Raw genomic sequence first — 115,343 nt, 5'->3', positions numbered from 1 at the left:
TGCTTAGACAGATAACCTCTGCGATGTGCCATGAAACCAGTGATCAACATAACCGCACCACCCCAAAGCATTCCAGGTAAATAACCGCCCATAAATAAAGCAGAAACCGACACCGACCCAGCAACCGTTGCGTAGACGATAAGTGTATTACTTGGAGGAATCAGCATACCAGTTGGTGCAGAGGCAATATTAACCGCCGTTCTAAATGAAGCGTCATACCCTTCTTTTTCTTGAATGGGATTCATTATGCCACCAATCGCCGCTGCAGAAGCAACACCAGATCCACTAATGGACCCAAACAGCATGTTTGATACCACGTTAGTCTGAGCCAACGCACCAGGAAAATAACCGGTTATAATACGTGAACAATTAATAAGCCGTATCGCAATCCCACCATTGTTCATAATATTACCCGCTAATATGAAAAAAGGGATGGCGAGCAGAGCGAAGCTATCTAGTCCAGTAAACATGCGTTGAGCAGCCGTTGTTGTTGCTCCAGCTAAAGGCAATATGCTAACCATCGCCACAAAGGATGGCAAACCGATACTAATACCGATTGGTGCACCCAAAACCAAAAGAAAAATGGCACCGCCGAACATAATCAACGCAGCAAGAGTCGCAGCATCCATATGATATTATCCTTTTATACTAAGTTTATGAAATTGATGAATGAGTTTTAATTGATTAATAATGAAATAGATGAGAATTAAGACACCGGCAATGGGTAGCGCAGCATAAATCACCCCCATAGGAATTTCCAAGGCAGAATCAAGCTGCCACATTTGACGAACCGACGCTTTGTAGCCACCTTGCCACATCACAATGAAGGCAAAAATCGCAATAGTCCATTCAGTAAATATATCAACGATCACCCCAACTTTAGGCGATAATTTATCTCGAATATAAGTGATAGCCATATGCTCTCGAAGACCAAATACATAAGCTCCACCTATTAGTATTAACCAAACAAACATATAGCGAGACAACACTTCACTCACTGCACTCGGACTATTAAAGACATAACGTGTCACCACTTGATAAGTCACAAGAATGGTAATAAACCCCATGATACCAATGCAGGCTCGCTCAACGATCCAATCGATAGTTGATTTAGCTTTATCTGTCCAGATTAACAATTTATCCACTAGACTTTTCCTTACACCTAGTGGAGCTAGGCGAAATGCCTAGCTCCAGCATAATTAGCTCATTTCATTGATGGCTTTTGAGAGTTCTTTTTGCGCATCAGTTTTAATTAGTGTTTTCTGAAGCGACTTACAGCTATCTTGAAACTGTTTCACGTCAACATCGACAAATGTCGCGCCATTTTCTTCCGCAAGTGCACGTGCTTCACCAATTTTTTTGTTCCATTTTTGAAACTCATCAATTGTTGATTCTTTGGCTAATTTGCGAATTATGGCTTGATCTTTATCCGCAACAGAACCCATGAAATCATCACTGATCACAACCAAATCTGGCACCATAAGGTGGGATGTTTTGCTAAAGTAAGGCGCCACTTCATAATGCTTCATATCGGCATAAGTGACTTCATTATTCTCACCTCCATCAAGTACACCTTGTTGCACAGCGGTATAAACTTCACCTTGGCTCATAGGAACGCCCGTTCCTCCCATACAACCCAACATCTCTACCATTGTGTTTGATTGCATAACGCGGATTTTTTGGCCTTTCATATCAGCCACTGATTTAACGTTACTCCCTTTGGTGTAAACGTTTCTTGAACCTGCGGTATAAGCAGTAAGCACTTCAAAACCAAATTTTTTAGTTGAAGCAAACAGCTCATCCAATATCCCTGAGGTGAACACTTTCTCCTGGTGCTCGATACCCGTGTAAGCAAAAGGCATACCGATTGCAGTAAAGGTATTGTCATAGTTTTCCACTAATGGATTTGCCACCACAGCCATTTGAACCGCGCCACTTTGAACCAATTCCAAAGAAGCACGTTGGTCGCCCAATAGTGCGTTTGGATATATGGTGACTTTATAGCGCCCATCTGTAGCTGACTCTAGCTGTTTACCAAACTCTTCGAGAGCCAAATATTGTGGATGTTGATCAGACTGATTAAACGCAGCCTTGATTTCGGTGGCAGCAAACGTCATTGATGACACAGTTATGGCCGCACCCGTTACTGTGGTAAAAAGTACATTTTTCAGCGTTTTGTTCATGTTATTTCCTATTATTATCATTTAAGACAATGAACTCATTGGAATAAAGTCCATATCATCGAATGTCTGATTTTCGCCCAACATTCCCCATACAAAGCTATAGTTTTGTGTACCGCACCCCGAATGAATAGACCAACTCGGCGACAGAACCAATTGCTTATCTCTAACAATCAGATGACGGGTTTCCGTTGCTTCTCCCATCATGTGAAATACGCATTGCTCCGGTTGTATATTAAAATAGAGATACGCTTCCATTCTTCGCTCGTGAGTATGAGCAGGCATCGTGTTCCAAACGCTACCAGGCGCTAAATGCGTAATGCCAAGACATAATTGACATGTTTCAATAACATCGGGATGAAGGTATTGATTGATAACTCGAAGATTAGCTGTCTGTTGTGAACCAAGTTCGACAACACGAGCTTGGCTCTGAGAGATTATTTTTGTCGGTAACGTTCTGTGGGCAGGGGCACTCAATCCATAGACAATCGCCTCACCTTCTACTGATTGAATCTCAATATTTTTTGCGCCCATTCCAACATAGAGCACATCTAACGAATCCAGCGTGAAAACGTGCGAATCAACCGTCACAGTAACCTTTCCACTTAAACACGCTAAACCAAGCTCACGACGTTCAAGGAAAAACTCCGTACCAAACGAATCATTATCTATCCAATCTTCAACAACCAACGGTGATCCATCAGGACAAATTCCTAAGGCCACGGCTCTATCAATATGGCTGTACACCACATTAATTTTTGATCTTTCGAATAAATTTTCACTCAAAAATTCGTCTCTCAATTGTGATGTTGAGTACGACTTCACATCTCGTGGATTAGCGGAATACTTGGTTAACATAATGTTCCTTGCTCATAAATTATGCATTTATAGTAAACAAACTACAAATATGATCAATGTCGTTCTTATATGAATAAAAATAAATGTGACTATCCACACTAAATTCCGCACTATCTCAACAATATTTATGACCTAGATCGTAATTATTATTGAACTAGCGTTTTAATTTTCAAAAATGATGAGGTTCTATTTTGTGACGCAGGAAACAAGTCATAACTTGATTATTACTACTAACCTAGGCATATTCGTGGCTATAACTCATGGCTATGCAAATAGCTTGGTAATGTGCTTAATTGTAATAAGCAATATTTTTAGTTATCTCGAATCCATTAAGTAACTGGGTTCGATAAATGATTTTTTAATTATGTGAGGACACGCGTGAACACTAAACCAGACATTATTCTTTCATCTTTAGATGTAGACCGAATTTACAAACTGATTGAATCATTACCTCGTAATAGCCTTTCTACCGAGGAACTAGAAGAGGAGCTTGAACGTGCAACAATTGTGGCGCCAGAAAAGCTACCGCCTAATGTGGTGACAATGAATTCAAAAGTGAAATTTGTAATTGAAGCGACCAAGAAAGAATTTGAACTGGTACTATCTTATCCAAAGGACATGGATGATTCTGGCAATAAGGTTTCTATCCTCGCACCGATTGGCAGTGCACTACTTGGGCTTTCCGTAGGCGACTCTATTAAATGGCCTAAGCCAGACGGCCTTTTGATTGACGTTACCATTACCGACGTGACTTATCAGCCAGAACGAGAAGGTGAATACCTACTCTAGAATACGCAATAAGCCGCAGGTATTATTTTTGAATTCTCAGCTATTTTTCGAGACCAAACAAAGGAAATACCTGCACTTTAAGTTCGTATCAATACCGAAGTGATAACTACAAAAAAAGGACGCTCTTTCAAGCGTCCTAGAAACTCTACGGAGATAGAGAAAAATTAACCTGTTGCTAGCTGAGCTTTGTCACTTTTTTTAAGAAATGCGTAACCAAACCCAGTCACAGCAGTACCCGCTGCAATCGCGATGAGATACATAAAGACAGAAGTAATCGCGTTTGGAATAAGTAGTACAAACAAGCCGCCATGCGGTGCAAGTAATTCACAACCGAATAACATTGATAACGCTCCAGTAAGTGCACCACCAGCCATTGTACAAGGTAGCACACGCATTGGATCTCGAGCTGCAAATGGAATTGCCCCTTCTGAGATAAAGCACAAACCTAGTACAAAGGAAGCAACACCACCCTCACGCTCATCGGAATTAAATTTCTTCTTAGCAAGGAAAGTAGCCAGCCCCATACCCAGAGCAGGAACCATACCTGCTGCCATAATAGCAGCCATCGGCAAGTATGTTTCAGACGCTAAAAGCCCCACACCAAATGTGTAAGCCGCTTTGTTTACCGGACCACCAAGATCGAAACACATCATTGCGCCAAGAATAATACCAAGTAAAACTGCATTAGCTGAGCCCATGTTAGCAAGAAAATCGGTCATCGCTGACATGATGGTAGACACTGGACCGCCGACAATATAGATCATGACCAAACCGGTAAACAGAGTCGACACCAATGGAATAATAAGAATGGGTTTAAGCGCTTCAAGTGTTTGCGGTAGTTGCACTTTATCTGCAATATACTTCGCTGCATAACCTGCTATAAAGCCTGCTGCTATGCCACCAAGAAAACCTGCGCCGATAGAGGCGGCTAAACTACCACCGACTAGACCAGGAGCGAGACCCGGCCGATCAGCAATAGAAAAAGCTATATAGCCGGCAAGAACCGGTATCATCAACGCAAACGCTGAACCACCACCAATGGTCATTAACGCGGCAGCCAAAGTGCCTTCTTCTTTAAATGCTTCGATACCAAATACAAATGAAAGTGCAATAATAAGACCGCCAGCAACCACAACGGGAAGCATATGAGATACACCAGTCATTAGGTGTTTATATACCCCTTTTTTTTCATCCTTCGCTGTAGATCTGCTACCGCCAGAATGAGTGTAAATAGTGGCTTCGACAAAAGCTTTGTCCATCTCTTCTGCTGTTTTTTTAAGCGCAGGTCCTGTCTTTGTCTTATACAGCTTTTTGCCATTAAACCGGTCCAGTGGAACGTCAATATCGGCTGCAATAATAACTAAATCTGCCTCAGAGATATCCTGATCAGTGAGTTGGTTTTTCGCTCCAACAGAACCACGAGTTTCTACTTTTATCTGATGGCCACGACTTTTACCTTCATTCTCTAACGCTTCTGCGGCCATAAAAGTATGTGCAACACCTGTGGGACAAGCCGTTATAGCAACAATTTTTTTATTGCTAATCTCTGCGCTTGCAGCAGCAGAGATAGTGCTTACTTTCGCCACGCTTAGCTCAGTTGCACTATCCACCGCTTTTTGTAGAAATGCTTTTGTATCTTCGGTCACTTCTGAAATACTCGCTTGGTACACCTTTTTCCCAACAAAACGGTTTGTATCAATAGGCGTGTTGGTAGCGATGATCACAACATCTGCTGCGCTAATATCATCGGCAGAAAGTTGCTCACCGGCTATAACCGATGACTGACATTCAACTTTTGCATTCCAATTAAGAGATTTTGCTGCTTGAGAAAGTAACCCAGCAGCGATAATGCTATTGGCTACTCCGCTAGGGCAAGCAGTAATAATTGCAATATTCATAATTATCGACCTTTTTGTCTAGTTATAGTATCGAGTTAACTTATTTTTAAACTCGATTCGTATTAATTAAGTTGCTGAAATTGAACTTGCTGTTGTAATCGTTCAAGCTCTTGATGGCTCTTAACACCAACCCCCACTTGCGAAACAGCTAATGCTGATAACGCAGTGGCAAACGTAAGTAGGCTAGGCTTATCCATCTGCTGCATATGACCCCAGCACAGACCTGCTACTAATGTATCGCCGGCTCCAACAGTGCTCACCACTTGCATACGCGGAGGTTGTGAACGAAACCACTTATTATTGTTTAGCCACATCACACCCTCTGAACCCATCGATACAACAATGTTTTCGATGCCTTTATCTGCCAATTCTTGCGCCGCTTCCTGACACTGTTCTGCCGTTTTAAGCTCACGACCAACCAATTCGGATAATTCTTCGTCATTAGGTTTTACTAACCAAGGATTAGCATCAAGACCCGCTTTTAATGCCGCGCGGCTGCTGTCAAAAAAGACTTTTTTACCCATGCCATGAAGTCTCTGGATCCATACGGCGCATTGACTCGCAGACACCCCATTTGGAAGACTTCCAGCAATGACAAAATAATCATGATCTAATGCAAGAGCAAAAAGCTCTGTTTCAAACTGCTGCACATCACTAGCTGTGACCTGTACTCCAGGGAAGTTTATATCGCTAGTTTCACCAGATTGCTCAACCAGTTTTACATTAATACGTGTCGCGCCATTGACCCGAACAAACCGATCATTCACCCCAAGTTTCTGGAACAATTGACAGAACATTTCTTGATTATCCGTACCTAAAAAGCCGGTTACGGTTACCTCTGCGCCTAAATCACATAATACTTGCGCCACATTGACGCCTTTGCCTGCTGCGTGAAAGTCACCTTGATTAACTAAACTGACCGTCCCTACATTTAAACTATTTAAATGTCCCGTTAAATCCAAAGCAGGATTAAGCGTAACGGTAACCACTTTTTTAGTAGACATACTTATTCCTTAACTTTCACCTAAGCCAGCTTCAATTGCTGCACCAATCGCCTCGAGTGCTTGCTGAGCATCTATCCCATCGGCAACAAATTCCAACTCGTGACCACAACTGACGCCCATACCAATTACCTTCATCAAACTTTTAGCATTAACGTGTTTTCCATTGCCGCTAAGGTTGGCTACTTTAATAGTGGATTCAAACTTCTTAGCTTCAGCCACCAACATGGCCCCCGGACGAGCATGCAAGCCATGTGCATTGATTATTTTAAATACCGCTACGTTGCGGTTTTCTTCTGACAACGTATCGCTTTCTGACAAAGAACGGTTTGCTGACAAAGCACTCATATCATCTTCACCAGTGAACACCGCGACGAGGGTTGCCGCAGGTGCTTGTATAAGTTCAGCTTGTCGCTGTTGGTATACACATTGGCTGATCCTATCCAATATTGTTTGATGCGAAGCGTTACATACTGAAAGCGCAATAAGTGCTTTTACAGTTTTACCTTCATACTCACATTGGCTACTGGTAGTGACAAAAGACATAGCAGTACGAGAAACGCCAATATTGCTGCTCACCAACCAAAGCCCTCCGCCAAGATGAGTCGGTTGTTTGGTGACTAGTTCAGCAACAAAATCGGAACTTGCTGCATCTGTATTTTTAATTAAACCGCCAGCAACTGCGCTCATCTGGATCATATCGCTAGCCGGAAAATCTTTTTGTACTAAGGGGAGATCGAAATCAGCTTGCAATTGAACGTCACCATTCAAAAGCGCCATAATCTCGTCTTTGGAGCTGGCTATTTTTAACTTCTGTTCAACGCCATCAGCGGAAAGGACCTTAGTCAGCTGTTTTAAAATGCCAAGATGTTCATCTGATTTCGCAGCAATACCGATGGCAACATATACTGTGTTGTTATCCCCCCAATCCACCCCTTGCGGAAAATGGTGAACAGCGACGCCTGTATTTTTTACTAAGCCTCGTGTCTCAGTTGTGCCATGAGGGATCGCAATCCCATTACCCAGATAAGTTGAATTTTGTGTTTCGCGATCAAGCATTCCATCAACATAACCGGTATCGACTAAACCTTTTGTGGTTAAGTCAGCTGCCAGTCCACGAATTGCCTGTTTTTTTGCACTCGCTGCTTGCTGAAGTTTAATGTCTGTAGTGGTTAGTTTAAGCATTGTCTTCCGCCTTTTTTACTCTCATGTAGAGCAGTGGTATGTACATCTGTCTATTTGCTAAACTCATTGCTGAATCGATTCAGCAATGATGTAAAAAAATTCAGCAAATGCCTTATCTCTATTTTTGACATAATCCAAAGATAAAAATCCGTGTAATTTGTCAAAATATAAACTTTGCTGAATCCTTTCAGCTTTAATACTGAATCGGTTCAGCGTATAATTCAACCCAGAAAAGAGATTAGGCTGTGAATTTATGATCCTGCGCACATTAAAAGGTTAACAAGATGACATTAGATGAAGTAGCTAAGTTAGCGGGAGTCTCAAAAACGACTGCAAGTTACGTAATTAATGGTAAAGCAAAACAATACCGCATCAGTGAAAAAACACAGCAAAAAGTAATGGCTGTAGTTGAAGAATACCGCTATCGCCCAGATCATACCGCTTCGTCATTACGCGCCGGCAACAGTCGTTCGTTCGGTTTAATCATTCCTGATTTAGAAAACAGCAGTTACGCCAAACTCGCCAAATTACTTGAACAGAATTCACGTAAAGCCGGTTATCAGATCTTAATTGGCTGTTCTGATGATGATCCTGAAACAGAAGAAAACTTAGTAGATGCATTAGTTAGTCGCAGGATTGAAGCATTATTTGTCGCCAGTTGCTTACCCAACGCCAGTCAACACTATTTAAAAATTCAACAGAACGGCACACCCATTATTGCGATTGACCGCCCTTTAGATGACGAATGTTTTGCTTGTGTAATTAGTGAAGATTTCAATGCAGCTTTAGAGCTAACGCGTTCAATACTGTCGGAACACGTTAAAACCATCGGATTGATTGGTGCACTACCAGAACTGAATATATCTAAAGAGCGGCAACTTGGCTTCGAATCCGTTACCAAAGCCGAAAATAAACGTTCAGTTATTGGTTACGGTGAACACTTTAATCGCCAACAAGGAAAGCTAATCTTTGAAAAATGGATAGAAGAAAAAACCGTTCCAGATGCGATAATAACGACCTCTTATACCTTGTTAGAAGGGGTACTTGACGTACTATTAGAACACCCAAATTTAATGCAACATCTTAAAATAGGCACGTTTGGTGATAACCGCTTACTCGATTTTCTGCCTTTGAAAATTAATTCGCTTCCACAACAATTTGAAATTATTGCGGACAGTGCCCTCACTTCAGCTCTTAATGCATCAGCTAAACGCTACCAAGCAGGTCTTGAGTTAGTACCGAGGACGTTATTAACCAGATAAAATATATCCGTTGGCTAATAAACGATGCTCTATTTACCCATCGAGGGAACAAACCTAAGGGAACAATGCTCAAGCTAAATCATAATAGTTAACTTGAGCACCTTATCACTTTGAATAACATCAACATACGCAGCAGTTAGCTTTGATCAAAACTAGCGGTTGTCAATAACCAAATGTTAATAACCAAAATTACTTTAATTCTGCGCCGGATATATCAAACGAGAAATATTTCTTTGCTATCGCTTCATGTTTTCCATTCGCGATCAAAGCATCTAAGCCTTTGTTAAGCAATTTAATAAGATCTTTGTTTTCTTTACGTACCGCGATACCAATACCTTTGCCAAACCACTTTTCTTCAGTATAAGAAGGGCCGGTAAAATGGAAATTTTTACCCTCTTCGGTATCTAATAAACCCGTTTTTAGTCCAAGCGCACCGCCAAAGACTGTATCTAATCGACCATTGATTAAATCGGCAAACGCTTCGTCAAAAGTATTGTATCTTCTAAGATCAATGTTTGGATATGCTTGAGTTAAATATTGGTCGCCAATTGTGGCACGTTGCGTACCAATAACTAGACCATCCATACTTTCTTCACTCAGGTCAATTTCACGCTCTTTAGCCATAATAAATCGCTGAGGAACAAACGCGTAAGGTCTAGAAAAGCTGACTTTTTTCTCACGAGCTGCTGTTATCGTCATTGCAGCAATAATCGCATCGTGTTTTCTAGCCAGTAATGCGGGAATGATCCCATCCCAATCTTGCTTGCCTATAACACACTTAACTTGTAATTCATCACAGATAGCGTTAGCTAAATCAACATCAAAACCCGTTAGTTCACCGGTTTCTGTTGTCCAATTGAAAGGTGGATAAGCCCCTTCTACGCTAAATCGTATTTCCTTCCATTCTTTCGCCATGACACTAGATGAAAACCAAAAACAAGCACATAGCAGCAAAAATATTTTTTTCATTGGAACCTCTTTGTAATTTGACGCTGTATCAAAATTCATAATAAATAAGATCGTTTTGGCAAAATGAGTTACCAACAACATGACTAGCCAAACTAACCCAGCAAAACATGTGCCAAGTAAACATTGTCTATTTTTATACACTTTCAGGCTAAACCAATTCTTTTATTGCACCAATATATTGTTTTTTTTGCAAAAATGGTGCGTACATATTTATATACTTTATCTCAAATAGTTTGTTGTTCCAGTCCACATAAACCGCCTACCAAGTATACATTTTCAATTTTGTATGCTAAAAACACAATGCGAATGATAAGTTATATCATTCGCATTTGAGTGGTATCTGAGTATAGAAACAAAAATCAGATTAATAAAATCAAATAATAACAATGGAACAATATAAATATGGACTCCAAAGTATCATTACTTGCAATAAGCATTGCGAGTTCTCTAGCCTCACCCGTCATTTTAGCGAACGAGACTGAATCGACTTTAGAAACCAACCATCAGACTTCTGACGTGGTAGTTGTAGTTGGTGAACTTACTAATTTTTCAGTGACAGATTCCGAGTTAAAAAGTTATCAGGCCCAAGATATCGAAGACATCTTTCGCACCGACCCATCCGTATCAGTTGGTGGTTCAGTCAGTGTTGCACAAAAAGTTTACGTGAGAGGACTAGAAGATACTTATCTTAATGTCACCGTAGATGGCGCCCCACAAACAAGTACTTTATTTCACCATATTGGACGCTTATCAATTGATCCTTATTTACTTAAAACAGTGGAAGTACAAGCAGGAGCAGGTGAAGCCACAAGTGGTTTTGGTGCACTAGGAGGAGCGATTAGATTTAAAACTAAGAGTGCTCATGATCTGTTAGAACCCGGTGACAGCTTTGGTGGGACAGTAAGCGCAAACTACTTTAGCAACAATGGCCACAAAACAAGCGCTAGCTTATATGGTGAAATCAATGAAAACTGGGGATTACTCGGATCATTTGTTACAACCAGTAACGATAATATGCAAGATGGAAACGATGATGAGATTTATGGTACGTCATCGGACAGAACGCTAGCGTTTATTAAAATTGATGGCAATATCACAAATAATCAAACACTATCTCTGAGCTACGAAAATCGTAATGAAGATGGTGAATTCGGTCAGCGTCCCAACTGGCCAACATTGGCAGATGATCCGCTTTATCCATTAGAAACCGAGCGTCACACGTTTACAGTTAATCATACTCTTGATTATAACGAGCTGATTAACCTAGAAAATTCCATTTATTACACTCAAGCGGAAGTAACGCAAGATGCAGTTTATGGAAAATATAATGGTGAAGTAAACACACTCGGTTTCGATATACGCAATACGAGTAATATCAAACAACATTCGATAACTTACGGCATTGAATATCGCTTAGACGAAGCATCCGCAAAATCTCTAGAATCTGGCGCTGCGCCTGCTGTAACTGAGGAAGGAACCGTATTCGGTTTATATACTCAAGACCACTGGCAAGCTACTCAAGATTTGCTGTTGAGTTTTGGTCTCAGATATGACAAATATCAAATGGATCAACTGTCTACAGATACAAAATTAGACAGTGATGGTATCAGCTCAAATATCGGTTTTAATTACCAAATCACCGATGCACTAAAACTCAATGCCGGGTACGCTCAAGCTTTACGTGGTAAACAAGTTGGCGATACCTTCACCCTGGATTCATATTCAATAAATCCTGATCTACAAGAAGAAACCGCTGAAAATACGGAAGTAGGCGTCGAATATTACCAAGGCGATTGGTTAGCATCTGCAACCATATTCCAAAGTACCATCGATGATGTTATTGACGTAGAAAACCGCCAATATGAAAACGTAGGTCAACTCAAAACTCAAGGTTATGAACTCAAAGCTATATACTGGTACCAAAGCCTGACTGCAACTGCCAGTTTCAGCTCGGTTGATTCAGAGTTAAACGGACAAGAACTAAATGGGTATGATCATATTGGTATTGGTAATTCGAGAGGCGATACTTTTGGTTTGAACCTTACATATAGTGTCAATCCTGCTGTAGAGATCGGCTGGAACTATACCTACGTTGCCGATCTAAATAATCTAGAAGTTGACAACGATTATGTGGACGATGGCTCGACGATTGATAAACCAGGATATCAAGTTCACGACATTTATTTGCAGTGGTATCCACTAAACAATCATGATCTTGATGTTAATTTCACGGTTACCAACCTGTTTAATGAATACTATCGTGACCACTCAAGTATAGGCGATTTCACACAATTCCCTGGGTTTGAAAGCGTTGCCGGCGTTTATGCTGCGGGACGAGATGTACGTTTAGGCGTTAACTATCGCTTCTAATTTATAGCATGTGGACGAAAAACCAGTGATCAGCTCTACTGTCGCTGAGTAGTTCACACCTATTAGAAAGGTAGGAACAGCTTTTAGCTGTTGAAAATTAATACTGAGGATAGTTTAACAAGCAAAAAGCCAACAGAATTAAATCTGTTGGCTTTTTTATAGTCAAGTCAGTTATATTCTACCCAACTTATTATCTGTACCACTGAAATTGGCAAAGATAAAAATATAGGTCAGACTCAACTCAATTAGTCATTGCTGCTGTCACGAGCATCAAAGTGATAATCAACATTTACGATAGCACGATAAGAAATTTCGCCACGCGTTTCTGAGAACTCTTTGATAGTAACAGCAGTATCATCAAGCGTAATGTTAGAAATAACATTCTGACCGATAGGTGCTAACTTAAAGCGTAGTTCAGAACCACTTGCAGTGTGCAATGCGTCAACATAATCGAAGCCAGCTTGATATGCTGCTGCTTTAGAGTTAAAGCTATCTGTATGTAGGTTTGCTTCGCTGTATACCGTTTGGTTGCCAGCAAATGCAGTTGTGCTAAGAAGAGCGGTAGCGGCTAGAATAGTTAATTTTTTCATTTTTTTACCCTTTAAAGTGTCTGTTAATAATGAGTGACAACTTGGTGGAGTAACCTCCGCTCTCACTCGATGGAAGGATTATTAACTATTCTGATGTGACTTACATCACATAAAAATGCAATTCATTATGGAATATTTAGCATCAATAAAATGAAAGTTTTTAAGACTTAGTGTTTATTACCCAAATAAAACCTTATTACTTCATTGGTAGACGACCTTGAATTGTTCCAAAACTAACAACATATCTTCGCTCGGTGCAATGCCTAATTCTTCGCATTCAAGGCTAAAAAAGCGCCAATGTGCTTCACGCCACCACTGCAACGATTTATCACCTTCACCTTCTTCAGCAGCAAACTGAGCCGTTACCTCGTCAAATTGACATAAACTAACAGAGGTTAACTCTATAATACAAATTGGTTTTCCATCCCAATTGGTCACAACTTGAAGGTGACCAATCTCTGGCATAATTTCACCTTCGTGACGATACCAATACGCCATACTACATGATGCCTTCTTTTCTCCGCGTAGGATTAAATCAGCACAAAGATTAGCATTGTGCTCATCAGCACAAAAATAATCGGCACTAAAAGAGGTGTATTGCTGTGCAAGGTTACTAGGCAATGAAGCCAAATATTCATCTAAATATAGCTGACTCGCTTGTTGCATAATTTTTAATCTCTATGAGTTAATCTGAAAAATACATACCCTAAACTTCGGCTTTCTGGTTGCTTAATACTCGTTGTTCAATGCCAAATACAAGCAATACACAGCGTCTTTAATTCTGATTTAAACTTAGGTCAAATTAGAAACCGACTTAGCAACATCTTTAGCACCTTGTTGTATATCTTCAATAAGAGAGGATACATTTTCTAATCTGTCATTAGTTTCTGTTGATGACTGACTAATCTTCTCCATCGACTGAGATATCTCATTAGTAAGAGATAAATTTTCCAATACCACTCGGCTAATTTCTTCTGTGGAATCTGAAGTACGAGAAGCTAGCACTCGTACTTCATCAGCAACAACTGCAAAACCTCGTCCATACTCACCGGCTCTCGCCGCCTCAATAGCTGCGTTTAATGCCAGGAGATTAGTTTGATCTGCAATGTTACCAATAACTTGAACGATATTTTCAATACTTCCAGATAACTCTTTTAATCGACTGATCAAGTGCTCAGAATTATCGATATCTTTAACCACATTTTTTGATAACTCTCTTGTTGAAGCAAGCGAAGATTGACCATCAGCGGCTACCTGAGCAGTTTCAATTGCGGTGCTGTAAGCGATAGAGGTTGCTTGTACCGTTGCTTCTTCTTTCATCACTTCGTTGGTAATATCGGAAGCAAATTTTACCACTTTATAAATTTCACCACGTTCATTCTCGATAGGCGTATAAGAGGCTTGAATCCAAACCTTATCACCATGGCGGCTTTTTCTTAGAAAACGACCAGTAAACGACTGACCAGATTGTAGTTTCTTCCAAAAATCTGGATTTTCTTTATAAAAATCATCAAAACAAAAAATTCGATGATGATGTGAGACAACTTGATCCTTTGAATAACCCAAAGCCTTTAAGAAAATATTATTTACATCTAGAACCGTACCATCTGGAGAAAATGAAATAGTCGCAAATGTTTGATCTAACGCTTCCAACAGTTCTCGATTAAGGATATTTTTTATATGAGCTTCGGTCACATCTGATGCAATTTTGACAATTTTTTCGATCTCGCCATTGACATACACTGGGCAATAGGTTGCTTCAATATAGACCTTTTTATTTCCTTTGGCGTAGCGAGAGAAAACTCCACCTTTCTTTATTCCGGAAGAAAGATCGCGCCAAAATCGCGTGTATTCAGCGGAGTTAACCAATTTTTTTGCACAAAATAGCGAATGATGTTTACCTTGAATTTCATCAATGGAATAACCCATTAGAGATAAAAATGGTTCACTCGCGTCCAAGACATTCCCTTTAGTATCAAACGAAATCATGGCTAAAGATTGGTTCAACGCATGAATAAGCTCTAAATTTGGATCAGGTATAATCTCGGCTTTTTTCTTATTGAAAAAGATAACAGACCTCCACATTGTGCTAAAAATAAAAATTATCGAATTAAATTGGCGTAATCAGTTAACACTGCCTTTAGCGGATTACATAACGATAGAAAACTTATCGGGTATTATACGGTCATTTGGGGTGATAGGATCATTGCAACACCTATCTTTTGGCTAACGATTAGATGGAAAATCCACGTAAGGGCATTTTTCTCTAACGCAACTCGCTCACATCCGACATCAACCAACAACTATTATGTTGCGTAAAACCTATTTTTGGATAGTATTCCGTTGCCTGTGGCGCTGATAACAATATTAATTTACAGCCGTCTTGTAAGGCACCAAAAGTATGCCGAATCAATTCTTTCCCAATGCCACTGGCTTGAACATTTTGAGATACAGCCAAATCAGATAGATAACAACAAAAGGAAAAATCGGTCACAGAACGTGCGACTCCAACTAGTCGCTCATCCACCCAGGCTGAAACTAATAGGTCGGCATTGCTCAACATGCTATTAATGCAATCTTTATCATCAAGTGGACGCCTAACACCTAATGTGGTTTGTTGCAGTAGCTCAACAAATTGCTCAGCAGTAATTGAACGGTTGACAAAATAATCAACTTGCACGATTTATAAACTCCTGAATAACAAAATAACTTAATTAGCATAAACTAATATTGTTTAGTACAATATGTTTTGCTGCATATTTGTAAACTGAACACTAACAGTACATTGACGCAACAAAGCATGAACAGTAACAAATTAAATGAAAAAGAGACGATAAACTAGTAATAACTGAACATTAATGACAAATTAAATGAAAAAGAGACGATAAACTAGTAATAACTGAACATTAATGACAAATAAGTCATTTGTATTGATTGAAGTCTAAAGATAAAAATTTTATAACAGTTATCATATAGTATTGTGAACACGCTATCTCTATGAGTAAACAAGCGATTATGAAGAAAAAAACAAACAAAAGCGCAGAAACTAACCAGTATACTTATACCGCTAGACAACCTATCGTTGATCGAAATATAAATATAATTGGTTACGAATTGTTGTATCGTAATAGCGTGAGAAATGCCTTTCCTGACATTGACTCAGATCTTGCAACTCGTCGTATCCTAATTGAGCAATTTATTACCCGACAGCAACAAATTCTGAATGGTAAATTAGGTTTCATCAATTTTGACAGTGTCTCACTACTCAAAAAAATTCCGCTTGATTTTGTAGAGCCCAACTTCATTATCGAAGTACTAGAGACCTGTGAACCTAATAAGGAACTTTTAGATACCTTAAAGGAACTTAAATCAATAGGCTATCAAATTGCACTTGATGACTTTGTGCCGGATGAAAGATGGCAAGTGTTTTACCCATTTATTGATATTATTAAGTTTGATTTGCAAGTTTATTCGCTAGACAAAGCAAAAGTTTTTGTTGAAAAACACCGCGAATTTGGTATCACATATATTGCCGAAAAAGTGGAAACCTATGAAGAATTTCACCTTGCTAAAGAAGCAGGGTTTGACTTGTTTCAAGGCTACTTTTTTAATAAACCAGAAATCATCACTAATAACAAAATCACCTCCTCTCTCAACACGAGTATACAACTCTGTAAAGCGATTGCAGATGAAGAAATAGATTTCAAACAGATAGAAGACATTATTTCTCAAGATGCGGTTTTTTCACTGCAATTATTAAATTTCGTTAACTCTAGCGCCCATATTAGTGCGCCGATTAACTCATTTCGCCAAGCTTTAGCTTACCTTGGTGCAAATCAGATAAGAAAATTTGTTTCCTATACTGCACTCTTGGCTATTAACCCTACAAAACCCAAACAGCTGTTTTATATGTCTCTACACAGAGCGAAGTTCTTTGAACTTTTACTTGCAAAAACATCATATAAAAAAATGGCCAATGAGGCTTATTTATGTGGTTTATTATCTCTTATCGATGGGATTTTAGACTGCGAATTGAACCAAATACTGGTTTCGCTGCATTTATCAAAAACAATTGAAAACGCCATATTACAAAGAGAAGGAGTACTTGGTTTACTGCTGATGCTGTCCGAAGCATTGGACAAAGCAGATTGGAGAGAAATGGCAGTAATCGAGAAAAAACTAAAAATAGACTACGGTATTATCATTGATTGTGAGTTCGATGCACATCTATGGCTCAACGATTGTTAATCGATACAATCGACACAAATTCGCATTAGTATATTTGCATTTCTACTATTAAAGGGCTAAGTCTAGCAAAACTAGCCCTTATTAGTTTTCGTTACTTGTAAACGTTAACTTTCTTTTTGATCTAATAACTCATTGATCTTACTCACTACACCTTTGCTTTCATCTTCTGCCAATTGCAGACAACCAACCAAATTTTTCAAGGTAGAATCATCGTTTAACCAATCATTCTTAACCAGTTCAACCGCTTTATGAATATTTGAATGTACCTTTTTATGATGTACTTCAAGCTTAGGATAAGCTGAATATTGACTAAAGCTAGTGTGGCCAGCGCCTTGATAGAACCAATCACCTAGACGACAATTAAAGTGGTCAACTTTAACAGCATCTGCTTCTGTTCCTTCCCCACCCTTTTCGATAGCAATATAAGCATTTTGCATATAGATCACATGATCAAGTTTAATCAAAGTGGCAAATGCTCGATCTTTAGTTTGATTCATCAAATCGATTGTTGTGGTTGATGAGTTTACAACTTGATCAAAGTTCTCATAAAAACTGTCTACTTTATTACCGATAATTTTTGTATTTTCACCGACCAGTAAAGTTTGAGAAACCATCTTTTCTATTTGCTCTGTCAAGTGGCTAATAATGTCATTAATTTCAGCTGAGGATATTCGAGTCCTATCAGCTAGATTACGTATTTCATCTGCTACAACTGCAAACCCTCTTCCTACCTCTCCCGCTCGAGCCGCTTCGATGGCCGCATTAAGTGCCAATAGGTTAGTTTGTTCTGCAATACCTGTAATTAATTTAATTGTGTCTGAAATTCTGACACTTTCTTTCCCTAGAATATGCGCTGTTTGCTCCATACTCTGCATTCTTTTATTCACTTCCACTAATGATTGGCGCAATTCTGCTGCGGACTCTCGGCTATTATTTGCGCCATCACGACTATCGCCAGCAATACTCAACACACCATCCATTTTATCTGATAATGAAGATAAATCTTGTTGGTTATTTTTTAAATTAGTTAACAGATTAGACGTGTTTACATGATGCAATTCACTCAATAAACGGTTTTGGCGAGAAAAAACATCCGCGTTGTGCATTCCCTCCAAAGCAATATTAACGTTATCCATCATCACACCAAACTCGCCTGGTAAACCTGCTTTTAAGCCTTTACGATAAAACTCTCTACGGCTAGCAGATTGAAAACTGTTTGATAGCTCTTTAAAGTTGGTTTCCACAATATCGAGAAAGTCATTCAATGCCCATGCAACATGACCAATTTCACCTAGCCCTTTGGTATTGGTAATTCTAATATGTGTATCACCTTCACAAGCAGAATCTAATACTTCTTTTAATCGATGCAGTGCTTGAATATAGGTTTTATGATCGTAATAAGCATAGATAGAAAAGAACACAGAGAGCACTAGCATTGATACCGAAAGATAATTAAATCCATAAATATAAGAATTAAAAAATACTAACGTCAAAATAACACTGATAAACACTAGACACACTAGCAGAAATTTCTTATTTATCAGGGGAATGCCTTTACTTACATTACTTGTTTTCATGATCATCCTTGTTCTTGGTTATTTTGATAAACCGATAACACTGCATGCTCATAGTTCATATCCATAGTGTCTTGCAGTTGTTGAGTTAGCCATTGCCATGAATGTTCCGCTACATTTGATGATTTGTTATTTTTTTCGAGAGCCAGCATTTGTTGATAGAAAGGCTCTATTGTGGCAACGGCCTGTTGAGAGGCTTTACGGCGAACCGAGTAATATCCAACCACGTTACCATCAAGATAATCAGGCGTAATATTGGCAAAAACCCAATAGTAGTTTCCATCTGCGGTAATATTTTTAACAAAGCCAAAAAATTCTCTCTCTGATTTGAGTGTTTTCCATAGCCCATAAAACACCCCTTTTGGCATATCTGGATGTCGAATAATATTGTGTGGGTTACCAAGAATTTTTTGTTCTGAAAAATTAGACACTTTCATAAATGTTCTATTAGCGTAAGTTATATTACCATTACGGTCAGTCTTGCTGACAATAAGCTCGTCAGTCATGAAGGTAATTTCCACCGGTGAGGTTGCGACTTTAATCATTAGAGTTCCTTGCGCTAATACTTAAATAAAAAAAGCTTAAATTAATAGAAGCTAAATATCGATGACGATTGATTTATTACTATTAACTATATAATCGGTCATTTTTGATTTTACTTGAGAAAAAAATATAGATTGTGCAAATTTCACAGCAGAACATGACTCCGATCTCATTCATTTGTCTCCTCAAAACCACTTAAGTAGTTTTGAGGCGGTCTTATTTCAAATTCAAAAAATAATGGTATATCCCTAATTCCTTTTCATATCCTAAAGACTCATACAAACATTGAGCCGTTATATTATCCGCGGCAGTCTCTAACACTAATCCTTTCACTTTATCATTAACAGCAAGTTCTCTGGCGGCATTCATTAACATTTTAGCTACCCCTTGCTTTCGTGCTTCTTCGACTACGTAAAGATCATTAAGAATCCAAGTTCTTGCTACTGAAACAGACGAAAAACTAGGATACAGTTGAGTAAAACCAACACTTTTATCGTTATTATCGATAGCCAAAAAAATGATTGACTGCTCATTCTCAACCCGAGCTTTAATAAATTCGCGTGCCACTGACAAATCACTTACTTGGCCATAAAAAACTCGATATGAATCGAAAAGAGGCGTAATTAGCTCTAAATTTTTTAAATTTACTTTTACTATTCTCATATAGATGATCCATTATTGAGTAGAAATACCGAATATTTTCAGATGAGAAACATCCGCTGTTAGCATTGATGATGCAGGAATACTTTAAGCAGCTCAACACCAACTAATCAGCTTAGCAATTTCGCCGTAAACCCTCGCCCAATAGAGCGGGGATATAAGGCGTAAAGTTCGTAGAACTTTAATCTGGTGGTGATTGGCTTTCGACATATGCCTTGAGTGTTTCGATTGTTGCCCCTCCTGCTGTACAGGCAAAATAAGAACGTGACCACAAAGCGACACTTTTGCTTTGCCTTGTAAGGTGTGTATTTTGCAGCCTCAACATTCTTGATGAAATGGATTTAAGGTTGTTCACCATGACGCTAACCGATAGTTTTGGTGGGTAGGTTATTAATAAATGAACATGATCCTGTTCGCCATGCATTTCTATCAATTCACACTCAAGCTTTACACAAGCGGACTCAAAAGCCTCTCTTAATTGCTCAATCATCACTCCAGTAAACAAATTACGTCGGTACTTGGTTGTGAACACCAAATGCACGACCAATTTGCTAACGCTATGTCTTTTTCTGAGGTAGCCATCTAGCTGACCATTATCAAACGCACTCACTTTACAACACCTTATTAGAGCAATATAATATAGTCACTCTACACATGAGCACTGAAAATGTTAAGAGCTACTAAAGTACGCATTTACCCTACGCAAGAACAAGCTGAGTTTTTAATAGCTCAGTTTGGCGCTGTGCGTTTTGCGTATAATAAAGCTCTGCACTTAAAGTCTCACATGTACCGCAAACATAGCGTAACACTGAATCCTAAAAAGGATATAAAGCCATTACTTTCCGTTGCCAAGAAATCACGAAAGTACCACTGGCTTAAACAATATGACTCGATTGCCTTACAGCAATCAGTCATTAATCTGCACTCTGCTTTTGATAACTTCTTTAATCCAAAATTAAGAGCTAAATACCCAAACTTTAAACGCAGACACGGCAAGCAATCTAGCTATCACTGTGTTGGTGTTAAGGTTCTTGATGGTGCGATTAAACTCCCCAAGGTGACCCCAGTTAAAGCCAACATCCATCGTGAGATCATTGGTAAGGTTAAAAGCATTACTCTCAGTTTGAGTAAAACAGGTAAGTTTTATGCGTCCATTCTTATGGATGATGGCGTTGAAACGCCTAGCTTGATTCACTCAATCGATAAAGTCACTGGTATTGATTTGGGGTTATCACACTTTGTTATTCAATCGAACGGTAAAAAAGAAGCTAACCCGCGATTCGTAAAGCGTGCTGAGAAGAATCTTAGACGTAAACAGAAGCAGCTGTCGCGCAAGGCCAAAGGTAGCGCAAACAGAGCTAAAGCTCGTTTGCTTGTAGCAAAATGCCACGAGAAGACAGCAAACGCTCGCGCTGATTTTCAACATAAACTATCTCGAACACTCGTAGACAAAAACCACGCTGTGATTGTAGAGACATTGAAATCGGCCAATATGATGAAAAACCGCAAACTAGCGAAACACATAGCAGATGCTTCATGGCATAGCTTTGTTGTTAAGTTGGAGTACAAGTTGAAAGAGCAAGGCAAACATTTTGTTAAACTCGACCAGTGGTACGCCAGCTCTAAAACATGCCACGGTTGCGGTCATAAAATGGAAGACATGCCCTTATCAGTTCGCAAGTGGGATTGCCCCTCTTGTGGTACAACAGATATAGATCGGGATCTAAATGCCGCTCTTAATATTCGTGATAAAGGTATTCTAGAATTAAAAGCGGCTGGACAGTCGTTTCTGCTTATGGAAGCCGCATAAGACTCGATACTATCAAGCACTGGCTAACGAAATAAGAAGCATCGCCCAACGGGCGGTGACTAGTCACTACACTTTTAATCTATATTTTTCACCGTATTAATCTTACGCAATCAAGTTATATACGGCATTCACCATCTAAATTGTCAAACTGTGACTACTTGTCAGGTTTTTTTACACTGTATAAATGACGTACTTAACCACTAAATCCATTAAAAATAAATAAAATATTTCTTTATATCAATATCTTACATCATCTTTACTATCAACAACCAATTTGGAACCAATATCGCATTAAAAATGTAACACTGAATGCCAGCATAAGTGTCAGTATTATTTACAATAAATTCAGATTACAATGTAAGTCATTGATTTATATGGACGGCATAAAATTTGCTTATATCACTCTAATCACAAGAAAGTGATACAAATAATACAATTATAAAGAGAGATAAAAAGTGAAAAAAAATCTATTTTCGGTTGCAACGTTAGCGTCTGTTTGTTTTATCGGTAGTGCTAACGCTGCACTAATTGATTTGTCGACATGGACTTCAGAAGGAAAAGGGACTTGGGATATCTCGGCAGATAACAATAGCGTCGTTCAAACCATCAACAGCTACCCAACCGTATTCTTTAATGGTGAAGATAGCCAAAATCAACAGCTATCAGGTGAAATTACGGTTAATACATCAGGTGATGATGACTTCATCGGTTTTGTACTTGGTTATAACACTGGTGACCTAAATAACGACGCTGCTGATTACCTGCTAATCGATTGGAGACAAGCGGAGCAGAATACTGCTGAAGCGGGCCTTGCTATTTCACGAGTAACTGGCGCATTTACTGCTCCATCGGCATCGTCAGAAATTGTAAACTCGGACTTCTGGACTCACGTTGATGGAGGTATTGTTGAGGAGCTTGCTCGAGCAACAAATTTAGGTTTAACAGGTTGGTCAGACTACACTACCTACTCATTTGACTTACTGTTTACCTCTTCATTAATTGAAGTCTACGTAAATGATATATTGGAACTGAGTGTTAGTGGCTCTTTCAGCGACGGCTCGTTCGGTTTCTATAACCTTAGTCAAGATAATACTATTTATTCAAGCGTTACCCAACAAGCTGTATCAACCACTGAAATTCCAGAGCCAAGTTCATTAGCTATTTTTGCGGTAGGGTTATTAGGCTTTGCTGGTTACCGTAAGCGTAACGTAAAAAAATAAGCCAAAATAATATATCTTAACTATTTGGTTATTAAAATATTAAAGCACGAACGGTGTAAATTTATGATTTACGGTTCGTGCTTTTTTATGCTTAAAGACTGTAATTTTAATTATGGGCTATTCTAAACGGTAAATTTGTCTAAAATTGCACTCTGCTGTTTGATATTTCCAACTTGTTCCTGCATGGCTAAATTAGCTTGTCCTGCCCCATTAGATACCTCTAGTGAAAGATCTTTAATTTTTAACGTATTGGTATTAATTTCTTCAGATACTAAGCTTTGTTCTTCCGCGGCAGATGCTATTTGTAAGTTAAGATCCGATATTTGTTGAATCGCATTGCGAATATTTTGCAATGCCTCATCGGCTTCCTGAGCTTTAGAAACGGTATTGTCAGCGCTAGATTTACTTTGATTCATAGCTGCAGCAACAGACGTCGTTCCATTCTGAAGATGTTCAATCATTGAATGGATTTCAGTAGTCGATTCTTGCGTTCTTTGAGCAAGAGAACGAACCTCATCGGCTACTACTGCAAATCCACGTCCTTGCTCACCAGCCCTCGCGGCTTCAATCGCAGCATTTAACGCTAATAGATTAGTCTGATCAGCAATATCATTAATCACTTGTAGAACCGTTTCTATACTGCTTGTAGCATCTTCAAGAACTTTAACTTCCGTCACCGCCAAATCAATTTTATCCGATAGTTGATCAATAGCTTGCGTCGTTAAGCTGACTTCTTGTACGCCTTTTTGCGTAGCCTCATCGGCGTCTTTCGCGATAGACGCTGCGCTCTGAGCATTGCCAGCAACATCATTAGACGTAGCCGTCATTTCATTCATTGCAGTGGCTAGTTGCTCTAATTCTTCTAGCTGTTCTGTCATTGCACCTGACGACTGTTCTGCATTTTTTGCCGTTTGGGATACACCTTGCATAACATTACTACTAATATTTTTTAATTGCGTAATTTGCCCATGCAAAATGTCAGTAAACTGGTTGAAATTTTCTGCAAGTTCAGAAAACTCTGGATCGGTATTGGTATCTAAGCGTTTTGTAAGGTCGCCTTGACCTGATGCAACATCCTTAATAGCCATATTTAATGTCCTGAGTGGTGCCATCAACTTAGTGATACTGATGAGCAATACTATTGTGGACACAATAACGGCAATGAATGTGTACATGATCGACGAATTTTGCACATTATCAACGGTTTTCATAGCAATATCAAAATCAACTTTTGCCCCAACATACCAATCACTTCCGGCTATTCTCACAAAATCAAAACCGTATTCTTTACCCTCAATCGTGACTTTTTGTCTTCCTTCTTTTATCTGGACATCAGGCTCATAAGACGAAAATAATTTACCATTTTTATCCTGATCTGGATGGGCAATAGTTGTACCTTTAGTATCTATAATAAATAACTGTCCGGCATCAAATAGCTCAACTCGATTGACTATATCGGCTAAGCTAGCAAGACTGACATCATAAAATGTCGCACCAATAAATTTATTATTATCAGTAATGGGTGTAGCCAAAGAAATAACAATCTCTTTGGTAACAGAGTCTGCGTATGGTGCCGTGACTATCAAATCATTTTTTACTTTGGCGTCTTTATACCATGGACGGGTGCGAGCATCCCATGTGGGACCCGGATCCCAACTAATATCAGATGTAAATGCTTTACCATCCGTTTCCATACCTCCACCAACTAAAAGAAATGCTTCAGCTAATGCTGGTTGCTGAAGCACATTTTGTATTTCTTCTGTGGTTGGATCACTATTAATTAAATCAGAAATATAACGTGCAAGTTTTTTCTTACCCTCTAGTTCTGCAGCAACATTATTTGAAACGCTACCGACAATATCATCTATGCTGCTTGTTATCGTACTGTTTAGTTCATCATTCACTGTAACATGTTGTTTAAAAGAGAGAAGTGAAATTGTTATTAACAATAATACTGAAGAGACAGTAACTATTTTGTGGCTAAATTTCATAGTAATTCCTTCAAATATCCAGCATTTCCCCTGAGATAAAAGGGGGCCTGGTAAAATATTTATATAGTTTTATTCACACTAATGAACAAAAATTTTCCACTCTAAAACATACTCACTATGCTTTGGGTCATTTTGTATTAATGCTATTTTATCGACCAATGAAACTAAATCATGAGTGTTTGATATAAAAATTGAGAGAGGCGACGTAAGAGGTCAAACGTTGACCTCCTTAAAATGAACAGTCATTTCTGTTTCGGACGAAACGGCTTAATCACATCTTCGTTACAGACTAAGAACGGTCCTTCCATTAGATCGATACAATAAGGTATAGCAGGAAAAACAGCACCTAAACATTCACGGATAGATTTAGGCTTACCCGGTAAATTCACAATTAAGGTATCGGCACGAAGACCAGCTGTTTGACGTGACAAAATAGCGGTTGGAACAAATTTTAGCGATTCAGCACGCATCAGTTCACCAAAGCCTGGCATCATACGGTCACACACTGCTTCTGTCGCTTCTGGGGTAACATCACGCTTTGCCGGTCCCGTTCCTCCCGTCGTCACGATCAAGCTGCAATTCTGCTCATCCGCCATATTAATTAAAGTCGCTTCGATAATATCTTGCTCATCTGGGATCACTTGATATATCGGTTCCCAGTCAGACACCAAATACATATTTAAAGTGTCAATTATTGCTTGGCCAGAAAGATCGTCATACACACCTGCACTTGCTCGGTCACTAACCGTAACAATACCAATTTTAGCTTTAGTCATTTATTGTCTCTTAAATTGAATGGTTGCTCACACCAAGTTTAAAGAATTAAAGCCCGTAGGTCTTGTTTTTTACAGAATTATTCTCGGTAGGTTTTATTAAACAATTAATAATATTGTTATGACAACCATAGCTGCTAACAACCACAAACTGGTTTAAGCTATTTCCATTATAAGCCCAGTCTGTTTATTTAAGTGCAGCATTAAAATGACGGCACAAACCATAACGCCTGCCGCAAGAAGAAAACCAAGTTGAGTAATATCGTAATAACTTAAACCAGCAATCGCCACATAACTGATACTTTGCGCCAACGTAGCAAACATCTGCAATCCACCATCCGCTCGACCACGTTGATCAATACTTATACTGTGGTGCATCAGGTTTGTGCGTGCAATTCGATTTAACGCATTAAATGTGCCAAAGAACAAAGTGAACAAAAGTAATAAATGAGGGAGAAAAGATACACTCATCCCTATAAGCATGATTGAAGCCGACCCCATGGAAACAATCATGATAATTCGATATGAAGCTAACTTAAGTAATTTTTGTACAAATAAACCCGTGACTAATGATCCCATCCCAAAAGCGATATTATAACCAGCAAACCATTCACCTGAGATTTCTGCCTCTGAAAACCAAATTGGAACCAACTTAGTCAGAAAAGTTAATACTGGATAGCTCAATGCAGACAACATAAGAAAAGCATAAAAATGAGGCCGCTGAGTAAAAATCTGTTTGCTTTCCTTCATCTGTGCCACAAAATTAACCGAACTTACCGTAGCTAATTTTCGGCGATAAGGTGTCAATAAGTAGCTAAGACTCGCAATTAACGAAGCAAATGCAGCGAAACAGGAAAAACCAACCATACTCCAAATATCAAGTAGCACAACACCTAATGCCCCAGCACCTAGCGTGGTTGCCTGCATAATTATCTCTTGTTTGCCAGAAATCGCCGCATATTCATCCTGTTCAAAGTTTTCTTGGGTAAAAGCATTATTAGTAGACCATGCCAAATTGCTCGATGTCCAAAAAATTAACTGAACCGCGGCAAGAACCCATTCAGATCCATATCCAAAACCATAAAACAGAGCAGTTATAGCCGCAACGCTCGCTTGTATACACTGAACCCAAACTAATATTTTTTTTCTCGAGCAGCGGTCAATAAAGGTTGAAAATAGTGGTGTCATGACAAAAGAAATAGCGGTACAACCAAGAGCAACCATGGCAACAAACCCACCCATATTGGGTGTTTCGAGCATGATCCAAGGCAATGCCATCATAAACAACCCTGATGAAATTCCATCAAAGAATCGACCGGTTAAATAATACCGAGTGCTGGTTTTTGCTTGTAACTGCATTTTCTAGTTCCATCTACTTTATATTTAATGCTAGGTTAATACCTCAAGTTAACTTTAGGTAAAGCACTTTTTTACAAATAGAAAGAAAAACCAAACAAACTGGAGTACAACATGGAAATGACGGTAGGTGAAGTAGCAAAAAGATCAGGTGTGAAGGTTTCTACCTTACATTTTTATGAACAAAAGGGACTTATCTCTAGCTGGAGAAATCAAGGTAATCAGCGTCGATATCACAGAAATGTGTTACGTAGAATCGCCGTCATTAAAGCGGCACAAATGGTTGGCCTTACACTAGAAGAAATAGCCTTATCTCTGGCGGACTTACCAGAGCATCAGGCTCCAAATCGTCAACATTGGCAACAAATGGCATCAAATTGGAGTGCTATGCTCGATCACCGTATTCAGCAATTACAAGCATTAAAAGACGATCTCGGTGGGTGTATTGGCTGCGGGTGTCTATCTATGGACTCTTGTGCTATCTATAATCCACAGGACATTCGCGCCAAAACTTATGCTGAAAAGACCTTACTTTCTCATCCTGAAGAATTCAAATAGACTTCTTATATGGCGCGATATAAAGTCCGAGTTATTATTGATTTACACTATTGATTTACACTAAAGGTAAATCAAACCAAAGCGCTTCAATAGAGGTATCAGCTTTCACCACCAGTGTCTTATCAGGTTCAATAGTAAAGGCATCACCTTGGTTAAATACCTGTTCGTCAACCATAATTTGTCCTTTAATAAGATGTAAATAGCCCATACCTAATTCAGAACATAACCTGATATTTTGGTTTTTCTCTAAAACTAAACGAGAAATCATTACGTTCTGATTAATCGATAGTGAGCCGTCGTCACCATTTTGGCTGACCAGCAAAGTCAAATTGTCTTTTTTAGGAAAACTTTTCTGCTCATAACTGGGTTCAATGCCGCTAACATTCGGTTCAATCCAAATCTGAAGAAATTTCACTTTATCTGTATTTGAAGCATTAAATTCAGAATGGGTGACGCCTCGACCAGCGCTCATTCGTTGCACGTCTCCAGCAGGCACTACGTAACTATTTCCTGTGCTATCTTTATGCTGTAACGTCCCCTCAATAACATAAGATAGGATTTCCATGTCATTGTGGCCGTGCTCACCAAATCCTTTACCCGGCATCACCGTATCGTCATTAATAACGCGTAAAACAGATACGCCAACATGGCTCGGATCATAATAACTGCCAAATGAAAAACTGTGTTTACTCTGTAACCAACCGAAATCCACAACGCCTCTGTCTTGTGCTTTTCTAATATATTTCATAAGTAAATCCCTCCAATTAAGTTGATGGGATTAATGCTAATCTTTCTTTTGAACCGTTAAAATTAGTTAATTTCGAGTTTATTATTCTATAAATTAGAATGTTCTTCAGATGAGTCATGGCAGAGCGTTGTTAGTTCTGCTAAAAAGTATCGAGCAACCGGGCCCAAACTATCTTCATCTTTGAACGTTAAATAAACTTGTGCCATACGTTCACTATTGGTACCGAGTTGCAGCGATTGAAGATCGCCATTTTTTAATTGCTCTTCAATCAAACTCAGCGGTAGCCACGCGAATCCTAACCCTTTGGTAATAATGTCTATAGAGCTTTGCATGTGACTAACGGTCCAACGTTGATTCGCTTCAAGCCAGCCATCGCTAGCCCTCTCTTTTTTATTCAACTGAGACGAGTCTCTTACGACTATTTGTCGATAGCTTTTCAAATCTTCCAAAGTCAGAGTTCGACCAAGACTATGCAAAGGATGAAGCGGACTAGCAACAGCGGCAAATTTAATGCGATAAAGGCCTTGGGATACGCCACCCTCTAACGGTTTTCCACAGATCGCTATTTCAGCATCACCATGCTCAAGCATCTCATTTGCTCCACTTAATATGGACTCAAATAATTCAATTTGCACCAATGGAAATTTTGTCGAAACCTGTTCTAGCGCTTTATAAAGCAGTTGACGAGGAAACACCTCATCAACTGCAATTTTCAAATGAGTTTCAATACCTTGACTTAAGGTGATACCAATATCTTCAACATTTTTGGCTTCTTCAAGTAAATAACTGGAACGCCTAAGGATCATTTTACCGGCTTCGGTTAGGACCGTTTTTCGTCCTTCAATCGAAAATAATTTAATACCTAGAGACTCTTCAATTTTACTCACTGCATGATGAATACTCGATTGGCTTTTGTGCACTTGCTGAGAGGCTTGATTAAAACCACCATATTTTACGACAGCATGGAACATACGCCATTGCTCTAAAGATATTCGTAGCATTATTTCCTCACTTCAATACGTTATCGTTTTATAACGACATGATTATTAATGGCAACTGAAAAGATGAATGGAAACAAACATCATAGTAAATCTTGAACCTCTCTCAATTTAACATAGAACATTCGATTTAATAGAATGATTCATACTAAATTAAGATATTTTCATCTGGGCTGTTTTACTCAATAATACCGTCATTACGTTAAGCCAATTCATTGAAATTGTTAGGAGTTATTAGTATGAGCAACATTTTAGTCATTAAATCATCTTTAAATGGTAATCAAGGCCAGTCCAATATTCTTGCGCAAACGTTAGTCTCTAAACTTGCAACAGAAGCACCGGTTAATATTGTTGAACGTGATTTAGCACAAAATACTTTACCTCATTTAACTCAGCCGGAAATGACAGCATGGATGACGGAAGCAAAAGATCGCACTCAAGAGCAAGCGGATTTAGCAGCCATTTCTGACAATTTAATCGACGAATTAAAGCTCAGTGACACGCTTGTGATTGCTATGCCGATGTATAACTTTGGTATCCCTTCGACTTTTAAGGCATGGATAGATAGGGTAGCCAGAGCAGGCGTGACATTTCGTTACACCGAAACGGAGCCCGTTGGTTTAATGGAAAACAAAAAGGCGATTGTGCTCGCGGCACGAGGCGGAATTTACCAAGATACCGCTCATGATTCGCAAACTCAGTATTTAAAAGACGTGCTGGCTTTTATTGGCATTACTGACGTAACATTTATTTACGCAGAGGGGCTCAATATGCCAGGACGAGAGCAACGTTTTGCAGCTGCTGAAAAAGAGATAGATGGTATCGCGCTTTAATTGATTAAAATAGTTAAAGGGTCAGATAAAAACAAGGCTGGCCCTTTTGATAACAGAACTTTATACGGTGTCCTGCCAATGATATTCCATTTGTCTAGCCACTGTTTTGGCCAATGATAAACTGTGGAGTTGTGAAACCATGTGTAAACTCATATCTATGCCTGCTGATATTCCACCGGATGTGGTGTATTTTTCACAATCAACCCATCGCTTATCGTCAATGACATCTAAATTAGGAAAGGACGTGATTAAATCCGGTATATCTTCCCAATGAGTGGTTACCGATAAGCCATCAATTAATCCTGCATTTGCAAGCAAAAATACACCAGTACAAACAGAAACAACGCGATTGGCTTTTTGATCAACCGACGTTAACCAATTAAGAACCTGGGTCTTATTCATCTCTTCGGTATGAACCCCACCCACAACAACTAGAACATCGATACACGGATGATTCTCGAATGAGTAATGAGGTAGTACTTTAAAGCCTCCTCGAGCGCTAACAGGTTCTGTTGTCTCAGCCACTAGAAACACATTCCAATCATGAGTGACCAATCGTTTGGCAGTACTAAACACTTCAAACGGCCCCGAAAAATCTAGCACTTCAGCGTCTTTATAAATGTAGATACCTATATTCATTGTGCTACCTTGTACTGATATTGATTAAAAAATAATCGTATTTTTTAATTGGCTTTCTATCATCCACTCACTAACATTCAATTATAATCTATAAAAATCAATAACTTGAACATATATTTTTTCCTGCTTTTTTGGATTGATATAACGCGAGATCAGCTCTATGGTAAATTTGTTCGATACTCGTATCACTATCTTCAAACTGACTCACGCCTATACTAAGAGAAATCCCTATATCGGAAGAAGTTGAAACTAGAAGCTGGTTTAATCGTTCCCCCAAAGCTAATGAAGCTTCGATTGTACGTCTATAAATTATACCAAATTCGTCTCCACCAATACGTCCAAAGATATCATTCGCTCCAATCTCCAGATTGCACAACTTAGCAAGCCGACGTATGACTCTATCGCCAGCTTGGTGGCCGAATTCGTCATTAATTTGCTTAAAATCATCAATATCAAGCAGCAGAAAACTAATATTTTCTTTATCTGTTTGAAAATCCTCAAACGCCTCGTCGATACATTTAAACAATTTTCTTCGATTGAACGCATTAGAAACAGGATCAACTTCTGCCTGATAAACTAATTTCTGCTCCAACTGATAACGCTTGGTTATATTTCGTGCCACCCAAACAACAGCACGTTCACCGTATCGTAGAGATTTTAGCGGAGTGACTCGGCCTTCAAAGCGCAACTCTCCTATAGGACCAGAGCTGGACCGAATACTCTCAACATCGCTAGCCGCGAGTGAATATTCAAAAATCATTAATTTGTTCGCTGAAAGCGTCTGTTTAATCCTGTCAATAAACCAAGCGGCTTTTGAAAGAGGTAACACATCCATTAGTTTCGAATCTTCTAGCGAAGATCCATCATGATACTGCTCGGCACTTTTTCCTCCTAGCACCGCAGCATAACGCCCAGATTCAGTGAGAATAAAAACTAAATCAGGTAAGGAGGCGATAATCGTTTCATATTCTTCTAGTTTACTTTCTTCCATAAAAGCTAATCTCACAATAACCATGGTATTTATAATACGGCCACATTCTACAATGTCGCTACAGCAAAAACTCAAATGACTAACGAGTCTATAACATTACCATAACTTTTTCGAAGTTATATTTAGTCATAGACTTATATAAATATGAGATTAGGGTGAAACGATAGGTAGCAGCTAAATGTTATTGTGAGCACATCAAGATGAAACGGGAATAGCCAAAGGTGATATTGAAATCTTTACTTAGGGCTAAAACTGATCATTATCGAGCATGACTAGTGTACACCCTTGCACCACTTCTATTCCTTGCTTAGTTGCTCTATCAATCAAATTTGGATTCTCTGTACCAGGATTGGTAATGATACGTTTTGGTGATAATGCCAATATTTGTTCTATCATCGGTTCTAAACGTTCAATTCCAATATATAGAGTCAAGGTATGCACCTCGTTCGTTACCTTATCTAACTGATCAACCAATTCAATATCGGTTAGCGACAAGTTTTTAGGGGACACTCCAACTTGATTAATAAAGCCATTATCGAGTAGCTTTTGATGTGCTTTGAAGCTGTAGCGTTCTGGCTTATCGGATATACCTAAAATTACGATTCTTTCGTTCACTTTGGTTTTCATTTTACTGCTCCCCTATTATTGTCTTACGCCTACTTAATAACTTACGCTTTTTATCAAACATTGATACCGATACGATCTCAATTTGACCCACCCGAATGTAAACGACTAACGCTTAAACTAACAGGCACACTTAATTTAAACTGATTTCTAGATCTGATTTGATTTTACATGAACAAGCTAGAACAAATCCTTGATCCACTTCTTGGTCGGTCAATGTTTCTGTACTGGTGCGCTCTACTTCTCCTACTTTAACCTTACACTTACATGAACCACAAATCCCGCTACGGCAAGCTGCAATAACCGGCACTCCGGCCTGTTCTAGTGCATCAATAAGTATGGAATCAACCTCAACATCCACTTGAGCCGCAAATGTAGGGACAGACACCGAAACCGATCCAGTGACTAATTTACTACTATTGATTAACTCCGTATCAAGCGCATATGGTTCATTCTCTGGTACAACATTTTTTGCTTCTGGCGTAAAACTCTCCTCAAAAAACTGAGTCATATCAAAATCAAGTTGCTCAAGATAGCAACGCGCATCCTGCATAAATCCAACAGGCCCACACAAATAAACCGTACGTTGTAAAACGTCTGGGCAAAGTTTTTCTAACCATTGTTGATCAAAACGTCCCTGTTGATAGGAACTCCCCTTGCTGTCTTTCAACAACAGTTTTAAATGAAAATTTTTGTGTTGTTGGGCGATAGCTTCAAGCTCAGAAAAATAGATCGTATTTTCTGTATTTTTCGCTTGATGGATAAAATCGATATCAATATCAATGTTGTTTGACAACCATTGTTTCACCATTGAAATTACCGGTGTTATGCCGCACCCGGCACTGAGCATCAGAACTTTTTTGCTTGGTGCGCAATCAATACTGTTAAAACTTCCTGCCGGTTTTAAAGCGGTAACTTGGTCGCCAACCGCTAATTGGTCAACGATATAATTTGAAACCAATCCTTTATTGACTCGTTTTACCGTCATCTTTAATTGATTGTGCATTGGTAAAGAACTAATCGAATAAGCACGATAGACGGTTTTATCCGACAACGAAAAACCCAGTGTGACAAATTGACCCGGTTTAAAATCGAATAGTGTGTCGCGGTTTATACTTGCTAGAGAAAAGCTAATAGTGTCTGGAGTTTCATTCCATTTATCAGTACAAATAAGGTCTATCGCATCGCTATGCTGCCAAGCTAACATTCCAAAATCTCCATCGAACAAAAATTAAAAAACCGGTAATGAATAATCATTACCGGCAAAAACAATAATTAAGCGGCTAAGATGGTTTTTAGATCATCTTCTACGTTACCAATACTGCGCATATCGAACTCTTTTTGCATAATAGCGAGCAAATTATCAGTTAGGAAAGCAGGCGCTGTTGGTCCGGTATAAATACCTTTCAAACCAAGAGCAAATAGCGTCAGTAAGATAACAATCGCTTTTTGTTCAAACCAAGATAAAACCAATGTGAGTGGCAACTCGTTAATATCGCAATCAAACTCTTTAGATAACGCAATAGCCAGCTGAATAGCAGAATAAGCATCGTTACATTGGCCAACATCAAGCAAACGCGGAATACCGTTAATGTCTCCAAATTCACCCTTATTAAAACGGAATTTACCGCATGCTAAAGTCAAAATAACACTGTCTTCCGGCGCTTGTGCGGTAAAATCAGTGTAATAGCTTCTCTCGGCTTTATCGCCATCACAGCCGCCAACGAGGAAGAAATGGCGAATGTTTCCTTGTTTCACTTGGTCCACTACAGCAGGAGCTGCAGCCATTAATGCATTGCGACCAAATCCAACGGTGATCATTTGTTCTATTTCATCATGTTTGAAACCTTCTTGTGCTAGTGCACAATCTATTACTGCTGAGAAATCATCACCTTCAACATGACTAACACCTGGCCACCCGACAATACTACGAGTAAACAAACGGTCTGCATATTGGCCTACATTTGGATTGAGTAGACAGTTAGAGGTCATCACAATAGCGCCAGGGAAATTGGCAAATTCTTTTTGCTGGTTTTGCCATGCACTGCCGTAATTTCCAACTAAGTGAGGATATTTTTTCAGCTCCGGATATGAGTGACCAGGGAGCATTTCACCATTGGTGTAAACATTAATGCCTTGGCCTTCAGTTTGCTGCAGTATTTTCTCTAAATCATGTAAGTCATGACCAGAGACTAGAATAGCCTTGCCTTTAACCGTTTTAACGTTAACTTGTGACGGCTCTGGATGGCCAAAGGTATCCGTTTCTCCTTTGTCCAACATTTCCATGATGCGATAATTGACTAAACCAATCTTCATTGACATATCGAGTAGCGCTTTAAGATCGGTAGGATCGGTTCCTAACCACGCCATTATTTTGTGATATTCACCATACACTTCTACGTCGGTTTGAGATAAAACACGTGCGTGTTCAAGATAAGCTGCCGCTCCTTTTAAACCGTATAAACACAACAAACGAAGCCCGATAACATCTTCATGTTGACTTTCATGACCGCGATTAACTGCCGCTTGAGGAGCCAGCTTAATAAGCTCTTCAGGATCATTTGGAAGGTCAAATTTAGCAGCAGGAGAAAGAGTCGGAATATCAAAGCCAGTAACCAAGGCAGCCGCGCGAACTTTTTCTTCTAAACGTTTTTTAAAGGCATTCGATTGCTGAGCAAATTCAATTACGCGTGCTGGGTCAAAGTTAACATTGGTTAAAGTAGAGAAAAATGCTTTAGGAGCCCATTGATCAATTTCATCATCAATTACATTGACTGAACGGCCGACTTCGGCCCAAAAAGAGACACCTTGTAATGAATATACTAATACATCTTGAAGATCGGATACTTCCGCTGTCTTACCACACATACCTTGAGTGTAAGAACAACCTTTACTGACAGGGGTTTGAATCGTTTGTTCACATTGAATACAAAACATTATAAAGCTCCAGTTAGTCTACTATCGCTACCAGCTATTCAATTTTTATATGCTGGTAGCTAATTGATTTCCACTAACTAAAGCACTATTCGTGCCAACCATTAACCCATTGTTTTTCATGACTTTATTATAAGGTAACATTTGTAATGATGTCATTTAAACATCTCGATTGATGTCATTTATACATCCTATCTATCTCTAACTCAGTATAAATAAACTCGTTGCAGAATCCACTCGATAAAAATATCCATTATTCGATTCCTAATTTTTTACCCATTCGATACAGATTGCCTCGGTCCATTTGCAGACGTTCTGCAGCTTTAGCCCAAATTCCATCCGACTGCTGAAGCGCATTTTCTATAAGCTGCTTTTGGAAATCTAATATACTTTCACGCATTGACTTTGACTGAAGCGCTAAATTAACCTGTTTATTCGGCTCTTTTAACGGTTTGTCTTCCATACCAAAATGACTGCGTTTAATAATATACTCCCCTTGTTGTATCGCTCGTAAGCTTACTCGCATTAAGGTATGCTCCAACTCACGTACGTTGCCTAACCAAGACTGAGTTTCCATATATTCAATACACCTTGGATGAATATGTAGGTTAGGAATATTGAATTGCGTTCGCACTTTCTCCAACAAATAGCCGGCTAAAACAGGAATATCACCTTCTCTTTCCCGTAAAGGTGGAATATAAATAGGAAAAACATTCAATCGATGAAACAAATCCGATCGAAAGCGCCCTTCACTCACTTCTTTTTCCAAATCTCTATTGGTTGCCGCAATAATACGCACATCAACAAAGCTATTTTTATCTGCACCAACTCTTTGCACTTCACCCTGCTGTATGACTCTAAGCAGTTTAGCTTGAAGTTGAATGGGTAATTCACCGATTTCATCAAGAAAGATCGTTCCTTCATTGGCTAACTCGAACTTACCAGCACGATGGTTATTTGCACCGGTAAAAGCCCCTTTAACATGACCAAATAGTTCGCTTTCTGCTATCGATTCAGGCAAAGCCGCACAATTAACATAGATCATCGCCTTGTCACTACGATCCGATTGTTCATGTACCGCGTGAGCAACTAACTCTTTGCCTGTACCGGTTTCGCCGGAAATTAATACTGAGAAGTTAGATTTCGCCACCATTGCAATACTATTCTTTAGGTAGGTCATTTGTGAACTCACACCAACCAACTTACCCTGCTTGTCTCTTGCTTGCTCGATTAACTGTTGATTAATTGACTTTTGCTGACGATTAGATTCTTGCAAGGATTCGAATAATGAAATGTTGCGCAAGGTTGCAGCAGCCAAGGCGGCAAAGGTCTCGATAGTTATGGAGTCTATTTGTTCAAATGCCCCCACTTCAAGAGCATCTAAGGTCAAAATACCCACTATTTTGTCCTCTACATACAAACTGCACCCCATACAATCGTGTACATCAATATGTTCATCAGGCATGGCTAATAACAAACCATCAAATGGATCAGGCAATTCAGAGGAAGCGTTAAATCGAATAGGTTGCTTACTATTGAGGATTTGTTGTAGACGAGGATGATTGTCAGGAAAAAATTTTCTCCCCAAAACCGATGTAGATAAACCACTAACGGCGACTGGAACTAAGAAGTTTTTTTTATCCAAAATAAATAGAGCACTCGCATCACAAGGTAAAACTTGGTTTACAGCGTCAATAAGTTTTTGATAATGCTGTTCTTTAGGTTGTGAACGACTTAAATCTAAAGCTATTTGTAATAAGACGGTATCAAGAGATGGTTTCATTTTACGCTCTGAGTTTTGTTACAGAGCAACACGATGTCATTTATACATCACCAGAGAATTGATTCAGGACAAACTTTGCTTAAAACGCCTCTTTAGTGGTAGGTGGTAGGTGGTAAATCATATTTACCATCTACCATTATAATCAGAAAATTTAACTAACTTTAGTCAGAACTCGTCGGCCACTACTTTCCCAATGAGTAATAAAGGCAACGGCAGCGATAATAATCGCTGCACCTAACCATAATCGTCCCGGAGGCACCCAACCAAATACAATCCACCCCAACAATACATTCAATGGCAACTTAGCGTGATCGAAAGGTTGCACAAATGAGGCGTCTGCAACCGCATAGGCTTTTACTATCGCCCATTGAGCCAACGCTGTCATGGCTCCAGCTGCAACCAAAAATAGCCACGATGTTGCACTGCTAGGCATGGTCCAATCCGGCACAGCCAATAGAATATTAAATGGCGTGATAAGTACCAATAGATAAACCACCATAGTAGAAGGTGAGTCGTCAGTAGACAGTTTTTTTACCATTAATGAATAACAGGCCCAAAAAAATGCCGCTCCAATCGGCAACAAAGAAGCCAGATTAAAATTTTCGCTCCACGGCTCTAGAATAATCATAGCGCCTGCAAATCCGGTCAATGTCGCACCCCAACGAACAAGACCCACTTTTTCTTTAAGGAACAACCCAGAGCCAACTGTCGCAAACAGTGGTGATGTCATCAATAGAGCGATCCCCTGCCAAATAGGAACAGGGTAAGCGAGTGCCCACATCCATAATTGGATACCGATAACAGACAAAAAGACCCTAAATATATGCATTTTCAAATGACGGGTTGTTAATGATTGCCTTATACCAAGTGTTTTTAAATAAGGAAGAATAACTATCAGCGCAACCGCATACTGAATTAACGCAACAGAAGTTGAGGAAAGAGAAAAGTGAATACTAACGTATTGCGCAAGGCTATTAACAATGGCAAATGCTAACCCAGCAGTTAGCATCCAGCTTGCACCTAAAACGGGGGAGTGATTGGACATATAAGTTTCGACCTAATATTTGGTAGAGCAATAATAAGTGAATTAGCACTAATCCGCTAATGGTATTGCATAAAACCTAAATGGTAATGGTTCTGCCGATTAGACGCTAATTGATATTAATTACTACTAATCACAATCTAACAAAGCCTATATGAATAAAAAATTCAGTAATAGCAGGCTTTATTTACAATAAGAAACAAGATTTGGTAATTAAATTACGAAATAAGTTGATTTAGGTCACACTTTAAGCAATAATGTGAACTCAAACATAATCAAACACAAGGTAAATACTATGAGTTCTATTTTAAGTTCACAAATCATCTCAGAAACAGAAAAATCAGATAGCAAAGCAACATCAATTCTTCGTGAATTAGCAGCTGTACTTACAATGTTTGCTGTTACTGCAACGGTTGTCGTATCACTTAGCTTAACTTGGATTGCATAAAAGCAATCAACCTACATGATGTAAATGTTTAAAAAGCTATGTGTACAACTGTCCGTTCAATTGGCTAATACTTTTAGCTCAATTTGACAACAGTTGATGTTAATGGCTATTTATTAATAACGATATTTTTTTGCTATTTATTGAAAATTTGCATGCATTGTTTTTTTTTCAATACGCTATGCTATTTTTGAACACACTAAATCCCAATATACTGATGACTGCCAGTCACTAAGTATTTTAGTATAGTTTGGGGTAGTTAGTATGCTCAGGCGTAAAATTAGCATCGTTCACGCAAAATCAAAAAACATCTTAATACTCAACCTCAAAGGTGGAGTCGGTAAGTCAACGCTAGCAGTCAATCTCACATCAAAGTTATGTTTAGCACGTCAAAGAGTAGAGCTTATTGATAGTGATAAACAAGGCTCATCTTATTCTTGGGCAAAAAATATAGAGCAAATAAGTGCTCAACATATTAATTTTAACTTTCGTAGTTATTCGCATATTGCTTCATCAGTGAAAGTCGATAAAGATGCTCAATATATTATTATTGATTCGCCAGCGAATATGGATGACAGTCAGATAAAAAAATATCTGATGGTCGCAGATTTTGTTTTAATTCCTCTTCAACCCTCACCAGTAGATCTGCATACTTCTCTGCCTTTTATTGAAAAGGTCATAGCTAACCTTGCTACCATTAGCAATAAAAAAGTACAAATAGGCTTTGTGATAAATCGATGTACTGAACACAATCCGCAAGTAGAAAAAATTACTAAGCTGCTCAGCTTATTTAAACAATATCAAACGTTAGGTTTAATGAGTGACTCTTATTTATACCAAGAACCGTTTCAAAATACGGCGTTAAATGAGATAACATTAGACACGGAATTATGGACCAATGTATTTAATTGGTTAGGTTTAAATTCTTCTAAAAGTACTATAATGCAGTTTCCATCGATTTTGTCTAGGTACTTACAATATAATCAATAATTATACAAAGAAAATAGACCATTGTCTTAATGGCCTATAAATGTAAATTTGGTTATAAAAGAACACTTTTCTAGGTGACTACTCACCGCCCGTTGGGCGATGCTTCTTATTTCGTTAGCCAGTGCTCGATAGTATCGAGGCTTATGCGGCTTCCATAAGCAGAAACGACTGTCCAGCCGCTTTTAATTCTAGAATACCTTTATCACGAATATTAAGAGCCGCATTTAGATCCCGATCTATATCTGTAGTACCACAAGAGGGGCAATCCCACTTGCGAACCGATAAATCCATTTCCTTCATTTTATGACCGCAACTGTGGCATGTTTTAGAGCTGGCGTACCACTGATCGAGTTTAACAAGATGTTTGCCTTGCTCTTTCAATTTGTACTCCAGCTTAACAACAAAGCTATGCCATGAAGCATCTGCTATGTGTTTCGCTAGTTTGCGGTTTTTCATCATATTGGCCGATTTCAATGTCTCTACAATCACAGCGTGGTTTTTGTCTACGAGTGTTCGAGATAGTTTATGTTGGAAATCAGCGCGAGCGTTCGCTGTCTTTTCGTGGCTTTTTGCAACAAGCAAACGAGCTTTAGCTCTGTTTGCGCTACCTTTGGCCTTGCGCGAAAGCTGCTTCTGTTTGCGTCTAAGATTCTTCTCAGCACGCTTTACGAATCGCGGGTTAGCTTCTTTCTTACCGTTCGATTGAATAACAAAGTGTGATAACCCCAAATCAATACCAGTGATTTTATCGATTGAGTGAATCAAGCTAGGCGTTTCAACGCCATCATCCATAAGAATGGACGCATAAAACTTACCTGTTTTCCTCAAACTGAGAGTAATGCTTTTAACCTTACCAATGATCTCACGATGGATATTTGCCTCTATTGGCTTCATTTTTGGCAGCTTAATGTATCCGCCCCATAAACCCCACATTCAAATAAGCTGACTGGCAATTTATGCTCTTAACTCCAACAATTAAGGAGATAAGAGCATGGTTAATCGACGTAGTGACCAGGAATGGTTGGGACTTTTACAGCAATACGAAAGCAGCGCTTTAACCCAGAAAGAATTTTGCCGACAGAATAAGCTCGCACTTTCCACTTTCTTTACTAAACGACGCTCGCTGCAATTGACAGGTGAAAGCCATCAGAGTAGCTTTGTTCGCGCAGAAGTGGTTGAGCAAACTACCCGTTATCAAGTGGCTCAACCTGAACTGGCGAATATGACGCTCAGTTTTAATGATGTCGAGTTGAGCGTTCCGCAAGGAACACCAACCCAGTATTTGGCAAAACTCATCTGTGCGCTTCAATCATGAAAGGGTTAGTGAATCCCCCTACGATTTACCTTTATCGTGAGTTCGTCGACTTTAGAAAATCCATTAACGGTCTTGCGGCATTGGTTGAGTCTGAAACGGATTTGTCCCTGAACTCTGGTGCGCTCTTCCTGTTTACCAATAAGCAGCGCGATAAAATGAAGGTGCTCTATTGGGATAAAACGGGCTTTGCTCTTTGGTACAAACGCCTTGAAAAAGCCAAGTTCAAATGGCCGTCCAAGGAGAAAAACCAAGTGTTTACTTTAAGCCAATTTGAGTTAGAAAGACTCCTTGCAGGCTTTACGATAATCGGCCATAAATCGGTTGAAATACACGATTTTACAATGAGTTAATCACGATAAAAGTCAGATATATCAGGTATTCCTATGGTCTTTTTAGTATAATAAATGCCATGAAAAAGACGCCTGATATTAACCCTGACAGCCAAGATGTCGCCGAGCTTCAAGCGATGGTGAAAGCCCTGATGGCTGAAAAAGAATCCCTTCTTGAGCAGTTCAAACTGGCTATCGACCGCCAGTTCGCCAAACGTGCCGAAACACTCAAACCTTATGATGAAGCGCAGGGTGACCTGTTCAATGAGGTGGAATGTGAAGCCCCTGCTGATGAGCAAGAAGAAGTGGTTACGACCACTACAATCAAAAAAGTGCGTGGTAAACGCAAACCTCTTCCTAAAGACCTACCGCGTGAGCAAATCGTGCTGGACTTGGATGATAAAGAGAAAGTCTGCTCGTGTTGCCAGCACCCGTTGCATAAAATCGGTGAAGACAGCAGCGAAAAGCTTGAGTTTACCCCTGCGGTATTGAAGGTGCTGGAATATGTTCGCCCTAAGTACGGCTGTCGCCAGTGCGAAAAAGACGCAGATAAAGTCAGCATCGTTCAAAAGCCTGCCCCTGCCAGTCTTATCCCAAAAAGCTTTGCCACAGAAAGCCTGCTAAGCAACATCATTTTAGGCAAATATCAGTACGCACTGCCACTTTATCGTCAGGAAAGCCTGTTCGAGCAATCAGGCATTGAACTGTCCCGAACGACCATGGCACGTTGGGTCATGCAGGTCAGCGAGCACTTTACTCCGCTCTATCAAGCTCTGCAAAAACACCTTCTGGAGCAAGTAGTGGTGCAAGCGGATGAAACGCCGCTCAATGTCCTTAAAGAAGACAAGAAATGCTACATGTGGGTTTACGCATCAGGTGCGGATTCACCCGATGCGAGTCTGAAAGGGGTCAAAAATATCGTCTTGTTCGATTATCAAAATGGTCGTTCAAGGGCATGTCCTATCGCCTTCCTTGGTGAGTACGATGGTTATTTACAAACGGATGGCTACAAAGCTTATGACGGGCTGCCAAAGGTGAAACACCTTGGCTGCCTTGCTCACGCACGTCGCAAATTTATGGATGCCAAAAAACTGCAAGGCAAAGGAAAGGCGGGCAAAGCGGATATCGCGCTGGCGAAAATCCAAAAGCTGTATGCACTGGAAACTCGCCTGAAAGGCCAAACCGCAGAGCAGCGATTAACTGAGCGGCAAAAGTTGGCGAAGCCAATGCTGGATGACTTACATAAATGGCTGACATCGCAAAAGGTAATAGAATCGAGCCAGTTAGGTAAAGCGATAAAATACACGGTTGGTCAGTGGCCTAAACTTGTTCGGTATGTGGAAGATGGCCACTTATCTATCGATAATAACCGAGCGGAACGTGCAATTAAGTCTCTGGTTATTGGGAGAAAAAATTGGTTATTCTCCGATACACCGAAAGGTGCAGGTGCTAGCGCGATGCTTTACAGCATCATCGAAACTGCGAAAGCGAATGGGCTTATCCTTTACGATTATCTGGTTCAGTGCATGAAAGAGTTGGCCAAACCAGAGCCAGATATCGATTCACTTCTTCCTTGGAACTTCCTTCACTAATAATGCGCCTGTGGGTTTATGGGGCGCTCACAATACTTCTAATGTGATAAGTATGAACGGGGTGTTTATTAATGCAACCTCCTTTAATCAACCCATAGGTAACTGGGACACTTCCAATGTGACCACTATGGAAAGCATGTTTGGTAAGGCAAAATCATTCAATCAACCAATAGGTGATTGGGATACTTCCAAGGTTACCAATATGAACAATATGTTTAATGAGTCAGACTTATTTAATCAGTCCATAGGTGATTGGGACACCTCTAAAGTAGAGAATATGTATGGCATGTTTCGTAGAGCAAGTTCCTTTAATCAACCAATAAGTGGCTGGGATACTTCCAATGTGACTAATATGAGCTTGATGTTTAGTCTTGCAGCCTCCTTTAATCAGCCTATTGGTAATTGGAACACCGCCAATGTAACTAATATGTCAATGATGCTTAATTATGCAACCTCCTTTAATCAACCCATAGGCAACTGGAACACTTCCAGTGTGACCAATATGATCATGATATTTGGTAGTGCAACCTCGTTTAATCAACCCATAGGCAACTGGAACACTTCCAATGTAACTAATATGATAGGCATGTTTCGTGACGCAACCTCCTTCAATCAACCAATAGGTGATTGGGATACTTCCAATGTGTCCTATATGGGAGCTATGTTTAATAAAGCAACCTCCTTCAATCAACCAATAGGTAATTGGGATACTTCCAACGTGACTGAGATGGGATATATGTTTCGTGACGCAACCACTTTCAATCAACCAATAGGTGATTGGGATACTTCCAATGTGACTGATATGAGATACATGTTTGATGGTGCTAAATCATTTGAATCAAAAAATGCCCCAAAGTTTAAATAGTTTGAAGCGCCCCATAAAGGGACACCACCATGATAAATAAATCAACCTTAAAAAAAGGGTTAATCGGTTTTGGCCTATTTATCCTACTTTGGTCGGTGATTGCCCCTTATAGCCTCCAATATTGGTTTGTGTATCTTATTGCCGACAAATCTACCAGATTTAAAAATCTGAGAATAGCAACGTAAAAATACTGATACGAAAATAAAGTGGAAACTGAATTCGTAACAAAGCCTGAATTGAATGCGACAAGGTTAAAAATTCATTTTCCAACTATAAAACCCTAGCCTAAGCCTTTAATTCCATAGCGTGTTTCTGCCGCTTTTACCGCTCTAATGACCGCAGTAGCCATGACTTCAGCAGCCAATGCGCCTAGCATAGAAACATCAGCTTTTTTATCCCCAGTCGACAAAGTAAATATGGTGTCGCCATCGTGTAACGTATGGATAGGATTAATCACACGAGCAAAACCATCATGCGCCATCATAGATACTTTGGTGGCTTGAGCTTTGGTCAAAGAAGCATTGGTTGCGATGGCACCGATGGTTGTATTAGATGCAGTGACCTTAGATTCATCGCCACTACCGAGCAATTGTTTATAAACATTCATTGCTCCTGCAAACCCTGATTTATCGTCGTTCAATACACCGGCAATAATCTCTCCAGACACAGGGTTAATAACATCACCTACACTATTTACTGCCACAATCGCGCCGATAACAATGCCATTACAGGTCATACTCGCGGTCCCTAACCCACCTTTCATCGCCAGATCCATGCCTTTCGTTTTACCGACCGACGCCCCCGTGCCTGCTCCTACATTGCCACAACGAGTTTCGTCAGTTTTAGCATTTACACAGGCTTGATACCCCATGCTCTTATCTGGTCTAGCGTGATAATCCGCAACTGGCAAATCAAAAAGCACGGCACTAGGAACAATGGGAACAACCCCCACGCCCACATCATAACCTCTGCCGTTTTCTTCACACCATGTCATTACACCGTCTGCCCCGGCCAGCCCATAAGCGCTGCCACCACCAAGATACACGGCATGCACTCCTTGAATTAAATTGACGGGGTTGAGTGCATCGGTTTCTCGCGTTCCGGGACCTCCACCAGCGACATCCTCGCCACAAACGGCGGCATTATCTGGCAGAATAACGGTGCATCCTGTTCCACCTATGTCGTCTTGAGCGTGTCCAATCTTAATTCCGGGCACATCACAAATTGAATCACGCATAACTTAGCTCCTTGCTTGTATGTTCATGTTGTTGATCAGTAATTTCGGTTGAACTCATCCTTAATTCTTCCAAAAATCACTTGAGTCTGTCACGGATAAGATCCGCCAAACCACCTTGATTATTATCACTATCACAGACTAAATCAGCGATATTTTTTACTGTGTCATCCGCGTTTTTCATTGCGACACCTAATCCAGCGAGCTTTAGCATCGAAATATCATTGTGATTATCGCCTACCGCCATAACTTGATTCGGTTGATAACCAATTTGACCGATGTATTCAGCTAAACGTATTCCTTTATTATTGCCCTTTAAAGCAAAATCCACTCTATTTGACCATGATTTTTCACCCGAAAAATGCTCAGTAACGAGCTCGGACTGCTGCATAAGCTCTATCGCTTCTGGTTCGCCTTCAATCACGAATTTCCAAACATACTCAGCGGCGTCAATTTGTTGCTGTAGCGATTCGGCTGGTCGGATCATGGGTTGCATTTGCGTCGCAAAATTCTCTGCCCAACGTTGCATGGCACCAATATAATCCGGTGAATTAATACGTGAATACACCATAGAATGTGTATCATATAGCACCACTTTCATTTGATTACGTTCAGCTAATTCTAGAAACTGTTTGGCTATGTTATGTGGTACAGCGTTTTGAGAAACAATTTCATCGTTAACGAAATCATAAATATAGGTGCCATTACAGCAGATTACCGGCGTATCTAAATTCAATTCTGCATGATACGGCTTAACCGCGGTGTGATGGCGTCCTGTCACTAGTACAACATGGCAAGATTGTTTTACTTCGATGATCGCGGCTTTAACGTCAGGGTGGATCTTATGATCGCTATTTAATACTGTTCCATCTAAATCAAGCGCTAACACTTTTAACATAATTTTCCTCACCCTGCTGTTGGTCGATATTTAAGATACACTTATCCATTGTCACTGAAAATCTGATTACGTCCATTCTTTTTCGCTTGATACATGGCAATATCTGCCCGATGCACTAATGAATCTATATTTTCATTTCCTAGCCGCTCTACCACTCCAATACTCACGGTAACCTTTGGCTTAACCAATTGATTTTCTATTGTTAGTCTGAGTTTTTCTAAGCTTGCGATAGCTTGCTCTACATTACAATCAGGCAAAAGAATAATAAACTCTTCTCCTCCCCAGCGACAAATATGGCCAAGACCTTCTAGTTGTGATTGACAAGCGTGAGCAACACGCTGTAAGACATGATCACCAATTTGGTGACCGTAACTATCATTAACCGATTTAAAATGGTCTATATCCAGCAGCGCAATTGACAGTGGTTTACCCGATTGGTTGCTCAATTTAGATTCTTTAACCACAATATCATCAAATGCTTGACGATTAGCTATACCTGTCAATTTATCGGTATGAGCCATCTTAACTAACCGAGTCTGATAGCCTTTGACACTATAATGGATCACCAATAAAACAAGAAATGCGACCGCAATACTTAAAGAAAAATCTTTTAACAACGTGGTAATAAAGCTCCGTTTATCGAAGGTATCTTTTTGCTGAACCATAATGTACCACTGAAACTCTTCTACCCACCGGCTACTAATATAAAACTCGTCGCCTTCAGCAGAATAAGAACTACTCATACTGGGTGTAGTAAGAATCTGTGTTGCCAGCGATTGCAATCCCTCTTTGTCTTGAATAGTGTTAAAACCGAGTGGTTGTGAGCCATGCAGCGTCACTTCGCCTAATTCATTGATAAAATAAATTTCTCTATTGTAGCGTTTCTTATATTTTTCAATAATCCCCGCAACAGCATTTGAACTAAGACCGACACCAATTACTCCCATAAATCGACGCTGAAAATCGTATACTCGATAGTTCACAAAAACCACAATATCATTTCTGTTGGCGGTATCTTGATCAATATTAACTTCGTATTCTATTCCAGGATCCTGTGACTTTACTCGGAAGTACCAAGCATCGTCAGGGTCGTCTTGTGAAACTTGCTTCAAAATACCACTATAATGATAATAATTTCGGGTTTTATCCGACACAAAAAAGCTGGTTACGGTTCCGTATTGTTGCTTTATTTCGTTGAGATATTGAACAATTTTGTCGGTGGTGACTTCACCTGATAACGTCCAATCTCGGACAAACGTATCCTGAGCCATCAAGGAAGAAATAAAAATTGGCCGTATAAGATCTTGTTGTATTTCTGAATAGATATTATCGCTAGTGAGAGGCAGAGAATCTTGCTTTATTTGCTCTTCTAATGTTTCGTGTGCAACCTGATAACTCACAAAACTGGTAATAATAAAACCACATAGAATTAAGCTAACAAGTAGCCAGGTAAGTCGAGTATGAGTCATTGATAAAATTAATATTACAATTGAATTTATGTATCTTAATGCATGTATGAGGCATCAATTGACCAAACCTAATACTTATGTGATTTTAATCACATTTTAAATCTAGTTAACGCAGATTTAAAATGCTCACCGACAAGATAATTTGTTATGAAAGCACGAACGGGCCACTTAATAATAGAAATAAGCGGTGAATTTGGCGGAAATATCCTCTTTATACCAATCTTGGTATTGAACTTGATTGCGAATCGCGACCTGTCGATTCAGAGTCCATTGCCAAGTTGCAGTTACTGTCGTGTCCTGCTTTGCTTTTGAATCGAATAAAGATAAATAATTTGCTTGCAACCCAATACGATGATCATGAGTCATTTGGTACAGTATTCCCGCTTCTACACCTAGGCCCAGCGTAATATCATAATCTGTGAGTTCACCATGGCTGATCTCACTTGAGAACAAGGTGTAAAGGTGTAGGCCATCAGAACGCCCCCAAGCTTTTCCGGTGCCACCTTGGACAAAGATTCGCCCGGCTTGTTTATCATCGGTAAGACGGCGATCAAATCCAGTACGTATATTCCACGCCAAACTATCGAACACCTGATTGCTGGGTGCAAGTGCCATTGCATCCAATAGATAAAGCTTATCAAGACGAGTTTCATCATTCTTATCAAGACTCAACTGAGTATCTAGGAAGCTAATTTGCGCTCCGGGAATAAAGCCGGCTTGTGAATCAAAAAGATCATGGTAAGCCGCGCGCCATTCAAATGTCGCTTTGTCTGCTATCTGTTTATTCGTTTGCAAGCCCAGACCAACCCGAGCGGAACCGTGCCCTTTTTCGGGAGAGACTTCCGGAACCGGCACCGATGAAAATGGAGATGGGACATTAATTTTACTACGTTGTATCAACAACTGTGTCAGTTGTTTGGCTGCAGGATCTCGTGCTAATGCTTGGTCGTACAATTCAAAATTGAGCCATTCGTACGCTAATTCAAGAATTGCGGCTTGTTCGATCGGTGTATACTTTTCAGCTTTTGGATACTCACCTGTTTTTGCCTGCACTACCGCATCAAAAAGGCTTGGTTCAATTTCATTTGCTTGATGTAATAAACGTGTACCAAATGCAGCTCGGTACTTCGGCACATGTAAAAGATTATTATTGGCTAACGTGTCTACCGTATCAGACGGTATTGCTTGCAAAGGAAAGTCACTGATAAGTGATAAGTCATCATTGGCTAATTCTAGTAACGCAAGCAGTTGATAAGAACAGTTTTCATCAAGAAAATAGTAATCAAACTCAGCGCTTTGTAACTCCCACAAATGCAGCAATATTCGAGTTACCTCCTCTTGAGACAAGTTGAGTTTGTATTCCCAAATATCTCTCGATTCCATATCGTTATATTCACGAACTTTTCGATAATATGGTACAACGGAAAACCGACCCGGATAGCTGCCGATTAAGCCTTTTATTGCAAATAAAGCGGGGTTATCTTGTGTTTCGGGTTCGGCAGCAAAATTAATGGCAAAGGCGACCAACTCTTTATGACGAGTTTGATCTCTGGCGTCAATACGTAATAATGTATGGCCAAACATAGAAGAAGGGTTATTCATAAAAGCAGTAGGAAACACCAGTGTTAATCCTTCAGGATCAATCACATCACGCCACTCTTCTAATTCGGGACAGTTAAGTTGCGCTTGCCTGCCCTGTAGTGATTCTAGCCAAGTATAACGGGCAGGATATTTACACTGTGCTGCAGTCGCGATGTCAATATCGGGGTGGTATAACGCTTCTATGCTGGCAACAAGTTCAGAATAAGGTGCCGTTTTCCCATCCGCTGCAAGAAAAAAGTCGCCTTGTTGAACGGTACTTACTGGCCCACGAATCGGTTTATCCAAGTAATGATTTAACTTCAACCAATAAGAGTGATTAGCTAACTGTTCAAGGTTTTGTTTGTTGTGAGCAAATACCTTAGGCGCGTTAATCTCAGACGTATTCGAACCAGAAATAGTAGTGGCAGAAATAATAGCGGCAGACGCACTAAAAGCAGAAACAGAAAATGATAGTAAAAAACACAATGAAACAAGGCGACCAAAAAGCGAAGATATCATGATATACCGTAATGGTTTATTGAAGTTTTCCATATTATGTTCATTTATATCAAAAATAAACAAAAGAAAAAGTGCTCCGTTGGAGCACTTAACATACTGATGTGATCAGCAAAGATTAAAAGTACTAAACTAAAATCTTTTATTAAATACGGTAGTCAGCAAGTACTGAATCGTTAGCGATCAGTGTGTTTAAGTTAACAAGAACTTCATCAGAAGTAACATTTTCTGATTTAAACACTTCAGAGAAATTTTGTTGAACAACAGCGTTGAATTCAGATTTATCCGCTTCTTCAATACCCCATACAGCAGCTAACGTAGACAGTGTTTCGCCTTCACCTTTTGCCATATCACGAGCTAAATTATCCATGTTGCCATCGATAAACATCGCTAGTTTTTCTGAAGAGGTCACTGGACCTGTGCCATCACAACCTAGAGTACCAAATGTGATACCAAAGGTTTGGTTACCAGATGTGCCGTTAGTGGTTGCCCCAAGTACTTTAAATACTTTACCTTCTTGACCAGCAAACACCATAGAACCTAGACCACAACCAATATCTTGATCAGCTAGCGCTACGTTAGAAAAAGGAGCAGCAGCAAGAACAGCCATAACTAATAACGTTTTTTTCATAATTTATATCCTTATACGCAACTTAATTAACTCTTATGAGCATTAATAAGCATAGCTGAACTTGATACTTTATGACGTTTTTATATTGTCCACAAGGTATAACCTAATGGATTACGACGTGGACTAAAGCATTACTTGTTATAAAAATCTCGATACCATGAAATAAACTCTGCTACACCTTCACTGACTGTCACGCTAGGCTTGTAGCCGCATGCTTGAAACAAATCATCTGTATCGGCATACGTTTGGTAAACATCACCGGGTTGCATTTCGCGGAAGTTCTTTTTCGCTTCAATACCTAACTCATCTTCGATAGCTTTAACAAAGTCCATTAATCGAATAGGCGAACCGTGACCAATATTGTATACCGCATAGGGAGCAGAACTGGTTGCTGGTGAACCTGTTTCGACTGTCCATGACGAATCGCGAGTAGGTAAGACATCCGCTATACGAACTACGCCCTGCACAATATCATCAACATGAGTGAAGTCTCGCCACATATCGCCATTGTTGTTGATATCAATCGTGTCACCATCCAGTATTTTCTTAGTAAAGATAAATGGAGCCATATCTGGACGTCCCCAAGAACCATAAACAGTAAAGAATCTTAAACCAGTAGTCGGGATATCATACAAATGAGCATAGCTATGCGCCATGAGTTCATTAGATTTCTTAGTAGCGGCATAAAGAGAAACAGGGTGATCAACCGTATCTGTGGTCGCAAATGGCGTCTTACCATTCAAACCATAAACTGAACTGGATGAGGCATAAACTAAATGACCCACTTTATTTTGACGACAGCCTTCCAGTATATTCAGATGACCAACCAGATTGGAATCGGCATAAGCATGTGGGTTTTCTATCGAATAACGTACACCAGCCTGAGCAGCCAAGTGAATAACACGATCAAATTTCTCGTCGCTAAACAAGGCTTCCATCGCTTGTCTATCAGCAATATCGGTTTGAATAAAACGAAAATTTGCGTGTTCTATTCTTGCTAACCTAGCGGTTTTTAGGTTTACATCATAATAATCATTTAAATTATCAATGCCGACAACGTCATGATTTTTTGCTGTTAACTGTTCAACAACCGCACTACCAATAAAGCCTGCGGCTCCTGTTACTAAATATTTCATTATTCGAATCCTAGTCTCAACCAAATAAATCGCGTCTATTAAATTCCATCTGCGAACTGTTTAAATTTATTCTTTTTACATCGCCGTACTATAACATTACCCTCGCTATTGACGAAGTGAGAAAACTCTTCAAACCGTGACTATTTCTCAGCACTGCGATTCATTTTTTACAGAAACTAACATTAATTCCATTATTGGTATTAGTTATCCCACTTACGGCGGTTTCTTATGTTGTTAAATAAAATATACTAGCGGTTCTGTTTTGCAGAATAATAGTACTAATCATCTAAGCTATTGATTCAACTGCAACGTTAATATAAGGAATAGTGATTAATTATGTGGATTGTATATGCTCTGTTAGCTGCTTTGTTCTTTGGTGCAAGAGGAATAATGTATCAATGGACATCACAAAAAAATCTGGACCGTAATCTGATGTTATTTGGTGTGTTTTTTGTCGGCTTTATTTGTAGTGCCATTGGAATGTATCTGCTCAATCAACAATGGTATACATGGTCCGATGTTATTGTTGGGCTCGCCATGGGCTTCGCTTCTTTTTCGGCGAACTCTGCTTTACACAAAGGTTTCTCTGTTGGTAAAGCCTCCGTTATTAGTATTCTATCCGGATTACCGCCATTATTTGTCGTATTATTGGCCTTTATGTTTTGGGACGAAACTCTCACCACTCAACAACTACTAGGCTTTAGTATTATTTTTGTTGGGCTATACACAATACGTTATTCCAATGACATTTCGTTTCGTAATTTACAGGGCGCTCAATGGGGATTACTTGCGGCACTTTTCTTTGCGTTTAATGACTTATTGGGCAAGCAATCGACACGACTTGAGGCCGATACTTTTGCTACGTTAACGCTTATGTTTGGTTTTGGTAGTCTATTATTTGCAATTAACTGGTTACAAAAAAGGAAATTAAACACCAGCAATATTCACGATTCCCGCCCTCGTTGGTCTGATACTAAGACATTTGGTTGTGGAATGGTTGTAGGGCTTTCCAATGTCGCAGGTATGGTCGCTATCCTATCGGCGTTTTCACTTGGTACAACAGGTTTAGTGTCTGCTATTTCGGCAATGAATATTCTAATTATTTTATTGTATACCCGAGTTGTTCTGAAAGATTCATTTAGTCGACAAGAAATTATTGGCTTAACGGCCGCCTTAGCCGGTATCGTCATATTACGTTTAAGCCAGTAATTCCACTAATTAACTCGAAACAAAGTTGTTAATTATAAACTGAAGATTAGCTATAAACGTTATGATAGCAATAAACGTCATGATAGCAATAAATAGGTACTGCAGTGGGTTAGGATAATCTCTGCAGTACATATTCAACTAACAATTTTACTCGAAGTGGCAGGTTTTCTCGGTCTCGATAAAGCATTGCAAACGACTGTTCAGCACTTTGCCATTCAGGCAAAACGCGTTTAAGCTCCCCTTCTTCAATCATGGGTAAAGCTAAGTAATCGGGTATGTAACTAATGCCAATCCCTGTTGCAACGGCTTGAGTCATCATTTGAACTTCATCGATCTCTAACCTAATATGCTGCTGCGGCTGGTAATTATAAGTTTCTCCGGTGGCACAATTTTCTAATTGCCAGGGTAGTAGTTTCTCACAAACGACTTTTTCAACACCGTGCAACTGGTTAGGGTGCTGTACATGGTCTAAACATAGATCGGGATGGCTACATAATATGTTTCGGGTGTACTTCAGTTGGCGAATAACCCAATTCTCTAACTTTCGATTCCTGATTCTGAACGCGATATCAATTTCTTGCTCTTCAATATCTATTAGGTTATTGGAAAAACGTAAATCCAATTGTATTTCTGGATATTGTAATAAGAAATCGTAAAAAATAGATTTTAGGAATTGCTGACCAAAATATATCGGTGCCGTTATTCTAATTTTACCTTTCAGTTGATGTTTTTCATGATGCAGCTGCTGGCCTATTTTTCCTAGTTCATCGAATAAAGCAAAAGAGCGGTGGTAATACTGGTTACCAATATGCGTGAGAGTCACTCTATGTGCATCTCTATTGAGTAATCTCAGTTGCAAATCACTCTCTAATTGCTGTATTCGACGACTCAACGTCGACAACGGCATATTTAGACTTATTGCGGCTTTTTTAAAACTTCCAAATTTCGCTATGGCGCAAAAACAACGTAAATCATCAAGAGAATAATTTGCTTTCATAGGCATTAATTATAAAAACTCACCATATGTTGTTAATCGACTTACCTGTTAATCACTTGTCTTACTGATCAAACTTGCCTTGCTAATCAACTTGCCCAATAAACCAATGCTTAACATCACCAAGCTGCTCTTGATACTGAGGCAGTGTTTCAGCTAACTTATCGATGCAAGATTCAATTTCATTTTTCTTATATTGAGTGCTAATTAATTGTTCAGCTAACTGCTCCATAGGATAAGGGTCAAGCATATCACTGAAAATATTGGCTTGTTCAATTGTGCCTTTTTTAACATCCAGCAATATCTCCACTCCCCCCCAAGTAAACCGTTCATCAATCTTGTGAGTAAACGGTGGTGTTTGGCCAAAATTCCAATCCCAGCTACTTTGCGAGGCAAATTTCGCTTCAAACCCTGGCAGATCATAAAAATGTTCTGGAGAAATATGTTCAATTTCAACAGAGGCTTGATAATGCTCAAGATACGCAGCCATGATCGCCTCGCATACTTGAGAATGGTTGATATCTGGCTTAACTGTATCTAGGTTAATGACGCGTGATTTAACTGATGTGATCCCTTTTGCTTTTAATTTTTTTTCATCTGGATTCAAATAATCACCAAGACGATTTAAATCAGCACTAAGTAGTAAGGTTCCATGATGGAAACCACGATCAAGTGTTTCCCGATAAGCAGACCCTGAAAATTTGCGAATACCGGCCTCGTCTTCCAACACTAAGTCATTGCGTCCATTAGCGACACCGTTAATACCTAGTTTGGCTAAACCTCGTAACACAATATCGGTAGAAATAACCTTGTCATACTCTGGCTTGCCTGCCATAAAAGTAAAATTAGTGTTACCTAAATCATGAAATACGGCGCCACCGCCAGTTTGACGGCGTGCAAGTTTAACTTGATCTTGTTCCATCTGTTCGGTTTTACATTCACGCCATGGATTCTGAGCGCGACCAATGACAACCGTATCAGCATTACGCCACAAAAACAGCACGCGTTGATCTGCAGGCATAGATCGAAAAATAGTGTCTTCAACTGCTAGATTAAACCATGGATTGGTCGAATCAGAGATTAAAATGCGCGTTTTTACCATAATGAGTTACCAACTAAGTTATCAAGTTGACTGAGTTAATGCACCGTTTGTCAACTTTTATAATATTGTGAAATAAGTTGCCCACTATAGCTTACGATGAGCGAGTTAGCTTACGATGAGCGAGATAATAACTGGAAAAATTCTGATTTTTCCAGTGGTTTACTGAACAAATAACCTTGATATTGTTCACAAGCATTCAATTTTAAAAACTCAAGTTGTGCTTGGCTTTCTACACCTTCAGCAACGACATTAAGCCTTAATGCATGTGCCATAGAAATAGTTGCAATCGCTATCGCTGCGTCTTCTTTATTCTCTGGTAGATCTTTAATAAATGCGCGATCTATTTTCAACGTATCTAATGGTAGTTGCCGCAGATATTGAAGTGATGAATACCCAGTTCCAAAATCGTCTATTGCGAAATGAATACCCTTTGTTCTGAGTTGATTTAATGTATCGATAGCTTCATTAACGTCATCCATCACAATGCCTTCAGTTATCTCAAGTTCCAGCAGTAAGGGCGATAGACCTGTGTCTTGCAGCACTGACAAAACCATCGGCACCAAATCTTTTTGGTGGAACTGGCGTGGTGAAAGATTAACTGCCACGGTTAAGGGATAACCACTCTGTTGCCAGCATTGTGCATCTGTACACGCTTTTCGCAACACCCATTCACCAATAGGAACAATCAGCCCTGTTTCTTCAGCAAGAGGAATAAATTCGGCAGGGGAAATAATTTCGCCTTCTCGTCGCCAGCGAATCAAAGCTTCGCATCCAACAATAGAGCCATTGGTAATATCAACTTTAGGTTGATAAAAAACCTCAAACTCTTCTTTATCAAGCGCTCGACGCAAATTATTTTGTAATTCAAGTCGCCGACTGACGGCGACATTCATACTTTCGGTATACAAATGATAGCAATTTTTACCTAGAGTTTTAGCTTGATACATTGCCAAATCTGCATTTTTAATCAAACTTTCTGCGTCTACGCCATCGTTAGGGAACAGACTAATTCCAATACTAAAGCTAACATAAAATTCTTGGCTGTCGATGGATATAGGCTGAGTAAACGCGGCTGAGATTCGATTAGCGATTTCACAAACATTCCATTCTGACTCAGTGGCTGAAGCAAGAACAACAAATTCATCGCCTCCAAATCGAGACACAGTATCTTCTTCCCTTAAGAGCTCAACTAAAATCCTAGCAACTTCTTTTAACAAGCGATCACCAACATTATGCCCTAAGCTATCATTAATGGTCTTAAAGTTATCCATATCTAGAAAAAGCACGCCAACTTGACCATTTTTACGCCGAGCGCGAAGTAATGCATTCGTCAATCTATCAAGAAACAGTAGACGATTCGGTAAACCAGTAAGCGCATCATGGTAGGCTTGATGTTGTAATTGTTTTTCTCCATGTTTAATATCTGAAATATCATAAAAAACAGAGATATAATGAGAAACATTGCCTTTGTAATCACTTACAGCACTAATCGAAAGCCTCTCAGGAAATGTCTCCCCTCCTTTACGACGGTTCCAGATCTCTCCGCTCCAATGACCTTTTTCAGAAATAGTTCGCCACATTTCCGCATAAAAATCGGGCCCATGGTGTTCTGACCTAAGAATAGATGGTTTTTTACCTATGACTTCATCCGATGAATATCCTGTGATGGTAGAAAAACCAGGATTAACCTCTTGGATAACACCATTAAAGTCAGTAATAATAATCCCTTCAATCGTGTTTTCAAAAACCGACGCCAACAGACGGAGCTTTTCCTCATATTTCTTACGTTGACTAATATCACTAACTATCGCCCAGATGCTTTCAACTTGTTTATCTTCATTTAAACTAACAAAACTACGTTTTTCGACTGGAAAATGACTGCCATCTTTTCTAACGCTTTCTTTTTCGTAGACATCAGAATACCCACGCATCATTAATTGGTTATCAATGACATCATTTTCTATCGATAGAGACCTTTGTTCTGTTAATTGCTGTAAGAAGGTTCCTTTCAGCTCATCTGCTTCAAAACCGAACATTTTTCGATAGGCTTCGTTGTAATCTAGGATTTCTCCATCAAGGTTGTATCTCACAAAGCCGTTATTCAAACTTTCTCGCAATTGGTTAATCATTTTCTCGGCTTCAAGTAAGTTTTTCTGACTCACCTTATAGTCGGTTTGAATACGAACTAGCCACCACACCCCGATAATAAGAAGAACCAAAGCGGCTAAGTTACGCACTAAAAACAATATGCTATCCGGTAACAATTGTTTGGTAAGCGTACTTTGATCAACAAATGATATTAATATCCAATCGCCATCATCTTTAACCCAATTAATACCGTAGGATCCATTGTGTTTTTTGTGTAATGGATGGATAGTGATATACGAAAAAAGTCCAGCATCGGTCTCTAGCTGGCCAGAGTTGTGACTAGATATGTCTTTCCAAGCGTCGGGAAATTGTTGTGCCATGGTTTGCTTTGAGCGACTGCTTATCATAAAGCCCCACTCATTCTTTTCTTGAAGACCTTTAAGCCAATAGCCTTCTTTATTGACGAGCATTAATTTTCCATGAGATCCCGAAATAGGTGTCCGTTGAATATCTGCAAGTAAATTCACACCAAGGTAATTTACAATCAGTATGCCTTTATTTTGTTGCTGACTATCAACAATCGGAACAGCAAAACGAATAATAGGTTTAAGTGGTTTCTCAATTTGTCCTTGCTCAATATTGAGATCAAAAGGTGAAACATAGATATCGTTTGGCTTTAATGTCATTGCTTTAGAGAAATAAAAACGACCACTTTTATCTTGCAGTTTGTTTTGAGGTACAACTGTCGCATTCTGGCCATTTCCATTAACGCGAACTCTTTCTACCCCTTGGGAATCGATAACTCGGATCTGGTCGAAAACTCTTTTAAAGGTTAGGAAAGACAATAGCTTCTGTTCTAACGAAGCAATAGAACTCGTTGTGCTTGCTCCTTCAGCAAAAGCTCTTATTTCTTCAAGATCACGTAAAACGTTAATATCAGAAACAATCAGCGGAAATATTTTGTCTACTTGAGCGCTTTGCTCGTTAACATAAGTATTTTCTTGCTCAAGAATGTGCAATTTTTTAGCTTGGTAATGTGATCGTTCATAGGCTAGAGAGCACAATAGCAACAAGATCATTGTTGGAATAAAAATTATTATAAATCTCTGTGATACTTTACTCATCGTACTCCAAGCTGTCATCGAGTGTATTATTTCACAAGCTAAATTTTGCCCAACATAGCAGTCTCATCTAGTATGCATTCATAATCGTATAGTAATAAATGCCGCTATATTATAACTGTTAGAAATATATTATACCTTTAACTGGATTAGAGTCATTCATATCACTGATTTAAATGCAGATTTATTTACTTTATATCAATATAAGTGAAAAATAACGATGGCGTTACTCTAAAACTAAAGCACTAACCTGATTAATCTAAAAAATACGATAAGGCAACGTATGAAACCAATTATAGTGTGATTACTCAGTAAAACTCAGCTAACTCTTTGGAGGGATAGATTTTTTTCTTTAATGGCGAATATAATAACGAACATTAATATATCAAGATCGGTCGCTTAGAGGAGTCGTGATGTCTAAAAAGCCAGATAGGATCACCGCAATGCAACAGATAATTGATGCGGTAAAGCAAGAATTCCCACTTTACCGAGAAGATACCTTCAAATGCGGTCCAGACAATACTTGCATCGGTTGCCCAAAAAAACTGATGGAAATGGTCGATTCTGAAATCGGCTATTGGCAACATCAAATAAACAGAGGTATTCCACCAACCTTTGATGATTTGTATTCATTTGGCAAAATGTGTAAAAACATCAAAAGATCACTGGTTAGAAATCATCGCATCTGAAAAGGGCAACGCACTATTGTAAATAACTAATTGATTGCAAGTAACTAATTGGTTGTAAGTAACTAATTGTCTGAAAGCAACTAACTACCTGCAAGTAACTAATTGTCTGAAAGCAACTAACTACCTGAAAGTAACTCATTGATTATAAATAACTAATTATTTTTTGGTCGAGTATCTTACTTGGTTAAACTTGACAAAAATCGGCAATCAAAAACTAAGCAAACTCTTTTAGTGCATTCATAGCTTGTTCTGTTTTGTCTTGTTGTACAAAAATATGGTCATGGTAATAACCTGCAATAACATTGGCACTAATACCATATGAAGAAAGTTTGTTAGCAAATGCAGCGGTGAGCCCCACCGCTTCCAAACTTGAATGTACTGAAAGAGTAATTAAACTGAACACTGCGTCAAAATCTAATTTATTCGCAATCGCGATCTCTTTTTTAACAACCAATGTTAATCCCTCTTGTTCACAAAACGTGGCAATCGGTTCCATTGCTAAGTAATTGGATAGTGGCCCATTAACTGTGCAAAAAACATAGTTTCCTTCAATAAGTTCTGGTGACATAGATTTTAATAAAATATCTAAGTCGGTAATCGCAGCCATATTTGTTATCCTGTTATTCAATTATTTTATCGTTAAGGTGATGGCTACGATAAAATGCCGCATCACATAAGTAAAATTAATAATTTTAATCTTTGATTAGAAAAATTGATTAACAATCAAATTGCTTTATAACTGATTTGATTACGACCTTTCTGCTTAGATTCGTATAAAGCAGAATCGGCTGTTTCAACCAACGCCCATTCGTTAAATGAAGCTACCTCGGTTTGATCACTAAAACAAAGGCCAGTGCAAAAGCCCATCGATACCGTAACAACATCATGGATAGCCTCTGGTGCATGAGCAATATTCAGATTAATGATATTTTTAAGCAAATCAGCAAGAAAAATAGATGCCCCGTCAGCGTCAATATTCGGCAAAATTAAGGCAAATTCTTCACCTCCGTACCTTGCTACAACATCTGCTGGTCGACGAGCATTGGTCTTCAACGCTGATGCTATGCGTCGAATACACTCATCGCCTTCGAGATGACCAAAGTGATCGTTGTATTTTTTAAACTCATCAATATCTATTAATGCCACTGTTAAAGGGCTTTTTTCGCGTCGACAACGTTTGAATTCTAAACATAACCGTTCATCAAACGTCCGTCTATTAGCCAGTCCGGTCATACTATCGGTATGCGCAAGATTAGTAAGTAAATCAATAACTCGCTTATAGTCTAAGTGAGTTTTCACTCGAGCTAACACGACAACAGGATTAAGTGGTTTTAAAATATAATCTGCCGCCCCTACATCAAAGACTTTTTCTTCAAAATGGATTTCACCGTGACTAGTAATAAAGAGCACAGGAATATCTCGTGTACCTGGACGGCTTTTCAACCTTGCACACACCTCTAGTCCATTGATGTCAGGCAGTTCAACATCAAGTAAGATAAGATCAGGTGCTTTTTGAGCGATCATTTCGAATGCTTGTTGAGCGTCCATTGCAAAGCGAATACGCCCGACTTGTTTTAATGTGTGATTGAGTACCATGACAACGGTTCGATCATCATCGACGATTAGAATATCGGCTAACTCATTATTAATATCTATCATACGATTATATTGCCATCATGTTTTTTTGGAGAGAAGCAAGAATAGCGATCGCTTTTTTGTAATTGAGTTTTATTAAGCTATCTTGGAGTTCAAAAAAGTTGTCATCATCTAAAGCATCTCGGAACGAGGCACTGTGTTGATTGAACTCTTCCAAAGCGCCCATATCTTGCATCTCTAATAAAGTCAAAATATGCGATACCGTTTCAATATGTAGTGGAACGACATCATTTTTGGCTAATATATCTTCCATATCACGTTGCTCATCAGCCCACATTTCTAAAGCTTCTGCACTGTTCTCGTATAATTTTTTCAGTTCGGTAGACAGTTCAACCAGTATTTCATAGGCCGGTTTAGTCTCTGTTCGTAACGCATTTTCGGCTTGTTCGGCAAGTTTTTGTATTTTTTGTGCGCCTACGGTACCGGAAACACTGCGTAACTTATGAACCTGTGAGGCTATTTCTGAACGTAAATCGACTGAATTGTCTCGATCAATCTCAGGTTTGGGAGCGGTCGCTAAATCAGTGTAATCAGATAACAAAGTGTCTAACGTTCTAAAAAATAATGACTTGTCATCAAGCAACATCTCTTTTGCTCTATCAATATCCAGATCAGTAATCTTTGGCCAAACATCCAATTCGGGCATGGGTTCTGTAGTAGGCGAGAGAATTGAAACTTGCTTATTTCGGTATACGGCAACCAATTCGCGTAATACATTGATAACTTCTGATGGTGTAATAGGTTTAGTAATAAAGTCGTTCATACCCGCTTCAAAAGCACGGTTTCTTTCTTCTACTAATGCACCAGCCGTTAATGCAATAACCGGCAACGAAATCAAACCAAGGTTATTTCGAATACGCCTGGTTGTCTCTAAACCATCAATACCTGGCATCTGAATATCCATCAACACTGCATCAAACTCATTTGGTGCTTGTTCCAATATGGACAAAGCTTCTTCACCGCTACTGGCTTTTTGAACATGCGCACCGTTTTTCTCCAAAATATTACTAATGACCATTAAATTAATGGCGTGGTCATCAACAACTAATATCTGCATATCAGGCAACCATTTAGCATCGACCGCTTCAGTACGAGTCGATTCTAATACCCGTTTGGAGTTACCTGAATAGTAGGTAACGGCATCGTTAACAGCATTAAATAAAGAAGATGAATTAATGGGCTCTAATAGAAAACCGGTTATAAATTGTTCTGGGTCATCTACCATTGACTTCCCTTGAATCACCTGGCCTTGAGCATATTTTTCTTGAAAGTGAGTACTTTGCAAGTGAGTACCTTGTAAATAATCACCTTTAAGATTTGAGTCTAGAAAACTATGATCTTGAGGATTAGAAGAAACCAGCAAAATTGCGGATAGATTCTCTGACCCAATTTGAGTAGCCACAGACCGAATAGCTGTTAGACTATCTGACTGAGACAATTCCCAATTGAGGATCATAACATCAGGCGGCCTTAACTTATTGTTTTTTCTTGAAATATAAACATCAGCTAATTCATCAGTGTTACTGACAATCTGCGAACGCCAACCAAGCGCCTGTGTCATCTGTTGCAATGAACTTTTATTGGCCGTTTTATCTTCTGCTATCAATACAAATAATTTCTGCGTGTGCGCCGCTTGCTCTACCATATCTTGCGATGTTTGCATTTTCAGCGGTAACTCAACCCAGAATTTACTGCCAATACTTGCACTGTTGTTGCTATTCTTACCACTTTCAACGCCAAGTCTACCACCCATCAAATCCACTAACTGATAAACAATGGAAAGCCCTAACCCAGTGCCACCATATTGGCGCGCAGTACCAGAATCAGCTTGAACAAAAGGCTTAAACAACCGTGCCTGCACCTCTTGTGGTATGCCAATACCTGTATCCGTCACCGACAAGCGTATTCCTATGTACTCGTCTGAAACATTTTGAAGGTCGGTTATAGGTAGAGCAGTAATTGGGGTTCGTTGTACATTGAGAGAGACGGTACCTTGGGTTGTAAATTTGAGTGCATTACTCAGTAAATTCGCCACTATTTGTTGTAGCCTAGTACTATCAGCGATCACTCTTTCAGGTAGGTCAGTGTCTATCTGCAAGTTAAATACTAAGCCTTTTTCCTCAGCTTGACTGGTAAAGACTAATGCGATTTCTTCAAAAAAGTCCCACATATCAATAGGCCGAAGATCAAGTTGCATTTCTTTAGCTTCTATTTTAGCAAGGTCTAAAACATCGTTTACAATGCCTAACAAAGACTTACCTGAAATTTGAATTTTTGCCACTAATTGCTGTTGTTCCTCGGTTAATTGTTCTTCTGCTAACAAATAACCTAAGCCAATAATTGCATTTAACGGTGTTCGAATTTCGTGGCTTGTATTGGCTAAAAATGCGCTTTTCGCTTCCGTGGCAGATTCGGCATCGCGCAATGCGATATTAAGTTTCTCTTCTTGCTCCAATCGTTCCGTGATATCGCAAACCGAAATATTAACTAAAAGCGTGCCATCTAAATCGGCATAGCTAAAGTTAACTTCTGCGGGAAATGCTCGCCCATAAATATCACGCGCTAAGACCTTAACTCTACTTGAAACTATATCTCTTTCCGGCTGCTGTATATAATTCATCAACTGAGTTGTGTAGGTTTCTCTCTTTTGCCTTGGAATGAGTTTTTCTATTGATTGATTTTCGAGTTCTGCACGCTTATAGCCAAAAAGCTGTTCGGCTTGTACATTGACCATTTGAATAATTGCCTGTTCATCGATCACAATAGTGGCATCGGGTGCAGATTCTAATAGCCCTTTGAATCGTTGCGATTCTTTACTTCTTTGCTCTTCTCTTTGCGTGTTCAATGTCTCTTTTTGGGTAATAATATCGTTTAACCAAAGCCAATACTGAATTGCTATATTCAGTAAACTAACCAAAAGCAATATCCCGATCGTAATACCCATTTGTATTGCAATTTTTTTAAATACCGGGAATTGAGAAGTTGCACTGTAAATATTGAATAGTCGCCCGTCAGCTTTATCTTGTAAAGCAAACACGCCTTGTTTGGCAAACACATTACCGGTAATACCAGAATAGCTAATAACATCGGCCACTCTTATATATTCAAAAAAAGGCAGTGAATGAAACTCATCCTGCCAACGGTGTATGTTGCCGTATTCAAAAGTAAAGGTCTTTGATTTATTCGGATGAAGTAAAAATTGCCCTTCATTATTGGTGATATATAAATCTGTTTTTGTCGATATATTGTTTTTGAAGAACTGTAAAATGTTATTGGCGTCAACATTAATAATGACTATACCAAACAGATCACCATTGGCAAAAAATACCGGCGAAGAAAAACGCCACATTGGACGATGAGGTCGTTCAATTTTGCCATACTCTCGGTTCAACGTCATATCAGATACAAACACATTTCCTTCACCTACTTGCAGAGTTTGTTCAATATATGTTTCATTGGCTTTTGACTGGAGAAAGTCATCATCCATCACCGTCAACTCATCAGCAAAACGCTGTATTTTAACCCTTTCTCTCCAGTTATCTTTAGCTTCTATAAACCGGACTTGATAAACATCCTCATTGGATAGCATGTAGGCCTCAAAAATATCGGCCAGACGTTCGTTCCAATGCTGTACTGAATCACTGTGTTGTTCTAACGCTTCTGGTCTAATATTCGTTTCTAGCTTTTCTAAAGTACGTATCGCTGATGAACTGGCGAGAAAAAGTACATCTTGACGATACTTATTAACTACATTCTGTAATTCGGAAAGAACCGATTCACGAGTCTCTGATAATTCACTATTAATTTCGGTGAAGCTATTTTTAACGATTAACCAACTTGACACTGAGAATATCAAGATGAAAAGGATTAAAATTAATTTGTGGGTTTGTTTTAATCTAGGAGTAGCAAAAAAAATAAATAAGCTCTGTGAGCTCAACTGATAAATTTTTTCGTATCGACTTTGGTCTTCCGTTAATCGATTCACCCTAAACATATTTATTGTGGCTAGGGTAATCAAAGTGATGACCAAACAGATAATTATCGCTAACCCAATATTCCAATGCTTTGTTTTATTGAGCATTTGATTAGAAGGTGAAATCTCCATCTTCCAGTGTTGCCCTAATATAAAAATATCACGAACCACTCTATGGGTAGCTGAGTGACCTAACACTGTACTGGTTGAACGATAAAAAGGTTCATTTTCGGTTTTGTTGGTCAATGAAATATAAGCGTGGTCATTTAAGATGCCAAGACCATCGAGCACCTCATCAATAACCAGAGGAGCATAAGACCAACCAACTACTGCTTTTTCCCTAGCATCATCAGTATTGAGAAGAGCACCATCAGCGTAAATGGGTAAAAGCACTAAAGCGCCTTTACGAGGTTTCCTGTTGGCTTGAACTAATGTAATCGGTGCGGTTAAGTATGGAGCATCATCTCGAGCCGCCGATATAGCGGCCGAACGTCGATTTATCTCAGAACCAATATCCAGCCCCACTGCTTGCCGATTCTTATCAAGAGGATAAATATACTGTATTACAAATCGGTCGTTGTCGTGCGGGGCTAAAAATCGAATATTGAAATCAGGCGCACCATCTTTACGGGCATTTTCTAAGAACGTAGATTGTTGACTTGGAGAAACACGTCGTATGAAACCGAACCCTATAGCTCCGGGAAATTCTTGTTCAATATTACGACTATAGATATAATTTTCGAACTGCTTTCGGGTAACATTTTCTGTCCCTACCGCGACAATAGTGCCACGAGCGCCTCGTAAACCATATTCAAAGTGTTGGAAGCGTTCAGCTATTAATTTTTCAGTGTTGTCAGCTAGGGTATTGGTATATAACTTTATTTGATATTCGTTTTGAAAATTAAGCACCCATGCTACTAACAATGTACAGACAAGACCTATCAACATAGCAGGCCAATAATTAAAGCGATTTTTTTTTGCGTGTTTTTTAATTATCATGATTCCTTGTTGCTTTTGATATCATTTCCATATAGTGCATTAACCACGATCTTAAAATATGAAACTTTAATTTCATGTTAACATTAATAGAATAACGTCGTTATAATTTTTTCATTTTAATCGCACGGTAATATTGGTGTAATATCTATTGGAATTACCAACTTAAATTCAGTTCCATGATTTAGCGTTGACTCAACATCCACTGTACCTTGCAATGATTTGTCTGTCCATTGAGCTACAAAGTGCAACCCTAAGCCAGTATTACCATTTGATCGACTTGTGGTGACAAATGGCTCAAATATAGTAGGCAAAACCTGTTCAGAAATACCACAGCCATTATCCATAAATTGTATTTCCAACAAACCTTCCTTGTTCTTGCTTGCCTTTATTGTGATCACACCACCCACATTAGGTTTAAATGCATGGGTCAATGAATTAACAATCAAATTCTGCAGTACTTGCGATAAAACACCAGGATAACTATGTAGAATTAAATCATCATCTATTTGTGAGACAATTTTGACTTGTTCGGTTTTTGCTTGATGAAACAAAGATCGGACCAAATCATCAATCACTTGTTTAAGCTCAAATGTAACTAAATCGTCCTTAGCTCGGTCAATCGCTAAACGTTTGAAACTGCGAATAAGTTGAGCGGCACGTTTTAGGTTTGTTTCGAGTAAATCCAGTCCAATATCATTGTTTTGTATATAGTATTCTAAGCTAGATTTCTTCAAACCTTTAGCCAACGAATTTTTTAGCTTACTAAGTTCGCTACTCTGTTTAGATACAACCAATATTGAGGCACCGATAGGTGTATTTAACTCATGCGCAACACCAGCAACCATCATACCTAACGCCGATAGTTTCCCCGATTTGACTAAATCGGCCTGTAGTTGGTGCTGTTGTTCTAATAATCCTATGACTCGTTGATTATTAATTTTTAATTCATTTTTATCGGCTATTAGTTGCTGATTTAAGCGATATAAGGTCAGTTGAAAGATAATATCACGATAAAGTAAGAAACCACCAATCGAGGTAATACAACCAACAAATATCAATGCTTGATAAAAAGCCGTGTACATTAATTCTTTTATTATTGTGGATGGCGTTACCGCCAAAAATAAAATAGCATTTTCTTGACTGCTATTATTAATAATGTCAGTATGTCGATAACTTATTAATTGATCATCGATAAGAACAGCATTAGATTCCTTTATTTTCTGTGTGCGTTGCCATAACTCAGAATTATTTAACGCAAAATTATTCTGGTGTTGATCTTTATCCGCCCCCCATTCTTTACTCTCATCGGTATGCAGTAGCCAAAAACCAGATTGATCTATAATTTCCAACCGAGTATGACCACGGTTAATCGTACGGAAAGTGTTGAATAAATGCATAAGGTCATAATTGAGAATGAGTGCTCCTTTACGCATAGAATCATCCTTGCCGGTTTGTAAACCTACTCGGATAGTTGGCTGGTAAGGCATCTGAATCACTTCGTTTTCTATATTAAGATCAATAGGTGAGAAATAAACCATTGGATACGGGGTACTCATCGTTTCTGCAAAATAATAACGAGCTAACTTATTTTGCAATAATGGCTTAGAAACGATTGTACTTTGACCATTTTTAACATCGACCCTTACTTGCTCTTGTCCCTCACTATCTAGCCAGCGAACTTGCAGCAACGAACCAACACTCTTTCCGTATAGTGAAAAAACCTTACCCAGATTTTCTGCATCAAAAGCGACGCCTTGTTGCAGTGTTTTTGCAACAGACGGCGTTTTATATAACCAATTAATACTGTTATTCATATCGCCTAACGTCCTATTAAAGATCGCTAAGCTATCGCTAAGTATTGATTCGTGCTGATATTTGATCGGAGTGAGTAATAAATTTAATCTATACTTATAAAATACGCTTCCAGAAACCAGAGCAACGATAACTAATGCAGTTAACATAATACTAAACTTACCAAGCCATATTGTCGGAAGTTCCAATAAGTTTTTCATACACGACTACTTAGTTACGACTTGCTTTCTTATTAAGCCAACTAATAATATCGGCTAAAGGCATCGGCTTAGAAAATAAGTATCCTTGCCCATACCGACATCCTCGCTGCAACACGATTTCTTTCTGTTTAGTGGTTTCTATTCCTTCTGCAATAACCGTAAAACTAAATTGATCTGCTAACTTCATGATCATATCTACCACATGAGAACTGGCTTTATCATTTTCAATATTCATCACGAAACTACGGTCTATTTTTATGCATGTAGCGGCCAAGCGAGAAACATGCGACAGTGAAGAATACCCCGTACCAAAATCATCAAGTGCAATATTCAGCCCTAACTGTCTGAGTTTCATTAATATCGGATTCATTTGATCATAATCTAACATTGCTTGAGACTCGGTAATTTCAAGTTCAAGTAACTCGGGGTCAATATTTCTTTCCGTTATAGCGTGAACAATCATATCAAGATAAGTCTGGTTTTTGAGGTCGGTACAGGTTGCATTAAATGAAATGGGAAGTTTATAACCGGCCACATTCAATACTTCAATCGCGTTCAATGTTTGCTCAAAGACAAAACTATCCAGTTGATTGATTAGTCCAGATTGCTCTGCAATAGGAATAAACACTTGCGGAGAAATGAATTGACCTTGTTTTTTCCAACGCAGTAACGATTCAAATCCAACAACAACATCATTGATCATATCGATTTTAGGCTGTAAAACGATAGATAGTTCATTGTTGCTAATAGCTTCTCGCAATTGATTCATTAATATTGATTCAGCTGTAATATCAATAAAATGATCTGGATTGTATTCAATAATAGAGTGGCATTCTTGGTGAGCTATTTGCAATAGACTCAGCCCAAGGTAAAGAATTTTTTCGTGAGGGATACCGATCAGTAACTGCATATCCATTCGAGCAATGGTCAGTTCTAAACTGTGAGGAATATCTCTGACCATCACTGGCTGATCGATTAAAGAGTAAAGCGACTGTTTATCAAGAGCGTCACCTTTAACACACAATATCACAAACGCATCTGTGCCAACACGGGCGATAAAGCTATTGTCTGAGCTCATACTTTTAATCGTGAAATAGAGCTGCTTAATGATATCCATTGCATGTTCTTCGCCAAAAATAAGAACATTAGAGGCGAAATGATTAACATTTAAAATCAATAATTCGCTATTTTTCTTATCTTCTTCAGTCATATTAGCTAACTCGCGCTGCAACCAATTTTGATTGTGTATTTTCAATACACTATCTTGGTATGCAAGCTGATTAAGCCGACTAATAAGGGAGATTTTAGTAAAACCACTATTAATGTTTTCACTAAATAAATTCAATAGATTGATATGAAAGCCAGAAAGTGGGGTATCGTTGTTCACTAAGATAAGAAAGTGGTCAGCCAATTTTCCGTCACCTTTAAAATAAAGTGCAGAGAAATTTTGGTCGAATTGATGAGTTTGGCTCTCCAGTGCTTGTTTACAAATTTTACCGAATAAACCTTGCGACTCTATATTAAAATCTTGCCCAATCAAGTTAATCGAACTGCCGCTAGCCGCGACAATTTTAGCCTGCTTTATTTCACTAGGATTGTCGTTAACATGTTGAATAACGCAGACTATTCCTTTGGTATTAACACCAACCACCCGGCCAATTTCAGATAAAACAACTTGGGTAAAAGAATCAAAATCATATTTACTGCTTAAACTACGTGCTGCGTCCACCACCATTTGTAATCCAAGGTAACCCTGCTTTAATTCTCTCAACGTCTGCCACGTTCGCAAATGAGCCGAGATCACCGTACTCAACTGGTCATGATTAACTTCGGACTTATTCCAATATTCATCGATGTCGTATTCTTGCATCACAGATTGACGTGGTGCAGATCCTGGTTGTCCGGTTAATAAAATAATTCGAACCGCTTCATTACCTTGTACATTACGAATAGTATCCACTAACCGTAATCCTGCATCGTCTCTTTCCATAACAACATCAAGTAAAATAACCGCAATATCATCATGCTTTACTAACATTTCTGCCGCAGCAACGGCGGAGTTTGCCGTTAATATTTCAACTGGTTGTCCTTGCACAACCAAATCACTTAACCCATACAATAAAGATTGTTGATAGTTCAGATCATCTTCAACGCTTAATACTTTCCAAGAGGTACCAGATTTATCCTTACTATCACTGAACGCTGACTCGGATATAAAGAGACAACTATCTTCCATAAAAACCTCGCCACTGACTAATTATTATAAAAATTCTAGTAATATACGAATATCTTAAATTTAATATACATGCAGTTTGCTTATTTAACTACTTTGGCATCTAAGATAATGGTAAAAAATTTCAAAAAAGTGGCTTTATATCTCAGACTAAAGTCTAATTAATTAACAATAAGTTACAATTAATTAGACAAGATCGCTATCGTTAGTTTTGTTAATAATTGGCGTTTTTTTTGGAGCCACATAGAATTAAATCGAATGGTTAGAAAAAGACAAAATAATAGCTTAGAGAATTCTATCTTTACCGCTTTTTTTTAGCTAAATAGCGATTTGAATCAGCGTGTGATAATTAATTTTAACTGTCGATGTTAAATCATTATTAAGATTAAACCACTATTGATACTAACCTCTATTATTTAACCACTGCTCAATTTCTAGTGGCTTAAGTGGTTTAGAAAAGAGATAACCTTGCGCGACATGGTACCCCTGCTCTTTTAAGATTTTATACTGAGATTCCGTTTCAATACCTTCTGCAACCACGTCTAAATTAAGACTTTCACCTATCTGAATAACCGCCTGACTAAGAGCTTGGCTAGTCGTGCTAGATTCTATCTCTGTAACAAAACTCTTATCTAATTTCAGTTCTTTAATCGGGATGCTTCTTAAGTAACTCAAACTGGAATAGCCTGTACCAAAATCATCAATGGAAAAACAGACACCTTTGTCATGAATTTCATACAATGTTTTCATTGTGTTGGGATTAGTGTCTAAAAACACGCCTTCTGTCAGTTCTAGAATCAAATCAGAAGGTTGCAAATTATTAATCTCTAATTCAGCCATAATTAAATGACACAATTCTTTATTGTGAAAGTTTAATGGTGATAAATTAACGGATACGGACGGTACTTGAACGCCTTTACTTCTCCAAATAGACATCTGTTTACAAGCGGACTTTAATGCCCAATAGGTTAAGTCTCCAATCAGTCCACACTCTTCTGCCAGTGGAATAAACTTTGCCGGAGAGACAAAACCAAGCTTAGGGTGTACCCATCTGGCAAGCGCTTCCACACCATGCAAGCTGCCATCTTGCATTTTAACTTGTGGTTGATATACAAATTCTAGTTGATTGCCTTGTATTGCTTTTTCTAATTCTTCTTCTAATTCTTGTCGATCTTGAGCTAATTTATTCAATTCATGGCTGAAGAAAGCAAAGCGCCCTTTGCCTAAAGCTTTAGCTTGATACATTGCCATATCAGCACGATGGATAAGTGTTCCAATATCGCTACCATCATCAGGATAAACACTTACACCAATACTGGTTGACGGATAAATTTGGGTATTTTCAACCTTATAAGGTGCCGTAATGGCTAATCTTAACTCTTCGATAAAATTGTTTAAGGCATCCATGGTTTTATTTTGTGAAACAATAACAAATTCGTCACCAGACAGCCTGCCGCAGAAATCTCCATTGTCACATTTGTGATTTATTCGTGAAGCTATCTCTTGTAAGAATGCATCGCCAGCAGGATGACCAAAAGTATCATTTATGAATTTCAATCGATCAAGGTCGAGAAATAAGACCGCCAGTCTCGAATTATTCTGCTCAGCTGCGCTTATTGCTTGTTCTGCTTCAGCATGCAATAAACTTCGATTTGGTAAATGAGTTAAGCTGTCGTAATACGCTAATTGTCGTATGCTTTGTCGGTGGCTTTCTCGCTCAATAGCAAGCCCACAAACAGGCGCAAGAACATTCGCAAGGGTATAATCAATATCGCTTGGTTTTTGCTTGTCTCTACGATAAAAAGCAATAACACCGATCGTTTCACCGTTTTTTCCTTTAATGGGAGTAGACCAACAGCTTGCAATCCCGGAGGAATATTTCACTTGATTAAATTCGTTCCACAACGCTCCTTGTTTCATTTCAGAAATAAACGTATGGTTTTGAAGTCGCCCTTTTTCTATGGCTGATGTCGTGTCATCAGTCATATTGATATTATAAAGTTCTTTTTTGTGTTCTGTTGCAAGTCCTGAGCACGCGAGCAGTTGCAATTTTCCTTCTTCATCGACCTTAAAAATGACTGGAATAATGCCATTGCTTATTTTTTCTGCTTCTTGACAGGCAGCTTCCATTATTACAGTTAATGCTTCATCCTGAGCAATGGCGTTTAAAATATGAGCATGAAGAACTTCATATAATTTTGTTGCGGTAATATCGGATAAAATAGTCACTACATGAGAGAATTTACCGGAGCTATCAAATACTGCATTAGCCATAACTGAACACCACAATTCTCTTCCATCTTTGGTGGTAATCCGTTCTTCAGTATTGATTGCTTTACCCAGAATAAGGTTTTCTCTTATCTTGACCACTTTGTTTGGTTCAAAGTGGTAAGCAAGGACATCAATGGGAGAACATCCTAGTACTTCATTTTCATCGTAACCAAAGATGTTTTTAAATCCTTGGTTAATGTAAGTAAGTTTCCAGTCATGATCAGTAATAAAAATAGCGTTGTCAGTTTTATCAGTTACAAGCGAGAGTAATTCTATTTGTTTCCTTTGCTCAACTAACTCGGTAACATCTTTCACAAAGGAGGTATAAAGCACTTCTCCGTCTACTTCTACTTTTGAAATAGAAAAGGCTCCCCAACGCACAGAGCCATCTTTTCGTACTATTTGAATATCTCGGCTAGTACCGACAATTTTATTCTCGCCAGTATTTCTATTAGCGTTAACAAAATTATCGTGATTCGGTTTAATATGATCGGGAACCAGCACCTTTACATTTTGGCCAATCACTTCCTGTTTAGAGAATCCCCACAGACGTTCCGCAGAAGCGTTGTATAGAATAATGATATTTTGCGCATTGATGACAACAACGCCGTCTATCGATTGTTCTAAGGTTTGAACAAAAACGTTGGAAAGGTGCTTGTGGTCTGACATAGAGATTCTCTGTTTACGGATTAGCTATTTAAATTAATTATAAATATAGAAAAAATAAGTAGTTAACGATAACTGACGGTTTAAAAATTACAATGTCGTTGCGGCAACCTTGCATACTTTTTCAATCATCGTTTTCCTAATCCTATAGAGTATTACTCACCCTTGTTAAAGTGAAGTTTTTTTAATCGTTATTATTTTAAGTCCAACCACAAATTATCAGAATATAGCAACCATCATGTCACTTTTTGAACTCACTGAGCCTCGGTACATTCCAGAAGAATTGAATGGCATAGAAATATTACCTTTGTTATCTACGGCAATTAGACCACCAGTACCGTCATTGGGTAGCAATTCTTCCATTACCACATGGGTTGCTGCTGAAGCTAGGTCTTCACCCAAAAAGCGCATGCGTGATGAAACATCCGCCGCCGCAGTAAAGCGCATAAAAATCTCACCATAACCTGTCGCCGAAACCGCGCAGGTAGTATTACTTGCAAATGTACCTCCACCAATAATTGGACTGTCGCCTACTCGACCCGGCAGTTTACCGGTCATTCCACCGGTTGATGTTGCTGCTGCTACATTGCCATCTTTATCTAATGCAACAGCACCGACGGTTCCATGACGTACCGCAGGATCATCGGAGACCTTACCCTGTTTTTGTAGTATTAAGGTTTCTTGCAGTGCATCCCAACGCTTTTGGGTAAAAAAATAGTCGCTAGGTTTGATCACTAGCTGGTTACTATGCGCTATATCATTTAATGAATCGCCAATAATAAACGCGTGATCTGTTTTTTCCATCACTTTTCTAGCCAATAAAACAGGATTTTTCGGACCACAAACACCGGCGATAGCGCCAACATTTTGCTCTTTTCCGTCCATCACGGCCGCGTCCATTTCATGGGTCCCATCGCTGGTAAATACCGCCCCTCTACCCGCATTAAACAGAGGGTGATCTTCTAATGCACAAACAGAAGCACATACGGCGTCCATTGCCGTTCCATTATTTTTTAGAATCGTTTCTCCTGCTGCTAGCGCCTGTTGTAGCCCTTCAATATATTGTTTTTCAAGTTCCGGTGTTAACTGTGCTCTATCAATGGTGCCTGCACCACCATGAATCGCTAATGCGTATGTCATTATTATTCCTTTATTTATGCTCGTTTAAACAGTAATTCGCAATGTCTTCATGCGTTGCTATCCAGCAATCGCCTTTGGATGTGATGTTGTCCAGTAGTTGCTGCAAGATAAAAATACGAGAACGATAGCCAATGATATGAGGATGCATGGTGAGTAAGAATAATCCGCCTTCAGCATAAGCGCCTTCAAACTCTCGCGTGAAAATATCTAATACATCAGCAGGTGCAGTATAAGGACGTTGTGCGCCAAAACGATTCATCAAAAAATACGGTGCATCATCTCTTATCCATTCGACAGGTAATTCGACGATCCCGGTGTTTTCACCGTTTTGTACAATTTCGTATGGATCATCGTCTGCAAATAAAGAACTGTCATACAGCAACCCCATTTCACGGGCAATTTGTAAGGTATTTTTGCTGTAATCCCATGATGGCGTTCTCATTCCAACAGGCCTTTTACCAATCAGATCGGTGAGGGTATCTGACGCCCTCATAAGTAACGCCTTTTCGGTTACATAGTCGAGTTCGGTGTTTTTTTCGTGAATCCAACCATGCAGCGCGATTTCATGCCCTTCTGCATGCAATTCAATCTGTTCTTGCGGATGGATTAAAGCTGACACAGCAGGAACAAAAAATGTCGCTTTGGCGTGGTATTGCTGCAATACAGAACGAATACGAGGAATGCCTTTTCTTGAGCCGTATTCTCCCCAACTTAAACGAGACACCGATTTTGCTCCGTCTCTCAATTCATTGGTTTCATGGTCACTATCAAAACTTATTGCCACCGCACATTTGGCACCATTCGGCCATTTTTTTGGCAATAATGAACGACCAGCACGAACTTGATTAACTAAACCTTGCCATGTTGGATCGTCCCATTCATGTGCTTCACTCATCGATGGCCTCCGTCAACAGATAACACTTGGCCACTGATCCAATTTGCTTGTTCGGAAAGGAGAAACAAAACTGAGTTGGCAATATCTTGTCCCGAACCTAAACGACGCATATTGATATTGTCTATCATATCTTGTTGTTTTTCTGTCCCTAATGCTTGCCATTGCTTTAATGTAGAAGGATTAGATAACACAAAACCTGGTGCAATGCAGTTCACCCAAATTCCATGAGGCCCAAGCTCTTGAGCTAACTGTTTGGTAAAACCAATAAGCGCATGTTTTGCCGAGGTATACGCTTGAATACCAGTCAAACTTGGCCTCAAACCTGCCCCAGAAGAAATCGTCACTATTGCGCCTTTGCCCGCCGCTTTCATTTGAGGCGTTAATGCCTGACACATCCACAGTGCAGTATGTAAATTTGCATCAAAAATATCTTGCCATGCTTCCACTTCAATATGCTCTAGTGGTTGGCCTACTTGACCACACACGCCTCCGGCTGCATTAACAAAGCCATCAATTGTGGCGTATTTTTCATACAGTCCTTTAACCAATTTTTGCACTTCGCTTTGATCACTTAATTCAGCAGTGTAACAATCGAATTTGGGGCCCGCAGATAAAGAAGTTGCCGATAAAGAGGCTCTAGAGGCTTGAGTTGCAAATGAATGCTCTGCATATTGCTGCAATCCTTTGCTGTCTCTATCTAAACAAATAACCGTTGCGCCTGCCTGCTGTAAACTCCGCGCGGTCGCAGCACCAATACCTTGGGCGGCTCCGGAGACGATGTACGTCTTCCCTGAAAAATCAAAAATCATTTCACTATTCCTTAGCGATTTAGAGTCAAAATCAGTTCATCGACTAACTCAGACTTTTGTTCACGATGGCCGTTTTCTATAGCATTAATTAAAGAGACTAAACTCGTTAAAGCAGGGGTCTCGATGTTCAAACGTTCGCCTTGGTCGATGACGGACTGTATTTGCGCATCCACCTCTGTTTTACGCTTTCTTATTGCCAAATCACGCCAAATACCTGAGTGTGTCTTTGCCGTTTTACGATTGTGAGCAACCATCATGTCTAACGATTGTTGAACTGCGATGGGATCCTTGCTTAGAAATGCATCACACTCAAAACCATTAAAACTCATTGGTTTAATACCAAGTGCTTTGGCGAGTACCATAACTTCATGGCCCAGTGACGCATACGCTTCATAATGTGCCTCTTTCGCCATAGCATCTGACATCGAATCGGGTGTCAAAGCGGTACAAATTAGCAGCGATCCATAGCCTAACTTGCCCCACAAATAGCCCCAGATATTGTCGGTTAAGACAGAGTCAGGTTCTAAAATCGAGAATAAAGCGTGTACATCTGTTGCGCGTTGGCTAATCGAACCATCTAGCTCACCTATCGCAATCGCCGCTCGATTACCATACAAAATAACGCCCGGTTCTAGCCAATCAGCACCAAAATTAACAAAGCAGCCTACTGTCTTTTCTGCGCCGATTTTTTTGGCAATAACATGCTCATTTAGACCATTTTGCGCCGACACGACAAAGCCGTTTTCTGACAAAAAAGGCGTTAACATATCAACAGCACCGTCAGTATGATGGGCTTTAACCGCCAAAATAATGCAATCGTATTGCTGGGTAAGCTGTGAAGGTAAAAACGCCTTTAATGGTTGATTAAATGCGTCAACTGGCCCTTGGATATCAAGCCCTTGTGCGTTTATTTTTTCTACATGTTCTTCAACAATATCAACTACATGAACTTCTTTACCAGCACGAGCCAAATACGCGGCAAGTACCCCACCAATTGCGCCAGCCCCCCAAATTAATATCGGTTGTTGGTTGTTCATTTCCAATCTCCGGTTAATAATTCGCGTGCTTCATCCACGGCGACTGCCCAAAGTTTGTCCATATTTTCATCACTAAGTTGATAATATCCGCCGTAATTACCATCGCCAATAAGTTTACGTACTCCTGCTGAGTCTCGGTCGCGCAACCTAGAAAAATCTACGTAAGGTTTTTGTTCATCAGGCATTTCTACGCCCTCTAACCGTGTCCATGGAAAGTTTTCCATCCAACTGGCGTGACTGGCGATTGGGTCAATTTCTTTAATGCACGCGAGTGCTTTTGGTGCTTTCCACCAATCATGGAATCGAATAGTGACGTCGCTGTGACTTTCCATAAATTCCATTGTTACCGGCATAACTGGAGTGTTGCCACCATGACCGTTTATGATAAGAATTTTTCTAAAGCCGACTTTATACAGGCTTTCTAACACGTCATTAACTAGTGCCGCATAGGTTTGCAATTTGAGAGAAATAGTGCCTGGAAAATCCATAAAATAGGGCGTAATTCCATAAGGTATGGCGGGAAAAACTGGAATACCTAAAGGTTCAGCAGCATCTTGGGCCACTTTTTCTGACAGAATAGAATCGACCGACAAGCTTAAATAAGCATGCTGCTCGGTACTACCAAGCGGTAATACGCACACATCATTATTTTTTAAATATTGTTCAATTTGCATCCAATTCGATTGCGAAACTAGCATATAAGAGTCCTTTACTATATTTTTATAAAATCATTCTTGAGTGGAGTTGTTTATTTAAATCATTCATGTCTGGTACATATTGATATTCAAAATGAACAACATTTTTAGGTAGCTTTTCTTGAGTGATATCAACACCCGTAGAATAAATAAGCACGTCACAACCGTGAGATTTATTGGTGAGCTCTCCCGGAACGTGATGCACGAAATTGATGTCATTAACGTGAGGGGCAAATTTTTTCATATTGGTTTTTAAGAAGCTAATAAACCCTGAAAAATACGAAACCACGGTCACTTTTGCATTGCTGTCAATCGATGCTAAAGCAATGCGAGTTTGTTGGTTGGGTATCAAGTTAAATGCAATAAACTCTGCATTTGGCCAAATATCTTTTGCTTGCTGATTGACATTAATAGGGCCAAGAACGTAGTTAATGCAGCTGTCTTGATTATTTTTCGCTTGATCAACCGTACTGCTTTGAAATACGATCTGGTCATTGCAAATATGGTCTTTAATTACATCTAAGTAATATTGCGTTTGCTTGGCAAAGATGCCCAGGATCATGATTTTTATTTTAGGGTTAGCCTTCATCATTAAAAACAATCGAGTCGAAATAACATGCGGTTCAATATCCGCTTTCTTGGCTAATTTGAGTAATTCTTCAATTTTTTTATCTATCTCAAATAACGCGTTCTGATCGGCCTCTATTTTGTAATTCGCCACATAAGTACCAGCGCCTACTTTAGATTCGAGTAAACCAATTTTCTTTAACTTGGCAAAAACGTTGCTCACCGTAACTGGCGACATACCAGTTCGACTGGCGATCATACGGATGGTGGGTAACTTGCATCCTGGTTTTAATTCACCGGAAGTAATCCCGTATTCAATTACACCTCGGAGCTGAACGGATAACGGAACTTCTAATTGCGAGTCAATCGAGTCAATTAAATCCATTGTATTTTCTAAATGTTTCATATGAATCCTAAGTCACATAAATGTGGTTCTGTTGCATGTATCGGTTGATGTCGTTTGGATCGAGCTTATCTCTGATAAATATAGCCACATTGTTTAATGTATGATTTCGTCTCACACTTATCTTTGAATCCCACATTTATTTTTGAGTCTCACACTTATCTTTGAGTTCTACATTTACCCTTGAGTCTCACATTTACTCTTGAGTACGACATTGGCTATTACGACTGTTATTTTCCATTTCGTCTAATCGATGCCGATTAATCTAATAAATAACAGCGCGTCTAATAGATGTCGAAAAATCCAAATTGTTATCATGAAGTATACAATAACAGAGTGACGTCACCATGAAGCAAATCAACATTCGCACGTTATATTGTTACTCAACAAACCAAATTGTTACCCTAACAGTAACATTATTACTAATGACCAGCGCAAAAATCAAACAAATACGCAAAAATTTAACATAAAATTAATTTTTAAAAACAATAAAATAACAATAATAAATCCAATAAATCAGAAATAATTAGATAAAAATACCGTTAAATTTATATATACAACAATAATAAGAATTTAAAACTAAACATTTAAACAAAAACAAATTTTAATAAATTTACAGGCACTTGCTCAATTGGGAAGAATATTGTTACATGTCATATGACGATATATGGACTTAATTATCAATAATCAAAAGGAAGTGTAATATGATATGTAACAAAAGCTTGAAATTAGTCTCAGCTAGCATCTTGTGTGCTTTGTCTTTAGCTGGTACCAGTGCTTACGCAGCAGACAGTGAGTTAGTATTGGGACTTCGCGCTGGACCTGATTCTATTGATCCCCATTGGTCAACATTGGGTACCCAAGCTGAGGCACTAAAACACATTTATGAAACGGTTGTCAGTGTTGATGGCAAGTTACAATTACAACCAGGGTTAGCAGAAAGTTGGCAGGTAATCAGTCCGAAAGTATGGGAATTTAAAATACGTCAAGGCGTTAAGTTTCATGATGGAACCGATTTAACCGCTGAAGATATAAAATTCTCTATAGAGAGGATTTCTTATGCGACTGGCCCGATGTCGATGACGCTTTACACTAAGTACGTCGACAAAGTTGATATCATTGATGATTACACAATTCATATCACTACTAAGGTCATTGCACCTTCCCTACCTAACGATTTCACTCGTCTTTTTGTTGTCCCTTCTGAAACAGGTGATAAAGCTCGTAACGCTGATTTTAATAGCGGAGAGAAAGCAATTGGCACAGGCCCTTACAAATTTGTTTCTTGGCAGCCAAAAGGGTCATTAGTTTTAGAAAGAAATGACGATTATTGGGGTAAAGCACCTGAATGGAAAACTGTTATCCGTAAAGAGATACCAGACGACGCTGCGCGTGTAGCGGCACTTCAATCAGGTTCAGTTGACCTTATTAACTACGTACCTGCTTCTGATTACCTGGCACTTAAAGGACAACCAAAATGGGATACCGTTGTTGGTGATTCTGTTTATATTTTAAATATTGCGCCATCAGTAAAAGATGAAGAACCACAACCAATTAAAGTGGATGGTAAAGAAGTAGAAGGTAACCCACTGCAAGATCTACGTGTTAGAAAAGCACTTGATCTAGCGATCAGTCGCGACATTCTGGTTGATATTGTAATGGAAGGACTCGGTCGCCCAGCTAATCAGCTGATGCCAGAAGGTTTCTTTGGCTATTCTGATGAATTAGGTGAAAAGCAATACGATATCGACCAAGCAAAACAATTGCTTGCTGAGGCTGGTTATCCCAATGGTTTCGAGGTTGATTTCACATGTACCAATAACCGAGTTCCTGGCGATGCGGTTATTTGTGAAGCATTAGCACAAATGTGGTCTCGACTTGGTTTGACGGTTAATGCACAAGCATTAAATGGTACGGTTTTCTTCCCTGCTGCTGCGAGAGAAGAATACACCATGCAAATGTCTGCTTGGGGCACAATTACAGGCGAAGCGGCTTATACCTATGGCGCACTGGTGCATACCAAAGATCCAGAACAAGGGTTCGGTAACTTCAACCGAACTGGTTATTCAAATCCAGAGTTTGATGACTTATTCACCCAAGGTGCAAACGAGTTAGATAGCGATAAGCGTCAAGCTTTGTATGAACAAGCTTCTTTTGTGGCGATGGAAGATCGTGCGCTTATTCCAACCATCAACTTACAAGTGGTATGGGCAGCGAAAAAAGATAAGTTTTCTTTTGCTCCACGTATAGACCAAGAAACATTGGCATACGATATTACCTCTAAGTAATTATTATAAGCCAAAGCCATACAGCTCAATTGTTGTATGGCTTTAACATATTCAATGGAGTGATTTAAATATGTTTAGCTTTTTAATCATGCGTCTGTTTCAAGCTATCGGTGTTGTATTTACAATGTCCGTCATCGTATTTGTTGGTGTTTACGCTATTGGTAACCCAATTGACGTTATGATTGATCCTGGCGCTACACAAGAAATCAGAGAGCAACTGATTAAACAATATGGCTTTGATTTACCTCTTTGGCATCAATATTTTATTTTCGTCGGTAATGTATTTAATGGTGATCTCGGTTCTTCCATGATCTATAACATTCCTGTGACTGATCTGGTTTTTTCTCGCCTAGGTGCAACCGTTGAACTGGTATTTGTTTCGGTTCTTATTGCGGTATTTATCGGCATTCCTGCTGGACTATGGGCAGGTTACAAACCAGATTCCAAATCAGCTCAATGTATTATGGCGTTTTCTGTTATTGGCTTCTCTGTACCTACTTTCTGGATAGGCATGCTTTTAATCATGACCTTTGCTGTTAGTTTAGGTATTTTGCCCTCTGGAGGCAGAGGTGAAATTGGTGAGTTTCTAGGCTTTTCTTCATCGTTGTTTACTGGCAATGGCTGGTCACATGTAATTTTGCCTGCAATCAATCTCTCATTATTTAAAACAGGCCTGCTTATTCGACTTGCAAGGACAGGCATGATTGAGGCAATGCGTTCCGATTATGTCAAATTCGCCCGTGCTCAAGGCTTATCCGATTTTCAAATCGTTTCGCAGCATATTCTTAAAAATATCTCCGTGCCTATTGTTACCGTTTTCGGCTTAGAACTCGGCTCTACATTGGCCTTCGCGGTTGTGACTGAAAGCGTATTTACTTGGCCTGGTGTCGGTAAGTTAATTATTGATTCAATTCAACAACTCGATAGACCCGTTATGGTTTCTTACCTTGTTTTTGTCGTTATCTTATTTGTCATAATCAATTTGATTGTAGACATCATTCAGGCGCAATTAGACCCAAGAATTAGATTAAAAGGGAAAAGTTAATCATGAATGCCACTAAAATTGACGCTCAAAATAATACGGATTCAAGTGACGCCGCAGCTGAATCATCAAGAACTAAACAGCTTAAAGCCTTTTGGAAAGAATTTGCCAAATCAAAACTAGCGGTAAGTGCACTGGTATTAATCGTTATATTAATGGTTCTTGCCTTTGGCTCATCTTTTATTGCACCTCAAAACCCCTATGATTTGGCCAACTTAAATTGGTTCGATGCTTTTCTGCAACCAGGAAAAATAGGTACGGGTGGTTATTACCATGTTTTAGGCACTGACAACGTCGGTAGAGACATGCTTTCGGCTATTTTTTACGGCCTAAAAACCAGTTTTTCTATCGGACTAACTTCTGGGATCATTGCATTAAGTATTGGAATATTAATTGGTTTAACTGCTGCCTATTTCGGCGGTCGCGTTGAAGCCATTTTGATGCGTATTGTTGATCTGCAGTTGGCCTTGCCTGCTATGTTACTCGCCTTGGTTTTGGTTTCTGCATTAGGACAAGGAATTTTCCAAATTATAACCGCACTTGTTATCGCTCAGTACGCCTATTTTGCGCGAACAACTCATGGTGCAGCCAAAGCAGAAAGAGGCAAAGATTACATTGAAGCGGCGCGTTCTACACCGCTACCTGACAACTATATTTTGTTCAAGCACATGCTGCCTAATATCCTACCTCCGTTAATTGTGGTAGCGACGGTACAAATTGCTGGCGCGATTGCTTTGGAAGCAACACTCTCGTTTTTAGGTGTCGGTCTCCCTATCACTGAACCTTCTCTTGGTTCATTGATATCAAATGGCTTTAAATATATTCATACCAACCGCTACTGGTTATCTATTTTCCCTGGTATTGCGCTAATGATAATTATCATAGCAATCAATTTGGTTGCCGATCATGTTAGACATATTCTTGACCCAAGGAGAGCAAAGTAATGCAACACGCATTAGAAGTAAAAGAATTGACCACCTGCTTTAATACCTCGGAAGGGAACGTCACAGCAGTAAATAATGTCAGCTTTTCCGTTCAACCAGGTGAAATTATGGGCTTGGTTGGCGAAAGTGGTTCAGGTAAAAGCGTTACTGGTTTTTCGATATTAAACCTTATTGAATCGCCGGGTGAAATTACTCACGGACAGGTTCTAGTCAATGGCATTGATTTGCTTGCTATGTCGGCGTCAGAAGTACGAAAAATGCGAGGAAAACACATTTCGATGGTTTTCCAAGATCCCATGATGACGTTAAACCCAGTTTTAAAAATTGGTAAACAGATGACCATGGCGATTCAAGTTCACAAAAAAATGTCAAAAAAACAAGCTTTGGCGCGGGCACAAGAAGTCCTTGAAATTGTAGGTATTCCTGCAGCAAAAGAGCGGCTAGACGCCTACCCTCATGAACTATCGGGCGGCATGCGACAACGAGTAGCCATCGCTATCGCTTTATTGCACGAACCTGCAGTGATTATTGCTGATGAACCAACTACCGCATTAGATGTGTCGATTCAGGGTCAAATTCTATCGGAAGTACGTCGCTTAGCCGATGAAACCAATACGGCCATTGTATGGGTATCGCACGATCTTTCTGTTGTGTCTTCGCTAGCAGATAAAGTATCAGTAATGTATGCAGGTCAAATTGTCGAATCTGGCGATACACGCGATATTATCAATAACCCTCAACATCCATACACTCAAGGGCTGTTAGCATCTGTTCCTAGCCTGCATGAACCTGGCAGCAACATACCGCAAATTCCAGGTTCTGCGCCTTCTTTAGCCAATTTACCTAAAGGGTGTGCCTTTAAACCACGATGCCATCTGGCTTCTGATCAGTGTAATACTCAGCCTGCAGCACAGACTTCTGCACAGGGCTATATTCGCTGCCATCACGTCATTAACTGAGTCAGGAGAGATATCATGGAAGACATCATATTAAAAATTGATAACGTATCGAAACGATTTACATTGCCCAGTAATGCTATCGACAGATTAATCAGTCGAATCACCAAACAACCATTAAATGACACGGTTCATGCGGTATCGCAAATATCAGTCGAAGTTAAAAAAGGCGAGGTTCTCGGTATCGTTGGCGAATCAGGCTGCGGTAAGTCAACGCTTGGCCGTATTATTTCCGGTATTTACACGCCTTCTGATGGCAACGTAACGTTAAATGGCCAGCCAGTGGCTCAATTTCGCGATGGCCGCGTGGTAAAAGCCACCACCAAAGTGCAAATGATTCATCAAGATCCCTTTGCCAGCTTAAACCCTAGAATGCGTATTGGTGAGCAAATCAGTGAAGGTCCAGTAAAAAATGGCATCATACATAAAAGTGAGGCTGCAAACCGAGTTCAAGAATTATTGCAACAGGTTGGTTTAGATCCATCCTATGCCAATCGATTCCCTCATCAATTTTCTGGTGGGCAAAGACAGCGGATCGCCATTGCTCGTGCTTTGGCTATGGAACCCGATATTTTAGTATTTGATGAAGCAGTGGCTTCTTTAGATGTGTCGATTCAAGCACAGGTACTGAATCTGTTTATGGACTTGCGCAAGAAACTGAATTTAACCGCAATTTTTATTAGTCACGATCTGTCGGTGGTGCGGCATATTTGCGACCGTGTAGCCATTATGTATCTAGGTAGAATGGTGGAACTTGCGGACTCAGAAGATCTGCACAAACAACGTTATCATCCTTATTCTCAAGCACTTTACAGTGCAATTCCAGAATTAGGCAAAGAAAAAGGTGACTTTAATCCGGTCACAGGAGAAATCCCATCTCCTCTTTCTCCGCCAAGCGGTTGTGCGTTTCACCCACGTTGCCCAATTGCGCAACCTATATGCTCGAAACAGTACCCAGAAACCACGACGGTTGATGGCCGTCGATTCGCATGTCACGTACTTAATAAATAATCAGGATGAACATGAACAATTTTACCCAACGCGTCGCCACGATTAACGATATTTTATGTAGTGTCAACTTACTGACTTGGGATAGTCGTGTGATAATGCCCAAGGGAGGCGCTGCAACTCGCGGCAACCAAATCGCTAGCTTACAAGCGATAGCCCGAGAAAAAATCATCGACCCTTATTTGGAAGAACAAGCTCATAATATCCTTGCTACTTCGGCTTCTGAACTAGAGACCAAAGCAGCACAAGAAGTGGTAGATGCTATCGAATACCACAAACGAATTCCTCTTGAATTGCTTATGAAGCAGGCGGAACAATCCGCAATTAGTGGCCAAGCGTGGCAAGAAGCCCGACAAAAATCCGATTTTGCGCATTTTCAACCCCACTTGCAAAATACGGTAAAAATGAGCCGAGAGCTATCGGCACAATTTGACGCCGCGCACCCGTATGATCCCATGCTATCACTATATGAGCCGGAAGAAACTTCAGCAAGTATCAGTAAAAAATTTGACCATTTGCGAGCAGCGTTATTACCAATCATTGAAAAAAATCATGCCGCAGAAGCACCTAGAACCGATTTTCTAACTCGAAATTTTCCCGTTGAATCTCAAAAAGCCTTCTCTCACGAATTGGCCAATATTCTGGGCTACGACCTAAACCACGGACGCATTGATACCGCCAATCATCCATTTGAAATAAGTTTTACCCGTGAAGATGTTCGAGTAACGTCACGCTGGTCTGAGAATTTTCTACCATCATCGATTTTCGGTACCTTGCATGAAATCGGTCATGCTATGTATGAAATGGGCATTTCTCCTGACTTCACGCGCAGTATCTTTACAACTGATTTACGCGGCCTTTATGCCGTTGGTGGGACCAGTTTCAGCATGCATGAAAGTCAATCTCGCCTAATTGAAAACCACGTTGGACGCTCACAAGGCTTTTGGGACAATCATTATGATCTGTTGCAAAGCTATTTCTCTAGCCAACTAGGCGATGTATCCAAAGAGGAGTTTGTCAAAGCGATTAACCATTCCAAGCCTAGCCTAATTCGTGTCGAATCGGATGAATTAACCTACGATTTGCATATTATGCTGAGAGTTCGACTAGAAATGGCGTTAATGGAAGGCAGTATAGAGGTTGCCGATTTACCTGCACTATGGAACGAATCGATAGAAAGTGACTTAGGTATTCAAGTCCCTAACGACGGGCTTGGTGTGTTGCAAGATATACATTGGTCAACAGGCTATATCGGTTCATTCCCAACTTATACCATCGGTAATATTACCGCAGCTCAAGTAATGAATTCGATCAATAACCGTCAGCCAGATATAACTCAAGCCGTCAAACAAGGAAATATCCATCCGCTGAAGGATGAACTCACTCAACAAATATGGACTCATGGCCGCAGCAAAACGAGAAAGCAACTATTAACATCAATGGGAATAGATTCAGAAGACATCACTCCTTATGTTAATTACCTAAAGTCTAAATTTTTGTAAAATTTTTCTCAAATTAACCTCCACATAAAACATTTTGTCCTCCATAACGCTAGCCGCTAAATTATATTGCTAGCGTTATTTTTTTCTAACAATTAATTCCTTAAACGTTCACTCTAACGTCACTTACTAGTCATATAAATCTGTTTGATATCTAACCATAATATTAATTAGTATAAATATTACGTAAAAACTCCACTTAAAATACTAACAGTAACTAATTGTATTTAAATAAAATTATATAGAACGACATACTTAAACGACAATTCACAGCTTGAACATTCAAACAAATATCGTTAGAGTACGAATAATTACACATCAAATCAATATGTGAAATAAGTACGCATAAGGAAGCGTTGGATGTCACCAATATTAGAAGTAAAAAATCTCTACAAGGTTTTTGGAGAGAAGCCAGATATGGCGTTTCCCCTACTAGAAAAAAATTTTGATAAAGACCAAATTTTTGAGAAAACAGGGTTAACTGTAGGGGTTAACGATGTCTCTCTCACCATTAATGAAGGCGAAATATTCGTTATTATGGGCTTATCTGGCTCAGGAAAATCAACCTTAGTCAGGTTACTAAACCGCTTGATTGAACCCACAAGAGGCAGTGTGTTATTACGTGGTAACGACATTGCGAGCATATCCGACACTGAACTTCGCCAAGTTCGCCGAGATAATATTTCCATGGTTTTCCAGAACTTCGCATTGATGCCGCATATGACGGTACTGGAGAATGCCGCTTTTGGTTTAGAACTTGCTCATGTCGAAAAAGAGCAGCGCTCTGCAACCGCATTATCTGCGCTAGAACGCGTAGGCTTAGGCACACACAGTGACTCTTTTCCGGATGAACTGTCTGGAGGAATGAAGCAGCGTGTTGGATTAGCTAGAGCCTTAGCCTGTGACCCTGATATTTTGTTAATGGACGAAGCATTTTCGGCGTTAGATCCGTTAATAAGAACAGAGATGCAAGACGAACTTATTCGTCTGCAAAATGATGATAAACGGACCATTGTTTTCATTTCTCATGATTTAGATGAAGCCATGCGTATTGGCGATCGCATTGCCATAATGCAAGGGGGGAATGTTGTTCAAGTAGGCACTCCTGACGAAATATTACATAAGCCTGCTAACGATTATGTCAGTTCATTTTTTAAAGGCGTTGATGTATCTACCGTCTTGTCAGCAAAAGATGTGGCCAAAAAACGTCCAGGAGTGGTGTTTAAAAAGTCTGAACATGACGGCCCCGCTTCAGCGTTACAAATGCTTATCGACACCGACTATGAATATGGCGTTGTTGTGGATAAGGCGAACAAATTCTCCGGTGTGGTTTCTATAGAATCATTACAACAGGCTTATAAAGAAAAACGCTCCCTGATCAGTGCTCAATTAGAGGGCGTCACCTCTATTAACCCAGAAATGTTAGTCAATGATCTCATTTCTAACGTCGCGGACAGCCCTTGTCCGGTTCCGGTCATTGATGATCAGAATAACTACTACGGCGTAATTTCAAAAACACGTTTACTACAAGTACTCGACAGGGAATAAAACATGTCTTCAGAAACATCAAGTAACGACCCTTGGGCTAGTTCAGAACAAGCGGATAGCGACCCATGGGCTACAACAGAACAACCAGCCAGTGATCCATGGGCCACCGCCACCCCAGAAACCGTTGATTCTGGTTCAGCATGGCTGAACGATGCACCAGTTGAAGCCGCCAGCTTTGATTGGATGTCACCTTTTAATGATGCCGTTATTCCATTAGATAATTGGGTTGAATCAAGCCTAAATTGGTTGGTCGAGCACGGACGTCCTATTTTTCAGGCAATTCGCGTCCCTGTTGATCTTATTTTGACGTCATTTGAAACAACACTTGTGTCTACTCCGGCCCCATTCATGTTAATGCTGTTGTTCCTTATCGTTTGGCAGTTTGCCGGGTTAAAATTAGGCATCTCCGCCTTTGTCTCTATGCTCGTCATCGGTTTAATCGGCGCGTGGTCACAAGCGATGACCACTCTTGCTCTAGTCATGACCTCAGTATTTTTCTGTTTACTGATTGGTCTCCCCATGGGTATTTGGCTTGCACGCAGTAGAAATGCCGCCAGAATCGTACGGCCAATGCTCGATGCCATGCAAACCACGCCAGCCTTTGTTTATTTAGTTCCAATTGTAATGTTATTCGGTATTGGTAATGTTCCCGGTGTAGTCGTGACCATTATATTTGCGCTTCCTCCCGTTGTTCGTTTAACAATTTTAGGTATTCAGCAAGTACCGGAAGAACTTATCGAGGCAGGACACTCGTTCGGCGCAAGTTCAAAGCAAATGCTGTATCGAATTCAACTGCCGTTGGCGATGCCAACCATTATGGCAGGGGTAAACCAAACGCTTATGCTGTCACTTTCTATGGTGGTAATCGCCTCGATGATCGCGGTAGGTGGCTTAGGCCAAATGGTATTACGAGGGATTGGTCGCCTAGACATGGGGCTCGCTGCTATTGGTGGTGTTGGCATTGTTATTTTAGCCATTCTACTAGACCGAGTCACTCAAGCACTCGGAGATAAGTTAGCAGACAATAAAACTCATTGGTATCAGCACGGACCTGTCTCGCTATTATTACGTCTTAAACCTAAATCAAATACATCTCAACTGAACAACACAGGAGAAAAACAATGAACCTTTCGCGGAAGAAACTGGTTACAGGGATAGTGATGAGTACGTTATTTTCATCACAAGTTTTAGCAGAAAAACTTCCTGGAGAAGGTATTTCAATTCAACCTATTCAGTCTACTGTAGCAGAAGAAACGTTCCAAACCCTTGTCGTTAACAAGGCATTGGAACAATTGGGTTACGATGTTAACCCAACCAAAGAAGTTGATTATAACGTTGGTTACACCTCTATCGCTGCCGGCGATGCAACCTATCTAGCAGTTAACTGGGCTCCATTGCACGAAGACAAATACGTAGCAGCCGGTGGTGATGATAAGTTCTATCGTAAAGGTACTTATATCAGTGGTGCCGCTCAAGGGTATCTAATTGATAAAAAGACCGCGGATCAATACGGCATAACGAACATCGGCCAACTCAAAGATCCTAAGTTAGCCAAATTATTCGATGCCAACGATGACGGTAAAGCGGACTTAACTGGCTGTAACCCTGGCTGGGGTTGTGAAGGTGTCATCGAGCATCAACTTGCTGAATTTGATCTAGAAGGCAGCATCACACACAATCAAGGTAACTACGCGGCGATTATCGCCGATACCATTTCTCGCTATAGAAAAGGCGAGTCGATCTTATACTACACTTGGACACCTTACTGGGTTAGTGGTGTATTAGTCCCAGGCAAAGACGTGGTATGGCTTGAAGTTCCATACTCTTCATTACCAGGCGATCGTAAAGACGTGGATACAACGCTTTCAAATGGCAAGAACTATGGTTTTGAAATGAATACCATGCGGATTGTTGCTAATAAGAAATTTGCTGAAGAAAACCCTGCGGCAGCAAAACTGTTTGAAATTATGAAAATGAACATCAATGATGTGAGTGCGCAAAACTTGATGATGAGCAAAGGACATAATTCAAGTAGTGATATTGAATCGCACGCCAATGGTTGGATTAAAGCCCACCAAGCACAGTTTAATGCGTGGATCCAAGAAGCGAAGAAAGCCGCTATGTAAGTCTTTTGGCTACAAAAGATAATCGTAGAGAACTAAAAAAGGGTAATGGAAACATTACCCTTTTTATTTCATCTGAACGGTTTGTTTTTAAATATTTAGCGTTAACAAACAAATATTTAGAGTTAACAAGCAATATTTAACATTAGCAAACAATATGTCACGCTAATTACCAATAACAATTATAGCTGGTTGGACACTTTTTCTGCTACCGATTCAGATAACCACTGTTTCCATATTTCCGGATAATTGTTGAAGAAATAGTACATGGCATCTTCTGCACCCGCTTGTTCATCTTCCATCCATGCCAGTAATTTACTCAAATCCTTGGTGGTAAAACCACGCTTAGCCAAATACTTTTCTACCGTAGGATGACTCTGAGAAAATGACGTTGTCACGATGGTATAAGCAGGTGATCTAGGATACATAGATGCTTTAGGGTTTTCACAATCTTCTTGAGTCAAACAGTTAAAGTATTCGTCTTCATCAATACCAGTACCAAAATCAACATTGACCATATTGTACTTACCCATCACTGGCGTTGGTGTCCAATAGTAACCAAACCAACCTTGTTCTCTTTCAAGTGCTTTGGTCAGTGAACCTGATAAGCCCGCACTTGATCCTGGATCAACAAGTTCAAACCCGGCCTCTTCTAAACCAAGAGCAATAAACAATTGGCTATTAGTTGTCTGACACCGCCAACCTGCAGGACAACCGTATAACGCACCAACGTCTGGTTTTTCTGGGTGAGGGAATAATTCAGGGTGCTGCTTAACACCTTCAATCGTGCTTAATTCTGGGTATTGTTCAACTAAGAAACCGGGAACCCAAAAACCTTCTTGTCCCCCTTCCAATAACGCTTTACCCACAAGCTTAATACGACCTTCTTCTACGCCAGCATCAATTGAATCTTTTATCGCATTTGTCCATGCTTCTGGTGCGATATCGGGCTTACCTTTTTCAATCATAGAAGTGGTAGTTGGTACATTATCACCCGGGATGATCTCAGCATCACAATCAAAACCATGTTCAAGTATAAAGCGGTCAATATTGGCAATTAAACTGGCTGAGTTCCAGTTCATATCTGCAATGGTCACACTGCCACATTCTTCTGCTTGAACGCCAAAACTGGTTAACAGCGCAAGTATAGGTACTGTCCTTTTCATAGGTATTCCTTTTTATATCCGTATATTACAATTTCTCGGCTATATTACAGAGCAGAATGTTAGAGTTCAAATTATTTTTACTCAAACTAAATTTATTGTTCGGCTCAAGCAACTTATCTGCTTTTACTTTTTAGATTGATGTATAGTAGGGTGCTTTTTAAAATAGCGTTTATAAAAATAAAATTAGGCTCAAGGTAATTAAACTGGTTTTGTAAATAAAATCATTTCAATTCTAATAATAGGTAGAACTGATTCGTATACGCTTATTTACGAGTCGTTTCGCTTCTTTTAAAGGGAAAAAAATGGCAAAAAAATATGTAACATTAGGCGCACGCTTACCCGCACTATTGGTTGAGCGGGGTATCGACAGCGTATTTGGGATTCCTGGCGTTCATACGGTCGAGATGTATAGAGGATTACCACAGAGTGGACTTCGTCATATTACGCCACGTCATGAACAGGGGGCTGGATTTATGGCCGATGGATATGCGCGTGCGAGCGGAAAACCCGCGGCTTGCTTTATTATTTCAGGACCTGGCATGACCAATATTCTTACCGCCATGGGACAAGCGTACGCCGATTCGATTCCAATGCTGGTTATATCAAGCGTAAACGCACATGGAAAAATGGGCTCGGGGGAAGGTTGGCTACATGAGCTGCCTAATCAAAGTGAATTGGTTTCCGGCGTTGCTGCATTTAGCCGAACAGTGCATCATCCAGCCGAGTTGGAAAAAGCACTCGACGATGCCTTTGCCATTTTTCAATGTGGCCGTCCGCGTCCAGTTCATATTGAGATTCCATTGGATGTTTTACTCGAAGAAGTAGCCGACTTACCTCTGGCAACAAAGCCACTATTAATGCCTCCCGCTCCAGCCAAAGCTCCACTTAACAAGGCGATAGAACTTTTACATCAAGCCAGTTCACCTGTTATTTTAGCCGGAGGAGGAGCGAAACAATCTAATTTACGTCTGTTAGCCGAAAAATTGGATGCACCCGTTGTTATGACCACCAATGCAAGAGGTTTGATGCCTATCAAGCATCCATTAGCGGTGCCTATCTCTCCATCTTACCCGCAAACACGTGAATTGGTGCGTAACGCCGACGTGGTATTAGCGTTAGGTACCGAAATGGGCCCGACAGATTATGATTGGTGTGATGATGGTGGATTTCAAATAACAGGCCCGTTAATTCGAGTCGATATTGACCCTACGCAGCTAAATAGAAACCTAACCTCCGATGTCGGAATTACCGCTGATGCAGCAGAGACTGTCATTAGTCTAATAGAAACATTATCGGAACGAAAACCAAATAACGGCCAACATCGAGCCGCACAAGCTCGTGGAGATAGGGACGCTTTTCCTGCCTCGGCTCAAGGTGATTTACGGCTACTGGAAATCGTACGCGAACACTTTCCTAACTCGCCAGTAGTGGGTGACTCTACTCAAATTACCTATTCCGCCATTATGGGCTACGAAGCAAGTCGTCCTGGCGGTTATTTTTGCTCTGCTACCGGATTTGGTACCTTAGGCTATGGTTTACCAGCGGCAATTGGCGCGAGTATTGCGAGCGAAGAACATGTTATCGCAATTACCGGTGACGGAGGGTTACAGTTCTGTCTGGGTGAACTGGCGTCGGCCATGGAAAGCAAAGCGAAAGTGGTTATGCTGCTACATGATAATAATGGCTACGGCGAAATAAAAGACTATATGCAAGATAAGGATATTCCCTTGAGTGGAGTTGATATCTACACGCCGGATCTAGCACAAGTCGCCAAAGCATGTGGTTGGGTGGTTTATCAGCCTAATGCCGACAATATGGCTGACGCTCTGCTAAAAGCAAAATCTATTGATGGTCCTTCTCTCATTTATATTTCTGAAGAAACCAGGCTTAGCTTTTAACTATTAACTATTAACTATTAACTATTAACTCTAGAAAGATTTGGCTACCAAACGTTTATTCAAAAAAACCAGCAGGAGTAACTATTCCTGCTGGTTTTTTATTCTAAATATCGCTTTTACTCAGCCATCGATACGCTGTAAGCAAGCGTATCGACACGTTTCATTGCCAGCAACATATCTTGCCTGGTGACAACAAAAGGCATGTCTTGTATATCTGACGTCTCAATTGCGGCATCAATAATCTGATTCAGTTCAGTCTCACTTAACTCTGCGATTTCTGATAGGGTCACTGGAACACCACAGGTTTTCGCTAGTTGGATAGCTTTAAGTATCTCACTATCGTCCCTATTTTCCAGTGCTAACAAGCACAGATTGCCATAACCAACTAACAAACCATGGCCAAAGTGACGCGTTTTATCATTGATGGTAAAACCATTATACAAACCATGTGCCGCCGCCACATGGCTGCCCACACCCATGATAGAAGTAAACCCTGCATAAATAAAAATCGCATCCATGGCTTGTTCCAGAGCAAAAGAAGCCTCACCTTCTAGCACACTGCGATACGCATCTGGACCAAATCGAGAAATTACATCGAAACACAATTGGCTATTGCTAAATGCTGACATGTTTAAACTGGACGCCGGATTATTGCTCGATACCACTCTATATTCATACAACTTGGCCAACGTATCCCCTAACCCAGCCGATAACCATTTTACAGGGGCTTTGGCGATAAGTTGAGGGTCAAGAATGACACAATCTGGCGCATTTTTTAGCATGCAAAAATCCAGATACTGTCCATCATTATCATACAAGATCGACACCGTGGCGATTGCTGCGCAAGTCGCTGCAATGGTAGGAATAGTGACAATGGGAAGCCCAACTTGTTCGGCCACTAATTTGCCGGTATCTAACGCTTTTCCTCCACCGACTGCAATAATAAAGTCAACCTCATGTTGCTCAATTAAGCCGGTCAGTACATCGATATTATTTTGACTGCATTCCCCACCATAATTCACACTTTGAACAACATCAATCGTTTCTAAGCCTTTATTCATCAACGGTAGTGCTGCTTGCAATGCTCTATTACCACCAAGAATAAACGCCCGTTTGCCTAATTTCTCAGCAATACTTTTTAATTGGTCCAACGATTGAGAACCTCGGAAAATTTTATTTGGAAAGGACATTTCCGGACAGTCGTTTGTCATAATAATTGTCTCTGATAAATGATTTGAAAATACCATGTGTTCTGTTGACTTTACTTCTGGCTTTTAGTCAGGGTAATGCAGAGTTTTCACTTGCATGAAATCCTCAAGGCCAATCAAGCCACCTTCTCTGCCAATTCCAGACTGCTTATAGCCACCAAATGGACTGCCATAATGTAACTCGCCACCATTAATATGGACCATTCCTGCTCGTAAACGCGCGGCCACTCTTTCTGCACGCTGTTTATCTTGTGTTTCTATGTAAGCTGCCAATCCATAATCGCTATCATTCGCAAGATCAATAGCTTGTGGTTCATCATCAAACGGAATTAAAACCAGTACTGGTCCAAAAATTTCTTCACGCGCAATGCGCATACTGTTGTTTACATCTGCGAAAACGGTCGGTTTAACAAAATACCCTGTTTCATAACCTTCGGGTTTTCCTACTCCTCCAACCAAAAGAGTCGCACCTTCAGCTACCCCCACTTCAATCATGCTTTGTACTTGATCAAATTGCGTTTGACTAACTAACGGTCCAATATGGTCGCCCTCTTGTTTCGGGTCTCCGACTGCTACTTCGGCCGCCACCGCTTTGGCTATAGCAACCGCCTGTTGGTAAACTGAACGTTGAATCAACATGCGAGTTGGGGCATCGCAAGATTGACCGGTGTTGTTAAAACAAGTTAACACGCCTCTTGTTACACTGGTCTCAAGGTCGGCATCTTCAAACAGCACGTTAGGCGATTTTCCACCTAATTCTAATGTCACTCTCTTAACCGTATTGGCTGCATTTTTGCTAATTGCTACCCCAGCCCTCGTTGAACCAGTGAAAGAGATCATATCAACATCTTTGTGCCCAGTAAGAGCCGAGCCTACATTGATCCCATCACCGTTGACCAAATTAAAGCTACCGGATGGAAACCCTGCTTCATCGATCATTTCTGCATAAAGCATAGCACTGAGAGGCGTTAATTCACTCGGCTTTAACACACAGGTGCAGCCGGTGGCCAATGCTGGCAGAATTTTAAGAGCCATTTGATTTACAGGCCAGTTCCACGGTGTAATCAAACCACAAACTCCAATGGGTTCTCGGCATAATATATCGCCATTCGCTAGGTTCTCTCTGCTTTTTAACTGACGCAACCCATCGATAAAACCTTGTAAATGACCAATACCCGTATGCGCTTGTTGTTCTGCACACATAGTAGTAGGCGCGCCAAGCTCAAGAGTGATGATGTGCACCATCTCGTCATAACGACGCTGATAGATACTAAGCAAACGTTCAAGCAATAACAAACGATCAGCAACGCTCGATTGGCTATAGTCACGAAAGGCATCTTTGGCCGCGGAAACTGCGCGATGAATATCCTCACTACTGCCCATAGAAATGACCGCACAAGGCTGCTCGGTGGTTGGGTCAATGACATCGTAATCATTCGGTTTTAGTGGTTCTACCCATTCACCACCAATAAAAAATTTGCGTTTATCTAACATATGCTCCCTTTATGTTTTGAGGTGTCGTTTATTACTGTGAAAATGACTTTTTCACCAATGGATAACATACTACCTTATATCAGGCAGTAAGTGGGGTTCATATAGCAGAGATTATTGACTTTCAGCTGATGGTGTTTTTCCTAATAAATCAAGCCAATGCGCTACAACATAGATAATAACTAATACAATGAACAGTTCCACTGCTCGCAGAGCAATAGAATTCAATCCAAACGTGCTGGAATTACCCGCTACATATAATTGGTATGGAATAAGAAAACCCATTAGGGCGTCGGCATGAATAGCGCGTTCTTTTACTTCTGAGTAATGGGCCAAAAACAGCAGCACATAAACCAATACAAACGAAATAATAAAGTAGTTAAACAAACTAATTTCTGTACCTGAATAGATCATAGACACTATCATCGCCAAACTACATCCGCCAGTTTGTGACAATATTTTTTCTAGCGAGTGGTTCTTCATTTCTCTATGGGTAGACTGCATAGCAGACGTTACTAATGGCACTAAACAAAATACCGCACTCGTCACTTCGTTGATCATAATAAACGCCAAACCGCCCCCGACCAGTAACAACAGTTTTAATCTATCGGACCCAGTAACAGGTTGGAAAACAATTGTCGGTTTAATCACCTTGGCTCTTATAGGCATGATGTGATTGATAAAACTGGTTATTAAAACCGCAACCAAAGTATTAACCAATATGTCCCTGATAAAAGTAGGCACCAACAAGCTATAATCACTACTATTGTGATACGTGGTCACAAAGATAATCATAAACAACGGTAACGTAGCTTGACGGATATGCATATTCGTTATTGCACGTCGACGAACGTGATCAAAATAGAGCATACATCCCGTCCAAATAATAAACGGATGAGTGGAAAAAAACTCATTGAAAAACGCGGCGCCAATTGCTGCGGTTATCGATGGTATAAGCAGTTTAATTAAATCTGGAATATGCTTGGAGTAACTCATGTTCGCTAAAATAATAGCGAACAGCACAATATAAACACCAATGCTTAAATGTAAGATCTTACTCAACATGAGACACGATACAATAATCAGTGTCTTGCGGCTCAATTCATACATTAGTAGATATATCTCATCCAGCTTAACATCGTCATCCAAGTATCGGAGATCGCATAGTTATCGCGAACCATAACACTGGCTCTGCTACCCGCAACAAATGTACCTGGTTCTATATCGGGCGAAATTCGTACACGTATCTTTTGTTGTGGTCTGATCCATCGAGTTTCATCGTCAACCTGAGCTAACTGGTTAGTCTGCGATACGCCCGAGAGAATGGCTGAATCAACCGAAACTATATGGCCCTGATGTACTGTCATTGGATCGGCATCGAAAACTATATTCACTTGCCGATTGGCACTTAACGAGGACAGTCCCTTCTCAGTAAAATCAGCCGCCAACCAAAAACTGTTTTGATCAATCACATAAATCACAGGCGAGGTTGAAGTAACATACATTCCGACTCGATAAGACAAATTGGTTACTGTTCCTGCTTGTTTTGCGACAATAAGCGTTTTATCTAGATCTCGCTGGGCTTTCTTTTGTTCTGCTTGTTGAATAAGTAAAGAACTGTATGCATCTTGCACTGCGCTCTCTGCATCATCGAGTACTTCTTTACTCACCGATTTAGACTTATACAACGCTTGCAGTCTTGTTAAATGCCGCTTAGCTAACTGCCACTGCGCTTTCGATTTTAATACTCCAGCATCCATTTTTTGCTTGTTTATCTCATAGTCCGTTGGATCAAGCTGTATCAATGGCGTACCAGCAGACACTTTATCCCCTTCGGCGACAAAAATAGTTTTAATGTAGCCACTCACTTCTGGCGTTACTTCAATAGCGGTCGTTTTCAACGTTGCTTGGGTAGTGAATGGAATGCGGTTATCACTTACCACCAAAAAAACACTAAAACCAACCGCTGCAATCAATACAATCGTGGTGAAATACGCGTATATATCACGTTTCATAGAAGCCCTTTATCAATTTGTTCATAACTATCTGTTCTCGATAATCTAATTATTACGATCTGTTCTCGACAATTTCATTCAATAACGACTTTATAGAATCACTCATACCCAGAAATTCATTATCAATCCACTCATAACAAATCGTAGGGTTATAAAAAGGTTTGTCTATTAAAAAGCTTACTAACACCAATTCAAACCAAACACCTTAATTACTACCGCCAGTCAGGCTCATTATGTTTACAGTGTTGGGTATTGAGATTCGAATAGTTTATAAGCAAGGCAGGTAGCAAACTTGTAATTTATAAAACTCACAATATGTTATTTTCGGCAACATAATGATGTAGTTAGATTTTAAAGGGTAATAATGCTAATTTGCATAGGGTATAAATAATTTTATGGTTAGCGTATGTCCCTATCTCGATTACGAACTTTTATTGAAGTATATCGTCAACGTTCTATAAGCAGTGCGGCTCGTTCATTAAACTTAACTCAACCTGCTGTATCTCAACATATTTCAGGTCTTGAAGTCGTCATTGGTCGTCCACTATTTTTACGCTCGCCATCTGGGGTAAAACCCACTGCTATTGCTAACGAATTAGCTACGGATATCGGGGACAAACTGGATGCAGCCGAAGCAGCACTAGCATCAATTAGAGCGCGATCGATGAATATTTCGGGTGTATTGCAAATTGTTGGTGACGCAGGTTTTCTTTCTGAGGTACTGACTGAAAAATTATTACCTCTATTCCAATCAGGATTGAAAGTTCGAATGCATTCTGGCGATGTTGACTTAGTCACGAGCATGTTGCTCGAAGGACATTGTGATTTAGGTGTATCGGCACATCCGATTGTAGATAGCCGCTTAAAAAGCGAAAAAATATACACTAGCCGAGTGCTACCAGTTGCTTCTCCTGCTGTCGCTGAGCGACTGACTTCGGCCAGCAATTTTGCCAAAGCGATAAGAGCTGAGCCGATGTTGGCTTACAATTTAGAGCTTACTTTAATCGAACGTTGGTTGGTAAAAAATAAAATAAGCGCGGAGCATCTTGTTCCGTCACTGGTCAGTAAAGATTTACGCGCCCTTCGTAAGTTATTAATTCAAGGTTTTGGTTGGTCGGTTATCCCTGAATTTTTATGCCGAGAGTCAATGGCCAAAAAAGAGATTGTTGAGATACCTTCTCCGGTTGCTACCCACGATATTCATCATCATCTCATTTGGTTGCCGAGTGCGCTAAACCAAGTTCGTGTGGCCCATGCTCGCCAAACATTACTCACCTCACTTAATTGTCAGGTTGATTGACTTTTAACTTCATTTACGAAGCGCAAAACCGAACTCAGTGCTCCTTTTCTTGGATAACGCTTTCCTTAGATCATTCAATCACTCTCTCCTTAACTAAAGAGAGAGTGACTGATTAGCCAATTATTTTACTAACGGTCTTGGTGTTTCAGGGGTAGAAGGTGGAAGATGCGGTAAGGTCACTTGCGGTAATTCGCCAGTAAGCGTCTTCAAGAATGCGGTAATGGATTCTGCCTCAGATTGAGTCATTTCTTGCCCTAACTGCACATCTGCCATAGTAATAATAGCCTGAGTGAGGTCCCACTCTGCGCCATCATGGAAGTACGGGTAAGTTAATTCAACATTACGCAACGTCGGTACCTTAAAGACAAACTTATCCGCTTCATTATTGGTTACCGCATAACGTCCCACCTTTGGGTTATCAGTAATGTACTGTTTAACGATACCCATTTTCTGATACATATTACCACCGAGCAACGCACCCGAGTGACAAGCGGTACACCCTTTACGCTTAAAGGTTAAATAACCCGTTTTTTCATGATTAGTTATTGCTGAATCTTCTCCTTTTAGCCATTTATCAAAACGTGAATTCGGCGTACGTAGCGTTTTTTCAAACTCGGCAATAGCATGCGTTACATTTTCAATCGTTGGCTCCTCACTACCATAGGCTTGCTTAAACATCGCCCGGTATTGAGGGATCGTACCCAACGTTTCAACCGCTAAATTATGACTGAATGCCATCTCTTTAGGATTTTCTATAGGACCCGCTGCTTGTTCTTGCAAATCTGCAGCTCGACCATCCCAGAATTGCACAAAATTCAATTCTGCATTCAGTACGGTTGGTGAGTTTATTGGACCGAGCACCCATTTGTGCCCAACACTGGATTCCAGATTATCCACCCCACCGGTAGCTAAATTGTGGCACGAGTTACAACTGATGTAATTAGAACTCGATAAACGTGGGTCAAAAAACAGCATTTTTCCGAGTTCAACTTGTTTTGCATCGAGACCTTGAGCGGGTTCGATCACTTTTATCATTTCGGTTGACTGCCGGTCTGCTAAGGCTGAAAAACAGACCAGTGACAGTAATGGTACAAGAAGGTGTTTTTTATTCATATGAGCTTCCTTTTGACATTATTTTATTGTTGTCAAAGTAAGGTTACTAATTTGTTATTGTTCAATATTGTGTAAGATCAATAGTTAGCAGATCATTATAGATAAAACCACATTTTTGCTAGGTGTATAACGATTAAAAAAGCATCAACTTGAATATTGTTTTTACCTGTACTTTACAAGATTGTAACCAACGCTCTACACTTAACACTGGGTCCTTGTTTATTAAAATAGTTCTATAGAACTTATATTATTCCTTGTATATTAAATAGTTATATAATATACAACATACCGTGTATCAATAACTTGAATGGAGCCGAAAGGTGTCAAACACTAACCTTACTATCGACAAACTTGTAGGTTTTCGTCATAAAAGAGAAATTTCTTTTACTTGGCATACTGGCTCCAATGTATTCAGTATCGACAACGACTTATTGAAAGATGTGCTTATGATGGCTAACGATATAAGCAACATTGACGAATTTCTAGATTTGTTTTCAGAACAAGATAAAAAGTCCATTGTCGGCATGTTAAAAAAGATATTAGGTGGACAAGATCCAGAACCAATTAAAGTATTTATCTCTACCGATAACGCTTCCGTTAGCTTAAGTGTCCTCACTATAAAACAAATGTCAGGCAACCTTATAGCAGGCGTGCTGATGCCTCTGTTTTTGTCCCCAACACAAGAAGACTTATCGTCATTTTTTCATCAGCTATTCGAAAATAAACATCATGGCGTTCTCATTACCGATGACGAAACACGGATTATTGCTTGTAACACGTTATTTGAAAAAATTTCTGGCTATCGAATCGACGAATTAGTCGGTAAAAAAACATCTATTTTCAACGCTAATAAACATGGCACCGCTTTCTTCCAAGACATGTGGGAAAAAATCCACAGTCAAGGCTCTTGGTCCGGATTAATTTTAAGCAAATCAAAATCAGGCAATATCTCACCGCAAGAGTTACTTATACAAAAAATTGTCTCTATAAGAAACAACACATATTACCTAAGTATGACGCAAGATCTATCCAATAAATTGTATCGTGTTGCAGGTATGGAACATGGAGGTATTGAGTTATTAACACAATTACCTGGCGAAGAAGAGTTTTCTGTAAATTTGCAAGACACCTTGAAAAATTTAGATGAAAATCAAGGATTAATGGTTGTTTCATTGGTGCCAAACTTTGAGAAATCGAATGAATTCGAGCATAAAAAACAGTTAGCTAGCGTGTTGGCCTACCATGAGAATGATTATTCAGCAGGTTTTTTAAAAAAATCGGTATTCACTATTGCCATTACCTATGTTCGAAGCGAAGAAAAGCCACACTCTCTTTCTATTTTTGAAGCAATTCGTAAGCAATTTAACACTATAAAGCAAAGAGTTGATGGAGCTGTATTTAAAAAAATGGGTGAGTGTACCATTGGCGTTTCGGTACTTGGTATGGACGCAAATAATGAACGAAGACTATTATCGCATTCACTGCAAGCAATGTATGAAAAGCATTCGTCTAACAACACCAATATTTGCTTTTTTAACCGCGCGTTGCATGAAAAAGCCAAAACTCGAGAAATCCAAGAGCAGATAATTCGAGACGCGGTAGAAAATAAAACAATTGAAGTGTACTTTCAGCCAATCATTTGCACCCAATCTTGGGAAGTAAAAAAACTAGAAGCCCTGTGTCGATTTAAAGGACAAGATGATCAAATACTGAATACGCAAGATATGATTCAGGTAGCGGAAGATCTTGGCCTTATTTCCGCTTTAGATCTCACCATGGCAGATAAAGCACTAAGCAGCCGAGATCAATTAGTCAAGCTATTTGGTCCGGATGTCGAAATTACCATTAACGTGTCATTAAACTCTGATAAACCTATTAAAGGATTATTCAACGATTTAATGTTCGTGTTTAAAAAATATATTCATCATCTTCCTTTCGTAACGGTCGAGTTAACAGAAAGCGCCTATTTTAATAGTGAGCAAAAAGACAGTAATTTACTGTTTAAATTAAGGAAAAAAGGGTTAAATGTCGCCATAGATGATTTTGGGACAGGCTATTCTTCATTTTCTTATCTTAAAGATGGTAACTTCGATTTACTTAAAATAGATAGAGACTTTATTACCAACCTGACTATTGGTTCGAATAACTATTATATTGTGAAAATGATCACCCACCTTGCTCATACTCTTGACGTTAAAGTCGTGGCTGAAGGTGTCGAAAGCATTCAAGAAGTGAATATATTAAAAGAACTTCGAGTAGATTATTTACAAGGGTTTTACTTTGAAAAACCGATGCCAATCGAGCAATTATCTTCAGATATCAATATGAAAAGCAAAATCAAAGACTTAGTCGACCTAGATGTCGTCGAGGTAGAATTGATTAGTTACCCTCCAATGTTATCTCCACGTAACACTTTGCACGAGATTAAAGAGCTGTTCGATACTAGCGATTTTACTGTCTTACCTGTCGTGGTCGATAAAAAATGCGTAGGGATTGTAACCCGCGAACAATACAATTTGCACGCCACACCATCACTTGGAACGGAGAGAGAAACCATGCAAGATTATCGTTCACTAACCAAAAGTGCCAGTGCAATGATGGATACGAAGTTAAAACTAGTACATGAAAGCATTAATGATGGCGAGATCCATGAGAAAATACGCAACAATCTGGCTTTTCCATGGACAGTGATTGATGACGAAGGTAACTATGTGGGAGTTATTGATAGCAAAAGTGCTATTCAGTTTCTAAATGAACAATAATATATAATATTCAGTTGTTTATATGATTACGATTTAGTTGCGCCTTACGTGGTTTACTTTCATGATCCACTTCTATAACTGTACCAAACAACTCACTTCTAAACGGATAATATGTTAACGTGATATCAACTAAAATCGTTAATGAGCACAAATAGAGGTATTGGTTACATGAGTAAAACTTACACGTTAAACAACCATATCGAAATACCAAAATTGGGATATGGAACCTTTCAAACACCTGATGATGAATCTGGCGCTCAAGCCATAACCAAGGCAATTCAATTAGGTTATCGACATATCGACACCGCGCAAAGCTACCGAAATGAAAAAAGCGTTGGCACAGCGATTAAACTTGCCAACGTAGCACGTGAAGAGTTATTTATTACCACTAAAATAGCGAATTCAATTAATGGATTTGACAACACTATCAACTCGTTAGATGAATCACTATCTCATCTCGGTCTCGATTATCTTGATTTGGTGCTGATCCACTGGCCAAGCCCCCAAAGATTTAGAGATCAATGGCAACATAGGAATAGTGAAGTATGGAGAGCGCTAGAATCCTATTATGCCCAAGGAAAGATCAAAGCGATCGGTATCAGTAATTTTCGGTCTCATCATATTGCTGAACTACTAAAAACCGCAACTATTTTACCCTCAGTTAATCAAATAAGACTGTGTCCAGGCGACGTTGATAATGAAACCGTTGAAGTTTGCCGTAAACATGACATGTTGTTAGAAGCCTATAGTCCGTTAGCTCAAGGCTTAATCTTTGAAAATGAAGTCATAAAACAGATTGCTGATAAATATCAGAAAAACCCAGCTCAAATAGCACTAAAATGGAGTATACAAATGGGCTTCTTGCCTCTTCCTAAAAGTGTAACGGTTGAGCGAATGCACTCCAATATGGATATTTTCGACTTTGAATTAGACAGTAATGACGTAACTTTACTGACCAATTTAACTGGACAATGCGGTTTAGCAAAAGACCCTGATTCAGTGCCATTCTAACTTCCGTTCATTGTAATAATCTGCTTCCAACACAATATCCAATCTCGAACAAAGGGCATCGCCCTTTGTTTTCAAACACAAATTCAATGCGTTCATTACATAAAAACTCGCGCCTCTGCATCAATGTGACGCTAGTTGATGCTAGAAAAGAACAACTAGCTGCATTTTGTATGCAGGCCACGCATAGACTTCATCATCGGCTGTACGATAAAGTGAAAGTGCATACTTAACTGACCATTTACTTAATCATGGAAGAAATAATGAAACGAACTAGTTTATTACTTGTTGTGTTGTCCTCTTTGTTATCAACAACAGCATTGGCCAATAACAAACCTATCAGAATTGCTACCGACGCAACTTATCCTCCTTTCGAATCAGTAACTGCTGACGGTGAAATCGTAGGGTTTGAGGTTGATATTGGTAATGCTATCTGCGCAGAAATGAATAGAAAATGTGAGTGGGAATCTTTCAATTTTGACGGCTTAATTCTCGGACTGAAAGGTCGTAAATTTGATATAGTATTTTCATCACTCGGTATTACCGAAAAGCGTCGTAAACAAGTTAACTTTTCCGACATTGTTTGGACAGGGTACTCTTCAATGCTAAGCCGCACAGACGCAAACCTTGACGCGACAGTTGAAGCATTGAAAGGAAAAGTTGTCGGTGTCCAAATGGGTACCATGCAAGAAGAATACGTTAGCGAACGTTTTGGTAGCCATGGCGTTGAAGTAAAAACCTATCAAGATCAAGATTCAATCTACATCGATCTTCTTAACGGCCGTATCGATGCCTCTTTCCAAGACATGATTCAAGCACAATTCACCTTTATCCAAGATGGCAAACACAGCGATTTTACCAACCTAAAAGTCGAAGATGCGCTATTACCTGCGGATTCAGCTGTGGCTATTCGTAAAAATGATAAAGAAATGGAAAACTTTATGAATGAAGGATTAGCAAGAATTCGAGCCAATGGAACATTCGACAAAATTCAGCGTAAGTACTTTGGCGATTTAGTGTTGTACAAAAAATAACGCTCTTTTTAGATCAAATACTGAACATACAACGAGATTGCCCATGCAACATAAACAAACCCCTCTAATTTCACCTGTTATTGGGACACAGCGCTATCTGGATAGCTTCCATTTTGGACCTGCAGGACAAGGGAAGAAAGCCTATATTCAAGCTTCGCTCCATGCGGATGAACTACCCGGTATGCTAGTTGTTTGGAAACTAAAACAACAATTGAAAAGACTCGAATCTCAACAATTGCTCGTTGGTGAAGTGGTTCTGGTTCCAGTAGCGAATCCTATTGGCCAGAACCAACATTTGATGGATGTACAGCTAGGTCGATATGAACTAGAACACGGTCAAAATTTTAATCGAGGTTATTACGATACCTTTTCCACAGTAAGCACAGCTGTAGAAAACAAATTAAGCGATGATCTCGAAGCAAATAAACATCTTATTCGCCAAGAAATTAACAATGCGTTAGAGCAGTGGCCAGTTAAGACCGAGTTGCATTCACTGCAAAAAACGCTGCAATCTTTAAGCTGCGACGCTGACGTTGTGCTCGATTTACATTGCGATTTTGAAGCCATGCTACACATTTACAGCACGTATTACTCTTGGCCAGCGATTGAACCCTTAGCTCGACTTATGGACTGTAATGTTAACTTGTTGGCCGATGATACAGGTGGCGAACCATTTGATTCTAGCCTTGATAGAGTTTGGCAACGCCTACACAACCAGTTTGGCAACCAAGTACCTCAAGGAGCTATTGGAGCGACGATTGAATTACGAGGCCAAGGTGACGTCACTGATGACTATGCAGACACAGACAGCTCGGCTATTTTACAGTATCTGCAAACACTCGGTATTCTTTCTGGCAATGATGTGCAACTGCCAAAAGACCAAGCGCCAAGTAGCGACCTTTCATCTGTTGAAACTCCTACTACCTCTCAAGGCGGTTTACTGGTATTGAAAGTACAACCAGGCCAATGGGTAGAAGCCGGCCAAGTTTTTGCTGAAGTGATTAACCCGATCACTGATCAGATCGAGTTAATTAAAGTAACACAAGCAGGGCGAGTGTATTCACGAACCAACCGTCGTACAGCAACAGCAGGAATGTTAGTTGGAAATATTGCAGGTAACAATGCTATCCGCAGTGGTTATTTACTCGCACCTTAATGGCTATAAGTTATAAGTTATAAGTTAAAAATTCTCAGCCGCGGTAAAAATATGGGCATTATGGATACTGCTATCTGAAGTGAGTCGAGATAATACAGCCGAAGAAACATCTTTACTGTCAATTTTTAGCAGTTTCACACCTTTCAGCTTATGCCTTAATGAAGTTCGATCGTTTAGCTTTTCAAATACGACTCTAGAAGTAAACGGTATCCTCGAGCTTCTACCTTGAATACCCATTGTTAAACCAGATAACAGCTCAACATTACCCTTAGTTGCTCCGTAAAGAATCGTTTGCGACACAGCTCGTTGACAATGAACACTGTAATCTACTATTTGAATCCGCTCACCAAGTAAAAAAACCATACCAACGAATTTGCCAATTTCATAACTTTCCAACATCGCTTGCTCAGGACTGGCTCTTTCATAGAAATGAGAATAACCAATACCATCTTTCATGCTTATACGAGCAAAACCTTTACTGATATATCCATCATAGGAAGGCGACATATAATAGTAGTAGTAATCGCCAAGGTAGCGTTGCAAAGAATCGCTAGATTGATGAATCATGTTCTTCAAATGCTGAGAATATCGTTCGCCTTGCGGAGAATTATCAACAATACCATGAGGAAGAAGCGCGCTTCTTTTACTCGATATCAGGGCTTTAAACTGTTCAGGCTCAAGATAAATTTCTTCAGTGTCGACACCAAAATAGTGACAAATTTTGCGTAAACTCTGCATTGAAGGTTGAGTATTACCATTAAGATACTTAGAAAATTGCTGCCGATTAATTTCTATCTTACGGCAACACTCTGCAACGCTTCCGACATAACTGCATAAAAGCCGAAGGTTGATAGCGAGATAGTCTGATTCCATAATAACCTGATAGTTTATAGTACGTTATTTACTCTAATAATTATTTGCTACTCAACGTTCTGCCTGAGTTAATTATTTCACCAACCACTTCAGTACCGATTGAAAAACAGCCCAAGAACACGAAAAATCAACCTAGAGTAAATGCTCATTGATATAGTTGATATTTATATCGGATATCCCATGCGATGTCGAGCCAAACCCCCTAGCCTAGATAAAACAAAGCTTTAGAACAAGGACACACACCAAATAGTATGAGAAAACGACTGAGTTTCTGTCAAGCTTGTTCAATTTCTACACACTCAATTTCCCTTAAATACTCAGCTTGTTATTGTGGTACAAAACACATAAGGACCACCATGACCACTGCACGAAAACAACTCATTTCTTTGGAAGCTACGCCTTATTACCATTGCGTCTCTCGGTGTGTTAGGCACAGCTTCTTATGCGGTTTTGATACCGTCTCCAATATCAACTATGAGTATCGGCGAGAGTGGGTTGAGCATAAAATACAAGCGCTGACTTATACTTATTGCGTTGATATTTGTGCTTATGCCGTGATGCATAATCACTATCATTTAGTCGCGCATATTAATCAAAACAAAGCGAAAGCGTTGTCTCAGGGAGACATTGTTCAACGATGGCAGCATCAACATAAAGTGCCCGTGTTAATTCAACGTTGGTTGAAAAATCAGTTAACCTGCCAAGCGGAGCAGAAAAAATGTGACCAAATAATTGAAGTATGGCGTGAACGATTATGGTCCTTAAGTTGGTTCATGAAAGAGCTCAACTACCATATCGCCTGTAAAGCGAATCAAGAAGACCAGTGTACCGGCCACTTTTGGGAAAGTCGGTTCAAAAGCCAAGCTTTGCTGGATGAAAAAGCCCTCGCAGCTGCAATGGCGTATGTCGACTTAAATCCAATTCGTTCTGGCTTAGCAAAAACAGTTGAAACATCGGAATACACTTCCATCAAATGTCGGTTAGAGGCATTGAGTAAGAACCGGTATACCGCACCGTGTTTGCATCCTTTTATTGGCAATTCTAACAACAAAATGATGAGTGGTCTGCCTTTCCGGCTCATCGATTACCTCGAATTAGTTGACTGGACAGCGAGGCAATTCCGAGAGAAAAAAGCATCAATGGATAAGACGTTACCATCTATTTTACAAAGGTTGAGTTTTAACCAGAAAAACTGGTTGCATGCTTGCACTCGACTGGAGCAAAAACGCTCAACAGCCATTGGCTCTGCGAGCAGCCTTATTCGAGCAAAGGCTGTATTTGATAGAAAAAAGATCCATACTTATAAGCTTGAATAAACACTAACACTCAATATTAACAACTTATCTCATGCCAATATAATGTTGGTCAATAACATTTCCTCTTTACTTCGTTATATCAATAGTTTTTCTTTTAGTGAATGATTATTTTATTCTCACCATGTATTTATACAAAAAAATTACTTATCTTTTAAATTCCCACCCTATTTTTAAATAAAAATAATCATATATATAGTGCATGTCCCTTATGAACTCTTATAAACTGGTGCATGTCCTTTATAAACTCCACATATTATAAATACAACAAATAAAATCAAGGTCATTAATATAAAAAAACAAAGATTTATAATAGATAATTATCTATAAAAATAATATATAACATATTGAAATTGAATCCATAAAAACAATAAATAAAAAACAATTTAACGGACAACATACTGTAAAGTATCAGAGCATTATTATTATTTGGATCAAAACCTAACATTAAAGATATCTTCATTCTTGTTTAGTTATTTATTGCATAAAATGAAAAGTTACAAACATAGTTTCAATAATTAACTTTTAAGTTTAAAAAGGCATAAGTTTATGTGTAAGAAAATAAATAATAATTTACGCTTCCCACTATTAATTACGTCAATACTAGTTACGGTAGGTTGTACGAATACCACACCTAAGGAAAATCAAGCGCCACAAATTGACAATACAGATCAAATCTCCGCCACGATGGATATGCAGCGAGAAAAAGAAGCACAGTTAAGGCAAAAAGAGATTGAATTAACTCGCTTAGAAGAGCAGCTCACACATCAATCACAATCCGAAGCAGAGCTAAAGAACTCAAACATCTCACATTTACCTCCAAACGCAAAAGCGGGCGAATGTTATGCTCGTGTCTGGAATGAGCCACAGTATAAAACTATAGAAGAGAAAGTGTTGGTTCGAGAAGAAACTGAAAAATTACTCACTACACCTGCACAATATACCTTTAAACCAGAACGTGTTCTTGTTTCTGAAGCAACAATCATGATGGTCCCTACACCTGCGGTCTACACAACTAAACAGGAAAAGATATTAATCAGTAAAGCGGATCGCAATTGGAGAACCGAACTATCCCCAACCGCTCCACTGGCTTCAGAAGAGATATTGAAACGTGCAGGGGCGAACGGCGTAGATCTTGACTCGGCTCAACCAAATATGTGCTTCCACGAACATTTGTTGCCGGAAAAATACGAAACAGTAAAAGAAAGTGTAATCGTTGGCGAAAAGTCAGAAAAATTAGAAATTGTTCCTGCAACTTATCGAACCGTTGAAAAAAAGACTTTGATTAAAGAAGCATCAACCAAGTTAGTTAATGTGCCTGCTGTTTATGAAACGATAACCGAACAGATCATTGATAAACCTGCACATCAAGCTTGGAAAAAAGGCACTGGCGCGGTGCAGAAAATAAACGAATCTACTGGAGAAATAATGTGTTTAGTGGATATTCCTGCAACGTATAAAACCGTTTCAAAAAGGATTCTTAAAACCCCAGCAAGAACCGAAACAGTTGATATTCCAGCAGAATACAAAATGGTCTCAGTTAAAGAAGTTGTTACCCCAACAAAAGCTAAGCGTATTCCAGTTGGGCCTAAGTATGATTACATCAGCAAAAAAAATAAAGTTAGCGACATTCAATATGTATGGCATGAGACGACCAACCAGTCTCTAACGAGAGAAACTCGTACTGGGCATAAAATCTGCTTAATCGATACACCTGCTACTTATAAAACGATTAATAAACAAGTAGTAACTCAAGAAGCAAGTGTCAAGAAAACGGAAGTACCAGCTAAGTATGAAATCATAAACGTTCAAAAATTAGTTAGTCCGGCTAAAGTAGAACAAAAAGTAACGCCAGCAGAATACAAAATGGTTAAACGTCAAGTTCTTGTGCAAGACCGCAATATGGAATGGCGTTCAATTCTTTGTGATACCAATATGACCACTACACGTATCAGTGACATCCAACGTACTCTTGCTGCGAAAGGATATAATCCTGGTAAAATAGATGGCGTAATTGGCGTAAATACGATGAAAGCGGTCAATGCCTTTCAACGTGACAACAATTTGCCTATTGATGAATATTTAAATATATCGACAGTAGAAGCTCTAGGTGTGTCGTCACATTAGAAACAAAAGCTCATAAACTAACAAAAGAGACAATTCTATTTCCACTAGCATTGTCTCTTTTTATATTCTAATAAAAACGTTATCTACTGGATGCTTAATTGTTTACTATACAAACTGAGTACAGGCCACAAACTCGGCGTACTAACCCAAACAGGGTTGCCATTCATTAAGCCATTATTTTCTAAAAAATCAGGTACGTAGCCGCCAGCTTCTTCAACCAACAACAAACCTGCTAATGCATCCCAGCTATTTAAATGGGCTTCAAAATATCCATGAACTAAACTAGATGCAACATGAGCAAGCATTAGTGCTCCTGCTCCAAATCGTCGGTGATCAATGCTATTCTCGTCCAATATTTTTAATAATTGCACTAACTCAGAAAGTGGTCTGCGGTTAGAATGACCAAGCCCAATAATAGCTTGGCCTTGCTCTTCATTATGCATGACTAAACGTTTGCCATTAAGCCAAGCACCTTGTCCTTTTTTAGCAGAAAAAAATTCATCTCTGTCCGGTGCGTAAATATAACCCAACTCAATTTGTTCATTATGTACATAAGCCACTGAAATACACCAATAATCCATACCTTGCATATAATTAGTCGTGCCGTCTATTGGGTCAATAACCCAAACTCCTTCATTACCTTCTGTAAGTCCACTTTCTTCACCTAAAAAGCCACTTCTGGGAAACAATTCTGTGAGAACATTTTTTATTTCTGTTTCCACAGCCAGATCAGCTTGCGTAACAAAATCATTTTTTCCTTTCGTTTCAATGGATAAACCTTGTTTACGCAAAGCACGCGCTTTATTGCCCGCGGCTCTAATTGCTTTTTCTAAAACCTCAAGTTTGTCGGCTATTTTCATATTATTTACTACTCTTTATCTATAAATGGAGAAGTGATTCTTACTACCAAATTTACTGGGATATATTCAATTCGTTGTTCGAGTTCTTCATTACATGCTCGGGTCTCTAAACACCATAGTGCTTTTTTCGCTGTTTTTTGAACATCGTGATTAATACTACTCAACCGATAACTGTATTGGTCGGCCAGTAATGTATTGTCGAAGCCTATAAGATGAAAATCTTTAGGTGCATCTAATCCATTTTTACGCATACCATCAAGAAAACCGCAGGCTAATAAATCGGTAGCACAGAAAACACCATCCGGTTTCTGACCAGACATAATGAGTTTATTTGCCGCACTAAAACCGCCTTCATATTCATTTCCTTCAGATTGAATATCCATATAGTGATGATGTTCATTTGTTAACCAGTCACAAAGTGATTGTCTAAACGCACGCCCTCTATCCAAACCTGACCAAGTAGAATGTTTATAGTTAAGCCAACCAATGGTTTTACAGCCGGCTTCTATTAATTGTTCTGCGGCGAGTTCGGCTCCCGTATCATTGTCAGAACAGACAACATCAACTCTCGGTAAATCAATTTTTCGATTAATACCAACGACAGGAATGCCAAATTGCAAACACTCTTTCACCAATTCTTCCGGAGGCTGGCCAGATGATACGATCACACCAGAGACTCGATATTGAGTGAAACGACGCATGGTTTCATCAAGCTCATCCCCTGGGCGGACTTCAGCAACCAAAGCTTGATATCCTCGCAGCTGTATTTCTGACAATAGTGCTTCCAATAAATGACTTCTAAAAGGATTGTTTACATGTGCGACAACAACACCAATTAACTGACTTCGACGCCGATTTAATCCTTGTGCTAGAAAGTTGACTTGATAACCTAACTTCTGTGCTGCTTTTAACACTTTTTGTTTGGTTACTTCGGAGACACTGCCATTTTCGGTAAATGTTCTAGACACCGCAGATCGAGAGACTCCCGCCAAATTAGCTACGTCTTGCGCAGTAACCACGCTGTATTTTTTTTTGCTGCTCAATGTCGTGTCCACCATTCTTTATATTTTCGAACAATCATACTGTTAAGCCGTCACTGCTGGATTTTCGCCTGTTGATGACGGTTTTAAACAGCGCGCGATATCTGATAAATCGATAAACAGGCCATCTCGGCTTACAAACAATGATTCAATACCAGTGGTACTTTTTATTATTTCGGACAAGGATTCATCCCAACAATGATAAAGGCCAAGATAACGTGTCGCGGTTTGCTCAAGTAAAGCTAAACAACTTGAGAAGTCACCATGTGACGAACTGTCATCAAGAGAGATAAACGACGCGCATTCTTGAAACGATAAATCAGCATGTTTCATCAAATTAATACTAGCAGCTGTCGGCCTACCATCACCGCTATAGAATAGCCGATGGCCATCTACCGATATCTGTATCGCTTTGTTAGATACTTCATGTTGCGTGTTTGCGGTCGCTATTTGCCATTCTTGCCACGAAAAGTGGTCGCTAATCATTTGCCAATCAATATCAAAACACAGATCATTAGATGGCCAGTTTGCAAATTCAGCTAAAAACTTTAGTGGTGCTAGCTGTTCGGGCTGACAAAAAATCGTCACCGGTTCGGTGCGATTAAAACTTTTCCAGTAATTCACAAGGGCCGACAATCCAGTGCAATGATCCGGATGAATATGAGTAAAATAGATTACCTGTATATCGTTAACAGCCATATCTCGGTTAAATAACGCACGCGGTACAGTCGGACCACAATCGATAAGCCATTGTTTTCCTGAATTATCCTCTACAAGCAACGACGATGTATTATTCACTTTCGAAAAAGCACTACCACAACCAATAACTTCAATTTTCATTGTTTACACCAAACTTTCTTTTTTCGTTAATGTAATTGTCACAAAGTGAGCTCAAAGTACATTCATATGATGTCTGTTAAGTTTTACATTTTTTTTACACATTAATGAACACGTGTTCATTAATGTGTAAAAAAACAGTCAAACATCACAGATTAAGTTTTATACAGAGCGGATTTGGAGAAAGCAATGACCAGTTTGGACATTCAGGGTTTAAGTGCAGGATACGGAGACAAACAGATACTATCAGATATTAATTTATCGGTTAAACAAGGTGAAATGATCGCACTACTAGGTCCTTCTGGCTGTGGTAAAACCACATTATTGAATGCACTCTGCGGTTTTCATCCTGTTTCTAACGGACACATTAAGCTAGGCAGTAAAGATATAACTCAACTACCAGCAGAGAAAAGAAACATAACCATGGTATTCCAAAGTTATGCGCTTTGGCCTCACATGACCGTGGCACAAAATATCGGTTATGGTCTAAAAGTTAGAAAAATCTCGGCAGATCAAATTGATAAGAAGGTGGATGAGTTTATTAAAATCGTCAACCTAGATGGGTTAAAAGATCAAAAAGTCACCGATTTATCCGGCGGTCAACGTCAACGAGTTGCATTAGCTAGAGCACTGGTTATCCAACCGGATATTTTGGTGCTGGATGAACCATTGTCAAATCTAGATGCAAAAGTTCGACTTCAAGTTCGTCACGAGCTTAAAACTTTACAAAAACAGTTTGGCTTTACTTCGTTAATCGTCACGCACGACCAAGAAGAAGCACTAGTAATGGCAGACAGAATAGCGGTTTTAAATCAAGGTAAAGTGGAACAATTAGGAACATGCGAACAGATTTATCATCAGCCAAAAACACCTTTTGTTGCTGACTTTATGGGCGCTGACAACCAGATTATTTGGCATAAAGAAAACCAAGAATGTCAAATCTATTTCCGAAGTGAGAAAGCACAACTCATACATCAACAGAGCAATAAATATTGTCGTTCCCTTGATCAAGCAAGTGGCCTTGAGCTATCAGGAAAGGTTATCCAAAGTGCCTTTTTTGGCCACAATTATCGTGTCAGCGTGGAATGTGACGGCCAAATTATTCACGCGGTTCATCCGACTCATCTCGAACACGGTTTACACGTTTCATTACAGGTACCTCATCGTTCGTTGCATATTTATTACGCAGAACACTAAGTACCAACAATTTAAGTAATAACGATCCACCAATAACCAAGCAGTATCTATTTAACTAACCAACAGTATCTACATAAATTAAGGATTAGCTATGTTTGTAAAACCCAATATGACTTTGCTTTCAGCAATGGGTGCAGTACTTTTTTCTGGGATGAGCCAAGCGGAAACAACATTAAACGTTGCTTCTGCAGGAAGTCAAAATATGGTTGAGTATGTAAAAACCTATTTAGCACCAAAGTTTGAGGCCACCCACCCTGGCGTTAAAATCAACGTGATTGGTACAGGTCCTGGTGATGCAGGTTCTCATAAGATTCTTGAGAAACTTTCTGCTCAAAGTAAAAGTAACCTAGACACTTGGGATATAGATGTCGCTGTAGTGCACCAAAAAATCGGTGGTGAAATGGTTCAACAAGGATTATTGAGCCAATACCGAAACGACGTAACTACCGGAGCAATGGTCACTCGTGATAGTGCAAAAAACGCATTAGGCACTAATGTTGATGGATACGTAATGCCAATGTTCCATAGCCAAACTGCGATTGCTTACAACAGTGACCTCGTTCAAACTCCACCGAAATCATACGACGAATTGGTTCAGTGGGTTGAGAAAAACCCTAAAGCGTTTGGCTACAATGGTATTAAAAATGGGATGTCGGGCGTAAGTTTTGTAACTGGTTGGATTTATGCCTACGGTACCGATGCCGACAAACTTTCCAGTCAACCTTACGACAGCAATGTACAGTCAGAATGGAACCCTGCATTTGATAAATTGAAACAATTTAACCAAAAAATCACCTTCACTCCGGGCAACGCCGGTACATTAGACATGCTAAACCGTGGTGAGATTTTTATGGGGCCTGTTTGGGTAGATATGTTCTATAGCTGGAAAGAACAAGGAAAACTTCCACCATCAATGAAACTGTCTCTTATTGCACCGGGTATGCCTGGTCAACCTATGTATTACGTTGTTCCAGAAAAAGCCGCCAATGAAAAACTGGCTCGTGAATTTATCCAATTAGCCACGAGCCCAAATATACAAGCCGAAGGTATTGTCGAGCGCTTTAATTGGTATCCAGGTATTGATGCGAATCACGTCAAAAAACACTTAGACCAAAAAGTTTGGCAAAAACTGTTTGCCGAAATCACACCTGACGACCTTGCCAACTTCGGCAAAAGCTTCCCTATCGCTCCCTACTTTGATGACATTAAAGAAGGTTACGAGCGTAAAGTTTCAAACTAAAAGCGAATAAACACCTTATGCTCAGGAGGACATACACTTCCTGAGCATTATTTATCACGGTAACGTCCACTGGAAATGTTATGCATTACAATCCAATAAAAAATATCTGGCTAGTTTTACCTGCGGCTTCCATGGTCGCGCTCTTTTTTCTCTATCCATTAGCCTTTTCTCTTTTTTCGGCCTTATTCACCGATCAAGGTCACTTCACCTTTGAGCATTTGCAAAATGCGATAGAGCTGTACTCAAATGACATTCTATTTACGATAGTTATTGTCTTTTTTTCTGTCGTTATTTTAGCGGTATTATCCAT

Annotated in this window: 96 protein-coding genes (2 of these 96 running past the window's edge); 36 read left to right on the top strand and 60 right to left on the bottom strand. The window is 39.5% G+C overall.

Annotated elements, in window-relative coordinates; translation table 11 throughout:
* The 4 genes in view from ACLKML_RS06595 to kduI are tightly spaced (at most 54 nt apart) and all read right to left on the bottom strand, a layout consistent with a single transcriptional unit that may run on beyond the window.
* Positions 1-629: the start of a TRAP transporter large permease gene (locus tag ACLKML_RS06595; protein ID WP_413282920.1), read on the bottom strand. The gene continues 679 nt to the left of window position 1, outside the view; only the first 629 of its 1,308 coding nucleotides appear in the window; the start codon lies at positions 627-629; its stop codon lies off the left edge, out of view.
* Positions 630-635: 6 nt separating this feature from the next.
* Positions 636-1,145 carry a TRAP transporter small permease gene (locus ACLKML_RS06590; protein WP_413282919.1) on the bottom strand — a complete coding sequence of 170 codons (510 nt, stop codon included), beginning with the start codon at positions 1,143-1,145 and terminating at the stop codon, positions 636-638.
* Between the two features lie 54 nt (positions 1,146-1,199).
* Entirely contained in the window at positions 1,200-2,183 is a 984-nt protein-coding gene (locus ACLKML_RS06585) for a TRAP transporter substrate-binding protein (protein ID WP_413282918.1), read from the bottom strand.
* Between the two features lie 21 nt (positions 2,184-2,204).
* Positions 2,205-3,038: a 5-dehydro-4-deoxy-D-glucuronate isomerase gene (gene kduI / locus ACLKML_RS06580; RefSeq protein ID WP_413282917.1), complete on the bottom strand. Its 834-nt coding sequence runs from the start codon at positions 3,036-3,038 to the stop codon at positions 2,205-2,207.
* A 378-nt stretch (positions 3,039-3,416) separates the two neighbouring features.
* On the opposite strand from kduI, the gene rnk reads away from it, so the two are divergent.
* A complete protein-coding gene (rnk, locus tag ACLKML_RS06575; RefSeq protein WP_317717106.1) occupies positions 3,417-3,827 on the top strand; it encodes a nucleoside diphosphate kinase regulator in 411 nt (136 codons plus the stop codon).
* 164 nt (positions 3,828-3,991) lie between these two features.
* Here rnk and fruA read toward each other — a convergent pair whose 3' ends face one another.
* The 3 genes from fruA to fruB form a co-directional block, all read right to left on the bottom strand.
* Positions 3,992-5,725 carry a PTS fructose transporter subunit IIBC gene (gene fruA, locus ACLKML_RS06570; protein WP_413282916.1) on the bottom strand — a complete coding sequence of 578 codons (1,734 nt, stop codon included), beginning with the start codon at positions 5,723-5,725 and terminating at the stop codon, positions 3,992-3,994.
* Between the two features lie 62 nt (positions 5,726-5,787).
* Positions 5,788-6,729 (bottom strand): 1-phosphofructokinase, encoded by a 942-nt coding sequence (pfkB, locus tag ACLKML_RS06565; protein ID WP_413282915.1) that lies wholly within the window; start codon positions 6,727-6,729, stop codon positions 5,788-5,790.
* 9 nt (positions 6,730-6,738) lie between these two features.
* Entirely contained in the window at positions 6,739-7,911 is a 1,173-nt protein-coding gene (fruB, locus tag ACLKML_RS06560) for a fused PTS fructose transporter subunit IIA/HPr protein (RefSeq protein WP_413282914.1), read from the bottom strand.
* 284 nt (positions 7,912-8,195) lie between these two features.
* Here fruB and cra point away from each other — a divergent pair, with 284 nt between their 5' ends.
* A complete protein-coding gene (gene cra, locus ACLKML_RS06555; RefSeq protein WP_413282913.1) occupies positions 8,196-9,173 on the top strand; it encodes a catabolite repressor/activator in 978 nt (325 codons plus the stop codon).
* 189 nt (positions 9,174-9,362) lie between these two features.
* Here cra and ACLKML_RS06550 read toward each other — a convergent pair whose 3' ends face one another.
* Positions 9,363-10,142: a transporter substrate-binding domain-containing protein gene (locus ACLKML_RS06550; protein WP_413282912.1), complete on the bottom strand. Its 780-nt coding sequence runs from the start codon at positions 10,140-10,142 to the stop codon at positions 9,363-9,365.
* Positions 10,143-10,544: 402 nt separating this feature from the next.
* On the opposite strand from ACLKML_RS06550, the gene ACLKML_RS06545 reads away from it, so the two are divergent.
* On the top strand, positions 10,545-12,512 hold the full coding sequence (locus ACLKML_RS06545) for a TonB-dependent receptor plug domain-containing protein (protein WP_413282911.1): 1,968 nt from the start codon (positions 10,545-10,547) through the stop codon (positions 12,510-12,512).
* Between the two features lie 245 nt (positions 12,513-12,757).
* Here the strand turns inward: ACLKML_RS06545 and ACLKML_RS06540 are convergent, their stop codons facing one another.
* The 4 genes from ACLKML_RS06540 to ACLKML_RS06525 form a co-directional block, all read right to left on the bottom strand.
* The gene (locus tag ACLKML_RS06540; protein WP_413282910.1) at positions 12,758-13,102 is read right to left on the bottom strand and encodes a DUF3316 domain-containing protein; all 345 of its coding nucleotides are present in this window, start codon (positions 13,100-13,102) and stop codon (positions 12,758-12,760) included.
* Between the two features lie 201 nt (positions 13,103-13,303).
* Positions 13,304-13,768, bottom strand: coding sequence for an ASCH domain-containing protein (locus ACLKML_RS06535; RefSeq protein WP_413282909.1), 465 nt, complete (start codon positions 13,766-13,768; stop codon positions 13,304-13,306).
* Between the two features lie 126 nt (positions 13,769-13,894).
* The gene (locus tag ACLKML_RS06530) at positions 13,895-15,187 is read right to left on the bottom strand and encodes a PAS domain-containing methyl-accepting chemotaxis protein (protein WP_413282908.1); all 1,293 of its coding nucleotides are present in this window, start codon (positions 15,185-15,187) and stop codon (positions 13,895-13,897) included.
* 181 nt (positions 15,188-15,368) lie between these two features.
* A complete protein-coding gene (locus ACLKML_RS06525; RefSeq protein WP_413282907.1) occupies positions 15,369-15,782 on the bottom strand; it encodes a GNAT family N-acetyltransferase in 414 nt (137 codons plus the stop codon).
* A gap of 335 nt (positions 15,783-16,117) precedes the next feature.
* Between ACLKML_RS06525 and ACLKML_RS06520 the strand changes: the two genes are divergently transcribed.
* On the top strand, positions 16,118-17,350 hold the full coding sequence (locus ACLKML_RS06520) for an EAL and HDOD domain-containing protein (protein WP_413282906.1): 1,233 nt from the start codon (positions 16,118-16,120) through the stop codon (positions 17,348-17,350).
* A gap of 104 nt (positions 17,351-17,454) precedes the next feature.
* On the opposite strand, the gene ACLKML_RS06515 is transcribed toward ACLKML_RS06520, so the two are convergent.
* From ACLKML_RS06515 to tnpA (ACLKML_RS06500), 4 genes are all read right to left on the bottom strand, one after another.
* Positions 17,455-18,927 carry a methyl-accepting chemotaxis protein gene (locus ACLKML_RS06515; RefSeq protein ID WP_413282905.1) on the bottom strand — a complete coding sequence of 491 codons (1,473 nt, stop codon included), beginning with the start codon at positions 18,925-18,927 and terminating at the stop codon, positions 17,455-17,457.
* Between the two features lie 2 nt (positions 18,928-18,929).
* Positions 18,930-19,469, bottom strand: a complete 540-nt coding sequence (locus ACLKML_RS06510) for a PAS domain-containing protein (RefSeq protein WP_413282904.1) — start codon at positions 19,467-19,469, stop codon at positions 18,930-18,932.
* Between the two features lie 214 nt (positions 19,470-19,683).
* The gene (locus tag ACLKML_RS06505; protein ID WP_413282903.1) at positions 19,684-20,130 is read right to left on the bottom strand and encodes a GNAT family N-acetyltransferase; all 447 of its coding nucleotides are present in this window, start codon (positions 20,128-20,130) and stop codon (positions 19,684-19,686) included.
* A 178-nt stretch (positions 20,131-20,308) separates the two neighbouring features.
* Positions 20,309-20,737 (bottom strand): IS200/IS605 family transposase, encoded by a 429-nt coding sequence (tnpA, locus tag ACLKML_RS06500; RefSeq protein WP_413282902.1) that lies wholly within the window; start codon positions 20,735-20,737, stop codon positions 20,309-20,311.
* Between the two features lie 57 nt (positions 20,738-20,794).
* Between tnpA (ACLKML_RS06500) and ACLKML_RS06495 the strand changes: the two genes are divergently transcribed.
* Both ACLKML_RS06495 and ACLKML_RS06490 read left to right on the top strand, forming a co-directional pair.
* Entirely contained in the window at positions 20,795-21,937 is a 1,143-nt protein-coding gene (locus ACLKML_RS06495) for an RNA-guided endonuclease InsQ/TnpB family protein (RefSeq protein WP_413282901.1), read from the top strand.
* Positions 21,938-22,392: 455 nt separating this feature from the next.
* On the top strand, positions 22,393-23,157 hold the full coding sequence (locus ACLKML_RS06490; protein ID WP_413282900.1) for a PEP-CTERM sorting domain-containing protein: 765 nt from the start codon (positions 22,393-22,395) through the stop codon (positions 23,155-23,157).
* Positions 23,158-23,279: 122 nt separating this feature from the next.
* Here ACLKML_RS06490 and ACLKML_RS06485 read toward each other — a convergent pair whose 3' ends face one another.
* The 3 genes from ACLKML_RS06485 to ACLKML_RS06475 all read right to left on the bottom strand — a co-directional run bounded on the left by ACLKML_RS06485 (position 23,280) and on the right by ACLKML_RS06475 (position 27,280).
* Complete coding sequence (locus ACLKML_RS06485) at positions 23,280-25,148, bottom strand: methyl-accepting chemotaxis protein (RefSeq protein ID WP_413282899.1); 1,869 nt, start codon at positions 25,146-25,148, stop codon at positions 23,280-23,282.
* Between the two features lie 242 nt (positions 25,149-25,390).
* Complete coding sequence (gene mog / locus ACLKML_RS06480) at positions 25,391-25,924, bottom strand: molybdopterin adenylyltransferase (protein WP_413282898.1); 534 nt, start codon at positions 25,922-25,924, stop codon at positions 25,391-25,393.
* Positions 25,925-26,077: 153 nt separating this feature from the next.
* Positions 26,078-27,280, bottom strand: coding sequence for an MFS transporter (locus ACLKML_RS06475; RefSeq protein WP_413282897.1), 1,203 nt, complete (start codon positions 27,278-27,280; stop codon positions 26,078-26,080).
* A gap of 111 nt (positions 27,281-27,391) precedes the next feature.
* On the opposite strand from ACLKML_RS06475, the gene soxR reads away from it, so the two are divergent.
* Positions 27,392-27,835, top strand: coding sequence for a redox-sensitive transcriptional activator SoxR (gene soxR / locus ACLKML_RS06470; protein ID WP_413282896.1), 444 nt, complete (start codon positions 27,392-27,394; stop codon positions 27,833-27,835).
* A 55-nt stretch (positions 27,836-27,890) separates the two neighbouring features.
* Here the strand turns inward: soxR and ACLKML_RS06465 are convergent, their stop codons facing one another.
* Complete coding sequence (locus tag ACLKML_RS06465; protein WP_413282895.1) at positions 27,891-28,583, bottom strand: pirin family protein; 693 nt, start codon at positions 28,581-28,583, stop codon at positions 27,891-27,893.
* A gap of 86 nt (positions 28,584-28,669) precedes the next feature.
* On the bottom strand, positions 28,670-29,584 hold the full coding sequence (locus tag ACLKML_RS06460) for a LysR family transcriptional regulator (protein ID WP_413282894.1): 915 nt from the start codon (positions 29,582-29,584) through the stop codon (positions 28,670-28,672).
* Between the two features lie 236 nt (positions 29,585-29,820).
* Here ACLKML_RS06460 and ACLKML_RS06455 point away from each other — a divergent pair, with 236 nt between their 5' ends.
* Positions 29,821-30,414, top strand: a complete 594-nt coding sequence (locus ACLKML_RS06455; RefSeq protein ID WP_413282893.1) for an FMN-dependent NADH-azoreductase — start codon at positions 29,821-29,823, stop codon at positions 30,412-30,414.
* Positions 30,415-30,474: 60 nt separating this feature from the next.
* Here the strand turns inward: ACLKML_RS06455 and ACLKML_RS06450 are convergent, their stop codons facing one another.
* The 7 genes from ACLKML_RS06450 to ACLKML_RS06420 form a co-directional block, all read right to left on the bottom strand.
* Positions 30,475-31,053, bottom strand: coding sequence for a DJ-1/PfpI family protein (locus ACLKML_RS06450; RefSeq protein ID WP_413282892.1), 579 nt, complete (start codon positions 31,051-31,053; stop codon positions 30,475-30,477).
* Positions 31,054-31,150: 97 nt separating this feature from the next.
* A complete protein-coding gene (locus tag ACLKML_RS06445; protein WP_413282891.1) occupies positions 31,151-32,044 on the bottom strand; it encodes a GGDEF domain-containing protein in 894 nt (297 codons plus the stop codon).
* Between the two features lie 246 nt (positions 32,045-32,290).
* On the bottom strand, positions 32,291-32,671 hold the full coding sequence (locus ACLKML_RS06440; RefSeq protein ID WP_413282890.1) for a CoA-binding protein: 381 nt from the start codon (positions 32,669-32,671) through the stop codon (positions 32,291-32,293).
* Between the two features lie 130 nt (positions 32,672-32,801).
* Positions 32,802-33,875, bottom strand: a complete 1,074-nt coding sequence (locus tag ACLKML_RS06435) for a 2Fe-2S iron-sulfur cluster-binding protein (RefSeq protein WP_413282889.1) — start codon at positions 33,873-33,875, stop codon at positions 32,802-32,804.
* Between the two features lie 68 nt (positions 33,876-33,943).
* Positions 33,944-35,605, bottom strand: a complete 1,662-nt coding sequence (gene hcp / locus ACLKML_RS06430; RefSeq protein WP_413282888.1) for a hydroxylamine reductase — start codon at positions 35,603-35,605, stop codon at positions 33,944-33,946.
* A 250-nt stretch (positions 35,606-35,855) separates the two neighbouring features.
* A complete protein-coding gene (gene norR / locus ACLKML_RS06425; RefSeq protein WP_413282887.1) occupies positions 35,856-37,385 on the bottom strand; it encodes a nitric oxide reductase transcriptional regulator NorR in 1,530 nt (509 codons plus the stop codon).
* A 151-nt stretch (positions 37,386-37,536) separates the two neighbouring features.
* Positions 37,537-38,430 carry a DMT family transporter gene (locus ACLKML_RS06420; RefSeq protein ID WP_413282886.1) on the bottom strand — a complete coding sequence of 298 codons (894 nt, stop codon included), beginning with the start codon at positions 38,428-38,430 and terminating at the stop codon, positions 37,537-37,539.
* A 292-nt stretch (positions 38,431-38,722) separates the two neighbouring features.
* Between ACLKML_RS06420 and ACLKML_RS06415 the strand changes: the two genes are divergently transcribed.
* Entirely contained in the window at positions 38,723-38,875 is a 153-nt protein-coding gene (locus ACLKML_RS06415; RefSeq protein ID WP_413282885.1) for a hypothetical protein, read from the top strand.
* A gap of 261 nt (positions 38,876-39,136) precedes the next feature.
* On the top strand, positions 39,137-39,862 hold the full coding sequence (locus ACLKML_RS06410; protein ID WP_413282884.1) for a ParA family protein: 726 nt from the start codon (positions 39,137-39,139) through the stop codon (positions 39,860-39,862).
* 141 nt (positions 39,863-40,003) lie between these two features.
* Here the strand turns inward: ACLKML_RS06410 and ACLKML_RS06405 are convergent, their stop codons facing one another.
* On the bottom strand, positions 40,004-40,795 hold the full coding sequence (locus ACLKML_RS06405; protein ID WP_413282883.1) for an RNA-guided endonuclease TnpB family protein: 792 nt from the start codon (positions 40,793-40,795) through the stop codon (positions 40,004-40,006).
* Positions 40,796-40,853: 58 nt separating this feature from the next.
* On the opposite strand from ACLKML_RS06405, the gene tnpA (ACLKML_RS06400) reads away from it, so the two are divergent.
* From tnpA (ACLKML_RS06400) to ACLKML_RS06385, 4 genes are read left to right on the top strand one after another with little or no spacing between them, the layout of a single operon-like run.
* On the top strand, positions 40,854-41,177 hold the full coding sequence (tnpA, locus tag ACLKML_RS06400) for an IS66 family insertion sequence element accessory protein TnpA (protein ID WP_413282882.1): 324 nt from the start codon (positions 40,854-40,856) through the stop codon (positions 41,175-41,177).
* Positions 41,174-41,527: an IS66 family insertion sequence element accessory protein TnpB gene (tnpB, locus tag ACLKML_RS06395; protein WP_413282881.1), complete on the top strand. Its 354-nt coding sequence runs from the start codon at positions 41,174-41,176 to the stop codon at positions 41,525-41,527. The genes tnpA (ACLKML_RS06400) and tnpB overlap by 4 nt, the downstream gene beginning before the upstream one ends.
* Positions 41,528-41,586: 59 nt before the next feature.
* Positions 41,587-43,098: an IS66 family transposase gene (gene tnpC / locus ACLKML_RS06390; RefSeq protein ID WP_413282880.1), complete on the top strand. Its 1,512-nt coding sequence runs from the start codon at positions 41,587-41,589 to the stop codon at positions 43,096-43,098.
* 52 nt (positions 43,099-43,150) lie between these two features.
* Positions 43,151-43,963, top strand: a complete 813-nt coding sequence (locus tag ACLKML_RS06385) for a BspA family leucine-rich repeat surface protein (RefSeq protein ID WP_413282879.1) — start codon at positions 43,151-43,153, stop codon at positions 43,961-43,963.
* Positions 43,964-44,243: 280 nt separating this feature from the next.
* Here ACLKML_RS06385 and ACLKML_RS06380 read toward each other — a convergent pair whose 3' ends face one another.
* The 6 genes from ACLKML_RS06380 to ACLKML_RS06355 all read right to left on the bottom strand — a co-directional run bounded on the left by ACLKML_RS06380 (position 44,244) and on the right by ACLKML_RS06355 (position 51,428).
* Positions 44,244-45,200: a P1 family peptidase gene (locus ACLKML_RS06380; RefSeq protein ID WP_413282878.1), complete on the bottom strand. Its 957-nt coding sequence runs from the start codon at positions 45,198-45,200 to the stop codon at positions 44,244-44,246.
* A 76-nt stretch (positions 45,201-45,276) separates the two neighbouring features.
* On the bottom strand, positions 45,277-46,095 hold the full coding sequence (locus tag ACLKML_RS06375) for a Cof-type HAD-IIB family hydrolase (protein WP_413282877.1): 819 nt from the start codon (positions 46,093-46,095) through the stop codon (positions 45,277-45,279).
* A gap of 41 nt (positions 46,096-46,136) precedes the next feature.
* On the bottom strand, positions 46,137-47,564 hold the full coding sequence (locus ACLKML_RS06370; RefSeq protein WP_413282876.1) for a diguanylate cyclase: 1,428 nt from the start codon (positions 47,562-47,564) through the stop codon (positions 46,137-46,139).
* A 168-nt stretch (positions 47,565-47,732) separates the two neighbouring features.
* Positions 47,733-49,664 (bottom strand): DUF4105 domain-containing protein, encoded by a 1,932-nt coding sequence (locus ACLKML_RS06365; protein WP_413282875.1) that lies wholly within the window; start codon positions 49,662-49,664, stop codon positions 47,733-47,735.
* A gap of 142 nt (positions 49,665-49,806) precedes the next feature.
* Entirely contained in the window at positions 49,807-50,292 is a 486-nt protein-coding gene (locus ACLKML_RS06360; protein ID WP_317715978.1) for a DUF3015 domain-containing protein, read from the bottom strand.
* 131 nt (positions 50,293-50,423) lie between these two features.
* A complete protein-coding gene (locus ACLKML_RS06355; protein WP_413282874.1) occupies positions 50,424-51,428 on the bottom strand; it encodes an NAD-dependent epimerase in 1,005 nt (334 codons plus the stop codon).
* A gap of 336 nt (positions 51,429-51,764) precedes the next feature.
* Between ACLKML_RS06355 and ACLKML_RS06350 the strand changes: the two genes are divergently transcribed.
* A complete protein-coding gene (locus tag ACLKML_RS06350) occupies positions 51,765-52,637 on the top strand; it encodes a DMT family transporter (protein ID WP_413282873.1) in 873 nt (290 codons plus the stop codon).
* A 109-nt stretch (positions 52,638-52,746) separates the two neighbouring features.
* Here the strand turns inward: ACLKML_RS06350 and ACLKML_RS06345 are convergent, their stop codons facing one another.
* The 3 genes from ACLKML_RS06345 to ACLKML_RS06335 form a co-directional block, all read right to left on the bottom strand.
* Positions 52,747-53,634, bottom strand: a complete 888-nt coding sequence (locus tag ACLKML_RS06345; RefSeq protein ID WP_413282872.1) for a LysR family transcriptional regulator — start codon at positions 53,632-53,634, stop codon at positions 52,747-52,749.
* An 82-nt stretch (positions 53,635-53,716) separates the two neighbouring features.
* On the bottom strand, positions 53,717-54,733 hold the full coding sequence (locus tag ACLKML_RS06340; protein WP_413282871.1) for a lipoate--protein ligase: 1,017 nt from the start codon (positions 54,731-54,733) through the stop codon (positions 53,717-53,719).
* Between the two features lie 110 nt (positions 54,734-54,843).
* Positions 54,844-57,945, bottom strand: coding sequence for an EAL domain-containing protein (locus ACLKML_RS06335; RefSeq protein WP_413282870.1), 3,102 nt, complete (start codon positions 57,943-57,945; stop codon positions 54,844-54,846).
* Positions 57,946-58,355: 410 nt separating this feature from the next.
* On the opposite strand from ACLKML_RS06335, the gene ACLKML_RS06330 reads away from it, so the two are divergent.
* The gene (locus tag ACLKML_RS06330; RefSeq protein ID WP_413282869.1) at positions 58,356-58,631 is read left to right on the top strand and encodes a hypothetical protein; all 276 of its coding nucleotides are present in this window, start codon (positions 58,356-58,358) and stop codon (positions 58,629-58,631) included.
* 214 nt (positions 58,632-58,845) lie between these two features.
* On the opposite strand, the gene ACLKML_RS06325 is transcribed toward ACLKML_RS06330, so the two are convergent.
* The 12 genes from ACLKML_RS06325 to ACLKML_RS06270 all read right to left on the bottom strand — a co-directional run bounded on the left by ACLKML_RS06325 (position 58,846) and on the right by ACLKML_RS06270 (position 77,990).
* On the bottom strand, positions 58,846-59,238 hold the full coding sequence (locus ACLKML_RS06325) for an ACT domain-containing protein (RefSeq protein WP_413282868.1): 393 nt from the start codon (positions 59,236-59,238) through the stop codon (positions 58,846-58,848).
* A gap of 116 nt (positions 59,239-59,354) precedes the next feature.
* Positions 59,355-60,290 (bottom strand): diguanylate cyclase, encoded by a 936-nt coding sequence (locus ACLKML_RS06320; RefSeq protein WP_413282867.1) that lies wholly within the window; start codon positions 60,288-60,290, stop codon positions 59,355-59,357.
* 4 nt (positions 60,291-60,294) lie between these two features.
* Entirely contained in the window at positions 60,295-65,259 is a 4,965-nt protein-coding gene (locus tag ACLKML_RS06315) for a CHASE domain-containing protein (RefSeq protein WP_413282866.1), read from the bottom strand.
* Between the two features lie 116 nt (positions 65,260-65,375).
* Positions 65,376-67,271, bottom strand: a complete 1,896-nt coding sequence (locus ACLKML_RS06310) for a sensor histidine kinase (protein WP_413282865.1) — start codon at positions 67,269-67,271, stop codon at positions 65,376-65,378.
* A gap of 10 nt (positions 67,272-67,281) precedes the next feature.
* Positions 67,282-69,507, bottom strand: a complete 2,226-nt coding sequence (locus ACLKML_RS06305; protein WP_413282864.1) for an EAL domain-containing protein — start codon at positions 69,505-69,507, stop codon at positions 67,282-67,284.
* A 399-nt stretch (positions 69,508-69,906) separates the two neighbouring features.
* Positions 69,907-72,444, bottom strand: coding sequence for an EAL domain-containing protein (locus ACLKML_RS06300; RefSeq protein WP_413282863.1), 2,538 nt, complete (start codon positions 72,442-72,444; stop codon positions 69,907-69,909).
* Between the two features lie 216 nt (positions 72,445-72,660).
* Positions 72,661-73,581 (bottom strand): isoaspartyl peptidase/L-asparaginase family protein, encoded by a 921-nt coding sequence (locus ACLKML_RS06295; RefSeq protein ID WP_413282862.1) that lies wholly within the window; start codon positions 73,579-73,581, stop codon positions 72,661-72,663.
* Positions 73,582-73,591: 10 nt separating this feature from the next.
* Positions 73,592-74,476 carry a polysaccharide deacetylase family protein gene (locus tag ACLKML_RS06290; RefSeq protein ID WP_413282861.1) on the bottom strand — a complete coding sequence of 295 codons (885 nt, stop codon included), beginning with the start codon at positions 74,474-74,476 and terminating at the stop codon, positions 73,592-73,594.
* On the bottom strand, positions 74,473-75,285 hold the full coding sequence (locus ACLKML_RS06285; protein WP_413282860.1) for an SDR family NAD(P)-dependent oxidoreductase: 813 nt from the start codon (positions 75,283-75,285) through the stop codon (positions 74,473-74,475). The genes ACLKML_RS06290 and ACLKML_RS06285 overlap by 4 nt, the downstream gene beginning before the upstream one ends.
* An 11-nt stretch (positions 75,286-75,296) precedes the next feature.
* Entirely contained in the window at positions 75,297-76,322 is a 1,026-nt protein-coding gene (locus ACLKML_RS06280; protein WP_413282859.1) for a ketopantoate reductase family protein, read from the bottom strand.
* Positions 76,319-77,020 (bottom strand): creatininase family protein, encoded by a 702-nt coding sequence (locus ACLKML_RS06275; RefSeq protein ID WP_413282858.1) that lies wholly within the window; start codon positions 77,018-77,020, stop codon positions 76,319-76,321. The genes ACLKML_RS06280 and ACLKML_RS06275 overlap by 4 nt, the downstream gene beginning before the upstream one ends.
* Before the next feature lie 22 nt (positions 77,021-77,042).
* Positions 77,043-77,990, bottom strand: coding sequence for a GntR family transcriptional regulator (locus tag ACLKML_RS06270; protein WP_413282857.1), 948 nt, complete (start codon positions 77,988-77,990; stop codon positions 77,043-77,045).
* Positions 77,991-78,691: 701 nt separating this feature from the next.
* Here ACLKML_RS06270 and ACLKML_RS06265 point away from each other — a divergent pair.
* From ACLKML_RS06265 to proX, 9 genes are all read left to right on the top strand, one after another.
* Positions 78,692-80,275, top strand: coding sequence for an ABC transporter substrate-binding protein (locus tag ACLKML_RS06265; RefSeq protein WP_413282856.1), 1,584 nt, complete (start codon positions 78,692-78,694; stop codon positions 80,273-80,275).
* A gap of 70 nt (positions 80,276-80,345) precedes the next feature.
* On the top strand, positions 80,346-81,320 hold the full coding sequence (locus ACLKML_RS06260; protein WP_413282855.1) for an ABC transporter permease: 975 nt from the start codon (positions 80,346-80,348) through the stop codon (positions 81,318-81,320).
* Positions 81,321-81,322: 2 nt separating this feature from the next.
* On the top strand, positions 81,323-82,261 hold the full coding sequence (locus ACLKML_RS06255; RefSeq protein ID WP_413282854.1) for an ABC transporter permease: 939 nt from the start codon (positions 81,323-81,325) through the stop codon (positions 82,259-82,261).
* Positions 82,261-83,220 carry an ABC transporter ATP-binding protein gene (locus ACLKML_RS06250; RefSeq protein ID WP_413282853.1) on the top strand — a complete coding sequence of 320 codons (960 nt, stop codon included), beginning with the start codon at positions 82,261-82,263 and terminating at the stop codon, positions 83,218-83,220. The genes ACLKML_RS06255 and ACLKML_RS06250 overlap by 1 nt, the downstream gene beginning before the upstream one ends.
* A 15-nt stretch (positions 83,221-83,235) precedes the next feature.
* Positions 83,236-84,228, top strand: coding sequence for an ABC transporter ATP-binding protein (locus tag ACLKML_RS06245; protein ID WP_413282852.1), 993 nt, complete (start codon positions 83,236-83,238; stop codon positions 84,226-84,228).
* Positions 84,229-84,239: 11 nt separating this feature from the next.
* Entirely contained in the window at positions 84,240-85,727 is a 1,488-nt protein-coding gene (locus ACLKML_RS06240; RefSeq protein ID WP_413282851.1) for a carboxypeptidase M32, read from the top strand.
* A 357-nt stretch (positions 85,728-86,084) separates the two neighbouring features.
* Positions 86,085-87,272 (top strand): glycine betaine/L-proline ABC transporter ATP-binding protein ProV, encoded by a 1,188-nt coding sequence (gene proV / locus ACLKML_RS06235; protein WP_413282850.1) that lies wholly within the window; start codon positions 86,085-86,087, stop codon positions 87,270-87,272.
* 3 nt (positions 87,273-87,275) lie between these two features.
* Positions 87,276-88,397, top strand: a complete 1,122-nt coding sequence (gene proW / locus ACLKML_RS06230; protein WP_413282849.1) for a glycine betaine/L-proline ABC transporter permease ProW — start codon at positions 87,276-87,278, stop codon at positions 88,395-88,397.
* Positions 88,394-89,398: a glycine betaine/L-proline ABC transporter substrate-binding protein ProX gene (gene proX / locus ACLKML_RS06225; RefSeq protein ID WP_413282848.1), complete on the top strand. Its 1,005-nt coding sequence runs from the start codon at positions 88,394-88,396 to the stop codon at positions 89,396-89,398. The genes proW and proX overlap by 4 nt, the downstream gene beginning before the upstream one ends.
* 179 nt (positions 89,399-89,577) lie before the next feature.
* On the opposite strand, the gene ACLKML_RS06220 is transcribed toward proX, so the two are convergent.
* On the bottom strand, positions 89,578-90,561 hold the full coding sequence (locus ACLKML_RS06220; RefSeq protein WP_413282847.1) for an ABC transporter substrate-binding protein: 984 nt from the start codon (positions 90,559-90,561) through the stop codon (positions 89,578-89,580).
* A gap of 302 nt (positions 90,562-90,863) precedes the next feature.
* Between ACLKML_RS06220 and ACLKML_RS06215 the strand changes: the two genes are divergently transcribed.
* Positions 90,864-92,459: a 5-guanidino-2-oxopentanoate decarboxylase gene (locus ACLKML_RS06215; protein ID WP_413282846.1), complete on the top strand. Its 1,596-nt coding sequence runs from the start codon at positions 90,864-90,866 to the stop codon at positions 92,457-92,459.
* Between the two features lie 116 nt (positions 92,460-92,575).
* On the opposite strand, the gene ACLKML_RS06210 is transcribed toward ACLKML_RS06215, so the two are convergent.
* From ACLKML_RS06210 to ACLKML_RS06195, 4 genes are all read right to left on the bottom strand, one after another.
* Entirely contained in the window at positions 92,576-93,670 is a 1,095-nt protein-coding gene (locus ACLKML_RS06210; RefSeq protein ID WP_413282845.1) for an iron-containing alcohol dehydrogenase family protein, read from the bottom strand.
* A gap of 63 nt (positions 93,671-93,733) precedes the next feature.
* A complete protein-coding gene (locus ACLKML_RS06205) occupies positions 93,734-95,161 on the bottom strand; it encodes an aldehyde dehydrogenase family protein (RefSeq protein WP_413282844.1) in 1,428 nt (475 codons plus the stop codon).
* Positions 95,162-95,272: 111 nt separating this feature from the next.
* A complete protein-coding gene (locus ACLKML_RS06200; protein WP_413282843.1) occupies positions 95,273-96,223 on the bottom strand; it encodes a DUF2955 domain-containing protein in 951 nt (316 codons plus the stop codon).
* A 44-nt stretch (positions 96,224-96,267) separates the two neighbouring features.
* A complete protein-coding gene (locus ACLKML_RS06195) occupies positions 96,268-97,173 on the bottom strand; it encodes an HlyD family secretion protein (protein ID WP_413282842.1) in 906 nt (301 codons plus the stop codon).
* Between the two features lie 406 nt (positions 97,174-97,579).
* Between ACLKML_RS06195 and ACLKML_RS06190 the strand changes: the two genes are divergently transcribed.
* Positions 97,580-98,473: a LysR family transcriptional regulator gene (locus ACLKML_RS06190; protein ID WP_413282841.1), complete on the top strand. Its 894-nt coding sequence runs from the start codon at positions 97,580-97,582 to the stop codon at positions 98,471-98,473.
* A gap of 120 nt (positions 98,474-98,593) precedes the next feature.
* On the opposite strand, the gene ACLKML_RS06185 is transcribed toward ACLKML_RS06190, so the two are convergent.
* The gene (locus ACLKML_RS06185) at positions 98,594-99,586 is read right to left on the bottom strand and encodes a cytochrome-c peroxidase (protein ID WP_413282840.1); all 993 of its coding nucleotides are present in this window, start codon (positions 99,584-99,586) and stop codon (positions 98,594-98,596) included.
* A gap of 320 nt (positions 99,587-99,906) precedes the next feature.
* Here ACLKML_RS06185 and ACLKML_RS06180 point away from each other — a divergent pair, with 320 nt between their 5' ends.
* The 4 genes from ACLKML_RS06180 (at position 99,907) to ACLKML_RS06165 (ending at position 105,546) form a co-directional block, all read left to right on the top strand.
* Positions 99,907-102,348 (top strand): EAL domain-containing protein, encoded by a 2,442-nt coding sequence (locus ACLKML_RS06180; protein ID WP_413282839.1) that lies wholly within the window; start codon positions 99,907-99,909, stop codon positions 102,346-102,348.
* A gap of 168 nt (positions 102,349-102,516) precedes the next feature.
* Positions 102,517-103,359 (top strand): aldo/keto reductase, encoded by an 843-nt coding sequence (locus tag ACLKML_RS06175; RefSeq protein ID WP_413282838.1) that lies wholly within the window; start codon positions 102,517-102,519, stop codon positions 103,357-103,359.
* Between the two features lie 260 nt (positions 103,360-103,619).
* Positions 103,620-104,390: a transporter substrate-binding domain-containing protein gene (locus ACLKML_RS06170; RefSeq protein WP_413282837.1), complete on the top strand. Its 771-nt coding sequence runs from the start codon at positions 103,620-103,622 to the stop codon at positions 104,388-104,390.
* Positions 104,391-104,433: 43 nt separating this feature from the next.
* On the top strand, positions 104,434-105,546 hold the full coding sequence (locus ACLKML_RS06165) for a succinylglutamate desuccinylase/aspartoacylase family protein (RefSeq protein ID WP_413282836.1): 1,113 nt from the start codon (positions 104,434-104,436) through the stop codon (positions 105,544-105,546).
* A 24-nt stretch (positions 105,547-105,570) separates the two neighbouring features.
* On the opposite strand, the gene ACLKML_RS06160 is transcribed toward ACLKML_RS06165, so the two are convergent.
* Positions 105,571-106,419 carry a helix-turn-helix transcriptional regulator gene (locus tag ACLKML_RS06160; RefSeq protein ID WP_413282835.1) on the bottom strand — a complete coding sequence of 283 codons (849 nt, stop codon included), beginning with the start codon at positions 106,417-106,419 and terminating at the stop codon, positions 105,571-105,573.
* 356 nt (positions 106,420-106,775) lie between these two features.
* On the opposite strand from ACLKML_RS06160, the gene ACLKML_RS06155 reads away from it, so the two are divergent.
* A complete protein-coding gene (locus ACLKML_RS06155; RefSeq protein ID WP_413282834.1) occupies positions 106,776-107,735 on the top strand; it encodes a transposase in 960 nt (319 codons plus the stop codon).
* Positions 107,736-108,281: 546 nt separating this feature from the next.
* Complete coding sequence (locus tag ACLKML_RS06150; protein ID WP_413282833.1) at positions 108,282-109,859, top strand: peptidoglycan-binding domain-containing protein; 1,578 nt, start codon at positions 108,282-108,284, stop codon at positions 109,857-109,859.
* 83 nt (positions 109,860-109,942) lie between these two features.
* On the opposite strand, the gene ACLKML_RS06145 is transcribed toward ACLKML_RS06150, so the two are convergent.
* The 3 genes from ACLKML_RS06145 to ACLKML_RS06135 are packed head-to-tail and all read right to left on the bottom strand — an operon-like array spanning position 109,943 to position 112,599.
* Entirely contained in the window at positions 109,943-110,719 is a 777-nt protein-coding gene (locus tag ACLKML_RS06145; RefSeq protein ID WP_413282832.1) for an inositol monophosphatase family protein, read from the bottom strand.
* Positions 110,720-110,727: 8 nt separating this feature from the next.
* Positions 110,728-111,762, bottom strand: coding sequence for a LacI family DNA-binding transcriptional regulator (locus ACLKML_RS06140; RefSeq protein ID WP_413282831.1), 1,035 nt, complete (start codon positions 111,760-111,762; stop codon positions 110,728-110,730).
* A 42-nt stretch (positions 111,763-111,804) separates the two neighbouring features.
* Entirely contained in the window at positions 111,805-112,599 is a 795-nt protein-coding gene (locus ACLKML_RS06135; RefSeq protein ID WP_413282830.1) for an MBL fold metallo-hydrolase, read from the bottom strand.
* A 186-nt stretch (positions 112,600-112,785) separates the two neighbouring features.
* On the opposite strand from ACLKML_RS06135, the gene ACLKML_RS06130 reads away from it, so the two are divergent.
* From ACLKML_RS06130 to ACLKML_RS06120, 3 genes are all read left to right on the top strand, one after another.
* Positions 112,786-113,793: an ABC transporter ATP-binding protein gene (locus ACLKML_RS06130; RefSeq protein ID WP_413282829.1), complete on the top strand. Its 1,008-nt coding sequence runs from the start codon at positions 112,786-112,788 to the stop codon at positions 113,791-113,793.
* Positions 113,794-113,884: 91 nt separating this feature from the next.
* On the top strand, positions 113,885-115,033 hold the full coding sequence (locus tag ACLKML_RS06125; protein ID WP_413282828.1) for an extracellular solute-binding protein: 1,149 nt from the start codon (positions 113,885-113,887) through the stop codon (positions 115,031-115,033).
* An 80-nt stretch (positions 115,034-115,113) separates the two neighbouring features.
* A protein-coding gene (locus ACLKML_RS06120) for an ABC transporter permease (RefSeq protein WP_413282827.1) crosses the window boundary here: on the top strand, positions 115,114-115,343 show its 5' end (the start). It continues 604 nt past the right edge of the window; only the first 230 of its 834 coding nucleotides appear in the window; it begins with the start codon at positions 115,114-115,116; its stop codon lies beyond the right edge, outside the window.

This window comes from Vibrio sp. MA40-2, from assembly GCF_047302445.1.
Classification (GTDB): domain Bacteria; phylum Pseudomonadota; class Gammaproteobacteria; order Enterobacterales; family Vibrionaceae; genus Vibrio.
Note: the sequence above shows the minus strand (reverse complement) of the source record. Positions and strands in the feature narration are given on the sequence as shown.

What these genes read in the sequence shown, in the direction of transcription:
- ACLKML_RS06585 (WP_413282918.1), bottom strand. Translation starts at nt 2,183, where the DNA reads ATGAACAAAACGCTGAAAAATGTACTTTTTACCACAGTAACGGGTGCG.
- kduI (WP_413282917.1), bottom strand. Translation starts at nt 3,038, where the DNA reads ATGTTAACCAAGTATTCCGCTAATCCACGAGATGTGAAGTCGTACTCA.
- fruA (WP_413282916.1), bottom strand. Translation starts at nt 5,725, where the DNA reads ATGAATATTGCAATTATTACTGCTTGCCCTAGCGGAGTAGCCAATAGC.
- pfkB (WP_413282915.1), bottom strand. Translation starts at nt 6,729, where the DNA reads ATGTCTACTAAAAAAGTGGTTACCGTTACGCTTAATCCTGCTTTGGAT.
- fruB (WP_413282914.1), bottom strand. Translation starts at nt 7,911, where the DNA reads ATGCTTAAACTAACCACTACAGACATTAAACTTCAGCAAGCAGCGAGT.
- cra (WP_413282913.1), top strand. Translation starts at nt 8,196, where the DNA reads ATGACATTAGATGAAGTAGCTAAGTTAGCGGGAGTCTCAAAAACGACT.
- ACLKML_RS06550 (WP_413282912.1), bottom strand. Translation starts at nt 10,142, where the DNA reads ATGAAAAAAATATTTTTGCTGCTATGTGCTTGTTTTTGGTTTTCATCT.
- ACLKML_RS06545 (WP_413282911.1), top strand. Translation starts at nt 10,545, where the DNA reads ATGGACTCCAAAGTATCATTACTTGCAATAAGCATTGCGAGTTCTCTA.
- ACLKML_RS06540 (WP_413282910.1), bottom strand. Translation starts at nt 13,102, where the DNA reads ATGAAAAAATTAACTATTCTAGCCGCTACCGCTCTTCTTAGCACAACT.
- ACLKML_RS06535 (WP_413282909.1), bottom strand. Translation starts at nt 13,768, where the DNA reads ATGCAACAAGCGAGTCAGCTATATTTAGATGAATATTTGGCTTCATTG.
- ACLKML_RS06530 (WP_413282908.1), bottom strand. Translation starts at nt 15,187, where the DNA reads ATGTGGAGGTCTGTTATCTTTTTCAATAAGAAAAAAGCCGAGATTATA.
- ACLKML_RS06520 (WP_413282906.1), top strand. Translation starts at nt 16,118, where the DNA reads ATGAAGAAAAAAACAAACAAAAGCGCAGAAACTAACCAGTATACTTAT.
- ACLKML_RS06515 (WP_413282905.1), bottom strand. Translation starts at nt 18,927, where the DNA reads ATGAAAACAAGTAATGTAAGTAAAGGCATTCCCCTGATAAATAAGAAA.
- ACLKML_RS06510 (WP_413282904.1), bottom strand. Translation starts at nt 19,469, where the DNA reads ATGATTAAAGTCGCAACCTCACCGGTGGAAATTACCTTCATGACTGAC.
- ACLKML_RS06505 (WP_413282903.1), bottom strand. Translation starts at nt 20,130, where the DNA reads ATGAGAATAGTAAAAGTAAATTTAAAAAATTTAGAGCTAATTACGCCT.
- ACLKML_RS06495 (WP_413282901.1), top strand. Translation starts at nt 20,795, where the DNA reads ATGTTAAGAGCTACTAAAGTACGCATTTACCCTACGCAAGAACAAGCT.
- ACLKML_RS06485 (WP_413282899.1), bottom strand. Translation starts at nt 25,148, where the DNA reads ATGAAATTTAGCCACAAAATAGTTACTGTCTCTTCAGTATTATTGTTA.
- mog (WP_413282898.1), bottom strand. Translation starts at nt 25,924, where the DNA reads ATGACTAAAGCTAAAATTGGTATTGTTACGGTTAGTGACCGAGCAAGT.
- ACLKML_RS06475 (WP_413282897.1), bottom strand. Translation starts at nt 27,280, where the DNA reads ATGCAGTTACAAGCAAAAACCAGCACTCGGTATTATTTAACCGGTCGA.
- soxR (WP_413282896.1), top strand. Translation starts at nt 27,392, where the DNA reads ATGGAAATGACGGTAGGTGAAGTAGCAAAAAGATCAGGTGTGAAGGTT.
- ACLKML_RS06465 (WP_413282895.1), bottom strand. Translation starts at nt 28,583, where the DNA reads ATGAAATATATTAGAAAAGCACAAGACAGAGGCGTTGTGGATTTCGGT.
- ACLKML_RS06460 (WP_413282894.1), bottom strand. Translation starts at nt 29,584, where the DNA reads ATGCTACGAATATCTTTAGAGCAATGGCGTATGTTCCATGCTGTCGTA.
- ACLKML_RS06455 (WP_413282893.1), top strand. Translation starts at nt 29,821, where the DNA reads ATGAGCAACATTTTAGTCATTAAATCATCTTTAAATGGTAATCAAGGC.
- ACLKML_RS06450 (WP_413282892.1), bottom strand. Translation starts at nt 31,053, where the DNA reads ATGAATATAGGTATCTACATTTATAAAGACGCTGAAGTGCTAGATTTT.
- ACLKML_RS06445 (WP_413282891.1), bottom strand. Translation starts at nt 32,044, where the DNA reads ATGGAAGAAAGTAAACTAGAAGAATATGAAACGATTATCGCCTCCTTA.
- ACLKML_RS06440 (WP_413282890.1), bottom strand. Translation starts at nt 32,671, where the DNA reads ATGAAAACCAAAGTGAACGAAAGAATCGTAATTTTAGGTATATCCGAT.
- ACLKML_RS06435 (WP_413282889.1), bottom strand. Translation starts at nt 33,875, where the DNA reads ATGTTAGCTTGGCAGCATAGCGATGCGATAGACCTTATTTGTACTGAT.
- hcp (WP_413282888.1), bottom strand. Translation starts at nt 35,605, where the DNA reads ATGTTTTGTATTCAATGTGAACAAACGATTCAAACCCCTGTCAGTAAA.
- norR (WP_413282887.1), bottom strand. Translation starts at nt 37,385, where the DNA reads ATGAAACCATCTCTTGATACCGTCTTATTACAAATAGCTTTAGATTTA.
- ACLKML_RS06420 (WP_413282886.1), bottom strand. Translation starts at nt 38,430, where the DNA reads ATGTCCAATCACTCCCCCGTTTTAGGTGCAAGCTGGATGCTAACTGCT.
- ACLKML_RS06415 (WP_413282885.1), top strand. Translation starts at nt 38,723, where the DNA reads ATGAGTTCTATTTTAAGTTCACAAATCATCTCAGAAACAGAAAAATCA.
- ACLKML_RS06410 (WP_413282884.1), top strand. Translation starts at nt 39,137, where the DNA reads ATGCTCAGGCGTAAAATTAGCATCGTTCACGCAAAATCAAAAAACATC.
- ACLKML_RS06405 (WP_413282883.1), bottom strand. Translation starts at nt 40,795, where the DNA reads ATGTGGGGTTTATGGGGCGGATACATTAAGCTGCCAAAAATGAAGCCA.
- tnpA (WP_413282882.1), top strand. Translation starts at nt 40,854, where the DNA reads ATGGTTAATCGACGTAGTGACCAGGAATGGTTGGGACTTTTACAGCAA.
- tnpB (WP_413282881.1), top strand. Translation starts at nt 41,174, where the DNA reads ATGAAAGGGTTAGTGAATCCCCCTACGATTTACCTTTATCGTGAGTTC.
- tnpC (WP_413282880.1), top strand. Translation starts at nt 41,587, where the DNA reads ATGAAAAAGACGCCTGATATTAACCCTGACAGCCAAGATGTCGCCGAG.
- ACLKML_RS06385 (WP_413282879.1), top strand. Translation starts at nt 43,151, where the DNA reads ATGAACGGGGTGTTTATTAATGCAACCTCCTTTAATCAACCCATAGGT.
- ACLKML_RS06380 (WP_413282878.1), bottom strand. Translation starts at nt 45,200, where the DNA reads ATGCGTGATTCAATTTGTGATGTGCCCGGAATTAAGATTGGACACGCT.
- ACLKML_RS06375 (WP_413282877.1), bottom strand. Translation starts at nt 46,095, where the DNA reads ATGTTAAAAGTGTTAGCGCTTGATTTAGATGGAACAGTATTAAATAGC.
- ACLKML_RS06370 (WP_413282876.1), bottom strand. Translation starts at nt 47,564, where the DNA reads ATGACTCATACTCGACTTACCTGGCTACTTGTTAGCTTAATTCTATGT.
- ACLKML_RS06365 (WP_413282875.1), bottom strand. Translation starts at nt 49,664, where the DNA reads ATGATATCTTCGCTTTTTGGTCGCCTTGTTTCATTGTGTTTTTTACTA.
- ACLKML_RS06360 (WP_317715978.1), bottom strand. Translation starts at nt 50,292, where the DNA reads ATGAAAAAAACGTTATTAGTTATGGCTGTTCTTGCTGCTGCTCCTTTT.
- ACLKML_RS06355 (WP_413282874.1), bottom strand. Translation starts at nt 51,428, where the DNA reads ATGAAATATTTAGTAACAGGAGCCGCAGGCTTTATTGGTAGTGCGGTT.
- ACLKML_RS06350 (WP_413282873.1), top strand. Translation starts at nt 51,765, where the DNA reads ATGTGGATTGTATATGCTCTGTTAGCTGCTTTGTTCTTTGGTGCAAGA.
- ACLKML_RS06345 (WP_413282872.1), bottom strand. Translation starts at nt 53,634, where the DNA reads ATGAAAGCAAATTATTCTCTTGATGATTTACGTTGTTTTTGCGCCATA.
- ACLKML_RS06340 (WP_413282871.1), bottom strand. Translation starts at nt 54,733, where the DNA reads ATGGTAAAAACGCGCATTTTAATCTCTGATTCGACCAATCCATGGTTT.
- ACLKML_RS06335 (WP_413282870.1), bottom strand. Translation starts at nt 57,945, where the DNA reads ATGAGTAAAGTATCACAGAGATTTATAATAATTTTTATTCCAACAATG.
- ACLKML_RS06330 (WP_413282869.1), top strand. Translation starts at nt 58,356, where the DNA reads ATGTCTAAAAAGCCAGATAGGATCACCGCAATGCAACAGATAATTGAT.
- ACLKML_RS06325 (WP_413282868.1), bottom strand. Translation starts at nt 59,238, where the DNA reads ATGGCTGCGATTACCGACTTAGATATTTTATTAAAATCTATGTCACCA.
- ACLKML_RS06320 (WP_413282867.1), bottom strand. Translation starts at nt 60,290, where the DNA reads ATGATAGATATTAATAATGAGTTAGCCGATATTCTAATCGTCGATGAT.
- ACLKML_RS06315 (WP_413282866.1), bottom strand. Translation starts at nt 65,259, where the DNA reads ATGATAATTAAAAAACACGCAAAAAAAAATCGCTTTAATTATTGGCCT.
- ACLKML_RS06310 (WP_413282865.1), bottom strand. Translation starts at nt 67,271, where the DNA reads ATGAAAAACTTATTGGAACTTCCGACAATATGGCTTGGTAAGTTTAGT.
- ACLKML_RS06305 (WP_413282864.1), bottom strand. Translation starts at nt 69,507, where the DNA reads ATGGAAGATAGTTGTCTCTTTATATCCGAGTCAGCGTTCAGTGATAGT.
- ACLKML_RS06300 (WP_413282863.1), bottom strand. Translation starts at nt 72,444, where the DNA reads ATGTCAGACCACAAGCACCTTTCCAACGTTTTTGTTCAAACCTTAGAA.
- ACLKML_RS06295 (WP_413282862.1), bottom strand. Translation starts at nt 73,581, where the DNA reads ATGACATACGCATTAGCGATTCATGGTGGTGCAGGCACCATTGATAGA.
- ACLKML_RS06290 (WP_413282861.1), bottom strand. Translation starts at nt 74,476, where the DNA reads ATGAGTGAAGCACATGAATGGGACGATCCAACATGGCAAGGTTTAGTT.
- ACLKML_RS06285 (WP_413282860.1), bottom strand. Translation starts at nt 75,285, where the DNA reads ATGATTTTTGATTTTTCAGGGAAGACGTACATCGTCTCCGGAGCCGCC.
- ACLKML_RS06280 (WP_413282859.1), bottom strand. Translation starts at nt 76,322, where the DNA reads ATGAACAACCAACAACCGATATTAATTTGGGGGGCTGGCGCAATTGGT.
- ACLKML_RS06275 (WP_413282858.1), bottom strand. Translation starts at nt 77,020, where the DNA reads ATGCTAGTTTCGCAATCGAATTGGATGCAAATTGAACAATATTTAAAA.
- ACLKML_RS06270 (WP_413282857.1), bottom strand. Translation starts at nt 77,990, where the DNA reads ATGAAACATTTAGAAAATACAATGGATTTAATTGACTCGATTGACTCG.
- ACLKML_RS06265 (WP_413282856.1), top strand. Translation starts at nt 78,692, where the DNA reads ATGATATGTAACAAAAGCTTGAAATTAGTCTCAGCTAGCATCTTGTGT.
- ACLKML_RS06260 (WP_413282855.1), top strand. Translation starts at nt 80,346, where the DNA reads ATGTTTAGCTTTTTAATCATGCGTCTGTTTCAAGCTATCGGTGTTGTA.
- ACLKML_RS06255 (WP_413282854.1), top strand. Translation starts at nt 81,323, where the DNA reads ATGAATGCCACTAAAATTGACGCTCAAAATAATACGGATTCAAGTGAC.
- ACLKML_RS06250 (WP_413282853.1), top strand. Translation starts at nt 82,261, where the DNA reads ATGCAACACGCATTAGAAGTAAAAGAATTGACCACCTGCTTTAATACC.
- ACLKML_RS06245 (WP_413282852.1), top strand. Translation starts at nt 83,236, where the DNA reads ATGGAAGACATCATATTAAAAATTGATAACGTATCGAAACGATTTACA.
- ACLKML_RS06240 (WP_413282851.1), top strand. Translation starts at nt 84,240, where the DNA reads ATGAACAATTTTACCCAACGCGTCGCCACGATTAACGATATTTTATGT.
- proV (WP_413282850.1), top strand. Translation starts at nt 86,085, where the DNA reads ATGTCACCAATATTAGAAGTAAAAAATCTCTACAAGGTTTTTGGAGAG.
- proW (WP_413282849.1), top strand. Translation starts at nt 87,276, where the DNA reads ATGTCTTCAGAAACATCAAGTAACGACCCTTGGGCTAGTTCAGAACAA.
- proX (WP_413282848.1), top strand. Translation starts at nt 88,394, where the DNA reads ATGAACCTTTCGCGGAAGAAACTGGTTACAGGGATAGTGATGAGTACG.
- ACLKML_RS06220 (WP_413282847.1), bottom strand. Translation starts at nt 90,561, where the DNA reads ATGAAAAGGACAGTACCTATACTTGCGCTGTTAACCAGTTTTGGCGTT.
- ACLKML_RS06215 (WP_413282846.1), top strand. Translation starts at nt 90,864, where the DNA reads ATGGCAAAAAAATATGTAACATTAGGCGCACGCTTACCCGCACTATTG.
- ACLKML_RS06210 (WP_413282845.1), bottom strand. Translation starts at nt 93,670, where the DNA reads ATGACAAACGACTGTCCGGAAATGTCCTTTCCAAATAAAATTTTCCGA.
- ACLKML_RS06205 (WP_413282844.1), bottom strand. Translation starts at nt 95,161, where the DNA reads ATGTTAGATAAACGCAAATTTTTTATTGGTGGTGAATGGGTAGAACCA.
- ACLKML_RS06200 (WP_413282843.1), bottom strand. Translation starts at nt 96,223, where the DNA reads ATGTTGAGTAAGATCTTACATTTAAGCATTGGTGTTTATATTGTGCTG.
- ACLKML_RS06195 (WP_413282842.1), bottom strand. Translation starts at nt 97,173, where the DNA reads ATGAAACGTGATATATACGCGTATTTCACCACGATTGTATTGATTGCA.
- ACLKML_RS06190 (WP_413282841.1), top strand. Translation starts at nt 97,580, where the DNA reads ATGTCCCTATCTCGATTACGAACTTTTATTGAAGTATATCGTCAACGT.
- ACLKML_RS06185 (WP_413282840.1), bottom strand. Translation starts at nt 99,586, where the DNA reads ATGAATAAAAAACACCTTCTTGTACCATTACTGTCACTGGTCTGTTTT.
- ACLKML_RS06175 (WP_413282838.1), top strand. Translation starts at nt 102,517, where the DNA reads ATGAGTAAAACTTACACGTTAAACAACCATATCGAAATACCAAAATTG.
- ACLKML_RS06170 (WP_413282837.1), top strand. Translation starts at nt 103,620, where the DNA reads ATGAAACGAACTAGTTTATTACTTGTTGTGTTGTCCTCTTTGTTATCA.
- ACLKML_RS06165 (WP_413282836.1), top strand. Translation starts at nt 104,434, where the DNA reads ATGCAACATAAACAAACCCCTCTAATTTCACCTGTTATTGGGACACAG.
- ACLKML_RS06160 (WP_413282835.1), bottom strand. Translation starts at nt 106,419, where the DNA reads ATGGAATCAGACTATCTCGCTATCAACCTTCGGCTTTTATGCAGTTAT.
- ACLKML_RS06155 (WP_413282834.1), top strand. Translation starts at nt 106,776, where the DNA reads ATGACCACTGCACGAAAACAACTCATTTCTTTGGAAGCTACGCCTTAT.
- ACLKML_RS06150 (WP_413282833.1), top strand. Translation starts at nt 108,282, where the DNA reads ATGTGTAAGAAAATAAATAATAATTTACGCTTCCCACTATTAATTACG.
- ACLKML_RS06145 (WP_413282832.1), bottom strand. Translation starts at nt 110,719, where the DNA reads ATGAAAATAGCCGACAAACTTGAGGTTTTAGAAAAAGCAATTAGAGCC.
- ACLKML_RS06135 (WP_413282830.1), bottom strand. Translation starts at nt 112,599, where the DNA reads ATGAAAATTGAAGTTATTGGTTGTGGTAGTGCTTTTTCGAAAGTGAAT.
- ACLKML_RS06130 (WP_413282829.1), top strand. Translation starts at nt 112,786, where the DNA reads ATGACCAGTTTGGACATTCAGGGTTTAAGTGCAGGATACGGAGACAAA.
- ACLKML_RS06125 (WP_413282828.1), top strand. Translation starts at nt 113,885, where the DNA reads ATGTTTGTAAAACCCAATATGACTTTGCTTTCAGCAATGGGTGCAGTA.